This window comes from Ruminococcus sp. RTP21198st1_G1_RTP21198_201120, assembly GCF_040924265.1.
GTDB classification, from domain to species: Bacteria; Bacillota; Clostridia; order Oscillospirales; family Ruminococcaceae; genus Hominimerdicola; species Hominimerdicola aceti.
Genome location: NZ_JBCOMH010000006.1, coordinates 1 through 115343, shown reverse-complemented (window position 1 = coordinate 115343; position 115343 = coordinate 1). Strand labels below are relative to the sequence as shown.

The following is a 115343-nucleotide window of genomic DNA, read 5'->3' as shown; positions in this document are numbered from 1 at the left end:
AAGAGTGAATGGAGATAACGGAATACCAACAGATTGCAAACTTATAAAAACTGTTTCTCTGGAAAAGTCTAAGAATTGGACGGTAGCTCTTGACGGTCTTGACAAGGACAAGTATTACTATGTTCTTGAAAAGAATATACCTGACGGCTTTGGCGTTACGTATACTTATTCAAATAACGGCAGTGCCACGGGCTTTGATACGATCGTCAATACCAAGAACCCGCAGAAGGTAGAAAATATGGATGTTCGCCTGCAAAAGGCATGGTCTGACGGCGATAGCAATACCCATACCAATGATAAGGTAACGTTCAATATCTATAGGTCAACAAATAAGGCTGATGTGCCTGAAAAATATAACAAGTTTACAGGCACAATGGATAAGGGACAGAATGTTAAATTCAAGATCCTTACAAGCAATGGTGCAGAAATGGCTCAGAACGGAAGCTTTGCCTCTGAGTATACCATGTATGGCTCAGCTAAGTTCAGCTTCACCCTTAATAACGCATGGCTCGAAAGGGGCGATATGAAATATTCCGGAGTAAGGCTTATCAATTCGTCTGGCGATGTTCTTGCTGAGTTCTACAGAGATAAGGATGTTTGGGACGGTGACAAAAATCAGAGTGTTGCGTCATGGAGCGCTTCAAGTAAGTATATAAGTGTGTCTGTTGCTGATCTTTATAATTCCAGCAAGTTCACAGTTGACCTCAGCGGTATTACTTCCGATGTTACAGTTGAGCTTACAGCAAAGGTCAATGATGATAGCAGTTGCTCTTATGAGGTAACAGCTAATGATCTTGGCACACCTGAGAAGACGAACGTTACACCTGTTCCTAATAAAGATGCGATACCTAGTGGTGAAGTATTCTTGTGGAAGCAGATAACGCTCACGGCTGATAACAACTGGTCAAATGCCGTTTCTCTTGAAGAAAATGACATCAAGGGCAATAAGTATTACTATTGGTTTGAGGAGATAGACGTGAACGGTCAGCCGATAAGCACATCGTCATACAAAGCTTACTTCAGATACAATGGCTCAGAAAATGAGAATTGCATTGATATGACAAAGAACGGTGATCAGTATGTTCAGGTCTATAACAACTCTGAGGAAACCTTGGGAGAGCTGCCTGAAACAGGCGGCATGGGTGTTATCCCATTCGTGGCAGCAGGCGGAACAGTCACTGTTGTTGCAACAATACTTTTAGTTACAAAGCGTCGCAAAAAAACGCTATAAATAATCAAATATGAAAGGATAATTTATTATGAAGATGAAGAAATTCGCAGCTCTTGCCGCTGCAACAGTTATGTCAGTTTCAGCTATTGCTGCAACATCAGCATTCGGAGTATTTGCTACTACTGATGCTGGCGTTAATAACATTGTTATCAAGGATTCTGATACAAACAGAGTATATAAGGCTTATCAGATCTTTGACCAGGCATCTGCAACAAATACTATCAAGTGGGGCAAAGGCATTAATGGCGATGCTCTGCTTACCAGCCTGAAAACTTCTGGTCTTAGCACTTATATGTCTCAGTTCGACAGTGCTGAAAGTGCGGTAGACGTTGCAAAGATAATCTCAGACGCAGATCATTGGACAAAGGAAGATACTGCCAAGTTTGCAAAAGCCGCTTCTGCCTGCATCATCGACAATAAGTCTGTAACCGCCTATGAAGATAACGGTGAGTACACTATTCCACTTCCAAATGCTGGCTATTATCTCGTTGTCGATGCAACAGAAAATAATGGTGTTGATAAGGCTAACTCAGCTCTTATCCTTAACGTTTCAGGCACAACAAACGTTACTCCAAAGAAGACGAAGCCAACACTTACAAAGCAGATCAAGCACAATGAGAGTGACTCATGGGGCGATGTTGGTGACAACGCAATCGGTGACGATGTAGAATTCAAGATCACAACAACTATACCAAGCGATGTATCAGCTTATGACAAGTATACATACACAGTTCGTGACCAGCTCAGCGAGGGCTTTACATTCAATGATAACCTTACATACAAGTACTATGACGCTGACGGTCAGGAGATCACTTCTGTTACAGTAGGTCCTAACACAACAGTTGGCGACGACAGCAGTACAACCGATTATAAGGAATCTTTCTATGTTACTTTCGATATCAAGGAACTTGTAAAGAACTATCCTACAGTTGCTAAGATCGAAACTTATTATTCTGCTAAGCTCAATGAAAAAGCTAAGGTAGCAGTTACTGCTCCTGACAGCGTGAACAATAACCCTAACACAGCTTATCTGACATATTCAAACAATCCTCAGGACACAACAGGTAAGGAGAAAGGTGAAACACCTAAGGTTACAGTTTATGACTGGACATTCTCACTTGTTGGTAACAAGGTAAACGAAAATGGCGAGCCTCTTGCAGGTGCTGCATTCCAGCTTAGGGATAAACACGGCGATGCTATTAGACTTGTCAAGATAGAAGACAATGTTTACAGACTTGAGATTGGCGATGAGGCAGGCTCTGTAGATACTATCTGGACAGACGCAACAGGTAAGTTCACTATCAAGGGCATTGATGATCAGACAACTTACAAGCTTGTTGAGACAGAAGCTCCTGCTCAGTATAACAGAGCTGATCCATATGAGTTCAAGTTTGACACAACATATGATCCTGCTAATACGCTTCAGTCCATTCGTATGCTCGACGGCACTGATTCAGGCACAAGCGGTTCAACAGTTAAGATCATAAACCAGAAGGGCGGCTCACTTCCAACAACTGGCGGTATCGGTACTCAGATCTTCTACGGTGTAGGCGGAGCTATCGTACTGGGCGCAGGTGTGCTTCTCATTGCTAAGAAGAGAGCTAAGAACGACTAATTTTTGAATTTATTTTTACCTTTGTCCTGCCGATCTCGGTCGGCAGGCATCAGGGAGGACTCCATGAGGAAGAAAAGCGGTAAATCAACTACAATTTTATTGGTCTTGTTATTGCTTGTGGGGCTCTCCGTGATGTTATATCCAACAATAAGCGATTGGTGGAACTCCAAAACGCAAAGCCGTGCGGTGGCGACTTATCAGAAAGCGGCAAATGACCTTTCTGACAAGGAGAATGAAGAGATACTCAGCCGTGCCAGAAAATATAATGAAGAGATAGCAAAGCTTGCCCGACCTTTTGTGGATTATGATCAGGTCAAGGGCTATGAGGATATCCTAGATATAACGGGGACGGGTGTTATGGGCTATATTTCCATTCCGACTATAAGGGTGGAGTTGCCTATTTATCATGGCACAAGTGACGGCGTGTTAAATGTCGCTGTGGGACATCTGCAGGGTTCGAGCCTGCCTGTTGGCGGAGCGGACACTCATTCGGTCATTTCAGCACATAGAGGTCTGCCGTCGGCAAAGCTTTTCAGCGACCTTGATAAGCTTGCAGAGGGCGATGAGTTCACTATAACAGTGTTGAAAGAGGTCTATACATATGAGGTCGAGGCTGTTTATATAGTTCTGCCTAATGAAATGGATAAGCTGAACATTATTCCAGGTGAGGATCATGTTACGTTGACTACCTGTACACCATACGGAGTCAATTCTCACAGGCTTCTTGTTCGTGCAAAGAGAGTTGAAACTGCGGACGATACAAAGAGTGTCTCAAAAATAACGGCAGACGCTGTTCAGCTCGATTCTCTTGTGGTCGTGCCTTTTGTAGCAATACCATTGTTTGTGGTACTGCTGGTGTGGTGGTTTGTGGATTCAAAACGCAAAAAAATCTCTCATGATGAGCTTGTGGCAATGCTGGATAAGCCAGAGAGTGACGATAATGTTGAAAATCTACCTGATAAGGAGAGTAGCAAAGATGAAACTTAAATTTTCTCAGCTTGCAAAGGCTGTTTTGTGTACGGCGGCAATGGCTGTTTCAGCCTTGGGAAGCATGACGATCTCAGCTTCTGCAGCGGATAATATCAATGTGAATATAGTGTGCAAAAATGATACAACGACTGTTAGTAATGCCGAGTGGAGTATATATAAGGTCGGTGAGCGTAAAGAAGCTGACTTTGTCCTTACCGGAGAGTTCAGCGATTATCCTATAGATATGTCTGATTTTACTGACGCTTCAAAAATGCAGGCTGTCGCTGATACGCTCGACAACTACGTAAAAACCGATGGCATAACACCAGTTTCAACAGGCAAGACGGACGCAAACGGTGAAGTAAAGCTTTCTGCTGATTCTGTGGGTCTGTATCTTGTTTCAGGCAAGAGTTTTGAAAACACAACAGCTAAGTTTACACCTTCTCCGTCACTTATCGAGATAGATAAGGATATCGTGGCTGAGGGTCAGATAACAGTTTACACCAAGTTCACATACGAAGAGATCCCAGCAGGGGACAGTGATTATGGTGTAAGAAAGTCGTGGATAGTTCCTGATGGTCAGGAAAAGCTCATACCTGATAGTATCAAGGTGGAGATATATCGTGATGGCAAGCTTTTCGATACTGTTACTCTTGACGCTGACAACAATTGGGAGTATTTCTGGAAAGACAATTCTGCGGCTGAGTGGACAGTTAAGGAGATAGATATTCCTGCCAACTACACAGTTGTTACCAAAAACAATGACAAGCTGTTTCTTATAGAGAACACATATAAGTCAGACAGTTCGAGTAATACAGATAGTAGTTCAAGCACACCTGACAGCAGCTCGTCAGGCTCTGATTCATTAAGCTCAACGCCTGACAATATACCACAGACTGGTTCGCTCAACTGGCCGGTGCCTGTACTTATAGGCGGTGGAGTTATCCTTATCGTGGCAGGTTGGAGAGTAAGCAGAAAAGAGAAATAAAGGCGAAACCACATAGGCTTGCCTTTACAACAGGAGAAAAATAGTGACTAAAAAAAAGCTAGGACTTTTGTTGATAATAATGGGGATAATGCTGATAGCGGCGGCATTATCCCTTAATTATTACAACTATTTTCATGAAAAGCAAAGTAATAAAAGGATGGAGGCTGTGCTGAGTGATCTGAAAACGCAGATCTCAGACAGTTCAGAGGACAGCGACAGCAGTTCACCCTTTGACATTTTTGACGATAGTCGATCCACGGACAGCGAGATAGATGACCCGGATAAGGATATCGTGCTTGACGGCAACTCATATATAGGCTTGATTTCATTCCCGACACTGGGGCAGGAGTTTCCTGTGACTCGTGGCTGGAGCTATGCTGCAATGAATACTGCAGCTTGTCAGTACAGCGGCAGACGTGTAGACAATGATCTTATAATCTGCGCTCACAATTACACAGGCTTTTTTGATAAGCTGGATAAGCTCAGCTCAGGTGACCAGGTCATTTTCACCGATGTTTACGGCAGAGAATTTAACTATACTGTCACAAACAGCGAACTGCTGAGCGGCTGGGATTCTCCATCGCTCATAAAAGGTGGTGGCAGCGACTGGGATCTGACCTTGTTCACCTGCACATGGAGTGGTTACAGCAGAGTGACTGTAAGACTTGTTTATTCATAAATACATCAAAAACGCACAGAGTTCTACACCCTGTGCGTTTTATATTCCTGCGGCATGTCTTATTTTTTTTATATCAAAAGTTTTTAGTTTGTCATCGTATATGCAGTGTCGTCTTGACTTTCTTGGGCGGCGACGTGTATAGTCAATGGCTTCTTCAAGGTCATTTGTTTGAAAAACTGGACGTTTCATTGCTTTGTTGTATACTGTGTATCTCATAAAAATACCTCCCAAATAATTCTTATAATTAATTATAACATTAATTGGTACGTTGGTCAATAGCAATATTGTACAAATTTAACCTATTAATTAGATATACATAAATTAAAACAGAAATCGACTTGTTTAAGAACACTTCACGACATAAGACGACATAATTCTACTTATAAAAATTATAGTGATAGTGGGATATTGTGCAAAAATGAGAATGGTTGGTCAATTTGACGAACGATAAAGTTATAAATTTGTTTTGACAGCGAAAGTTGTAACACAGTTTTCATTGATTGATAATTAATTGAACATTCAAATATGGTATAATACCCTAAAGAATCGGAGAGGAGCGAGGAGTTATGGATAGCTTTGTGCGAAAATATGGAAGATATGTACCCTTTGCTTTAACTATTATCATAATATTTTGCTGTGCTCTTTTTCTGAAAGACCATGAGTTTTCTGAGATACTCAGTTATTGCCCGGACAATTTGTGGCTTGCCGCATTTGTTATTCTGGGGTTTTATGGATTGAAGTCTTTGTCGGTGGTATTCCCACTTGCGGCTATTTTTGTGTGCGTGGGTGCAATATATCCGTTCTGGGTGGGCATTTTGTTGAATGTAATAGGACTATCGGTGTGTTTTACTGTTCCTTATCTTGTGGGAAGAATATCTGGTGGCGATATCATGCGTGTTATTGAGATGAAATATCCTAAGGCACGAAAGCTTGTAAATTATGGGCATGACAATAATCTGTTCGCCTCCTACATTTCAAGGGCAGTGGTGGTTGTGCCGGGCGACCTTGTTTCAATGATACACGGCGCACTGCGAATGCCTTACAGACCATATCTTCTAGGCTCGATAATGGGAGTGATGCCTGAAATGCTTGTGCAGACATATATTGGAACACAGTTGAAGCATTTGACAATAAAATCAGTGCTTGTGATGATAGCACTCATAGCCGCAACGCTGGCTTTTTCGCTGATACTTAATAAAAAGGTCAGCAGGAGCGGCAAGCAGATGGACAAGGAAGATTTTTGATATATGTACAAAAAAGCGGACTGATAACAACAGCCCGCTTTTTTTATTATTTGTCAAAGCTAGGATTGAAAGCGTAGAAATTTTTGCTGTCAAGCATATCCTGAATAAGTCTTAGTCCTTCGCCGAAGCGCTGATAGTGGACTATCTCACGTTCACGAAGAAACTTGATAGGGTCACGGACATCAGGATCGTCAGCAAGCCTGAGAATGTTGTCGTAGGTCAGGCGGGCTTTTTGCTCAGCAGCAAGGTCTTCGTGTATATCAGCAATAGCGTCACCGGTACTTTGGAAGATTTCCGCAGAAAATGGTACACCAGAGGCGGCTATAGGGTAAACGCCTGTAGTGTGGTCAACAAAATAGGTGTCAAAGCCACTGTCTTTTATTTCCTTGAGGGAGAGGTCACGGGTCAGCTGATAGATAATAGTGCCGATCATTTCGATGTGGGCAAGTTCTTCCGTGCCGATATCGTTGAGTATTGCCTGCACCTCACGACAGGGGGCTGAGTAACGCTGATTGAGATAGCGAAGCGCTGCACCAAGTTCGCCGTCCGCACCACCAGACTTCAAAAAGTTATACCCACTCTAAAACCGCCTAAATACGCCGTTTCAACACAGATAATACATTTCAATACTTGACGTTTTGCGGTCAAAGATAACTTTGTCAACAATACTCCGCAGGGCGTTGTTCTTTTCCATAGGTGTGGCATTAGGCGAGGTTATAACCTTGAGGACTTCCTGCGCTCTGACTTTCAGATCAGGCAGGCGGTCGGCTGTGTGCTGTGGCTTTGGCGGCTGTGCTTGGCGGAGCTTGCTTTCCAGCTCTGCAATGCTGGCGAGGACTTCCGACTTGTTGCGTTTGTATTCCTCCAGCGTGTCAATGCCGTCTGCATATGCCGCCTTAACTCGTTCGAGTTTCATTCGCTCTCGTTCAAGCTGTGTCTCAAACTTGGACGTGTCTTTCTTCGGCTTGGCAGGGGATTGGTCAACAAGCTTGTAATCGGTCGCTGTGCCGTCCACAAGCCCCTGTATGTCCTCTATGACCGCCTTGTCTATCTTACCGATAGTAATAGCATGGGACTCCTTACACCGCCCGTGAGCGTACTGATAGCATTGCAGAGTGCCGCTCTTGACCGACGCCATTGTAAGGTTTGAGCCACAAGAACTACATTTCAGCAGACCCCTGAGCATATACTCGTGCTTGGTGGATCCACTGCGTTCGTATGGTCTGCGAGTCTTTGCAGCTTTCTGCTGAGCCTTTTCAAAAATCTCCTTGTCGATAATTGCAGGGTGGTGAGCTTGAGTAATAACAACTTTATCGGCTACGGCAGAGCGGTAGTGACCCTTTGAGCCACCTCCGCCAGGCGTCCAACGCTGCATACCGATATAGACGGGATTTCTGATGATGTAAGCGATAGTGCGGGTCTCAAAATCATTGCCATGCAGGGTGCGTATGCCCTCAGCGTTCAGCTCACGGGCGATATTGAGGTAGCCCATATCTTGGTTGACGTACATATCGAAAATGCGGCGAACTATCTCAGCCCCCTGCTCATTGACCACAAACTCACCGTTCTTCATATCATAGCCCAGCGGAGGACCTGAAACTTTCAGACCACGCCCGAACTTTTCCGTCATACCACGCTTGACTTCTTCGGCAAGGTTAATGCTGTAATACTCGTCCATTGCCTCTATCATAGCCTCGATAAGCACGGACATTTTGTCGTCACCGACATTCTCGGAGATAGAAATGACGTCGATACCAAGCTTTCGGAGCATTGATTTATAGACGATACTGTCTTCACGATTGCGGGCGAAACGGCTGAATTTCCACAGCAGGATTGCGTCAAAGGGTTTTGGTTTGATCTTAGCTGTGCCTATCATCTGATTAAAGCCCTGCCGCTTGGCGGTGGAACGTCCCGAAATGCCGTCATCGTGAAAGATAAATTCTTTCGGCACGATAAAGCCGTTTTTCTTGGCGTATTCACGAATGAGCTTGACCTGGCTGTCAGGGGACAGCTCTGTTTGCTCTTCGGTGGAAACACGAACGTAAGCCGCTGCGATCTTCATTGATTTTTTCCTCCTATTTTCTTGACATATTTAATAATATGCAGTATAATAAAAGGGCAGAATAAGCCCTTTTGTGGTGATTGGGTTTTGTTCGTTTTGAGCTGATATTGGTAGTATCCGCTCTGCTCGCCTCTGAGTGTTGGTAGCACTTGGGGGCGAGATTTTTTTCTTCCATGTCAGTATTTACAATACTAGCAGGGAATTTTATTTTAACACTCTGCCCTGAGCGTCAGTGAAGTTTCCCTGAAACAAATTTATCATATCAACTATTGCTCCAATAAAGAAACCTCCGAAAGTAAAGAAGTACAGCAAACCTGTGCCAGCTTTGCCTACATAAAATCTGTTCAAACCGCCCAAGCCTAAAAAGGTCAGCAGGCAAAGTATTTCAGCTGTGCTTTTGCTCTTAGGGCTTATCTGCTCAACAGGAGCTTGCGGTGCGACCTGCTGGACGTTTGTAACGTATGTGATGTGCTGAACGATATTGCTGTTATGCTCAACGTGGTTATCAATTTTCTGTGGCTGCGGAAGTTCGTGACCACAATATTCACATACTGCTACGCCTGGTGCGTTTTCGCCTTTACAATTTGGACAAGTCATATTTTTTCCTCCCTATAAATCGACATTTGTAAACAATTTATGAAATCATTTACATTGTCTTAAATTGGTGATATAATGTATTTGTAATCATGCGGGAGAAAATTCTGTGTGCTATCCCTGTCAGTATTTGCGGTGCTGGCGGGGATTTTTTTATTATAAGGATTTTATAACTGTTTTTACAATGCCGAGTATTCTTATGCGGTCTCTTTCTGCACCGACAAACTCTCTCGGCTGATATTCGGGATTGAATGATACAAGGGTTATCTTGTCATCAGAATACTTGATTTTCTTCACAACGCCGTTTTCGCCGTCGATAAGGGCAACAACTACCTGTCCGTCCTCAGCCCAATCCTGCCTTAATACTTGTATCTTGTCGCCGTTCTCTATCTTCGGATACATACTGTCCCCCGAAACGACAATGCACATTGTATTCTTAGCTTCTTCCTCGTTGACGATATAAAGCGGCATATAGCCCACAATATAATCGTCAGCATAAGCACCAAACCCAGCTGACACGCTCTCATATATAGGTATTATATGTACGTTGTCTTGCGGGAGTATGGTTGCGTTGGAGTCTATAATATGAGAAGAATGTTTAGGGCTAGGATCATCAGTTTTTAATGCAAGATATTCAGGATTAACATTCAACTCAATAGCGATTGATTCAAGAACAGGTAATTTTATTCTGAGAATTTTTCCTGCCTCATATCTTTGGATAGTTGATTTATTCAATCCAAGACGGATACCAAGTTCTTCTTGTGTAAGTCCTTTTTCTTCTCTTGCAGCTTTTATTCTATTTCCAATTTCTACGGTATTCAAATCTTGCTCACCTGCTTTCGTTATAATGATTATATCACATTAAATTGCATAATGCAATAGCTTTTTTGAAAAAAATAAAAAAATGTTGCAAAATGCTATTGACAAGTGAAAAGTTATGTGCTATTATGATAATGCAGTAAGTTGCATAATGCAACAAGAAAGGAGGCTGGCATATGGTAAACACGAACAAGATCAAGGGTAGAATGAAGGAGCTTGAACTGACCCAAGCTGACGTTGCACATTGTTTAAACATAGCTCAACCTACAGCTAATCAGAAAATAAACAATGTTCGTCCGTTTGACTTGGACGAGGCTGAGAAACTGTCACACTTGCTCCACATTGATGCTGGAGAGTTCGGCAAATATTTTTTTACTCAGTGAGTTGCATAATGCAACAAGTGATTAAAGAGGGGGTGAGAGGAACGTGGAAAAGAAAATTACTGCTATTCCAAGAGGATGTGACAGTGCCAGGATTGAGCAGGTGATCGTAACAAGAGCCTTGAAAGGCGCAGGAACAGAAAATGACCCCTGTAGAGAGGTCATTCAATATTGGACTCTTGACGGAAAATTGCTCTGCGAAAAGGGTTAATCAGATTTTCTTACAAGTTGTTCAGCTTTTTTTAGTTCAAGCTCTGAGTTTATGTATGAAACAATGGCATTGATAAAAGCTTTTAAATGCTCTATATTGTAATCTTCGTGTTGGCGGCAATAATGGGTTTCGTCATTACCGATCCAAGCAGAAGCTTTTGAAAGGGTTTTTATCTTTGGACTGTCTATGAAGTTTTCGATACATTGAGCTAACGTTTGCTTTTTGATTTTTTCTACTTCTTTTGGGTGAAGATTAATCGCAAAATCTTTTACTAGGAATTCTAACGCTTTTCGATAACCCATTCCACATATTTTATCGAAACCAAGTTGCTCCGCCTTATGCGACTGTGTGTATATTTTAACAAAATCCTCAGAAACTTTTTCAATCTCGGCGTCAAATGTTGGAGATGAGCAGAACTTAGGATCAGTTTGAATAAGTGTAGCTTCATCACATTCAGTGCGATATTGAGGACCAATGTATTCATATTCTGAGCAAAATGCTTTTGCACAACTTGGGCAAAGCCAATGGACATATATTTTATAATGGTGGTCATCCAAGTCTGCCATTTCAACAAAATGGCTTGATAGAGCTTTAGGCTCTAAAACAACACCACAATGAGGACAATTTCTTGGCATATCAACTTTAAAATTTAAGTTGACACTAGGATATTCGATTTGCTTGCTTCGAATGACTTTTATCATTTATGGTCAGCTCCTTTTATTTTCTACATTATACCACAAGAAGTTAGATTTTTCAAGGAGGTACAAAAATGAAACACTACAAAATCAAGCTGACGGACAAGTTCAGCGGCGCAAGGCTGGTAACAGTCACGGCAAAGACGGCAGGCGAGGCTATGGACCTTGTTGACCGCTCAGAGGGCGAGGATATCGCCGTTATCGAGGAACTTTCCTAGCATAGTACAACCTTGATAACAAATAGAATTGAGTAGGAGGTGATAAAAATGCCGAAATATCCGCCTTTAAAGGTCATAAGGCACGTTTCGTTCGACGGTGGCAAAAGCTACAAGCTTTGGGACGATTGCACGGAGCAGGAGCGGCAGGCAGCTGCGGACAGTATCGGTCGCAAGCTTGCCGGAGCATTGCAGGATATGGTCGGGCGTGACCCATCGCTCTGGGATAAGCTTTGTGAAACGGCGAGGACTGAGCACCCTGAGTGGATAGCTTAAAACACAGGACGTTTAAATGAAAGGACGTGAGAAAATGATAGCCGTGTTAGAGATAATCAGATGTGCCGCAGCGGTAGCACTCTTGGTGGTGCTTGCAATGTATGTAGCGTACAGGTGGTATGTAAGCGTAAAAGAAACTGCCTACGAGGAAGCAGAGGAGAGCATTAAGCGTGCGGTGAGAGAAGCAGGCAGACCAATTGTCAAGGTCGAAGTTGAAATGAAAGGAAAGTGGTAAAATGGCGTTGATACTGCTGATAACAATAGCTGTGCTTGCAGGCATAGATGTAGTAATGTATCTTGCGCTGAGTGTGGCGGATAGGCACTGGGAGAAACGTTTTGAGAAAGAGGAGGACGAAGATGATAACGAAAGAGGAATTTGAAAAGGCAGTAAACCACTGTACAGAATTTACTGTTAATTGCAAAGGTTGTCCGCTTGCTGAAAAAAACTTGATGTGCGGTGCATATTTTGCAGAGTACCTAAAAGAAAGCGAGCCTGCACTGTCTGCCAACAGCACAAGCTCAGAGATATTGAAAAATATCAATTCAACACACCTTGATGATAGCACAAAAGAGCAGATTTGTCAAGCATACGAAACCGCTGATGAAGCTTGCTCAAATATACTTGCTGTCTATGAGGGAATGTCAGAATGTGAGCAGAGAGCCTTTGATATCGGAGAGGCATACGGAAAAATATTCAGTACAAGGTGTAAACTTGAAGAGCTGAGAGGCGGTGACGGCAATGAACATTAACGCAAAGAAAGCTCAGGACAAGCTGTCACAAGAGTTGTCCGTTGCTAAGCTTGGCAAGCGTGCGCAGGTGGTCGCAAAGCCTACTCTTGAGGCTCTCAAAACTTTCTGTGAGCAGAACGAGGAGTTCGCTCAGGCGGTCCTGCAGACGGACAGGACTTTCGCTGAGTGTGCGGAAAACGCTGTTAAGGGTGTAAGGGAAAGTATTTCGGATATCGAGGTCTACCGCAGAGCTGTAAGCTTTTACTTCAAGGGTGCGGACGTTCATTTCAATATGACTATCGACCTGGGCGACGGCTCGGACAGCGAAGAAACAGCAAAACCGCCTGTCAGCCTATCCCTTGACGGCTTGCTTGACTTCTGAGGTAGCAGTATGAAAAAGACAAGAAAAGAGGCTCTTATCTACTGCTTTCCTGCGGTGGATAATGAGCTTATGGATAAGATGAAAGGCAAGGGTGCAAAGAATTATGCGGTGTTCCTCACAAGGGGTGCTGAGCTTTTCGCACGCTGCTTTCACCGATACTCAAATGGGGAGCTTGTGGAACGTCAGCGGTATGTTTTCGCCCGTGACGGCTCTGTGAGATACGGCAGTGACAACGGCATTAACTGGTCGGTGCGTAATGACTTCCGTGAGCCTGTCTTTTGCAAGTGCTGTATGGGATATAACTATGATAATTCCTATTCGGTGCTGAATTGGGAAGCTATAGATAAGTCGGATATGAGGTACAGTCAGTATCAGCGTTATTACGGCAATATGCTGATGAGCTATCTTCACGCTTACTGCAAGCACCCAAATCTCGAGTATCTTATGAAGCAGGGATATGACGTGACAAGCGTTGGCTATACAGGTTTTTGGGGATATCAGGAAAAGTTCCTGCTCTCTCAGCGTGTGAACTGGAAAAGTAATGACCTGCTGAAAATGCTCGGACTAAACAAGACGGAGTTCAAGACACTCAAAGGCAGCGAACAGCTGTGGGAGCAGTATCTTGACTATCGTGAGGAATATCCAAAACTAAGACCAGAAGATTTACTGAATATAGCAAAGGTCTTTAAGAACGAACACGGCACTCTTGAACGTTTTGTGAGGATAACAGGTCTTACACCGCAAAGGGTGGCACGATACATAAACGAGCAGGAAATGACACCTCTTGATTACAGCGACTATCTGGAGCAGTGCGAAACGCTGGAGTATAACATTCACGATACAATGATAGCATTGCCACACGATTTCTGGACAATGCACAACAGGCTCACTAAGATCATCAACTATGAGCATGACGAGCTTGTTTTGCAGAACTTCACGAAAAGACTTGCAGAGCGTGTCTGCCTTGAATTTTCGGCAGACGGCTTACTTGTCAGACAGCCACACAGTTTGAAAGAGATAGAGGACGAGGGCAGGATACTTTCCCATTGTGTGGGCGGATATGCAGAACGCCATGCTATGGGGAAACTCAGCATAATGTTCCTGCGGAAAGCCTCTGAACCTAACAAGCCTTACTATACTGTGGAAGTTAGCCAATACGGCGGTATCGTGCAGTGCAGAGGGTATAGGAACAACGTGGTACAAAACGGCGGCGAGGACAAACCGCAGGAGATAAAGGACTTTGAACAGAAATATCAGCGGTATCTTGACAGGGTATTCGCTGAGAAACGAAAGGAGCGTAAAACAGCATGAACGAACTATCGGCAGAATATATCAAGGCGGCTGAGCTTGACCGCAGGATAAAGACCTCAGCTCAGCTTGCACAGCAGAGCCTTTACGATATGTGTATGGGCTTTAAGGAAATGAGGGACAGCAGGCTTTACAAGGAGCTTGGGTATTCGGAATTTAATGATTACTGTAAATCTGAAACAGGCTTTTCGGACAGACAAGTATATAACTACATTTCGATTGTCGAGAAGTTGCCGAAAGAATTAGTGAACTCGAGTTCACTAATCGGAGTAAAGAAACTAACACTTCTCACCAAGCTTTCTGAGGACGAACGTTCTGAACTTACCGAGAACACCGACCTTGAAAATACATCAGTAAGAGAGCTTGAAGAAAAGGTCAAACAGCTTAAGATCAAGGCTGACAAGGCAGATATGCTCAGTGGCAGGCTTGAGGATATGAACAACATCTGCGATACGATCTCGAAACAGAGAGATAAGGCAGACAGGCGAATACGTCAGCTTGAAGCCGAGATAAAGGAGCTTGAGAACCGTCCTATAGAGGTGGCTGTGGAAACGGACAGCAAAGAGGTGGCAAACCTTAAAGACGCTATGCGGCGTGTTGACCTTGACTGGTCGGAAAAATATTCAAAGCTTGAAGAAGACAGCCTTAAAGACCGCAGAGAGCTTTTGCAGAAAGCTGAGCAGGCTGAAAAGGATAAGCAGGACAAGCTTTCACAGCTTCGTGAAGAGCTTGACAGAACTAAGGCGGAGTATGAGAAAAAGCTTGCGGAGAAGGCTGATGTCACGTCAACGCAGGACGATAAAGCCATATTCAAGGCCTATCTTTCAACCGCTGTTGACAGCGTAACAAGGCTCGTGGACTTTGTGAACGAGCATAGTGACAGCGACAATTACGGACTTTTCACACAGAAAGTAAGACAGCTTGCGGATATAATCAATACAACACTGGAGGTATAAAAATGAAACTTTATGAGCTTACAAACGATTTTCAGAGGCTTTTTGACAGCCTTGAGGATATGACGGAAAATGCCGAGCTTACGGCAGAGGAAAAGGCTGAGGCTGAAAAAGTGTGGTTTGATACCCTTGAATGCGTCGAGGCTGAATTTACAGATAAGGCGGAGAACATTGCGGCTTATGTCAAGGTGCTGAACAGCGAGGCGAAAATGCTTGAAGCAGAGGAGAAAGCCCTCAAAGCAAGACGTGAGCAGAAGGTCAAGCAGGCAGAGAGCCTTAAAGCTTATCTTATGAACAGTATGCAGAGGGTCAACCTTAACAAAATAGAGGGCGTTATGGCTAAGATAAGCATTACAAAGGGCAGGGAAAGCACCGAGATAACAGACCCGAAAGCCTTTGTGGAGTGGGCAAAGGTCAATGATGACAGCCTGCTGAAATACAAGGATCCTGACATAAGCAAGACGGCTGTCAAGGCGGCTATCGAAGCAGGCAGAGAGATCCCCTATGCGGCAGTTGTCCGCAGACCGGGACTGACCATAAGATAAGGAGGAAAAGAGAATGGGACTTGCGATACTTGTATTAGGCTTTTCGGGAAGCGGCAAATCTGCTTCCCTGAGAAATTTCAAAGAGGACGAGCTTGCACTTGTGAACGTGAATGGAAAACAGCTTCCGTTCCGCACGCAGTTTAAGTCAATGATACATACCGACAATTACGGTGAGATAGAACGCTTTATGAAAGCTCAGACGGCAAAGTCCATAGCCGTTGACGATAGTCAGTATCTTATGGTGAACGAGTTTATGCGCCGTGCAAAGGAAACGGGCTATCAGAAGTTCACTGACATTGCAAAGAATTTTTGGGAGCTTGTGAGAAGCGTTGAAATGCTTCCCGAAGATGTTATCGTGTATTTTCTCAATCACCTTGATACAGGCGAGGACGGCAGGCAGAAAGCTAAAACTATCGGCAAGCTGCTTGACGAAAAGATAACTGTCGAGGGTATGTTCACAACTGTGCTTAAAACTGTTGTGGTTGACGGCAAGTATCTTTTCGCCACTCAGACGGACGGCACTGACACCTGCAAAAGTCCTATCGGGCTGTTTGACAGTATGTACATAAGCAACGATCTGAAACTTGTTGATGAAGCGCTGAGAACATACTATCACCTTGCAGACGAACATATCTGCTCAGAGTGCGGAAAGACGATAATGTCAGACGGCAAGCGTACAGTTCAGCAGATAATAGACGGCTCGATGAAGAATTACGGCAAACAGCTTTGCATGAAATGCGTTCTGAAAAGGGTAAAGGCGGCGAAGTCCAATGAAGCTGAGAGCGTATCAGAATGAGCTGGTGGAGCAGGTAAGGCAGGCTTGGCGTGCAGGGTATAAAGCACCCTGCATAGTCCTGCCCTGCGGCGGAGGAAAGTCCTGCATTGTGGCTGAAATGGCAAGGCGAACGACATTTAACGGCAAGAGAGTGCTTTTTCTCGTCCACAGACGTGAGCTTGTGGAGCAGATAAAAAAGACGTTTATTCGCTGGGGCGTTGATATGAAACTCTGCGAGGTTGGTATGGTGCAGACTGTCACACGCCGTCTTAAAAAGCTTGCCATACCTGCACTTATCATAACTGACGAAAATCATCACAGCCTTGCTCAGTCCTACAAACGCATATACGAATACTTTTCAGACGTGCCGAGAGTGGGCGTTACAGCGACTCCTGTTCGCCTTAATGGTGACGGGCTTGGTGACGTGAACGACAAGCTTATCATTGGCGTATCCGCAAAGTGGCTTATTGATAACAACTGTCTTGCACCTTATGATTACTATGCTCCTGACGTTGCCGACCTTACAGGACTTCACGTTTCTCACGGAGAATATATGGCGGCGGAGATAGAGAAAGCTATGGTGAAAAACACTGTTTTCGGCGACGTCATAAAGTATTACAAACAGCTTGCTTTGGGCAAAAAAGCGGTCTGCTACTGTGCTTCCGTCAGACATTCTCAGCGAACGGCAGAGGTGTTTAATGAAAACGGCATAAAGGCGGCACACATCGACGGCTCGACCCCAAAGGCAGAGCGTGACAGCATTATCTCAGCTTTCCGCAGGGGAGATATAACTGTGCTGTGCAACGTTGACCTTATCTCCGAGGGCTTTGACGTTCCTGACTGCGAGTGTGCAGTACTCCTGCGACCCACCAAGAGCCTTACTCTTTACATTCAGCAGGCTATGAGATGTATGCGGTATCGCCCAAATAAAAGAGCCGTCATAATCGACCACGTTGGCAACTATGCAAGGTTTGGTATGCCTGACGACGACAGGCAGTGGAGCTTGGAGAAAAAGCCGAAAGCTCAGCATAAAAAGCAGGAGCAGAGCGACAAGGTGAAACAATGCCCCGAATGTTTCTATACTTTCTCCGCTCCTCCTGCGGGGGTGAAAGTATGCTGTCCTCATTGCGGATATGAGTTTCCCTCAGCCGAGAGAAAGCTTGAAACAGACAGCAGCGTGGGGCTTGTAAAGGTGGAGGGATTCAAGCTTGACTTTTCAAGTCCTGCCGATTGTCATACCTATCCCGAACTTTTGCAGTATGCGAAAAGTCACGGTTACAAATCAGGCTGGGCATATTATCAGGCAAGGCAAAGGGGGCTTATGGGTTGACAGAGGAACACAGGATACAAAACGAGATACGCTGTGCGGTATCGCCCTACTGTACTGTCTTTCGTGTGAACGTGGGCGAGGGGAAAACTGTTGACGGCAGATATTTCACCACAGGTGTGCCGAAAGGTTTTTCAGACCTGTTCGGCGTAAGGCATAAGGACGGCAGAGCTGTCTTTATCGAAGTCAAAACAAAGTCGGGACGAGTTCGTCCTGAGCAGAAGAAGTTCATAACAAAAATGCGTGAGTGCGGAGCATTGGCAGGCATATGCCGATCAGCAGAGGACGCAGTAAATTTACTAACGGAGGAATAAAAAATGGGATTTAAGTCAAATCAATCAGAGGCATTTCAGAACGGATTAAAGCCTGAGGGCGATTACGAGTGCATCATAACCGCTATCGAGGAACGCACAACAAAGAAAGGCTCGGTGGGTCTTAACTTCACGCTGGTCATCAGAAATGACGTGCAGGGGCAGAAATACGGCAACTCCTGCCTGTTCCACACCATATGGAAAAAGCATGAACCTAACGAGAACGATATGCAGGTGGAGGGCTACAATTTTGCTCAGCTTATGGCAATGGGCAAGGCGGCTCAGCTCCCTGACGGCAAGGAGTATGACAGCCTTAAAGCATACTGCACCGACCTGCTGAACAAGTGCATAAGGGTCAACCTCAAGCACGAATCAAACCCTAATTACAAAAACGGAGAGCCGCAGGAACGCATTAATTTTGTCAGCCCTACAAAGTATCCTGAATGCAAGCATAAGTTCAAATCCTCTGCACCGAAGGCGGACAGCTTTGCGGCTAAGCAGACGGGCTTTGCAACGCCTAAGACAAATACGCAGGCTGACAGCGCCATAGGCTCCCTTGAAGATTTTGAGGACGTGCTTACAGATGACGGCGTGCCGTTCTGATTTCTGAGAAAAGCGAAAAGTCATAGTGCTTTTGCATAAAAACGCAGATGATATTTTGTGCAAACAAATGATTTATATTTTAATTTGGCAACATTTCTGCAATTGTTGCATTTTTAATGCAACTTTTGGGACGTTTTTCGGGGATAAGTGAAAGGCTTTGACTTTTCAAAATTTATGTTAGGAGTTGGATATATGTACGAACAAATACCGCAGGAGATTAAAGCCCTGCCAAACTGGATATGCTGGGACGCTGTGCCAGATGAAAAGAGAGGGAAGATAAAGAAAGTGCCGATAAACGCACTTACAGGCGGAGGGGCTATGTCAAATAACCCCTCTACTTGGTGCGATTTCGATACGGCTGTGAGAGCCTCGGAAAAACATTCGGGCATAGGATTTATGTTCGGCGGCTGTCCATACTTTGGCGTTGACATTGACGGCAAAGAGGAAGAGCTTGAAGCGTACCAAAGGGGAGAGAACGGCAACATCATATCTGAATTTATCTCCACCCTGCAAAGCTATACTGAGATATCTCAATCGGGCAAGGGCATACATATCATATGCAGAGGAACACTCCCGAAGCGTGGCAGACGTAAAGGCTCAGTTGAGATGTATGAGGACGGCAGATTTTTCGTTATGACAGGCAACTCCTGCTCAGAATATGAGGGCATCGCAGAGTGTTCCGACAGCATAAAGCCATTGCACGAAAAGTACATAGGAGGCGGTCACGAGCCTGTGGCAAAGGCTGTTCCTGCTGTCAGACTTGACACCGCAGACCAGATAATCAAAGCGGCGGCAGGTGCAAAGAACGGAGGAAAGTTCGTTTCCCTCTACAGTGGAAGAACCGCAGGATATGCTTCGCAGAGTGAAGCTGATATGGCGTTTTGTTCGATGCTTGCCTTCTGGACAGGCTGTGATGCAGAGAAAATGGATATGATATTCCGTTCCTCAGGTCTTATGCGTGAAAAGTGGGACAGGGCGCAAAGCGGTTCGACCTACGGCGCACTTACGATCCAGAAAGCCATTGCAGATTGCGACAAGACCTATTCGCCAAAGTTCGCAGGGGGATTTTCTCTTAACTTCAAGTCGCCCTCTGAGCCGATTTCTGTGGGCACTGTGGAGCAGGAAGAAGCCAAGCCAAGACTTTATTCATTTGACGATACAGGCAACGCAGAACGCTTTGTTGACCTTTTTGGCGAGCAGGTGAGATACTGCTATACAGACAAACGCTGGCTTTGGTATGACGGCAGAAAGTGGTGTACCGATATGACAGGCACAGTTAAACGTCTTGCTGATAAGGCTGTGGCTTGCATGGCGGCAGAGGCAAAAGTGTACGCTCAGCTTGACGCAGATGAGGGAACGGATATGGCGAAAGCCTTTGAAAAGCATATGAAGTCCTGCCGTTCTAACAAATCAAAGAACGCAATGCTAAGCGAGGTCATGCACCACGTTCCTGTTCTGCCGGCTCAGATGGACAGTTTTAAAACTGTTCTCAATACCCCGGGTGGAGTTATCGACCTGCGAAGCGGCGGCATATCTCCTCACGACCCTATGACATATCTGACGAAAATGACAGCCGTTGAGTATTCAGAGAACGCCGATTGTCCTCGCTGGCTTGCATTTCTTGACGACATTTTCAGAGGGGATAAAGACCTTATCAGATACGTTCAGAAGGCTGTGGGATATTCCCTGACAGGCTCGACCACCGAGCAATGTGCGTTCTTTCTATACGGAACAGGACGAAACGGCAAGTCAACTTTCATTGATATCATAAGGGATATTTTCGGGGACTATGCGGCAAATATCCAGCCTGAAACTATTATGGTGCGCAGTAATCAGAGCACCGCCATAAACAGCGATATCGCAAGGCTCAAAGGTGCAAGGCTCGTGACAAGCGTTGAGCCTAACGAGGGCGTTCGTATCAACGAGGGTCTGCTCAAACAGCTTACAGGCGACGATACTGTTACGGCAAGAAAACTTTACGGCGACGAGTTCGAGTTCAAGCCTGAGTTCAAACTTTGGATGGCGACAAACCATAAGCCTGTCATCAGAGGAACAGATACGGGCATATGGCGAAGGATACATATGATACCCTTCACTGTGCAGATACCCGAAGAAAAGATAGACCGCAGGCTGAAATACAAGCTGTCGGCGGAGCTTACGGGCATATTCCGCTGGGCAGTTGAGGGCTGTCTGCTGTGGCAGAAAGAGGGGCTTAAAATGCCTCGTGCCGTCCTTGAAGAAGTGAGGGAGTACCGCCGTGAAATGGACGTTATCTCTGCATTTGTTGAGGATAAGTGTACTGTGGGCAAGGGTCTGAGCGTTAAGTCAAGTCAGCTTTTTGCGGCGTATCTTAACTGGGCTGAGCAGAACAATGAATATCGTATGAGTTCAACAAAGTTCGGTATGGAGCTTGCAAAACGCTTTGAGAAAGTAAGAACAAGGGGCGGTATATACTTCAATGGACTGTCACTTGATAATGTGTAAGTAATTGTAAGTGTGTAGGGTTGTGTAGGGTTGAAGGGTTTTTCTAACCTTTCGCATAAGAAAATAAAAAAGAATATATATAAAGAAAGAGTTCTTTAAAAAGGGTGCAAACCCTTCACAACCCTTCACAGAGGGGGGATAATCATTAAAACAGATTTCAAAAGAATGTCACAAAAAGAGTTCGCACGGTATGAAGATATGGCAATAGACGGCAGGCTCATCTATGACGAGTATCCTGCTGAGGAATATAAGTATTTCTCGCAGTTATCAAGACTTGGCTACAAGAACAGGCACGAGGGGTGGTCAAAAGAGATATGCGAGGACAAGCAGGCGGAATACAAGCGGGAATATCTTCACAGTAAAGAGCGAAACGGCAGGTTTTTCAGGCAAGCCTGCATAATGCAGGAGAATATCCGCAGAGGGCAGACAACGGTCTGGAAGATAAACAAAACGCAGGACAGGGAAGAAAAGCTCGTATACGCATTGCAGGCGTTGGAGCTGATACTCTGCGACGAAGGGCTTGCGAAACATAACGGAGTAAACATACCCGAATATGCAGGCTGTGAATACTGCAATGGAGTGACAGAGTGGAGCGAAAAGCTTGGTGCAGACGGCAAGGAAGTCCGCTTTGAGTTCTGTCCTGTTTGCGGAAGAATGATCGAGGAGGGATAAAGGTTGACAGCAGAAGAATATTTGAACAAGCTGGTGGATATAGACAAGCGTATATCGGCGATAAGGCGTGCCATAGAAAAATGCTATGCAAGGGCTGAGAGTACATCGCCGCAAAACTCCGATATACCGCCCAGCTTTACAGGCGGCACGTCAAGAAAGATAGAAGACAGTGTTGTGATGATAGCGGACTATAAGACGGAGCTTGAAACGCTTTGCAAAAGTTACGAACAGATGTCATACAATGTATTGTGTATCACGGACAGTATGCCTGACAGCAGACTTGCGGCGTTGATAATCAACAAATACATAAACGGAATGTCATGGGAACGAACAGCTGAGGCTCTTGACCGTGAGGCAAATTATACTCGCAAGGTGCTTGGTCCAAATGCGATAAAAATGTTCAAGAAATTTTATCAGACGCCCGAAAAAGCCCTTGTATCACCCCTGTCAAGAGAGTATAATGATAATATGCCATAACGGCAAAAAATTCTTTGCGGACCTCCATAAAAAAGTCCGACGGGGCGAAAGCTCCGTATGCAGGTTGAGAGCGAGCCACCGCTCAGATCTGCTCCAACATTTACTTAACTCCTTATAATATATTTGCGAGAGGCACTCCTATGGGGGTGTCTTTTGCGTTGCCTAAAAAGTGCAAGTACAATATTTTTATAGTTTGTAGGCAGTTTATCGTTATTATTTTGTTAAAATTATACACAAACATTTTTTGTAAAGAAATTAAAAGTTTAGTCAGTTAACCAATTGAAAAAATGTTATAAATCGTGTATAATAACAACTAAAGAGGTGATGCCTATGTAATTATACAAAATATTCATTGTTAATAAACAGAAAGGGGGTTATTTAATGGATTCGTTAGCAAGATATAGCTATCCAGTTATCAATTGGGATGATGTGCGTGACTGCCCATTTGCTAAGGAAGAGTGGGTTACTCCATATGACGTTGATAATTCACTTTGCGATTTTAGGAAAGGAAGCTTTCCTCGTGCATATTGCGAGAATGTTTTGGCGTGGTGTTCTGCTAAGGGCGGTACTGATAACTGTGATATCCTTAATCGTTATTTGGAGGCTTAATATCATTTTTTGAACTGCTACAACAATGTGGCAGTTCTTTTTATATCCCAAAACAACAAAAAAACGAGGTGAGGTGAATGCCGAATGAACAGAATTTAATAGTTCCAAGCTCGAGTGAAGCTCGAAAAAATGGTGCAAAAGGCGGTAAAAAATCAGGCGAAGTCCGCAGGCGTAAAAAGACTATGAAGCAGGTAATGGACTTCCTGCTTGAACAGCCTGCCAATACCAGGGCGGACTATGAGTTTCTCGTGGAGCAGGGCATTGACCTTAACAGCCTTGACCCCGACTTCATAAATAATATGCTGCTTGTGAATGCGGCTCTTATGGCAAGGGCTAAGCAAGGGGACGTTGCGGCGGTGAAAGAGCTGCGTGACATTATCCGTGATGACGATATGCTCAAGCATAAGATAAAATACGATAACGCAAGGCTCAGGCTTGAAAAACAAAAGCTTGAGCCTGTTTCTATGCCTGATAAGGCGTACAGCGGTATCCCTGCGAGCCTTGTCGCTCCTACGTTCTCGCCTGTCCTGTTCGATATTGCAGAGCAGGAACATTCCGAGTATGTTTTCCCTGGCGGACGTGGTTCGACTAAATCCTCATTCTGCGGTCTGAACGTTATCGACCTGCTGATGAAGAACGAGAATATGCACGCCTGCGTCCTGCGTGCTGTGGCGAATACTCTTAAAGACAGCGTTTATTCTCAGATACTCTGGGCAATATCTGCACTTGGTCTTGATGATGAGTTTGCCTGCACAAAGTCGCCCCTTGAGATCACACGCATTTCAACAGGACAGAAAATATACTTTCGTGGTGCTGATGACCCGTACAAGATGAAGTCTATCAAGCCGCCTTTTGGCTATATCGGCATCGTGTGGTTTGAGGAGCTTGACCAGTTCGGCGGTGAAGAAGCTGTGCGAACGATAGAACAGTCTGTTATAAGAGGCGGCGAGAAAGCATATAAGTTCAAGTCTTTCAACCCTCCGAAGTCGGCTCAGAACTGGGCGAATAAGTACATCAAAGTGCCGAGAACGGACAGACTCGTTACCGAAAGCACTTATCTAACTGTGCCGAAAAAGTGGCTTGGCAAGCCTTTCCTTGATGACGCTGAATTTCTCAAAGAAACCAATCCCACTGCCTATGAGAACGAGTATATGGGCGTTGCAAACGGCACGGGCGGAAATGTTTTCGATAACGTCCTCATAAGAGAGATTACCGACGGCGAGATAGCACAGTTCGATAACATCTATAACGGCGTTGACTGGGGCTGGTATCCCGACCTTTACGCTTTTGTCAGAGTGCATTATGCCCCTGCTCAGCACACGCTGTTCATATGGCAGGAGTACACCTGCAACAAGACAAAGAACATTGATACCGCAAAGCATTTGCTGGAGCTTGGTATCACGGCAAACGATCTTATCACCTGCGACAGCGCAGAGAATAAGTCTGTTGAGGATTACAGAGCATATGGCTTGCTTGCAAGAGGTGCAGAGAAAGGTCCTAACAGCAGGGAGTATTCATATAAGTGGCTGCAATCTCTGCGAAGTATCGTTATAGATAACAAGCGTTGTCCTGTGGCTTGCGAGGAGTTCATCAACTGCGAGTATGACAGGGATAAAGAGGGCAACGTTATAAGCGGCTATCCCGACGGCAATGACCACGTTATCGACGCCGTTCGGTATGCAATGGAAAGAGTATGGAAAAGGCGGGGTCAGTAAGCTATGGGCATTATTTCAAAAATAAGGGAGTGGATAAGCAGAATGCTTTCAAAGTCAGATATAAAGGGCGTTTACGGCATTGATATCGCCGTGACGGACAGTATGATAAGAGCTATTGACAAGTGGGATAGAATGTATGCAGGTAATGCAGCACCCAAGGGAGTTCACTCTCTGCGGCTTGAACACGCTGTTGTGAGGGAGTTTGCAAACACGGCTATCAATGAAATGACCCTGAAAGTTTCCAACGATAAGCTTGATGCCATAATGAAAAACGCCCTTGAAAACCTCAACAAAAATCTGCAAAGAGGTCTTGCAACAGGAGCAATGATAATAAAACCGCTGGGTGCTGATAAGGTGCAGTATGTTCCACAGTCGCAATTTATTCCTGTGGAGTATGACGTGAACGGCAGGCTTATAAAGGTCATTTTCCCTGAAATAAAACGCATGGGCGATAATGATTACCGCATAAGGCTTGAATATCACGCTCTGGACTATGAAAAAGGGCTGACTATCACAAACAGAGCTTTCCGTTCCAATGACGGCGTGTCCCTCGGCGCTGAGATACCTCTCACGGCTGTTGCAGAGTGGGCGGAGCTTATCCCTAAGATAGCCTATCCCCTTATGCTGCGACCCTCTTTCGGCTATTATGTCAACCCTATCGACAATACAGTTGACGGTTCACATTCAGGAGTATCGGTGTTCGCAGGGGCGGAAGAAGTCATAAGAAAAGCTGATATCCAATTCGGCAGGCTCGATTGGGAGTTTGAATCTGGGGAGCGTGCAATAGACGTTGACGAGGCTGTGCTAAGACCTGTGAAAGACCCGTTCACAGGTAAGAAGTGTGCAGAAATGCCTAAGCTCAATGAACGGCTTTTCAGAGGGGTAAACGTGTCGGCTGGCACGAGCGGTGACTTTTATCACGAGTTCTCACCGCAGTTAAGACAGGCGGATTTTATCGCAGGACTTGAAGAATACAAGCGTGAGATAAAGAAAGCCATTGCCGATAACCTTGACCTCTCCAAAGCTGAGATAAAAGAGCTGTACAATGATATCCTGCAAAAAGGCTATGAATGGGACGATAGCATATACAAGACCAAAGGCAAGGCACGGATACCCCTTGAAGAAAATGAGGGCCTGCAAAGGCTGCTGTCGGCTGTATCGGAGCAGACTTCGGGGGAGCTTAAAAACATATCTCAGTCACTCGGATTTGCAGTAAAACAGCCTGACGGCAAACTTAAATTCACGCAGGCGGCAGACTTCTATCAGCAGAGTCTTGACAACGCCATAATGGGCATAGCAAGCGGAGCGTTCGACTATAACACGATCATAAAGAAAGTCATTTCGGATATGACGAACTCAGGTCTTCGCACTGTGGACTATGCCACAGGCTGGAGCAACAGAGCAGACGTAGCCGCAAGGCGTTCGGTGATGACAGGGCTTTCACAGCTAACCGCAAAAATGAATGAGGACAACGCCAAAGAGCTTGGCACGGACTATTTTGAAGTCACTTGGCACAGCGGAGCAAGACCCTCTCATCAAGAATGGCAGGGCAAGGTCTACAGCAAAAAAGAACTTGAAACTATCTGCGGTCTTGGTACTGTGACAGGTCTGTGCGGAGCGAATTGCTATCACGATTATTACCCCTTTATCCCCGGCATATCTGAGCGTTCCTATACAGATGAGGAGCTTGCACAGATGAATGCAGAGGAGAACAAGCCTGTTAAGTACGGTGATAAAGAGTACACAAAGTATGAAGCTTTACAGCGACAAAGAAAGCTTGAAACTGCAATGAGAGCCCAGCGACAGAAGATACATCTTCTTGAAGAGGCAGGTGCTGATGAGGAAGATATCATCAACGCACGCTGCCGATATCGTGGCACTTCCCAAGAGTATACAAGGTTTTCAAAAGCAATGGGTCTGCCTCAGCAAAGAGAGCGTGTGAATGCCGACGGACTGGGGAATATCGGGGTGGGAAAAACCAAGATAGACTTGACGCAAAAAGATTACAGTGATATAATTGATATGAAAGGTAAGATGTCTGATATAGACGTGCGAAAGTGGTACAGACACCATAACAAAAATATCCCTCAGCTTATCGACAAAAGCAAGTCTATTGAAGAACAGGCAAGACAAGCTTGTGAACTGCGTAATAAGTATCGCTTTCAGGCAAGAGAGTTAATGGAAGATCAAAAAGCTCGTAAAGCCCTTGACCAGACAGACCCTATCATTTCTTTTGAAGACTTGGTGTCAGATAAAATGGCACGAAAAAACATGAGCAGAGAAGATGCTGTAGCAGACACTTTGAAGACCGCTGTAAAAACACGAAGATCAGTAGATAAAAGGTATGGATTGGAGGATCGCAATGAAGAAATATGAATACAATATTTGCACGGCTGCGGACAAAGAAATTTTTGATAAGCAATGTGCGGCATTGGAAAAGCATATTCCAGGCATTGAACGGTCCGATATGCTGACAGATGTTGACGGCTCGCAAACGCAGATATATGAATTAAACGGAAAGAAGATAATCGTACACAACAGTTATTATATTGACGCTGTGTACATTGATTCAGAAGTTGAACTTACAGAGTATTTCAAATGATAATTTTACCGCTTGACTAAGGTCGGGCGGTATTTTTATACCCAAATATCGGAACTAAGCACCTTAACGGGTGCTTTTTTCATACCATTTCGTCCTTGATATGACGTTAAACTGTCAGACTTTCACACCGCAGACAGGGCGGTATATAAGCTATGTAGAAAGGACAAACATATGAAAAACATTTTTGAGATCCTTGCCGCTCTGGGTATCGTTATCCCTGAGGACAAGAAACAGGACATCACAAAACAGGTGGCAGAGAATTATAAGACTGTGGCTGAGTTTGAAAAGGCGAAAAGCCGCCTTGAGGTGGAGCGTGATAACTATAAGGACAGCCTTGATACCGCACAGAACTCTCTCAAAGAATTTGAGGGCGTGGACGTCAAGGAGCTTAACGGCAAAGTCGCACAGCTCACCGCTGACCTTGCTAAGAAAGATACCGAGTATCAGGCGAAGATATCTGATATGGAGTTTGACGCTACCCTTGATAACGCTATCTCGGCAAGCAAGGCAAGAAACGTCAAGGCTCTTAAAGCTTTGCTTGATGTGGAAACTCTCAAAGCTTCCAAAAATCAGGCTGAGGATATCAAGACGGCTATCGAGAACGTGAAGAAAGATAACGATTATCTTTTTGAAAGCTCCGAGCCTATCAAGAACCCGGTTGCTCCCACAGGGACGCCCGCCGCAGGTGAAGTGAGCAAGGAAACCTTTGCAAAAATGGGGTATATGCAGAGGTTGGAACTTAAACGAACAGACCCCGAAAAATACGAACAGTTGAAAGGATAGGATATTATGAAAATGACAAATGGCATTAGAATTTCTATGCAGTATTTCGCAGAGCAGACAAAGATCACCGACCTTATCGACCCTGAGGTAATGAGTGATATGATCGACGCAAAGATAGAGTCTAAGATAACTGTATCTCCCTTTGCGAAGATAGACAGAACACTCGTTGGCGTGCCTGGCGACACTATCACAGTGCCGCAGTATAAGTATATCGGCGACGCAGTTGATGTTGCAGAGGGCGTTGAAGCCGAAACTGTCAAGCTTGAAACAGACTCCACTCAGGCTAAGGTAAAGAAAGCCATGAAAGCGGTGGAGATAACCGACGAGGCTCTTCTCAGCGGCTATGGCAATCCTGCGGGTCAGGCGACTTCACAGCTTGCAATGTCTATCGCTTCTAAGGTGGACGCAGACAGCATGGACGCACTTATGAAAGCCCAGCTCATCTATGACGGCTCGGCTTCTGCTATCTCTTACAGCGGCATTGTTGACGCTGTTGACAAGTTCAATGAGGAACTGAACACCGAAAAGGCTATGTTTATTAATCCTCATCAGAACTCACAGCTTAGAAAGGACCCGAACTTCATTTCTGCCGATAAGTATGACGGCAATGTGGTCATGACAGGCGAGATAGGCAAAATAGCGAACTGCCGTATCGTTCCGTCAAAGAAAGTTTCACTTAACGAGGCTATCCCAGAACAGTATGTGAGAGTTGACAGCGATGCAGAGGGTGCAAAGGAAGTTGTTGCGGACAGCACATCTTCACCAACTGCTTCTCAGATAAAGCTCGGCTCAGTAACGCCTTGTGCAGATGGCTACGCTCCAAAGGTGGGTGACTATGTTGTAAAGAACGCCGCTGTCAAAGCTGGCACTTTCTACATATGCCCTATCATCAAGCTCAACGCTGATACTGAAACAGAGGACGAAACATCAGCTCTGACTATCTACCTCAAGCGTGACACCAACGTTGAAACAGAGAGAAGAAGCACAAAGCGCTGCACAGATATATCTGCTGACAAGCATTACACTGTGGCTATCTCAGACCAGTCAAAGGTAGTGCTTGCAAGATTCAAGAAGTAAAGAGGTGCGGCAGTATGAAAGCATATGCAAGCGAGAGCTATTATATAGGCGTTTATCTTTGCGGCAGAGAGCCTGACATATCTGCCGCTTTTGACTTCTATGCAATGCAAGCCACAAGCCTTATGAAGCAATATACCTTTGACAACGTTGACGAGAACGATATCCCCGAAGAAGTGAAAATGTGCTGCTGCGAGCTTGCGGAGAATATCTTCAAGGCAGAGCAGGAGGGCGGCACTCAGGGGGTATCTTCCGAAAGCGTTGGGGGTTGGTCAAAGTCATATGAAAGCTCAGATATCCGCAGGCAGAACGCTGACAGAGCCGTTCACGATATCGTGTACAAATGGCTCAGCGGAACAGGGCTGCTTTACAGGGGGGTGAGGTAAATGCTTGCAAACAGCGATTGCACGGTGTATCTTTTCGACAAGCAGACAGAGGGATTTGTGCGGAAGTATGCAGAGAAAGTTTACTGGTGTGAGAATAAATCGGGAAGTATCGTGAAAAGCGGTATGCAGACCTCAGACAGCACAAGGGTGTATTTCTATGACGATAATGCACCGAAAACCCCTGCAAAGGATATGCTTGTGAGAGGAAAATGCGAGTTTGAGTTCGATAATCAAACGCCGCAGAGCATATCTGAGAGCATGAAAATGTTCCGTGCGGAGTATGACTTTGTTACGGTAATGAGCATTGATGATTATATGTTCGGCGGTCTGCCACATATGGAGGTGAGCGTGAAATGAAGATAGGTCAGCCTATGGACAGCAGGGCTATCACTTGGGATAAGTCCTTTGCAGGCAAGTATTCAGATCGCTTTGATAAGGCTCAAAAGTTCATTGACGCCGAGTGCATAAGGCATATGGTGAAGTATACACCTACCCTCAGCACTAATCTGAGAAAGTCTGCCACGAGAGGCACAAAAATAGGCAGCGGCAAGATACAGTATCTTGCACCTTACGCACGCTATCAGTATTACGGCAAGCTTATGGTATCATCTGTTACAGGCTCGGCATACGCCCGACAGGGTGAAAAGAAAGTGCTGACGGACAAAGACCTTGTTTACAGCACTTTTAAAGAGCCACTTGCCGGTAAGCTTTGGTTTGAGCGAATGAAAGCCGACAAGAAACAGCAAATACTCAGAGGAGCGACGGCGATAATTGGAGGCAAAGCGAAATGAACATAATCGAGCTTGTGAAAGATATCTTGCAGCAGTTTCCGAAAATATCGGAGGTTTGCAACGATATCCATATCGACTTTACCGACGATACGCCAACAAATTACGGCTTGTCCTCAACAGGCGACAGCCTTATAAGCTCTGATATTCTGGGCGGTCAGACAAGACAGCATAACTTCATTCTCTATGCTGTGTATCAGTCTATGAACGACTTTGACAGAATGTCAAACAGCGGTGTGCTGCTTGAATTGCAGATGTGGCTTGAAAGCTATGCAGACAAGCACCGAGATACCACGTTCACTACCATAACAGAGGGCGAGGAAAGGACAGGCGTTCTTGAAAAGCTCACCTGTGCAAACGGAATGATATACGCAATACCAAATGAAAATACGAACGATACTGTGCAGTATCAATTGCAGATAGCGGCACAGTATCAGATATAAAAGGAGGAAAACATATGCCTGATTATTCATACAAGAGTGGAAAGCTCAACAGAAGTCATCTTCTGCATTATCTTGACACTACATTCGCAGCGGTCGCTTCATCACCAAGCTGGTATCTTCTCGGCAAGGACGTTGAGGACGCAAGTGTGGAGCTCAATCCTGACACTTCCACAAAGAAGAATATTCTTGATGAAACCACAGTTGAGGACAATGGCTATGAGCCTGAGTTCGACCTTGACACATTCTATGCAAAGCCCGGTGACGCACTTTACGAAAAGCTCAAGGATATCATGATGAATCGTCTTACCGGTGATGCCTGCAAGACAAGCGTACTTGAAGTCATCGTTGACAAGACCACAGGTGCGTATGACGCATGGACGGAAGATGTCATAGTCAAGCCGCAGTCTTATGGCGGACCACAGGGGGGCGTAAATATCCCGTTCAACTGCACCTTTGCAGGAAACAGAGTGAAAGGCTCTGTCACTTTTGCGGCAGGCGTGCCAACGTTTGCAAAGGCTACGGAAGAATAAACTATATGACAAACATATGAAAGCACTTCGTTCAGAGCGGAGTGCTTTTTGTTTGCCATAATACAGAAAGGACGATAGAAATGTCAATGCAGTCAATAGATTTTAACAGCGGCAATTACAAAGAGTACGCTATAAACGGCGACGAGAACAGAGTTATAAGGATAAACGTGTCAGACGTTGGTATCATCACAAGGATACAGGACGCTATGAGCAAGGCTGACAATATCGCAGAAGAAGTGTCAGAACGTGAGAAGAACGAGGACAGAACTCAGCTTCTCAAAGAGTATGACCAGCGTGCAAGAGAAATGGTCAATGACATATTTGGAACCGATGTGTGTACGGCGGCGCTCGGAAGCGTGAACGTGTTCTCTGTGGCTTCAAACGGCAAGCCTGTGCTTGTGAACTTCCTTGAAGCGCTTCTTGTTGTGGTGGTGCAGGAGATAAAGTCAGCACAGACGGCGGCTCAGATAAAGCTCGAAGAAAAGGCGGAGAAGTACACCGCACCTGTTATCGCTCATCAACATATTGCTCAGCCTGTGGTCAACGTGGCGGAGCTTTCTGACGAGGACAAAAAGGCTCTGCTTAGGGAGCTGCTGAAATGATAGGCAACTTGCCAACAGCCCTTGAAATAGACGGCAGAGAGTATGCCATACGCTCAGATTTTCGGGCCATACTGCGGATCTATTCAGCCTTTGCAGACCCTGAACTTGACGAGCGTGAAAAGTGCTATGTGTGTCTTAAATGCCTTTACGCTGAGGATATCCCACGAGAGCATTTGCAGGAGGCTGTCAACAAGGCTTATTGGTTTGTGGGTGGTGGAGATGTTCCGCAGGAGAGCGTTCAGCCTGCAAAGACTATTGATTGGGAGCAGGACGAGAGTATTATTTTTCCTGCGGTGAACAAGGCGGCAGGCTTTGAAACGAGGACGGTAAAATATCTTCATTGGTGGACTTTTCTTGGCTATTTCAATGAGATAGGCGAGGGGCTTTTTTCGTCTGTTATAGGCATACGGCAAAAGCTTAACAAGGGCAAAAAGCTTGAAAAATACGAGCAGGAGTTTTACAGAAACCACCGCAATATGATAGACCTTAAACGAAAGCTCTCAGCAGAAGAGCAGAGGGCTGAAAACGAGGACAAAGAGTTTCTGAAACAACTGACGGGAGGTGAATGACAATGGCTGACGGGTGCTTGAATTTTGACACCAACATAAACAAAGAGGGCTTTGAAAAGGGCTTGAAAAGTCTTTCCGATATGGTGGGGGATATCAAGCCAAAGCTTAAAAGCCTTGCAATGGCTCTGACAGCTGCATTCTCCGTCAAGAAGCTTGTGGACTTCGGCAGGCAATCCATAGAAACAGCCTCAGACCTTGCGGAAGTTCAGAACGTTGTTGATACGGCTTTCGGAGAGTCCAAGCAGAAAATGGAGGACTTCGCTGACACGGCTGTTAAGACCTACGGCATTTCAAAGCTCACCGCAAAGCAGACAGGCTCAAACTTCATGGCAATGGCGGCAGGAATGGGTCTTGCCAATGACAGTGCAAGCGATATGGCTATGGCTCTTACGGGGCTGTCTGCGGATATGGCTTCGTTTTATAATGTCGGTCAGGACGTGGCAAGCACAGCGCTGAAATCAATTTTTACAGGCGAAACTGAGACCCTCAAACAGTTCGGTATCGTTATGACGGACGCCAATTTGCAGGCTTATGCACTTTCAAAGGGTATCACGAAATCAACTGCCGATATGTCGCAGGCTGAAAAAGTCCAGCTGAGATACAATTACGTTATGTCGCAAACGGCTCTTGCACAGGGCGACTTTGCAAAGACGTCTGACAGCTGGGCAAACCAGACAAGAATACTTTCTGAACAATGGAAAGAGTTCGGAGCGACTATCGGCACTGTGCTGATGAACGTTCTTCTGCCTGCTGTCAAGGCGATAAACAGTCTGCTTTCACAGCTTATATCTTTGGCACAGGGGGCAGCGAGGTCACTTTCAGAGGCGTTCGGCTTTGAACTAAGCAACAGTGCAGACGAGGCTCAAAGCATAGTGAAAAGCACCTCTCAGGCGGCGGATAATTACAGCGATATAGCCGACAATGCACAACAGACTCAGGAGGCACAGGAAGGATCTCTTGCAAGCTTTGACCAGATGAACAAGCTGAATGATGAGAGCAAGTCAGATAGCACTGGGGTCAGCGGAGCTGGGGAGATAATGCAGCCTTCCGGGACTAGCGTTGAGGTGGATGCGGGAAAGGCAAATAAAAAGCTGTCTGACTTTTTCAAATCAGCAAGAACTCAGTTTGAAAAGCTTGCAGACTATCTTGATAAGAATTTTAAGCCTATTTTCGCTGATATATGGAGCGGACTTGAAAGAGAGAGCATTGAACTTGCTCAGATACTCGGCGGCGTTTTCAGCGATATAAAGTCGCTTTCCGAACCGCTCAAAGCTTATTTTATAAACGATTTTACACCGCTTATGCAGACCGCTTTCAGCACGCTTGGCAAGATAGGCATAGGACTTTTTGACAGCTTCAACAAGGTGTTTTCTGATATCTGGAATGTGGCAGTGTTCCCTATACTGCAAAACTTTCTCACTGTAGGATTACCCCTAATGGCGGATTTTGGCACGCAGGTATGGAACACTCTCGGCGTACTGTTTGATAACATAAAAGAGATCTTCGATACCTTGTGGAACGGCGTTGCACAGCCTGTGTTGAACGCCTTGAAAACACTGTGGTGCGATACTTGGCAGAGCATTTCAGACTTTTGGAACGAGTGGGGACAGCCTATATTTGACGGCATAAACGAGGGTATAACCACCACAAAGAACGTATTCCTCAACCTGTGGGAAACAGTCTTGAAACCTGTGTTTGACAAGCTCATGGACGTGGCTGACAGCGTTTGGACGGAGCACTTGAAACCTCTGCTTGATGAGTTTCTCGACTTTGTTGGAACACTTATCACAAGCGTTCTGAGCATTTACAACAAAGCCATAGCACCCGTTGTGAACTGGCTTGTGAGCATACTCGGACCGATAGTCAGCAGTGTGCTTGGTAAGATAATAAAGACAGTGGGCAATGTCATAAGCAATATAATTGACGCCGTGAAGAACATCATTTCAGCACTTAAAGGCGTTGTGTTGTTCATAGCGGGAGTGTTCACCGGTGATTGGAAAAAAGCTTGGCAGGGTGTAAAGAAGATCTTCAAAGGCGTATGGGACGCACTTGTTGACATAGCAAAAACACCTATTAATTTGATAATCGGGCTTATAAATGGTCTGACAGGTGCAGTTGAGGACGCTTTGAATTGGATAATCGACGGCATAAACGAGCTGAGCTTCACGACGCCTGATTGGCTTCCCGGTGATCTTGGCGGTCAGACATTTGGCTTTGATCTAAGCCAAATTGATATCCCCGAAATACCCAAACTTGCCCAAGGTGCAGTGATACCGCCGAACTCTGAGTTTCTTGCAGTTCTGGGCGATCAGAAGCGTGGCACGAATATCGAGGCACCGCTGGATACTATCACACAGGCTGTTTTGCAGGCTCTTGTGTCATACGGCGGAGCGGGGGGCAACCAGAAGATAAGTGTTACCATACCGCTGACTCTCAACGGCAGGACTATCACACAGATAGTTATTGATGATATCAACGACTATATCAAGCGCAACGGCAGGTCGCCCATAAGGGCATAGGAGGTGCAGAAAATGAAAAGCAGAGGACTTATATTCGGCAGCGAAAGGGTCGCCACACCTGCGGAAGTGAGCTTTACAAACAACAAGATATGGTCGAACAATGCAGGGCGGACGGCTAACTGCAAAATGGTGGGCGATATAAGAGCCATAAAGAAAACTGTCACGCTGAAATGGTATCATCTCACAGGCGAGGAGACGGCAAAGCTCAATGAGTATATCTCCAACGTTGACAGTCCGTTTTTCAGTATCACGCTCCTTGATGAGACATTTCAGGAAAGCACCTTTGACGTTTACGCAGGCGACCCAACTTATGAGGTTTTTGGCTGGGACGAGAATAAACAGTTCTGCAAAGGCGTTGCGGTGGACTTGATAATGCAGTAAGGGGGCGTTTGAATGTACAAAACAGGGGAGCTTGTGGCACAGCGTATTGAGAGCTATTGCCGTACTTGGCGACTGTGGATAGAGAATGCAGAGGGCGTTATATCAGGTGACAGCATTATGTCAGCTGATAGCTCCATGCAGGCAACAAGCCTTTCCGACGACATCGAGCTGGGTGCCGTGTGTTCGCAATCGTGGAACATGACCATAAGTGCCACTGAAACAGCGTTTCTCGGCAAAGAGTATGACACATATCTATATCTCGTAGACTACGAAACTAGCGGCATACTTTCAGACGAAAAGATACCAATGGGACGTTTCACCTGCGTAAAATCAAAGAAATCGGGCGGCAGTGTCCAGCTGACAATGGCGGACAGGCTGTACTTTTCGGATAAGTCATATGTACCTCACATACCTATGCCAAACTGGAATAAAGCAGTCGAGGACGACATTTGCAGACAATTAGGATTGCAGAACGGCAATGACTACACAGAGGTGCGACTACTGCGTGACAAGAACGGCAGAAGGCTGATAGATAAGAACGGCAAGGTGCTGTACTCAAAGTATTTCTATTTCAAGGTCAGCTCAGTGCCAAAGGACGTGACCATGCGCCAAATGTTGTCTTATCTTTCCTCTGCACAAGGTCAGTTTGGTTATGTTGACAGGTACGGAAAGTACGTCCGAAAGTGGTATGGCAAGTCTGTGAAAACATTGGATAACAACACAATAGACCTGCCAACACTGTCTGAAAGGCAGAACGCTATCGTGGGCATTATCTGCAAAGTGAGTGATGATGTAACGCTGTCGCTTGGTGTGACAGATACAACACGAGGGCGTGTGCTGGAATTTGAAAATCCATACATGACCGAATCACTTTTGCAATCTCTGTGGCGCAGGATAGGAGGTTTTTCGTGGTACACCACTGAGCTATACCACAGACTTGGTGACCCACGTTTCGACATAGGTGACGTGGTGACCTACACCAACGGCGCAGACAGCTATGACATACCAATAACGAATTTAGGATTTACCTTTGACGGCGGACTTTCAGCAGACATTTCTGCGGTAGGTCTGAGCGTTGAAGAACAGCTTTAAGGGGGCGAGATAATGGCTGATGAAAATTTGACATTGACACAAGACATCACAGAAAATGACTATCCTATGCAACACGCAGGTGAGGAAATCGATGAAATACTGAGCCGAGCCGGCAAGATACACTATGGCACTGTGGAATACAAGATGACGAAAGCGAATCCATTGATGCAGATACCGCTTGGACTGACCTTTGCACCTAAACAGGTAATAGCAACGCTACGGCAGACAGACACACCAACACCATATCAGAACTACTGCACCCACGTTTATGGGTCAGGAACGTCATACTATATGAGTGTCTGCATGGGAGCTAATAACGGGCCAACATTGGAAACCGTTCCAACAGGAACATACTATGTTGACTACATTGCAATAGAGTAAAGAGGGGTGATTAAATGACGATAACATTAAATGCAGATTATGACGTAACACTGAACACTGCATTGCTGGGCTATGTCGGTGAAACTAATGCCCGTCCTGTGTCGGTCGAAGGGCTGACAGTAGACGGCGCAGACCGCTATGTGTTAACGATAGACTACGGCGACGGCACTGCCTATGAGGTCGATATCACAGACGGCACATGGACGCCTACTGCTGATATCTTGCGGTCGGCGCAGACAGTCAGCTGTCAGATATGTGCAAAAAAACTGTCAGGCGATGAGTATATTTTAGTTAAAAAATCACGCATTTTCCGTCTGAGAATAGGTGCGGCTATCGGTGATAATGCCGTGCCGTCACCTGATGTGGCGATGGACGCACTAGACCGCATAGACGCCATAGGTAAACAGGCGCACGCAGATATGCAGACAGCCGTCACCGCCGCAGAAACAGCGACAACGTCTGCTGAGGACGCAAAGAAATCTGCCACAGCCGCAGGAGTATCAGCCGATACGGCAACGCAGGCGGCAAGCCGTGCTGAGACCGCAAAGGCGGCGGCTGAAACGTCCGCAACACAGGCAGACACCGCCATGCAGGGTGCAGAAATCGCACGTCAGCAGGCGGTCACTGCACAGAACGCCGCAAAGATATCCGCAGCCCAAGCATCAACGGCGGCACAGCAAACCACAGCTGATAAGAATATAACAGCAGGCTACGCTAAAACTGCTAAGACCAATGCTGACAGCACTGCGGCAGACAGACAGGCGGTGCAGGAAATGGCGGAACAGGTCACGGTTGACAAGGCGACAGTGGCAGAAAATGCCGCTAAGGTCGCAGAAGACAGAACAGCCGCTGAAACCGCTGCGCAGACAGCACAGGCGGTGGCTGACAGTTTGCCTGATGATTATGTGACGGCTGTCGGGAAGATAGCCGAGAATACAGCTGAAATAGCTAACGTAAAGCTGACGGATAAAGAGTTGCAAAGGCGTGTGGACGCACTGTATTCCATCGGTCAGGGTGTGACCCATAAATTTGAAACGGACAGCGAAACGGCGTATCAGAAAGCAGTGCCTACAGGTGGTAAGCTGATGAGCGTGAAGTCAATAGGCGGTCATTCTGAGGTCATTGACGGGGAAATTGTTAGTGCTGGGGTGACAGAGGTTGTGGAGCAGGGACGAAATTTGTTTGATGTTGAAAAATGTGCAGCATTAGGTCTGTATTACGGTTTTGAAATTGACACAAATAAAACACTACAAATAGCCCTGAAAGACGAAAAAACGTGTCCGACAAATGTGTCGTTTGGAATTGTGTATGTTCATGGCAACACAATGGCAAACTGGCTGATTACATCGAATGGTGTCAGAGAAACTATAACAAATTCTAGGGATATGACCGATTCAACACAAATTATGGTGGCATGTTATCCAGGTAACAAAGAAACCATGCAATCAATAGCTGACGCATTTGATATAATGCTTGTGGATGGTATATACAAATCAGATACCATGCCAGCCTACGCCCCCTACCACAGCAACGTTTACCCAATCCCAGAAACCATTAGGGCACTGCCTGGCTACGGTTGGAGTGCAGGAACGGCACGAAACTACGTTGATTATGAGAATAAACGATACGTTCAGTGCGTGAGCAGCGTTGATTTGGGGACGCTGGCATGGTCATATCGACCCGAACAGCAACGATTCTATGCGATTGCTGATAGTATAACAGGAAAATTTTCTGAATCGTTCGGAATCGTTCCAAATATAGTTGTCGCAAAATATGACATAGTTTGTTTCAATGATATAACGACTAAAACCGATAACATGAAGGCTTCTGCGGTAAAAACAGCAAATGATTATATAACTATACGGAACACCGCCTACACCGACGCTACCGCATTCAAACAGGCAATGCAGGGCGTAATGCTATATTACGAATTGGAAACCCCTATCGTCACCGACATTTCAGACCTGATACCTGATGATTTTCTACGAAACGTTGAGGTCGAAGCAGGCGGTTCAATCACGTTCAGAAGCAGCAACGACAGCTATCGCATACCTGTTCCGAACGAAGAAGAGTATATCGTGAAACTATCAGAAGTGGGAGATACAACATGACGGAGCTACAGAAGAAAATGATGAAAGCCGCAGGGCTGACGGAAGATAATTTCAGCAAACCAAAGGTCACCGAGATAGACAGGATAAAGGCAAACGTCGATTTTCTGGCTATGCTGAACGGTGTAGAATTGGAGGTGAGCGGTGATGAGTAAGAACTACGTCAAGGTCAAGAGGTACTATGACAGCCGTTTGTGGTCGGTTGCTATGGTAAACGCCGCCGTCGGCAAGTGGATCACGGCTGAGGAGTATACAACAATCACGGGACAAACATACGAAAGCGAGGAACAGTAATGAAAGAAAACACAGCAAAAATCATCATATCAGCAATAGCCGCAGGGCTGTCAGCGTATTTCCGTGTCATGGCGATACCTATAGTCATTCTGGTTCTTGTGATGATCATTGACTACATTACAGGAATGTGGAAAGCATGGAACAGGGGCGAACTTTCAAGCCGTGTCGGTCTTAAAGGGCTTTTCAAAAAGGTCGGCTACATATTTGTGGTGGCGGTGTCAGGCGTACTTGATTGGCTCTTTATCTCAGGACTTTCGCAGATAGGCATTGAGGTAAACGTCAGCTTTTACTTTGGCCTTATCGTGACGATATGGTTTATCATCAACGAGTGTATTTCTATCTTGGAAAATCTTGCGGTGATAGGTATACCACTGCCGTCATTCTTGGTGAAAATCGTACACAAACTGAAAATCACAGTGGAAAACAAAGTGGATACAAACGAAGATACAAACGAAAGTGAGGAATAGAAAATGACATATGATGAGTTTATCAAGAAGCACAATGGTGTAGCTGTTAACTATGACGGCGCAGCAGGCAAACAGTGTGTAGACCTTGCAACGGCATATTTCAACGAGGTCTTCGGCTCAGGTATCAAGAATTTCTGGTATGACGCACATCACTTTTGGGATTTGTTTGACAAAAATACTTGGCTGAAAGCGAATTTCACAAAGGTAAAGAACACGCCAAGTTTCGTGCCGAAAAAGGGCGATGTAGCGATATGGTCAGGCACGTTGAATGGTGGCTGGGGTCACATAGCAATCTGCACCGGTGAGGGCAACACGAGTTATTTTTATTCGTATGACCAGAACTGGAGCGGAAAAGCCTGCACTAAGGTCAAGCATACTTATGACCACATTGCAGGCTTCCTGAGACCAAAGAAGCAGAGCAAGATAAGTGCGAAAGTGCTTGACAAGACAGGTTACAAGCAGGGCAACAAAACAAACGGTGTGCTTGCGCTCAAGGAGCTGCTGCTTATTGCAAAGGCGGTCAAGCTTCACAACGTAGGTATGGACAAGAACGGTACATATGGAAAAGGTACTGCAAAGGCAGTTAATACCCTGCTGAAAAAGTGGGGGTACAGCGAGAACGGCATTGCAGGCGTGAACTTCATCAAGAAGCTCAGCGACGAGATTACAAAGAAGATTAAGTAGGTAGAATTTCAGCCGTCTCGGACTTTTATGGGTCTGAGGCGGCTGATTTTTTTGTTATAAGCCAATATTTTGTTTGATCATTCTGCAACCAATATCCAAATTTTCAGGGAACAATGTAGATTCGTCTATACCAAGAGATTCGAGATGACTTAAAATATCAAGTTTATCTTCCTTTGGAATTCTTATCAGCTTTTTGATTAATGTGTCTTTCTTAGATAAGCTTTTGATGTTATTAATAAAACAAAAATCTTCATTCACTACTGCAAAGGATTCTACATAATTGGAATAGACAATTTCATTAGGAAAAATCAAATAGCTTCCACTTTGAGCTTTTTGTCGAGTAGTGTACTCCGGTAATTGTGCCCATATTGGTTTATAGTGTGAATTGCAATATTCGTCAACTCCAGATGAATGCATATTTGGAGTTACCCTATAATCTAATCCATTAATTTTCATAAATTTTTCTACCGAGATTTTATAGTCAAATTTATAAAAGCTTGACAAAGCAATGGTATCTTGATCATCACCATATGACAAATTATCGTAAGAAAAAACTATAACCTCACCGTCATCTATTGAATTTCCATTATCTTTGCAGGCAAAGTAAAGCGCAACCAGCGGATTAGATGTAACGTCCAACAATCTCGTAGGAATGCCATAATGTTGAAGCCTTGAAAGTAGTTCCAAATCATTCTTTGCGGTCCCAAATATTTCGGGGTATTTGTTTTTGGCTTGTCTTATTAACTTAGATTCAAATTCTAAATACGTCTGTTTGCTATTCGGAAGATTATGACATATTGACGGAATTATGCTATATTTATAATTGTTTTGCCCTCTGTATAAAAGTGTATTTTGACCTTTTACCTTATTTAATTTATGGATTATGTCTATGTACTCAGAAATGTTATTAACTATAATACGTTTTTTACTCATTTTATCATTCCTCTATGATGTTTTCAACAATTATAATTTTTAAATAATTAATATAACTAAGAGCTTAGTGATATCACTTTAACTAATATTCAGCTAATAAATGTTATCAAAGTATCCTTTCTCTTTGAGTAAATTTAGCAAATAAGTATATTTTATGCGATATAAATTGTTATCTCCAGATATGTGATTACTTATTATTTCTATAAGTTTTTCTGGATTTACATAATATCTCAAAAGGAGTACACACCTCCACATCTCTTCATCTGATCCATATGAATGGTTTGATCCTTTTATTATATCTTCAATCAATGAAATTGCTTGCTGTTCATCAATTTTAATTCCCGCTTCCAAGAGGCTAAATATTTTTTCACAGCTATCAGAATCAGATATATGATATGACTTTGCTTTTTTATCGGCATTGTATGTGTTTACTAAATCCATGAAATTTGAAATAATTTTTTGGTATCTTTGAGGTGAATTACCAACTCTCTTGAATTCAGAAGGCGAGTAAGTCTCGTTTTTTGTAGAGCCATAGAGATCTTTTGCCATATTTAACATCTGATCTGTTAGATTATTGTCGATATAACCACTCGTGGTTATGGCTACAAACAAGTCGATAACATTTCTTTGTTGTCTGAAATATGTTTTATCGCTATTGCCTAAATGGTCTTTTATTTCGTTTATTCTATATTCTATTTCTTGTTCAGATAGTTTAAATAATTCAGAACAGTCTCTTATATCCCTCATTATTCGCCATCCTGAATCATCTATGTTTATCATCGGTTGCTGCTTTACAAATTTTATCTTTGGTTTTGCCTGATGAACCCATTCATTAAGCTTATCGGGTCCAATTAAGTGAACTAAGTTGCATATTTGTTCGCTGTACTGATTGCTGTTATTATAGTAGATTGTAATGATTGTTTTTTCATTTTCTATAAAGTCTAATAAAACATCACGATCAGTACTTGCTAAAGAATGACCAAAGATATAAATGTTATGTTTTATAATGTAATTAGTGTGATTTATCTCATCTATCCACTTTTTATAGTCACAATTTGTCCCTTTTATAAGTCGCTGATAATATTTTTTAAATTCAATAAAATTTGTGTTGGTGAATTTTTCATCTTCATTGAGATAATCATCTATGCCCAATACCATATTGTTAGTTACCATTGTATTATTAATATCAGCTTTGCCATGTATGTAATCACACTCGACATCATCATTATATAGTTTAAGGTAGGTGTTAGTATAATTGAAAGTTAGAACTTTATCAACTTTAAGATTATATATGTCCAATGACAATAACCGTTTGTCTATATTTTTTACAAAATCTTCTAAGTAAATTTCAAAGCATCTAATAAGTTTATTAAGATCTAGAAGTAATCTTTCTTTTAAATACTTCATAGTTGCATCTTGGCTTTTGTGTTCGGTATAGTATTTTTTTATAAAAAATGTAAAAACTTTAGCTTGTATACCAATTAAGTTAAATACGCCAGAACTTTCAGATAAAATAGGGGATAACTGCTCAATACTTTGTATTACTCCAGATATTTCAGTTTCAAAGTCAACCCAATATTCCCCAAGTATTTCATTGTCTGCTCTTCTTTGATAAAGCCAATTTATCCAAATGTTGTCTTTTAATAATTGGTATATTTCGTCTATATATACTGAGCGCTTTGAGTTGATATTAAAATTATTCTCATCAGTAAATAGATATTGTTTCATATCTTTATCTATTTTGCGAATGAGTCTTTTTCTTTCTTCTGGATGAATTTCTTTCAGAACACGTACATTTCCTAAGAAATCCAAAAAATCAGTATATTTTGTCGGCAATTTGTGAGCAAGATCAAATCCGTTTCCAATTATAAGAATATTCATTTTATGTCAACTCCTTTGCTATTTGTATTAATTATAGCATAATAAATTATCCTTACTCAACAAAAACATTTATAAAATTTGGAATTTCAGCATTTTGTATCTTTTTAGCAAGAAATAATTGTTAATATTGCATAATTACTTAATGTGATTATTGTATTTCGATGTGAAAAGGCTAGATTTTTTTTATATAACTTTTTAAAGTCCGCACCACCAAGCTGCGAGATAATGACCTTAGCCAAAGCAGGATTAGGGTTAGCGATCTTAACGGGGTATTGCAGCTTTTTTTCATATTGCCACATTAGTCAACACTCCTTTCCCACGGAAAAGGTGATGTTACCCATTCCCATTTCTTGGACGAATTGTTCTGCGTGATCGTCAATGGTCCGTATTTCTCATTGTATTGCGCAATAAGCTTCTCTTTTTCTGCCTTGTGGCGAGCAAAATATGCCAGACCATCTCTGCAGGCAGGGTGGCTGTCGAGGTAAAGATTAGCCTCTACAAGGGCAAAGCTGCACGCCTGTATCTTTCTAAGAAGCCTCTCCTTTTCACTTAGTATGGGCATTCTTTACAGCCTCCTCTCCTATAAAAGGTTTGTCTATGGACGGGAAGATAGTTCCTCTTGAAAGTCCTACATCTGCTTCATAAGGCTTCTCCCACATCTGAAAAGGCACATATGCCATCGCCAGCGGCGTATCCTCAGGAAATCTTCCTTTCGGAAAAGGGCAGGCAGGTGTGTTATCCTCTGTGTCGTCAGCAAGTATCCTGCCTAACGACAGATTGTCAAACATATCCAAATAAGTTCACTCCTTATGTTGTCTGAATCTCATATACCACAGGTTTCGTGTGGCTGTTTTATCATATGCAGCTTATAAGTTAGTGGTGTATGTATGCAGGATATTATCAAAAAACTTGCAAATCGTTCATTGAAAATACACAAAATTAATTTTCTGTGAACGCGCATATTGTTTGTAACAATAAACATAGTTTAAATAACGTTAAATTTGTAAGATTTAATATTGACAAATCGGGCTTCTGCGTGTTATATTAATACTATTGAAAAAAAGCATATGCAGTGACATATGTGAACGAAGGAGAGATTATTATGAAAAATGTCAAGAGAATTCTTGCATTAACAGTTTCGGCTGCCCTTGCAGTTTCTTGCTTTGCAGGTTGCGGAAACGGTGCAAAAAAGAACAGCGATACTATCGTTATCGGCTGCAGCGGTCCGCTCACAGGTGACGCTGCACAGTACGGCGTTGCTGTTAAGAATGCTATCGAGCTTGCTGTCAAGGACGTAAATGACGCAGGCGGAATAAACGGAACAAAGCTCTCATACGTTTTCGAGGACGATGAGGCTGACTCAGGCGATAAGGCTGTAAATGCTTATAATGCACTGAAAGACAATGGTATGCAGGTAATGGTCGGAACAGTAACAACAGGTTCTTGCCTCGCAGTTATTGAAAAGACAAAGCAGGATAACATCTTCCAGCTTACACCTTCTGCATCTGCTCAGGACGTTATCAAGAACGATAACTGTTTCCAGGTATGCTTCACAGACCCTAACCAAGGTAAAGGTTCTGCCGACTATATCGCAGAAAACAAGCTTGCTACAAAGATAGCTGTAATTTACGACAGCTCTGACGCTTATTCATCAGGTATCTTCAACACATTCAAATCCGAGGCTGAGGCTAAGGGTCTTGATATCGTTGCAGAGCAGTCATTCACAAAGGACAGCAAGACTGACTTCTCAGCTCAGATAAGCGCAGCTAAGAATGCAGGTGCAGACCTCGTGTTCCTGCCTATCTACTATCAGCAGGCTTCACTTATCCTTACACAGTGCAAGTCAGCTAACTACAACCCAACATTCTTCGGTTGCGACGGTCTTGACGGACTTCTTTCTATCAAGAACTTTGATACTTCACTTTGCGAGGGCGTAATGCTCCTTACACCATTTGCTGCCGACGCTCAGGATCAGGCAACTCAGGACTTCGTTAAGAAGTATAAGGACGCTTACAACGGCGAAACACCTAACCAGTTCGCTGCAGACGCTTATGACGGCGTAATGGTACTTGCAGAACTCATGAAGAAGGAAGGCATCACAGCTGATATGTCTGCTTCTGATATCTGCGATAAGCTCAAAAAAGCTATCTCTGATAAGGACTTCTCATATGACGGACTTACAGGTACAGGCATGAAGTGGGGCGAAGACGGTGCCGTATCTAAGGACCCTAAGGCTGTTATCATCAAGAATGGTGCTTATTCAGCACTGACAGCTGATGACATTGCCGCTTCTACTGCTCAGTAATAGCTGAAATGAAGTGCGTACAAAAAGTACGCTTAATATGAAAAAACCGGCAATTGCGAAAAATTGTCGGTTTTTTTGATTTATTTCATTAAAATGTGTTGCAAAAACTACGGGGTTATGTTATAATTTATTGTATATTGTGTTTATGACAAGGACAGATGTAATATATGTGATTACATCTTGTGTTTTGTCTATTCCAAAAGGAAGGAATGTTTGTATATGGGTTTTCTTAATAACCTCATCAACGGAATAAGCCTCGGCAGTATATACGCAGTTATAGCTTTGGGCTATACGCTTGTATATGGTATTGCCAAAATGCTTAACTTCGCACACGGCGATGTTATTATGGTGGGCGGATATGTTATATTCACCTGCATGACCACATGGGGACTAAACTCTTGGCTTTCCATAGTTCTTGCAGTTATTGCCTGCACACTTCTCGGTATAGTCATCGAAAAGGTGGCGTATAAGCCGCTCAGACAAGCTACTTCGCTTGCGGTGCTTATCACTGCCATAGGCGTCAGCTACTTTTTGCAGAACATCGCACTGCTTATATTCGGTGAAAAGCCTGTAAACTTTACATCAGTTGTAAACGTGCCGAGCATCAAGCTTTTTGACGGACAGATAGTTATTTCCGGAGAAACATCAGTTGCAATAATCGTATCTATACTCATTGTAGTTGGTCTTTCATTGTTCATCAACAAAACCAAGAGCGGACGTGCAATGCTTGCAGTATCTGAGGACAGAGGTGCAGCTCAGCTCATGGGCGTAAACATCAACCGCACTATCTCTCTTACATTCGCTATCGGCTCAGGTCTTGCTGCAATTGCAGGCGCACTGCTTTGCTCAGCTTATCCTACGCTTCAGAACACCACAGGCGCAATGCCTGGTATCAAAGCGTTCGTTGCGGCGGTATTTGGCGGTATCGGCTCAATACCGGGCGCTATGATCGGCGGTATCCTTATCGGTGTTATCGAGATACTTGGACGTGCCTATATCTCACCACAGCTTGCCGACGCTATCGTTTTTGCTGTTCTTATACTTGTGCTTATCATTAAGCCTACAGGTATCCTCGGCAAGAAGATAAGCGAAAAGGTATAAAAGTCAACTTAAAATTTTCGAGCAGACTTGCTTTGCAGTTCTGTTTTATCTGAAAGGATTGGTTTTTTGTGAAAAAAGAAGGGGCTAGCGCAAAAACAAAGTTTTTTAAGCCGCAGACCAGAAAAAGCTTTATCACATACGCAATGGTAATAGTTGCCTTTGTGGTAATGCAGATACTCAGCAGCGGCGGATATATCTCAAGTATGCTCACAGGACTTCTTGTTCCTCTGTGTGTATACTCTATACTTGCAGTATCCCTTAACCTGACAGTTGGTATACTTGGCGAGCTTAGCTTGGGTCAGGCAGGCTTTATGTGCGTTGGCGCATATACAAGTGCGATATTTTCTATCGTTACTTCTGAAACTATTGAAAATGTGTGGATCAGATTTCCTTTGGCTATCCTTATAGGCGGAATAATTGCCGCAGTGTTCGGCATACTTATAGGAATACCTGTTCTCAGACTTAAAGGTGACTATCTCGCTATCGTTACACTTGCGTTCGGTGAGATCATAAAGAACGTTTTCGCAGCACTTTACCTTGGTTATGATTCTAAGGGCGTTCACGTTTCTCTCAAAAGTCTGTCAAACCTTAACCTTGAGCCTGACGGAAAGCTTATACTGAACGGCCCTCAGGGTATCAGCGGCACACCTAACGATTCTACATTCATTATCGGCGCTGTTATGTTGCTTATCACTCTTATCATTGCCTATAACTTTGTATATTCAAGAACGGGCAGAGCAGTAATGGCTATCAGAGATAATGTTATCGCAGCCGAGTCTGTAGGTCTTAACATCACAAAATATAAGCTTGTTACTTTTGCGTTGACTGCATTCCTGGCAGGCTGTGCAGGTGCGCTTTATTCTCATAACTTCTATACGCTCCAGGCTTCTAAGTTCGACTATAACCTGTCTATCCTTATCTTGGTATTCGTTGTTCTGGGCGGTATAGGCAGTATCAGAGGAAGTGTTATCGCAGCTATCGTGCTTGTTCTGCTTCCAGAAATGCTAAGAAGCATAAACAGCTACAGAATGCTTATCTATTCTATCGTCCTTATCGTAATGATGATAATAACTTCAAATGAAAAAACAAAGACTTTTATCAGTGCAAATACTGCTAAGTTCAAGGCTTTGTTCAAGCGTGAAAAAGTAAAGGAGGCTGAGTGATATGGCACTTCTTGAAGTAAAAAATCTCGGCATTTCATTCGGCGGACTCCGTGCAGTTGACGAGTTCAGCATAACAATAGAAAAAGGTCAGCTCTATGGTCTTATTGGGCCGAACGGAGCAGGAAAGACCACTATCTTCAATATGCTCACAGGCGTTTATAAGCCAACAGACGGCACAATCGTTCTTGACGGAAAGAACATTACCGGCAAAAACACTATCGAAATAAACCGTGCAGGCATTGCCCGTACATTCCAGAACATCAGACTTTTTAAGGATATGACGGTGCTTGACAACGTAAAGGTCGCACTTCACAATCATTATAAATACAGCACCTTTACAGGCGTTTTCAGACTTCCAAGATATTTCAAGCTTGAAAAGGCAATGGACGCAAAGGCGCTGGAGCTTCTGAAGGTTTTCGAGCTTGACGATAAGGAGAGTTTGCTTGCTTCTGGACTTCCGTATGGCGATCAGAGAAAGCTTGAGATCGCAAGAGCCCTTGCAACACAGCCGAAGTTGCTGCTTCTTGACGAGCCTGCTGCCGGCATGAATCCAAACGAAACAGCGGAGCTTATGGATACTATCCGCTTTGTAAGAGATAATTTTGATATGACGGTGCTGCTTATCGAGCATGATATGAGCCTTGTTTCAGGTATCTGCGAAAAGCTGTCAGTGCTGAACTTTGGTCAGCTCCTCTGCGAGGGTAAGACAGCGGAAGTGCTTAAAAATCCTGAAGTTATCACCGCATATCTGGGCGAATAAGGGGGTAAGTAAAATGGCAATGTTGGAAATCAATGATCTGCACGTCAATTATGGCATGATAGCCGCTTTGAAAGGTATCTCCTTTGAGGTAAACGAGGGCGAGGTCATTTCCCTTATCGGCGCAAACGGAGCAGGAAAGACCACCACTCTGCACACCCTTACAGGTCTTATCTCTGCAAAATCGGGTTCTATCAAATTCAACGGCGTGGAGCTTACAAAAACTCCTGCACACAAGATCGTGGAAATGGGTATAGCACACGTTCCTGAGGGAAGAAGAATATTCCAAAACCTCACAGTGCTTGATAACCTTAAGCTTGGAGCATTTACAAGAAAAGACAAGGAGAATATACCGAAGGATATTCAGGATATATACGAGCGTTTCCCTAGACTTGCAGAAAGAAAAAATCAGATAGCAGGTACTCTTTCAGGCGGTGAGCAGCAGATGCTGGCAATGGGCAGGGCGCTCATGTCAAGACCTAAGATAGTTGTAATGGACGAGCCGTCAATGGGTCTGTCACCGATCCTTGTGTCAACCATATTTAAGATAATCGAGGATATCAGAAAGAGCGGCACAACTGTACTGCTTGTTGAGCAGAACGCAAAGAAAGCCCTTGCTATCTCAGACAGAGCTTATGTTCTTGAAACGGGCAAGATAGTTCTGTCAGGCAAGGCGTCTGATCTTATCAATGATGAGTCGGTCAAGAAAGCATATTTAGGTGAATAGGAGTTGAGCTTTATGGCAAGGATCATAACCATTGCAAGGGGCATCGGCAGCGGCGGAAGAACTGTAGGAAAAATGCTGTCAGAGGATATGGGTATAAAATATTATGATAAGGAGCTTATAAAGCTTGCAAGCGACGAAAGCGGCATAAATGAACGCTTTTTCGGGCTTGTTGATGAAAAACTGAAAGGTTCTTTTCTGAGAAAGGGCGGAGTTTACAAGGGTGAGCTTCTTGACCCTGATGATCACGACTTTACTTCTGACAGAAATCTTTTCAATTATCAGGCGAAGATAATAAAGCAGCTTGCAGACAGAGAGCCTGCGGTAATAGTTGGCAGATGTGCTGACTATATCCTCCGTGACAGAAAAGACGTGCTTAAGGTTTTCATATATTCTGATATGGAAACTGCGGTCAAGAATATCGTCGATCTGTATGGTGTTTCTGTAAAAGAGGCTGTCAAGATAATCGAAAAGACAGACAAGGAGAGAAGCGATTATTATCGTCACTACACAGGCAGGGATTGGACAAATGCGAAAAACTACAATCTGTGTCTTGATACCAGCGACATGAGCTATGACAAGTGCGTTGATATCATTGAGGGATATATAAAGCTTCTTGAAGAGTAAGGCATAAAAATAAAGCCGCATTGCTTTTTTTGCAGTGCGGCTTTTGTGATATATGAAATCAGTTAAATTTTTCTGAAATAGTCCTTGCGGCAAATACTCCTGATGCAGAAGCCTGCGACAGAGAGTGCGTAACGCCTGAGCCGTCGCCAAGGACGTAAAGACCTTTGACAGCAGTTTCAAGGTTCTCGTCAACGTCAACTCTTGAATTGTAGAACTTGACCTCAACGCCGTAAAGAAGCGTGTCGATATTCGCCATACCGGGAGCTATCTTATCCAGAGCGTATATCATTTCGATAATATCGTCAAGCTGTCGCTTTGGGATAACAAGGCTCAGGTCGCCCGGAGTAGCTTTGAGAGTAGGGTTAAGGAACGTCTGACCAAAGCGGTGTTCATTTGTACGTCTGCCTGCAACAAGGTCACCGAAACGCTGAACAAGCACTCCACCGCCAAGCATATTAGACAGCCTTGCGATAGACTCACCGTATGCGTTTGAGTCCTTGAAAGGCTCAGAGAATGTGTTGGATACCAGCAGAGCGAAGTTTGTGTTCTCAGTTCTCAGTGCAGGGTTAGCATAGCTGTGTCCGTTTACTGTGATGATGCCGTTTGTATTCTCGGTAACCACCTCACCGTATGGGTTCATGCAGAATGTTCTTACAAGGTCGCCGTATTTCTTTGTGCGGTAAACTATCTTGCTTTCGTATACCTTGCTTGTGATATGCTCAAAAACAGCCGCAGGTATCTCAACACGAACGCCGATATCAACTCTGTTTGAACGCCTTTTGATACCAAAGTTGTCGCATATCTCAGATATCCATTTTGAACCGCTTCTGCCTGCCGCAACAACAGCGTTTGAGCAGTGATACTCGTCCTTGTCTGTGATAACAGTGAAGTCATTCTCCTTGCCTGTTATACCCTGAACACTTTCATAAAATTTTATGTCTATCTTGTCCTTGACAAAGTCATAGATGTTCTGGAGTATCTGCATATTTCTGTCAGTGCCAAGGTGTCTTACCTGAGCGTCAAGGAGGTGGAGGTCATATTTCAGAGCCATTGCCTTGATGTCGGAAGAAGTTGTGGAGTAAAGCTTAGCGTCCTGACCGCCCATTTCAAGGTTTATCTTGTCAACATACTGCATAAGCTCGATAGCCTTTTCCTTGCCGGTAAATGTGTAAAGGTCACCGCCGAAATTGTTTGTGATGTTATATTTGCCGTCCGACATTCCGCCTGCACCGCCGAAGCCGTGCATAATGGAGCATACCTTGCAGTGAATGCAGGACTTAATTTTTTTGCCATCTATAGGACACTTACGCTTGCTGACAGGTCCGCCCTGATCAATAATGCAAACTTTTATGTTTTTGTCAAGCTTGACAAATTCGTATGCCATGAATACGCCGGCTGCACCTGCACCGACAACAACTACGTCATAATTCTGAGCCATAACTATTTCCTTTCAAATCAAAATCCAATTTATTTTTATCCATAAAACGGGCGGCCGCACCTTTGCAGAAGATAGCCTGAAAGGAGATAACCGCCATATTTTTTCTATTTTATATCAAATACGATAGTAGCCAATGTGAAGAATATCAGTGTTGAGCAAGTGTCAACGATAGTGGTGATAAGCGGGGCAGCCATGATAGCAGGGTCAAGATGAAGCTTCTTGGCAGCCATTGGGAGCATACAGGCGATGAGCTTTGAAAGCACAACAGTTGCCATGATAGCCATACTTACCGTGAACGCAAGCTTGTAGCAATCCACAGATGTGTCACCGTGATACACCAGAACTATTCTTATAGCATTGACTATAGCAAGGATAACGCTGCAAAGAAGCGCGACTCTGAACTCTTTCCACATGACCTTGAAAAAGTCTTTCATTCTTATCTCTCCAAGCGCCATGCCTCTTATAACCAGGGTCGAGGTCTGAGAGCCACAGTTTCCGCCTGTGCCACTAAGCATTGACAGGAAAGATACCAAAACAGGGACAGCCGCAAAAGCAGACTGATATTTGTTTACGATAGCACCCGTAAGGGTAGCCGACAGCATAAGTATCAAAAGCCATGCTATTCTGTTTTTCGCATGAGTGAAAACAGAGGTCTTGAAATATGAATCGTCACTTGGCGCAACGGCAGCCATTTTCGAGAAGTCCTCAGTGGTCTCCTCCTCAATAACGTCCATAGCGTCGTCAAATGTAACGATACCAACCATGCGGTTTTCTCTGTCAACAACAGGCAGAGAAAGAAAGTCATATTTTGAGAACATGGAAGCAACATACTCTTTATCCTCAAGGGTATCAACGGAAATAACGTTGTCCTCCATTATGTCCTCTATTTTATCGTTATCATCAGCAGTTACGATATCAAGCAGTGAAAGCACGCCCACGAGCTTTCTGTTCTCAGTGACATAAAGTGTATTTACAGTTTCCTTGACCATACCAACGTGTCTTATCCAATCCAGTGCTTCCTTGGCGGTGTAGCTTCTGTGAAGATAAACGTACTCGGTGGTCATAATAGAGCCTGCACTGTCTTTAGGATATTTGAGTATCTGATTTATCTGCTTTCTCGTTTCAGCGTCAGCAGACTTGATTATCCTTGCAACAACATTTGCAGGCATTTCCTCGATAATATCTACCGTATCATCAAGATAAAGGTCGTCAACGATCTCCTGAAGCTCTTTATCCGTAAAGGCATTGATAAGCATCATTTGTGTATCGCTGTCCATATAAGCGAAAACGTCAGCCGCAACGTCCTTGTTCAAAAGACGGAACAGCAACGGAAGCTCGTATTTCTCGACCTCGTGATCGTCATAAAACTGCTGCAAAAGAGCAGCCACGTCGGCTTCGTTCATATCCATAAATATCTCACGGATAGCCTTGTAGTTTCTGCTTTTGAGCAGCTCCAATACTGTGTTAAACATTATATTCCCCCTAACAGCAGCGGTAATAAGCACAACAGTACAAATAATTGTACTTATACCAACTCTGTACAAATATAAGGATCTACCAAAACACAGATCGTCCTATTCAATTAAAATTGATATTTAGATCACAAAAAGGCTGCCACAAACGGGCGAGCCGCTCTGCAATCGAGGGGCGATCGTATTCTGACTGGCGTCGTCCATTTGTACACACTCCTTAAAAATCATGATTTATGCACGTTTTTACTATTCGCACACATAATATTATTATACGCTTACCTTGTTTTTTTGTCAAGAAATTGTTTAATTTAATTTTATGAACGTGCTGTAAATTTGCGAAGTATAATGAATTGCTTTTGACCTCTTGCCAAATGGGGAGAAATAGGGTATAATTATTATATGGATCGAATAATAAACCGAAAGGAATTGATAAAATGAGCGAAATAAGAGATGAAAGCTTGTGGGAAAGCGGTAAAAGAAAGATAGAATGGGTAAGACAGAATATGTCATTGCTCAGAAGCGTTGAGGAAGATTTCAAGAGAGATCAGCCTTTTAAGGGGCTGAAAGTTGCACTTTCTATTCACCTTGAAGCTAAGACCGCTTATCTTTGCAAAGTCCTTGCAGCAGGCGGTGCTGAAATGTACATCACAGGAAGCAATCCGCTGTCTACTCAGGACGATGTTGCGGCAGGTCTTGTGCATGACGGTCTGAATGTTTTTGCATGGCATGGTGCAACTGACGAGGAGTATCACAGACATATATCCGAGGTAGTTAAGGTAGGTCCAAACATCATTATCGACGACGGCGGCGACCTTGTAAACCTTATCCACAATGAATACCCTGAGCTGATACCGAACGTTATCGGTGGTTGTGAGGAAACTACTACGGGCATTATCCGTCTTATTGCAATGAACAAGGACGGTCAGCTCAAATTCCCTATGATGCTTGTAAACAATGCAAAGTGCAAGTATCTTTTTGATAACAGATACGGCACAGGTCAGTCTGTATGGGACGGAATAAACAGAACAACTAACCTTATCGTTGCAGGCAAGAACGTTGTTGTTGCAGGCTACGGCTGGTGTGGCAAGGGCGTTGCAATGAGAGCAAAGGGTCTTGGTGCAAGCGTTATCGTCTGCGAAGTTGACCCAATAAAGGCTATGGAGGCTGTTATGGACGGCTTCAAGGTAATGAAAATGGTTGACGCCGCTAAGGTGGGCGACTTCTTTGTTACTGTAACAGGCTGTAAGGACGTTATTACTGAGAAAGCTTTCATGAACATGAAAGATGGTGCTATACTCTGTAACGCAGGTCACTTTGATTGCGAGGTAGACGTGGCTGGACTTAAAAAGCTGTCTGTTGAAAGCAAGCTTGCAAGAAACAATATTGACGGTTATAAGCTTCCGAACGGTAATTGGCTGTATGTTATCGGCGAGGGCAGACTTGTAAATCTTGCCGCAGGCGACGGTCACCCTGCCGAGATAATGGATATGTCCTTTGCTATCCAAGCCCTTTCTGCGGCTTATCTTGTTAAAAACAAAGACAAGCTTACAGACAAGATAGTTTATGTTCCTGATGAGATAGATAAGGAAGTCGCAAACAGAAAGCTTAAATTCTGGGAGCTTGAGATAGATAAGCTTACACCTGAGCAGGAGAAATATCTTAACAGCTGGCAGGTATAAAATATCATATTAGTACAATAAAACGGACAGCTTGGGTTGTCCGTTTTTTTGTATCTTGAAATTGCCATAAATTTATTTTGTCTTCAAGGTTTTAAATCACTGATTTCTGTACATTTTAATATTAGGGCGATAAAAAAACAGGGCGGTGAGAATGTGGCGGCAAAGATGTATAAGATACTTACGCTTTTTTCAGTTGGTGCAATATGCTATGGCTTCATGGAAATACTTAACAGGGGTTATTCTCATATCACAATGGGGGTGCTTGGGGGAACTTCAATGCTGGTTATCCATATCATGAATGGCGAGCGCAGGCGAGGAGTGAGCCTGCTGTCTGTGCTTGCAGTGTCGGCAGCATTTATCACTGCCATAGAATTTCTTGCAGGGGAGTATCTCAACCGCTATCTCGGAATGGGCATATGGAGCTATGAGGAAGTGCCGCTGAATTTTGACGGACAGATATGCCTGCCATTTGCTTTTCTGTGGTTTGGGTTATCCTATATTGGTGTGCTTGCGGATAATTTTATACGCAGACATATTTTCAAGGAATACCCTGTCATTGTTAAACGAGGAAAAGAAAAAATACCTGCGGCGGTTGGATAAGAGTACGATTATTTGTACTGCTCAGTATGTAAAAATATAATTAACTGGAGACCTCAGGTCGCCCCTACGCAAAAATTGTAAATATAGTGGACGGCGACACGCTTACATTCGCCCGTCATTCACCAACGCATATAAAACAAATGGACTGTCTATCCAATGATAAACAGTCCGTATTTTTTACATATCAATCTTTTGTGTACCACTTTTTCAGCACTTCTTCGCCAAGCTTGCCGTAAACTGTGAAGTCACGGTTTTTCTTGGCTTCCTCTATTGGCGGCAGGATAGCTTTCCAATCCCACCAGAAATAGCCGCAGAACCAATCCAGATCCCATGTAGCCTCCATGGCTGTGTCGTAGAAATCTGCCTGCTCCTGCTCGTCAAGTGGTTTGTCGAGCCTGTCATGGAAATCCCAAGGGTACTGCGTGCAGCCCTCTTCGTTTCGCACGCCTATCTCGGCGAACATTATAGGCTTGTTGAAATGCTTGTGAGCCTTTTCAAGTGAGCCGACAACTTCGTTCCAGCGACTGAGCATATGTTCTTTGTCCCTGTTCACGCCATCTGTAACAGGGTAGTAGCCTGAGATGCCAATGATATCCACGTCGCTGAGCCAATCGAAACGCTGTTCATCGCCGTGATTGATGTTGTGCATAACGATACCGCTGTAGACCTCTCTCACCTGTGCGATAAGCTTTCTGCATCTGTCTGACTGCTTGTCCATTCCTGCCATTTCACAGCCTGTGCAGAGCATTTCACAGCCGAGCTTTTCTGCAAGCTTTGCATAGTGGAGCATGAAAGCTGTGTATGATCTGAACCACTTGTCCCAGTATTCAGGGTTCTCAGGCGGAAAGTCTATCCTTGCACGCCATGAATGGTCAAGGCAATCCACCATAGGCTTAAGGCATACTTTAAGTCCCAGTGACTTTGCTTTTTTTATAGCGAAGGCAATGTCCTCGTCAGATTGTGTTCTCTCATAATCACTGAAAACTCTTGTGCTTGCAAAGCTCTCCTGCAATGCGTTTACAGGGATACATATCCAGTTCAAGCCGTTTGAAGCAAGCCTTTCCATTGACTTTTCTGCCGCTTCCGTCTGAAAATCACCTCTCCTGGAGAAAAATCCCCAAGTATATCCTTTGCAGAAAATATCTTTATTCATATATCAAAAACCTCTCTTTTTTGTAAATGTCCTGATAGAAAAGCCACAGGTAAGTTCAAGCCTGTTCACCTTTTTAAGCTTCTCCACCGCCTCGGCAGATGTTTTGTAGTAATACGGAGTCATTGTAAAAAGATTGAAAATATCCTCCTGACTTTCAAGCACCACAGGAAATTCAAAAATCATCTCCTCTGACTCGTCAAATTTATTAAGTCCGTATACATTGGGCTTGTTTTCGTAAGGCTTCTCATAAAGCACTTCTTTAAGCTCAAACAGATGTCTTGGGGATGGAGAAACTACCACAAGCTTTCCGCCGTCTTTCAGCACCCTTGCGTATTCGTCATTTGAAACAGGTGCAAATGTGCATACGATAAGGTCTGCAAATTTGTCTATAAACGGAAGCTGAAATGACGATGCCACTGCAAATTCGCAATTTGTGATATTTTCGCAATGTATCCTCGTCATGCAGTGGGCAACTGCCGCCTTTGATATGTCAATGCCGTAAAACTTCGCCTTTGGCAGTGCCTTGGCATAGTTCACAGTGTAAAAGCCCTCACCGCAGCCACTGTCGATAATATAAGGCTGTTTCACATTTTCAAGCAGACCGCCCATTACCTCAGCTGTTTTCTTCGCAAGCGGCAGATAATAGTTACGGTCGAGGAAATCCGTTCTCGCCTTTACCATTTCCGCATTGTCGCCTGCATTTTTAGGATTTCTGCCCTTTGTGGTAAGCAGATTTACATATCCTTTTCTCGCAATATCAAAGCTGTGACCGTTCTGACAGTGCCATACGTTGTCAAGCTTTCTGAGCCGTTTTTTGCATATCGGACAAACATACATATAAATCACCCTGAACATTATAGCATTTCCCTCTGCTTTTAGCAATGGATATTTTATTAATAAAAAAGTGCTTGACAATCGTCGGGTTATGCTTTATAATATCAATATATGCAAAATGCGGTGACGGAATTATCCGAAACAGTGTCGGTAAAGAGAAAAGGCGGTGGGTGAAAGCCTTTGCGGCAAGTTCGGTGGCTAACCTGAGCGGTGCTGAAAACAGCAACGTATGCTCTGCGTTAAAGGGCTTCGAGTGGTCGGGCGATGAGTTCGGCAATTTGGGTGGTAACACGGAACTGTCGGTTTCGTCCCATGTTTAGGGACGAGCCGTTTTTTATTTTGCGAATAATTTCATTTGGAAGGATCTGAATTTATGGAATGGACAGGACTTAACGAACTGCGTGAATCTTATCTGAAATTTTTTGAGAGCAAGGGTTGCTTAAGACACAAGAGCTACCCTCTCGTACCTCAGAACGATAACAGCCTGCTGCTTATCGTTGCAGGTATGGCACCTCTGAAGCCTTACTTCACAGGTCAGGAAACACCTCCGAGAACAAGAATGACAACTTGTCAGAAGTGTATCAGAACCGGCGATATCGAAAACGTTGGTAAGACGGCAAGACATGGCACATATTTTGAAATGCTTGGTAACTTCTCATTCGGCGATTACTTCAAGAAGGAAGCCATTGCATGGGCTTGGGAGTATGTTACACAGGTACTCAAACTGCCAAAGGATAGACTTTATATCTCTGTTTACGAGGATGATGACGAGGCTGAGAAGATATGGCATGAGGACGCTGGCGTTCCAATGGATCATATCGTAAGAATGGGCAAGGAAGACAACTTCTGGGAGGCTGGAACAGACGGCCCTTGCGGTCCATGCTCTGAGATATATTTCGACAGAGGCGAAAAATATGGCTGTGGCAAGCCTGATTGTAAGGTCGGCTGCGACTGCGACAGATATATGGAGTTCTGGAACCTTGTGTTCACACAGTTTGAAAGACATGAGGACGGCACTTATACTCCACTTAAGCAGAAAAATATCGACACAGGTATGGGTCTTGAAAGGCTTGCTTCTATCATGCAGGACGTTGACTCTATCTTTGACGTTGATACAGTAAAGGCTATCAGAGATCATGTTTGTAAGATAGCAGGCTGTGAGTACGGCAAGGAGTACAAAAAGGACGTTTCTATCAGAGTTATCACAGACCATATCCGTTCTGTAACATTCATGGCGTCTGACGGAATCCTGCCGTCAAATGAGGGCAGAGGATACGTTATGAGACGTTTGCTCAGAAGAGCCGTTCGTCACGGAAAGCTTCTCGGCGTAAACGGACTTTTCCTCAAAGACCTTGTAAAAACTGTTGTTGACTGCAACAAGTGTGAGTATAACGAGCTTGAAGAAAAGTATGACTATATTGTAAAGGTGCTCACAACTGAGGAGCAGAACTTTAATGCCACTATCGACAGAGGTATGAAGATACTTGACGATCTTATCGCACAGATGCAGAAAGACGGCAAGACGGAGCTTGACGGCGAGAGCTGCTTTAAGCTTTCCGACACATACGGTTTCCCTATCGACCTTACAAGAGAGATCCTTGAAGAAAAGGGCATGACCTGTGACGAAGAGGGCTTTGCTGAGTGCTATGCAAAGCAGAGAGAAACAGCCAAGAACGCTCATGCTGCAACAAAGTATATGGGTGCAGACGAAACTGTTTTCCATAAGATAGATAAGAATTTCCATACTGAGTTTATCGGCTACGACAAGCTCGAGGGCGACAGCGAGATATCATTCATCACAACTGATGATGAGCTTATCGAAAACGCAAAGGCTGGCGATGAAGTATATATCGTATCTTCACAGACGCCATTCTATGCAGAGAGCGGCGGACAGGTGGGCGATATCGGTACTATCGTTACAGAAAGCGGTAAGTGCAGAGTCGTTGACACACAGAAGGTCGTTGCAGGCAAGTTCGCTCATAAGGCAGTTGTTGAAGAGGGCGAGATAGCTGTAGGTCAGAAGGCTCACTTCACTGTTGACAGAAAGACACGTTATGCTGTTATGAGAAACCATAGCTGCGCACATCTGCTTCAGGCTGCACTGAGAAAAGTTCTCGGTGAACACGTTCATCAGGCAGGTCAGCTCGTTGACGCTCACAGACTTAGATTTGACTTCTCACACTTCAATGCAATGACAGCAGAGGAGAAGCTCAAGGTCGAAGCACTTGTAAACAAGTATATCCTTGAAGCTCTTGATATAAAAATGGAAGAAATGCCTATCGCAGAAGCTCAGAAGCTTGGCGCTATGGCTCTGTTCGGTGAGAAATACGGCGAAACTGTAAGGGTTGTAACAATGGGTGACGGTGACGAAACAGCTTCTATCGAGTTCTGTGGCGGTACACATCTTGACAATACTTCAAGAATAGGTCTGTTCAAGATAATCTCCGAAAGCTCTGTAGCTTCAGGCGTAAGACGTATCGAAGCCGTAACAGGCAGAGGCGTTCTGGAGCTTGTTGAGGAAAGAGCCGCAACTATCCAGCAGGCGGCTGAAAGCCTTAAGCTTGCAAATCCACTGGACATCGTAAAGAGATGCCACACTATCATGCAGGAAGTCAAGGATCTTGAAAAGGAAAGAGACGCTTTGCAGGCTGAGATAACAAATCTCAAAACAAAGTCACTGTTCGATAATCCGTATGAGGTCAACGGCGTTAAGGTAGTTACTGCAATGCTCACAAATACAAGACCTGATATGCTCAGAAAAATGGGCGACGAGCTTAAAGCAAGAGAAGCTGACGCAGTTGCAGTTGTTGCAGGCGTTGACGGTGAAAAGGCAAACCTTGTTGTAGTTTGCGGTAAGAATGCTGTTGCAAAGGGTGCACACGCAGGCAAGATAGCCGGCAAGGTAGCAGCACTCACAGGCGGCAAGGGCGGCGGACGTCCTGACTCTGCTATGGCTGGTATCGGCGATAGATTTAAGATCGACGAGGCACTTGACAAGGTAAACGAAATAGTTGGCGAATTTGTAAAATAATATGGGCAAAGGCTGTGCAAAATGCTGTGCAGCCTACCCCTTTTTGAAAGGCGGAGAGATAAATGGAAGATTGTCTTTTTTGTAAAATTATTTCCGGGGAAATACCTTCAAAGAAAATATACGAGGACGAGCTGACATACGTTTTTGAGGACATTGCTCCTACAGCTCCGATTCATTATCTTGTTATCCCTAAGCAGCATATTTCAAAGCTTGACGAGATAACCCCTGAGAACAGTGCAGTTATTGCACATATCTATGAAGTTATCGCAAAGCTTGCCAAAGACCTCGACCTTAAGGACGGTTTCAGAGTTGTTTCCAACTGCGGCGAGCAGGCAGGACAGAGTGTTTTCCACATTCATTTTCATCTTCTTGCAGGCAGACCACTTGCTTGGCCAGCCGGTTAAAGAAATCAAACGGGCGGGTAAATTTCTTATCCGCCCTTAGTTTTAAGGGGGACGGCGGCAGTGGTGAGAAAAAGCTGTTATATCGGCTTTTCATATTTTGCAGGACTTTTTCTCTGTACCATTGGCTGGGGCAGGAACAACGCAGTTTTCGCACTTGCGTCAGCGTGTGTAGCTATTACAGCCTTTGCGCTTTTTAAGAGATACCGAAAGCATATAGCACTCTGCTTTGTTTCGTTCCTGATAGCGGTGGGAGTCAATACCGCTTATACTCACATTTTCTATGATAAACTGACAGCTTTAGACGGAAAGACCGTCACAGTTAGAGGCGAGATAACCGACATAAGCTATATAGGCTCTGACACTTGTCGACTAAGTGTCAATGGTACCGTTGGGGGAGTAAAAGGCAGGCTGACCTTTCATGCAGATGACATTGAATATGATTACTACGACAATATCGTGGCGACAGTAAAGGTCAGCAGGATAAAAGACAGCATCAATTTCAAATCAGAACAGTATGACCGGCCTAAAGGCGTTTTTCTCCAAGGCTCGACCGCTGAAAACATAGAAGTCACAGGCGGCGGAAACACCATTTTACGCAGTATAATGCACTATCGTGACAAGATGTTCATGTTGATAAACGATATCATAGGCGGAGATGAGGGCGGTTTTGCCGCTGCAATGCTCTGCGGAGATAAAACTGAGCTTTCAAAACAAACGAAGCTCACGGTCTATCGTAGTGGCATAGGTCATATATTTTCCGTGTCGGGAACTCATGTGGTCATTATAAGTGCCATGATAGGCTGGCTCATGCAGAAACTAAGCAAGGATAAGCGTGTGATATTTGCCGTCCAAACTGTGGCAATGTGGGCGTTTGCGGTCTTTGCAGGATTTTCAGTATCCGTTGTGAGGGCGGCTGTTATGCTGACCTTGGTCACTGCCGCACCGCTCCTTTACCGCAGACCAGACCCAGCAAATACTCTCTGCCTTTGCGCTGTTGTAATACTCACTCTTTCACCCTATGCGGCGGCAGACAGTTCGTTTTTGCTGTCATTCACAGCTGCGTTTGTTATAAGCGTTGTATGCCCGAAAGCGGTGACGATGGTAAAGCGCAGGGATATTCTTGGCAACATTGAGCGTGAAATAGTCACAGCGGTGACGATACTTCTTTGCACAATGCCTGTTCAGCTAATGTTTTTCAGCGAAATATCTCTTGTTGCACCACTATCAAATATCCTGCTGGTGCCTGTCTGTACCCTTGCTCTGGGTCTGACGGTAATAACTGCGGTAACAGGCGGTGCGGCAATAATAGCCTATCCTGTGCTGACGGTGGTAAAGTATCTTCTGAAAGTTGTTCTGTTTCTTGCTGAGCTGTTTTCAAAATTCAGCTTTGCCTATCTTCCTCGTGGAGTAAGACCACTTGGTATTGTAATGCTCGTTACCTGCCTTGTACCTGTGGCGGTCATGTTTCTGAGAAAGTCAGTAAAGCTTGGGGCTTTTTGCACTGCTTTAATGCTTGTATGTTGGACAGCGGTGTATAATTTTTCTCTTGCTTTTGGAGGCTCGGTAAAGATAGTTGTAATGCCAAAAGGAAATGCAGTGCAGGCTGTGCTGTATGATAAAACAAAAGGTATGGTTTTCGATATGGGCAGTAAGGGCAAGCTCAACAGCGGTATGGAAAGCTTTTTGGAGCTTTACGGCATAAAAGAGCTAAAAGGCGCATTTATAGAAAGCGAACAGTATTACACTATAACGAAATATAACGAGCAGATGACTATACAACCTGACAGATTTTATATAAATGGCGAGCCTGATAATGACAGCGAACTGCCGTTCATGACAGGCGCACAGCTTGATTGGAACGGTGTTAAGATAGAAGCACTGGAGGACGGCTATAAAATTACCACCGAGGGCTGTGTGGTCACTATAGAAAAAGGTTCTGTCACCATAAACGGCAGAAACCTTGACACAACAGATGAAGAATACCCATTGATGATAAATATGAAAAATTCGCAGATAAGGAGGACGGACTATGGCTTTGCTTACGGCTTCGGCTCTTGGTAAAACGATAAGAGAGAATGATATCGACAGCCTTTATTATTTTTACGGACATGATACAGCGGCACTTGAAAGCTTTACAAAAAGGCTTGTGAACAAGCTTTGCCCTGCTGACGCTCAGGTCATGAACTTTCATAAGCTTGACGGCAAAAATCTTGATTTTCCAATGCTTACAGACGCTTGCGAAGCTCTGCCTTTTATGGCTGAACGTGTGGTGGTGACTATAAACGACCTTAATATAGACGCAGTGACTAAGGACGATCTGGACGACCTGAAAAAGATCCTAGGCTCTCTTGGCGAAACCACCACAGTGATAATCTATGCCACAGGAGTTGACCTTTTCAAGAACAAAAAGTATCTTACAGACAAAAACAAGCGCTTTGCAGATTTCTGCGAAAAGCACGGCACTGTCTGCAACTTTGAATACAAAAGGGCTTCCGACCTTGGAAAGTCTATATCCACCTATCTTGCAAAAAGCGGCTGTACCATAACAAAAAGCAACTCAGAGTATCTTGCAAACCTCTGTTTGTGCGACACTGCATTTATCAGCAAGGAGCTTGAAAAGCTTTCGGCTTATGCAGAGGGCAGGGAGGTAACAAGAGAAGATATCGACTTGCTTTGTATCAGGCGTATCGAGTCGGACGGATATTCTCTTGCAATAAATATCCTCAGAGGCAATGCGGCAATGGTCTTCACACGTTTGCGTGAACTCGATGTGCAGAATTATGAACCATATGCTATAATAGGAATAATCGGCTTTTCCCTTGCGGATATCTATAGGGCGAAGCTTGCACGTTCCTCTGGCAGGAGCGTTGCAGACGTGGCTAAAGATTTTTCCTATGCGAAAAACAGAGAGTTTGCAGTAAAAAACGCCTATTCCGAGTGCGGAAATATCTCGGCGGAGCGTATAAGAAAAACGCTTGAGATACTTTCTGAAACCGACCTTATGCTCAAAACAAGGTCACGGGGAAAAGACGGAGATATGCTCACCCTCGAGCAGGGGCTTGCAAGGTCAATGGCGTTAAGGTGTTAGTAAATGGAAAAACTTAAAATATCAAGGGCAATAATCGTTGAGGGAAAATATGATAAGATAAAGCTTTCGTCCATAGTTGACGGCGTTATAATTGTCACTAACGGCTTTCGTATCTATAAAGACCCTGACAAGGCAGCGCTTATAAGATACTATGCTCAGCATGGCGGAATAGCAATTCTTACTGACTCTGACACAGCAGGCTTTTGCATAAGAGGGCATATAAAGGGTATCGTCCCCAAAGGCGATATCGTGAACGTGTATGTTCCTGAGATATTCGGCAAAGAAAAGCGCAAGACAGAGCCGTCAAAAGAGGGCTTGTTGGGGGTCGAGGGCGTTCCTGCGGATATTATCAGGGAAGCCTTTGAAAAAGCAGGCATTATAGGCGAAAAGGTCGCAGACAGAGAACTCATGACCAAGCTTGACTTTTATGAGCTGGGTCTAAGCGGCAGACCTGACAGCAGCAGGCTCAGACATCTTGTGTGCGAAAAACTGTCGCTGCCCCAAAAGCTCACTGCAAACGCACTGCTTGAAGTGTTGAACACAATGCTCGATAAAGACAGCTTGCAAGCACTCATAGAGGAATTGACCTCAGAAAACAATAAAGACAAGGAGAATAGCATTGGTTAGTCTTGAATTTTTATATTTCTTTCTTCCTGTTTTTATGGGAGTATACGCTTTGTCAGGGGTGCGTTTCAGAAAAGCCGTGTTCCTGCTTGGAACAGTTGTGCTGTGTCTGTGGGTGTCCACATGGGGGATAATACCAATGGCGGTGTGTGCTGTTGTATCATACTTTTGCGGCAGGCTTATCCACCGCTTTGCAGACAAAAAAGGACTTAAAAGGCTATGGCTCATATTATCGGTGGTAGCAAATATGGCAGTGCTTCTTGTATTCATAAGAAGCGGTCACAGCAGCTATGACGTGACGTCTATATTCACAGGCAAAGGCGCAATGCTAAAGCTTTTCCCAGTGTGGGGAGCGGGCGTTTTCACTCTCCATGGCATTTCCTACTGCATGGATATCTATAGGAAAGAAATAGAGCCTGAGAAGAATTTTCTTTTGGTATCTCAATATATATGCTTTTTCCCATGCTTTAGCTGTGGACCGATACTTAGATTTTCGGATATGAGCGAACAGCTTAGAAAACCTGTCATAACCTCTGGAAAGCTTGCAGAGGGCATAAAGCTTATGCTTATAGGCTTTGCGGAGAAGCTTTTTCTGTCGGATCCTATGTACGAGATGTGGCAGCACATAAGGGGAGTAAGTACAGATTCGCTCTCCGCCGCTTGTGCATGGCTTGGGATAATAGCTTTCTCCTTTGCGTTCTACTATGAGCTTAGAGCTTATTCGCATATTGCACAGGGTATTGGTTCAATGCTCGGCTTTGAACTTCCTGATAACTTTGATCTGCCGTTTATGTCAGCAGGCTTCAATGAGCTTATAAAACGATTTGCCTGCACCTTTTATAGTTGGGTGAGAGATTATTTCTACAGACCTATATGTAGAAATAAAGACAGCGTTTGCCTTTGGGCATTGATACTGTCTGTGCTTGCAGGCTCGGTTTGGTATGGCTACGGCAGACACATAATGCTGTGGGCAGCGTTTATTTGTGTTATGCTTGGCATAGAATATCTCTTGAAAAATATTCTTGCGGCTGTGCCGACAGGGGTAAGATGTGCGGTGATGAATGTTCTGTTTCTTATGGGTCTGCCGTTTCTTGCGATAGACAGCCTGCCTTCAGCCTGCGGATATGTTGCCGCAATGCTCGGCGGCGGAAGCTTTGCAGGAGATGTTCTAGCATCGTATGTGATAAAAACAGGAGTTGTGATGTATCTTATCTGCGGCTTTTTTGCAACAGGTATCGGCAGATATCTCAAACGCAGGATAATGCAGCTCAATACTAATATAGTTTACATAATCGAGCCAATGCTCACTATAGGATTTCTGCTTATCAGTACAGCGTTTCTTGTGGGCGGAGGTAATTCGTCTATGAATTTGTTTGTGAGATAAAATGGGAGGAGTGAACATTAATGAAAAAAGCTGCTGATTATATCGCAGTAAGCGCATTTTTTGTAATAGTCATAATGTTTGCGGCATATACTCTCGTGATGGGCAGACATGGATCTGAAAGTGATAAGGCAGACAGTTCAGATATAAGACATAACGTTCAGACCTATGTTAGCAGTAATTTTCCTCTAAGCTCAAATTGGAAGTCGCTCAGAACGACCATGTTTGTGATGACTGGTAAGAAAAATTTTGATAATATCTATATCCTTAAAAATCGTCTTGTAGAGATCACAGATTTTGATAAGGACAGGCTTGATAAAAATATCTCGCAGATAAATGATTTTTCAGAAAACACAGATACACCTGTATATGTTATGTTAGCTCCGACTGCCGCAGGTATCTATTCTGCTAAGCTGCCTGCTTATACTTCAAACACAGACCAGCGTGAAATGATAGATAATATCTATTATGACCTGGACAGCAGGATAGACACCATAGATACGTTTTTTCCTATGTATTCTGCAAGAAATAATTACGTTTACTATCGTACAGATAGAAAGTGGACTTCCTTCGGGGCATATTTTGCCTATGCGGACGGCATAAAAGAGCTGGGTTTTGAGCCGGTCGTTCTGTCCAATTACGATCAAGAATATACCTCAAATTCTTATTATGGGGGACTTTACAGTGAACTTTGCTATAACAGCATAGGCGCAGACAGAGTGAACATCTTCCGTTCAAAGTATAAGACTACTGTGGATTCTGTGGAGCTTTACAGAGAAGATCAGGTGCTTACCTCAAAATCTGTTTATTTTAGATCTGCACTGAAAACAGCAGATAAAACGGCTATCTTCCTGCAAGGTGACAACTTTACTAAGGCAACGGTCAAGACAACTGCAGAGGACGCACCAAAGCTTCTTATCATCAAAGGAAGCTATGCCAATACCCTTGTGCCGTTTCTTACCCCACACTACAGCGAGATAACCTTGGTAGACCCTGACAAACTCAAAGAGGAGGGCAAGACCCTTTCTGACGTGGCAGATACGAGTGCATATGACCAGATATTATTTATGTATGACTGCGACCAGTTTGCAGATGAAACAAATTTTGACCTGCTCAAATAATATGGGCTATGTACTTGAAAAAATGGAACAGATGTGATATAATAAAGAAAATGCCGTACAAGGAATGTGCGGCATAATGTATGTCTGAATATTTGAGAGGGTGTTTGATGTGAGTGAGCAAAAAAACAGACTTGATCTTATTGATCTTAATGACTATCCAGTATCTTGGTGGCTGAAACTTCTTGACCTCGGTCATAAGATAGTTCAAAATCCTGCCGCCTACAGCGAGGCTTGCAAGGGCAAGATAATGGGTACTCTTTTCTATGAGCCGTCAACAAGAACGCAGATGTCTTTCCAGACCGCTATGCTACGTCTTGGTGGAACGATAATAGGCTTTGACAATCCTGCCACTTCTTCCGTTGCAAAGGGAGAGAATATCAAGGATACCACAAAGATAGTTTCCGGCTATGCCGATATCATGGTAATGCGTCACCCTACCGCTGGCTCGGTAAAGGCTGCGGCACTCACTGCTGATTGCCCTGTTATCAACGCAGGCGACGGTGGACACCTCCACCCAACACAGACACTTACAGACCTGCTTACACTTAGAGAAGAAAAGGGCAGACTTGATAACCTGACCATAGGCTTTTGCGGTGACCTTAAAAACGGCAGAACAGTCCATTCCCTTATTAAAGCAATGGTATGTTTTCCAAACAATAAGTTCATATTAGTTTCAACTTCTGAGCTTGCTTTGCCTGTGTATGTAAAAGATATCCTTGAAGCGGCAGGCATGGAGTACAAAGAAGTTACCGACCTTGAAGAGGTTATCGGTGAGCTTGACGTGCTGTATATGACAAGAATACAAAAAGAGCGTTTTGCTTCTGAGGAGGAGTATCAGACTCAGAGCGGAAATTACATACTCGATACAAGAAAGCTTTCAATGGGAAAGCCTGACCTTATAGTGCTTCACCCTCTGCCAAGAGTCAATGAGATAGCTATCGAGGTGGACGACGACCCGAGAGCAATGTATTTCAAGCAGGCAAAATACGGTATGTATATCAGAATGGCACTTATACTTACAGTTATAAACGGCGATGGTGCTTCGCAGCCGCTTATGAAGGGCAGAGTGCATAAGCACATTGATTGTTCAAATCCTAACTGTATCACTCACCACGAAAAGTATCTGCCACATTGGTTCAAAGGCGACGGCACAACGCTTGTTTGCGAATATTGTGACGAGAGAACATTGGTGGAATAAAATAAGAGCTTAATGGGGTAAACAAAGGCTGTGTGTCAGTCTTTGTTTACCCTTTTTTATTGTGCAGATAGCGTATATTAATAGCCTTGTGATATGCAAAATCGTTAAAAGTAACGAAATTCTTACAACATGGTAACAAATAATCTTGAAATAACGTTGAGCGTGTGGTATAATTAAAATGGATAAATTTTTTACAGGAGCTTTGATCTAATGAATACACTTTCAGATGAGGAGTTTGAACAGATCTACGGACGAAAGCCTGTCAGAAGGGTGAAAAAGAAAAAAATATACTGGAACAGAATTATTATTGCATTGATAATACTTATCGGCATTGTGACTGGTCTGGTAAAGCTGACAGCCTTGGTAGTATCAAAGATCAAAGGAGACGATACGCAAAAAACAAACAAGGTATTGAATAATACATCTTCTGTCGCTGTGAAGGAGGACGCTTCTTCTGCTGAGGATAAAAAAGACGAGCCTGCGAAGTATTCTAATATGGACTTTACAGTGTGTGTTGACGCAGGCCACGGTGATTATGACGGCGGCACAACTGATGCCTCAGGAAAAAGATATGAAAAAGACGATAACTTAAAGGTCGCACTTGAGGTGCAGAAATATCTTGAAAAATACGGCGTCAATGTGGTGATGATAAGAGATGATGACTCTTTCCTTGAGCTTGACGAAAGATGTGCAAAGGCAAATAACGCCAAGGCTGATATGTATGTTTCACTTCACCGAAACAGCTATGACGGTGATATTTCGGGCGTTGAGGTTTGGGTGAACAATTCTGAGCCTGAATATGACACAAAGCTTGCACAGAATATACTTGATGGTCTTGAAAAGGTAGGTATATCTGATAATAGAGGAGTACAGTATGGCTACGTTGGCAATTCCGGTGTAAACTACTACATAAATGCTGACACTGTTATGCCAAGCTGTCTTGTGGAGCTTGGATTTATAACCGAGGATATCGACAATAAGCTTTTTGACGAACACCTTACAGAGTATGGACAAGCTATTGCTGATGGTATAGTTCAGACAGCTGTTGATGTTGGTCTTGTTGATGAAAGTGGCAAAAGACTTATGTCTGAGCAGCTTATCTCACCTGAGAAGCCTGTGAACAATAAGGATTCTTCATCTGCGGCTGACGCTATGACAACGCCGATGGAGACGGATTCTTCTGCTGACGTTTATAATACTCAGGAAAACGAGTGGTATTGATAACAAAAAAATAAAAGCGAACACAGTTCGTTTCTGCTAATGCAGAGAAACCGTGTTCGCCTTTTTGTTGCTAAAGCTCTTTTCTGATGAGTTTGAATTTCTCAAATTCTTTCGTCAGGTCTGCCAGAACGTTTTCAAGACCCTTTTCAGAGTATTCTTCGTGATATTCTGCCACAAAGTCTGTTACCTCCGTGACGCACTTTGTGCCGTACCATACTCTGACATAAAGCTCTTTTTCATCGCCGAGAATAGGGTCTATGCGGTAGCTGAAATTGGTGTAATTGCTGCCGGACCAGGTGTTTTTTTCTTCAAAATAGTGAAATGTGGGTATATCAAAATAACCATGGAGCATTGCGTATTTTCCTTTCAAAAATCATTCGTTTATGATATTATAGCATATCACTGTTCCTTTTTCAAGCATTTAGTCTGCTTCTTAATTAAATTAGCCTAAAAAACGTTTACAATTTTGTTAGGAATGTATATTGGAGAATTGTTCAAAATATGTTATAATTGATGATGGTATGACTATTTCAGCGGTATGCTGTCGCAGAAAGGATAAGATCTATGAGCATTACAATAAAAGATGTTGCCAAGGAAGCCGGTGTTTCAGTGGCGACAGTGTCAAGGGTTCTCAACGGAAGCTGTAACGTATCAGATGAGTCAACAAAAAAAGTCAATGAAACTATTGCAAGGCTCAACTATTCTCCGAATTTTCTGGGAAGAAATCTTAGAAAGTGCGAAACGAATGTTATTCTTGTAATTATGCCGACCTCTGAACATTCTCTTTATTCAAAGATAGTCATGGGTATGCAGGATTATGCAGGACAAGTTGGTTACGATATCATAACTGCAGTTTCCTATTCAACCTCGACCGCTGAAACAAGGCAGATGAATATGCTTTTTAACAGAACTGTTGACGGTGTTATCCTTCTTGGCACTCAGTATGACGCAGCTTCGCTTAATAAGCTCGCAGAGAATTATAACGTTGCTCTGTGCTGTGAGGGCGTGGAGGGCGCAAATGTGCTTACTGTCGCTGTTGACGATGAACAGGCTGCGTTTGACGCTGTCGCTGCTCTTATCAAAAAGGGTCATAAAAGGATAGGCTTTATCGGAACGAACTCTTCGGCTATCTCCTCCACTGCAAGAGAGAACGGCTATATAAGAGCATTAAAAGAATATGGCATAGAGATAAAGAATGAATATATCTATAAAGAGTCCTATGACTATGACTGCGGAGGCAGAGCGTTTGAATATTTCAATGCACTTGCTGAGAAGCCTACGGCGATTTTCGCTGTGTCAGACTTGCTTGCTATCTCTGCAATGCACAAGGCAATAGATATGGGCATTGATGTGGGCAAAGATGTCGCCATAATGGGATTTGACAATATATCCATGTGTGAGTGGATAATCCCTACACTTTCAACGGTTGAACAGCCTTGCTCAAAAATGGGCGAGCTTGTTGTGGCAAAGCTTATTGAGAACATGAATAAGACTACTAAGGATAATCATTATTATACTGTTGACCACAGGATAATTCTAAGAGAGTCCACAGGCGACTAATTACTTTCGTAAAAATAGATAGGGGAGAAATAAGGCAGTTTTTCCGTAAAAACTGCCTATTTTCTGTAAGAAAGGATTTTTTAGGGCATGGAGAAATTTACAAAAATACTTGAAACGATAGATGGCTATGTCTGGGGCATACCGCTTATCGTACTCATTATGGCTGTGGGAATATTCCTCACCTTTAGGCTAAGGCTTCTTCAGATATTCCACCTGCCAAAGGCTTTGAAATTTATGTTTCAGAACGAAAATGGTGGCAAAGGCGAGATATCGAGCTTTGCAGCACTATGCACCGCACTTTCCGCAACAATAGGTACGGGAAATATCGTCGGTGTAGCAACAGCCATTGGTGTGCTTTCAGGCGGACCTGGAGCGCTCCTCTGGATGTGGATAGCTGCTCTCCTTGGTATGGCAACAAAATTTTCCGAGGGCTTTCTTGCTATCAAATACCGACGTATGGACGCTGACGGACACGTTTGCGGCGGACCATTCTATTACATAGAATATGGCATGGGTAAGAAGTGGAAGTGGCTTGCAAAGGTATTTGCGTTCTTTGGCGCTTGCGTTGGTCTTTTTGGTATCGGTACTTTCTCTCAGGTGAATGGCATCTCATCGGCAGTTCAGGCTTTCTTTGATCCTAAAAAGGAACATACAGTGAATATTTTTGGCGCTGACTATACATGGGCTGTTATAATCTCTGGACTTTTGATAACTATTTTTGCCGCACTTGTTATTATCGGAGGCATAAAGAGGATCTCAAGTGTTTCTCAGGTAGTTGTGCCTTTTATGGCAGTCGTTTATATAGTCGCTTGTCTTTCACTTATTGTTATAAACATTCAGAGGCTCCCTCACGCTGTTGCCCTTATTTTTGAACAGGCATTCAGTTTCAAGGCTGTCGCAGGCGGATCTCTTCCTACAATGTTCATTGCTATACAAAAGGGTGTTGCCAGAGGAATTTTCTCAAATGAGTCAGGTCTTGGTTCGGCACCTATCGCAGCCGCAGCCGCTCAGACAAAAGAGCCGGTAAGACAAGGTCTTGTTTCTATGTGTGGCACATTTATCGACACTATCATTGTATGTACTATGACAGGTCTTGCTATCGTAATGATGGGAAGCTACGAGGCTATCAACCCAGTAACAGGCAAGCCTTTTGAGGGCGTTGAGGTCACAAATCACGCTTTCCAGAACGGCTTCTCGTTCCTGCCGTCAATGATACCTGCATTTATTCTTATGGTCTGTCTTGTGTTCTTTGCTTTCACAACTATCCTTGGCTGGAACTATTACGGTGAAAGGTGTATGGAATATCTTTTTAACAGCAACATGAAGGTGGTCATGGTCTACAGATATCTCTATATCCTCGCTGTATTTATCGGACCATATATGACGGTTTCTGCCGTTTGGACGATCGCTGATATCTTCAATGGACTTATGGCACTGCCAAACCTTATAGCGTTGCTTGCTCTCAGTGGTGTTATCAGTAAGGATACAAGGCGTTATGTGGCGAAGTATTCCAGAGCAAAACGAATCAATAAGCTGGTAAGAGCGTAGATATCGTATTTTATATGAAGCGGAAACGGCTGAATGTTGTTTCCGTTTTTTTATGCTGTAGGCTTAATCACCAAAAAAATGAATGATTATTTGTTGAAATCACCAAAAGTATTTAAAAGAATGTAACAGTGATTGTAACTTTGTTGACAACGATTACATTCGGTGATATAATAGCTATGTAAGAATCAAGGAAACGTTTTCTAATGAAAACGATCCGTTACGGAGGTTATATATAATGAAAAATTCTAAGCGTGTTATTGCCGGTGCAATGGCTCTCTTGTCAGCAGTGAGCGTAGCTTCATGCGGTAGCTCATCAGGCGGCGATTCAAGCAGCTCTTATGTTGATAAGGTAAAGGTAGCAAGCACCGACGATATTGCTACTATCCCTGATGGTTCGGAAAAGGAGTTGGAGTGGCTTTCTTATTTTGACATAAACCCAACTAAGAAAGAGCCGGAAAAGAGAACTGACCTTACTCTTTTTGAGGAAAAGGGCGGTAAGATCAAGTATTCTCAGACTTCATCAATGAACAAGTATGATAAGCTCGCAGCAAGACTTATGTCTAACAATCCACCGGATATGTTCTGGTATGAGCAGTCTATGACATTCCCTGCAAACTGTATCAAGGAAATGTTCCAGCCTGTTGATGATATCGTTGATTTCGATAGTGCTATGTGGAGCGATGTCAAGGACGTTGCAGAGCAGTTCACTCTCAACGGCAAGCACTTTGTTGCACCTATCAACTTCCTGCCAGGTTCTGTTATCACATATGATAAGTCTATGATAGACGCTGCTGGTCTTGATGATCCATATGAGCTTTATCAGAACGGCGAGTGGGATTGGAACGCATGGTATGACATGATGTCAGAATATGTTGAGGGCGCTGCTGCTGACGAGGAGAGATACGGCATAAACGGTTGGTTTGCACCATTTATCTTCCAGTCAACAGGTAAGACTCTTATCACATATGACGCTGATAAGGACGAGTATGTTTCAAATCTCAACGACGCTGACTTTGTAAGAGCATCTGATATGCTTTATGATATCGCAAAGAATGGTATGTACTATCCTGATTGGGTAGGACAGGCAGGCGACGCATTCAAGAAGAATATCCTCTTCTATGCAATGGGTCCATGGGCTTCTACCGGTACACATTCACCAAAGGACGGCGACAATTGGGGCGTAGTTCCAATGCCAAAGGATCCTAACTCTGATACGCTTTATACAACTATCGACATGAATGCGTATATGTGGGTAAAGGGTTCGACAAAGAATGACGCTATGAAGTGCTGGCTCGAGTGTGCAAAGATAGTTTATACTCAGGATACATATAAGGATATCGAGAAGGAGAAGTTCTTTGTAAACAATCCTAACTGGACAGAAGATATGTATAACGTAGCTTACGTTGACCTTGTTACAGACAAGTTCACTAAGATATTTGACCCTGGTTATGGTATCTCCACAACTCTGTCAGATAATGACGCTGCAACAAATGATACTAAGGAAGCTGTTATTCCTTATCTGTATACTTCAGTTATGAAGACAGATGAGAATGGCTCACAGTATACGTGGACACAGCTCAAAGAGCAGTATAAGGGTACTGTTGATTCAGAACTTAAAACTCTCAACGATCAGTATCACGCATATTTGGAAAAGAATAAGTAATACAACTTGCCATATAAAGACGGACGGAATTTATTTCGCCCGTCTTTTTTTGTTGTAATGTTAGAAAAAATGTGATATAATCATAGAGTGCATTAAGATTTAATTAAGAATTATGTTGAGCTGTTTTTAAAGAATGTGGCTTATAATAATAAACGTAAAAGAAAGGGTCGTGCCGATATGGAGATAAAGGAGCCTGTAATCCTTGTTGTAGATGATGATAAAGATATAGTGGGAGCTATCGCAAAGCTGCTTGAAATGGAGGGCTATAAGGTAATAAAAGCCTATGACGGTCTTGAGGCTTTGGAAAAGCTCACTGAGAACAGCATACAGCTTATACTCATTGACGTCATGATGCCTAAGCTGGACGGACTTTCTACAATGATGAAAATAAGGGCAACAGAGAATATCCCTATACTTGTGCTTTCCGCTAAATCTGAGGATACAGATAAGGTGCTTGGGCTTTCAATGGGCGCTGACGATTACATAACAAAGCCTTATAACCCTATGGAGCTTGTGGCAAGGGTAAGAAGCAACCTGAGAAGATATATGCAGCTTGGCGCTATCGACACGGCAAACAAAACGGATATTATAGAAATAGGCGGTCTGGAGCTTGACACTCAGGCAAAAAGCTTAAAGGTTGACGGAGAACCTGTCAAGCTCACCGCCACGGAGCTTAAAATTCTTGAGCTTCTTATGAAAAACGCAGGCAGGATATTTTCTGCCGAGGAGATCTATTCAAAAGTGTGGAACGAGGACGCATATGCCGTTGAAAACACGGTAATGGTACATATTCGTCACATCAGAGAGAAAATAGAAATAAACCCTAGAGAGCCGAAATACTTGAAGGTGGTGTGGGGAATTGGCTACAAAATCGAGAAAATTTGAGCAGGCAGAATGGTTTAAGATATTCTCAGCTAAAAAGATGAGAATTATAGCATTTGTGCTTGCCTGCGTTATTGCAGGCGGTTTTTGCTTGTCTTTGGTGCTTTATGCTAACAGCCATGCTGACAGCAGCAGTAAATCTTATCTTAAATCAGAAAGCTATAAGCTGGCTTCCAATGAAATGTATGAGGAACTGTGCGTTACAGCTTCGGCTTATCTCAGATATGTTGATGAGGATTGGAACTACACTCAGCCTAGACACCTGTTCAATGACTATCTTAACTATCTTGACTATAACCGCTATAAATACAAAAAGACAGAAGACGGTATACGGCTTATAGACAGTCGATTTGATTACTATGTGGGAATTACTCAAAATGGTAAAACAAGATATCTGTCAAATATAAAAGATATAGAAAACTATGACAGCGAAACGGATAAGATAGAAGCTTTTAAATCGTCGCACAAAAACTATATACTCCGCCGTGATAACGAGGTAATGAGCGACAGAACTTCATCAGGGCAGATAGTTGACTACTATTACAATACAGCGGAGTATCAGGATAACGTGACAGAAGAGTTTTATGCCGACAATCTTGTGCCCGTAGGAGGAAGTTATTATGATAACTACGGCAGATATTTTTACAATTACGGCAATTATGATCCAATAGCTTTCTATAATGTAGACTCAAGATATAATGTTATTAAAGGTCTTGATTTGAAAAACGGTCTGAAATATTCCGACAGGCTTGAAGATGAAGAAATTGGTGACGATTATGACACTGATGACGGCAATGAATACTATGACTATGACAACAGCATATATTATTATGAGGACGATTACGGAAACACATGGGCAAAATGTGAAAACCTCTATGACCTGCCTGATTACAAAGCGACAGACAATGACGATTCAGGTATAACGGTATTCTTTGCACCGAAAGCTGAAAAGCTTACGGCAATGGAAAAGGAATACACCGAGGCTTTGAATGATATGTATCGTGCAAAGCTTTTTGTGATCGTTTTTGGCGTTATTGAATTTATGCTTGTGTGCTATCTACTCCTGATCTGTGCATATAATGCAGAGCCTGAGAGCGTTGAACGCTGGAAGCAAGGCAATTTTCTAAAAAAAGTGCCTACGGAAGTTTACCTTATCCTAATGGTACTGGCTATTACATTTGCTTTTGTATTTGGCGCCTGCTGGAATTATTATGTGAGCATCACAAAAAATATTTTTGACAATGCTTTGGCTAATTCCGTTTTCAGAAATATACTTGCTGTAGCATTGTTTGCATTGGCATATTTTGCAGGCTTCGGCTCGCTTATGGAGTTTGTTGGCAAGATAAAGACAAGAAGCATATTCAAAGAAAGCCTTATTTGCAGATCATGTAAGTTCCTATGGCGCAAGTACAAGGAAACATCACTGTATCACTATTTTCATGGACTTCCGCTTGGAGTGAAACTATCCATAAGAACGATAGCCATAGGCGTTATACTGTTTTTGGAATCCGCTTATTATTCCAGTGCAGATGTTGAGCCGTTCTTGCTTGTTGTGGCTTTGATACTGATGGTGTTAGATATTCGTGACTTCTCACAGCTTTCAAAGCTCAGCAAACAGATAGACAGCCTTGGAGAAGAAAAGCCTTATGAGGGCAAGATAAGAAAAACTTCGCCGGTGTATGCTGAATCTGAAAAACTCAACTCAGTTCAGGATAAGGTGAGAGAGTCGGTGGAGCAGCAGATACAGTCTGAGCGTTTGAAAATAGAGCTTGTGACAAACGTTTCACACGACCTGAAAACACCGCTGACTTCCATTATCAGCTATATCGACCTGCTTAAGAAAATGGATCTTGACGATGAAGCTTCGAGCTATGTGAAGATACTTGATAAAAAGGCGCAGAAGCTCAAAGGCATTGTGTCTGACGTTTTCAGCATAGCAAAAGCCACAAGCGGCGTTGATGTAAACCTAACAAAGCTTGATTTTGTGATGCTGTTAAATCAGTGCATCGCAGACGCAGAGGACAAGATAGCTGACAGTGGCAAGATAGTAAAGATAAACATAAATGCCGACAGCGCAATGGTAATGGGCGACGGCGACAAGCTTTACAGAGTGTTCCAAAACATTGTTGACAACGCTCTGAATTACTCTATGGACGGCACAAGGATATTCCTTGATGTGTACAAAAAAGCGGACAGAATAGTATTTGCCGAGAAGAACATTTCGGCAACGCCGATAAACTTCACGGAAGAAGAGATACTTGAAAGATTTGTGCGAGGGGATAAGTCACGAACAGACGGTGGAAGCGGTTTGGGATTATCCATATCAAAGAGCTTCACGGAAGCCTGCGGTGGTATCTTCAATATCGAAATAGACGGAGATATGTTCAAGGCGATAGTCGAAATGCCGATAATTCAGGAGGATACGGTAGAAAAAACCGATGACAAAACGGAATAGCGTAAATAATAAAACGGTGGAGAATGACAAACACTCTCCACCGTTTTTACATATACGCAATTACTATGCGTGAGATAAAATATCTGCGTTATTTTATCCCCTTTACCTTATACCCAGCGTCCGTCACCGCCTTAGAAAGCACCTCGTCAGCCACGTCCTTGTCAAGTGTGATGTAAGCGCACTTGTCCTCAAGGGAAACATCTGCTGTAACGCCGTCTATCGCATTAAGCACCTTCGTTACTGTGCCTGTGCAGTGTGAACACATCATGCCGTCGATCTTCATTACCTTTTTCATTTTTCCGTCCTCCGTTTTAGTATTTATTTCAGCCTTTGCGGCTTTGTTTTCTCTGACACTTTTAAAAAGATTGAGCCTTAACGCATTGGTCACAACGCAAACTGAGCTTAAACTCATTGCCGCTGCACCGAACATAGGATTGAGCTTCCAGCCAAGCAAGCCGTAGAATACTCCTGCCGCCAGCGGAATACCAAGCGAGTTGTAAATAAGCGCCCAGAAAAGGTTTTCCTTGATGTTCTTCATAACGCTCCTACTGAGCTTGACAGCCGTAACAGCATCATTCAGATCGCTTTTCATTAGCACGATATCAGCCGACTCGATAGCAATATCCTGTCCTGCACCGATAGCTATTCCAACATCTGCCGTTGTAAGGGCAGGTGCGTCATTTATTCCGTCGCCTATCATGGCTACCTTTTTGCCCTGCTCCTGCAATTCTTTGATTATTGTAGCCTTGTCCTCAGGCATAAGCTGTGATCTTACCTGTGAAATGCCAAGCTTTTTCTGTATTGCTCTAGCTGTTTTCTCGTTGTCCCCTGTGAGCATTACAGTTTCAATGCCTGCCTTTTTGAAGCCCTCTATAGCCTCTGCACTTGTCTCTTTTATCTTGTCTGCAATGAACAGAATGCCTGCAAGCTTGTTGTCGATCGCTACATAAAGTGGTATCTCACCATTGTCAGCGTGAGCATGAGCCGTCTCCTCAACCATCGATATGTCAACTCCACTGTTATCCATAAGCCGCTTGTTACCGATAAGAACGTTTCTGCCCTCAACAACAGCCGATATACCACCGCCTGCTGTTTCTGTGTAGCTTTCAGCAGGGGAGAGTTCAATGCCATTTGTCTTGCAGTGGCCTGTAACAGCCTTTGCAAGCGGGTGTGATGAACCGCTTTCTGCCGAGCCACAAAGCTTTTTAAGCTCTGAAACATCAAAATCACCAAACGCTTGCGCTGAAATAAGATCAGGCTTGCCTTCTGTGCAAGTTCCTGTTTTGTCAAGAACAACAGTGTCAATGCTGTGAGCAGTTTCAAGGCTTTCAGCGGATTTTATTAGGATACCGAACTGTGCCGCTTTACCCGTTCCTACCATTATTGCAGTGGGCGTTGCAAGTCCCAATGAGCATGGGCAAGATATAACAAGCACTGATATTGCCATGTTAAGAGCAAATGCGAAGCTATAGCCAAGTAGCGGCCATACTACCAGTGAAATAAGAGCTATCGTTATAACTATAGGCACGAACACAGCGCTTATCTTGTCTGCAAGCCTTGCTACAGGCGCTTTTGAAGCGGAAGCGTCCTCAACCAGTGCGATTATCTGTGAAAGTGTTGAGTCTTTAGCTTGCTTTTCACACCTTACCTTAGCAAAACCGCCAGCCGATACGCTTGCACTCATAACTCTGTCACCCACTGCCTTGTCTACAGGTATGCTCTCGCCTGTGAGTGCAGATTGGTCAACCGCGCAGTTTCCATCAATAAGAACTCCGTCACATGGCACAGACCAGCCAGCTTTGAGCAGGAATACATCTCCCACCATTACGTTTTCCGCAGGAACTTCCACCTCCTCGCTGTCACGGATAACAACTGCCGTCTTAGGCGCAAGGCTCACAAGCTTGTTTACAGCATTAGCCGTCTTGTCTTTTGAGCGAGCCTCAAGATATTTTCCCACAGTGATGAGAGTGAGTATCATGCCGCATGACTCGTAATATAGATTCATCATATACTCATGTGCCGAGCCAAGGTCGCCCCTGCCCATAAAGTAAGCCATTCTGTAAGTGCCGTAAACACTGTATATGAATGAAGCCGCCGCACCAAGAGCTATAAGGCTGTCCATGTTAGGAGAGCGGTGGATAAGATTTTTGAAGCCGTTTGAAAAATAGTGAAAGTTTATTGCAATGATAGGCACTGTGAGCAAAAGCTGAGTGAGTGCATATATCATCATGTTTTTGTGCCCTACAAAAATAGGGGGGACAGGTATGTTCGCCATGTGTCCCATGCAAATATAGAACAGCGGTATCAAAAATCCCACAGACCACCATAGGCGTTTCTTCATCTTTTTACTTTCGTCCTGAGCCGCCGCAACAGGTGATGCAGTTTTGTTTTCTTTGTCGCCTATCTCGCTTGCTCCATATCCTGCACTTTCAACAGCATTTATGACCGCCTGAGCGTTAGTTACGCCCTCGTCAAGATCCACCGTCATTTTGTTTGCAAGCAAGTTCACGTTTACGTCCATTACGCCATTAACCTTACTCACAGCCTTTTCCACATGAGCCTGACACGCCGCACAACTCATGCCAGTTACATTGAATTTCAACTTTTTCATAGATATTTGCCTTTCTATTTAAGCTTTTTCATAAGCTCTAATACTTCATCGACAACTTCAGTGTTGCCACTTTGTATCTCCTCTGTCATACAGGTCTTCATATGTTCCTGCAAAATAAGATAGCCGAAGCTTTGCATTGCACTTTCAACCGCTGCAACCTGAATGAGTATATCTCCGCAGTAGCGGTTATCGTCAAGCATTTTGATAATGCCGTTTATTTGTCCCGAAACTCTGCTTAGCCTATTCTTTAGCTGTTTTATTTCCTTATCATCACGGGGAGTGTGCTTGTGCCTACAAGTATCACAGCAGCCGCATGACAGTTCTTTATCATTTCTGTTGTCCATGTTTTTTTGCCTCCTTACTATATCAAATACCCTTATGGGGTATCTTTTGCAACATATATATTATATACCCCTTATGGGTATTTGTCAACTATTTTTTTTATATTTTTTGCACGAAGCAAAAAAATATCCGCCCTCCCAAAAGGAAAGCGGATATCAATTATTCAGTTAGTAGCCGTAATACCCAGTATCATAGCTGTAGTTGTAAGCATTTTCTTCCTGATACTGCTTGATAGCTTCGTCAATGTTTTTACAACTGCCGTAAACTATATATTGAATGAACGCAGAGTTTGCGGCAAAGTCCGGATTAAGCACGTCCATGCTATAGATGACTTCGTTTGTGAAATAGCCGTCAGCAGGTATTCTAAGCTGCTGGATATCATATTTCATATAGTCAAAAGCATTGAGGAGCAGATTTGCGATCTCACCATCAGTAAGGTCTGTGTTTATCTCAGGAAGGACTTTGTTCAGAAGCTTGTCAAGCTGAACAAGATTGAGCTTCTTGGATTCGGTTATTATCTCTGAGATAACACGTCTTTGACGTTCGGTACGCTCATAGTCGGAATTCCCTACATATCTAAGCCTTGCAAACGCAAGTGCCTGATTTCCGTTAAGATGAAGCTTTACCTTATCCTCATCACTCTTGCCCGCAAATATGTCGTCGCTTATATAGTCGGTGCCTTTTTTATTTTTAAGGTATTTGTTCTGTTCAGCCATCGGCTTCTTCATGCCCTCGGCTTCAGCCTTTGACACTTCCATGTCGATACCACCTACAGTCTCAACTATATCTATAAACGAGTAGAAATTCACTCTTGCGTATCTATCTATCTGGATACCGAAATAATCCTCAATACACTGTTCAAGATACTCACAGCCACCGTGCCAGTAAGCGCTGTTGAGCCTGTTGCCCTCGTCAAACTGTGCCATGTAAATGTACATATCACGCATAAGGGAGGTCATTGTAATAGTTTTGTTCTTGGTGTTTATGGAAATTATCATCATAACATCAGTATTTCCACGGCTCTCCTCTTCTGTATCACGGATATCCTCGCCAATGAGCAGAATGTTCGTTACGTCCTCGCTGGATATCTTGGAGGACTGCTTTTGTAGCTGAGCCTTAAGCTCGTCCTCTTTTTCCTTTGCGTCAAATGTATCCGCCTCACTTGTAAGCTCGCTGGAATTTATAGGCGCTCTGCCTGAATTTATCTTAGTATCTTTAGTTCTGTCAAGCATTCCTGTGTAGTGGAAAAACAAACCTACGATAATGGCAATTATAATAATGAATACTACAAATATTATTCCAAGAGCAATACCCGTCTTTTTCTTCTTGCTCCAGCCTCTTTTCTTTTTTGGCGTCTTATCCTGCTTTGAATCAGACTCATGTGTCGGATCAGCTTTCTGCTGTTCCTTTGAGGGGATAGGTATGACCCCCGTAGGTCCGTTTGAGTTTGAAGCATCAAGTATCTTTCTATTTTCTATTGCATTGGATATTAGCGACTGTAAATCCTTATCTCCCTGAGTGTTGGAGGTGTTCTTGTTGTCGTTGTCCATAAAATAAACCTCGTTTCCGATTAAAGTCAGCAAGCCGGAAGTCTATAGCTCGTTTAAGCATAATACAATAATAGTATATACTATTTTACCTCAAATTACAACATAAATTTCGTACGAATTTGACTTTAAAATTACATCAATTTTTATAAAATCAAATAAAACCGCTTTAATTTATAACAATTTTACAAGAGATTATTGCAGCTATTTGATAATTTATAAAAAATTCAGAGAAAAATAGAAAAAACACTTGCCTTTTGTATAAAAATTTGTTATGATATTAGTAAGAGCGAAAAGGTGAGTTGTGTCCACATGATCTCACCTGATTTTTTTGTGTTTTATTTTTGATATATGGAGGAGAAATGATATGCCTACAAAATATGTCTTTGTAACAGGCGGTGTAGTATCAGGTCTTGGAAAGGGCATAACCGCTGCGTCACTGGGAAGATTGTTAAAAGCAAGGGGCTACAGCGTTACCATTCAGAAATTTGACCCGTATATAAATGTCGATCCAGGCACAATGTCACCTTATCAGCATGGTGAAGTTTTCGTAACTGACGATGGTGCGGAAACTGACCTTGATCTTGGTCACTATGAGAGATTTATCGACGAAAATCTTTCTATCAATTCAAATGTTACCACAGGTAAGATATACTGGACAGTTCTTAATAAGGAGAGAAGAGGAGATTATCTTGGTGGCACAGTTCAGGTCGTTCCTCATATCACCAACGAGATAAAGGATCGTCTTTACAGAGTAGGCAAATCAACTGACACAGATATAGTTATCACAGAGATCGGCGGAACAGTTGGCGATATCGAGTCCACACCATTCCTCGAGGCTATCAGACAGGCTTCTATCGAGCTTGGAAGAGAAAATTCCGTATTTATACATGTGTGCCTGCTGCCTTATATCTCAGGCTCAAAGGAGCTTAAATCAAAGCCTACACAGCATTCCGTAAAGGAACTGCTTTCTATCGGTATCCAGCCTAATATCCTTGTTCTTCGTTCTGAAATGGAGATACCAGAGGATATGAAGCAGAAGATAGGTCTTTTCTGCAACGTAAGAGCAGAGGACGTTATACAGAATCTTACAGCACCATCACTTTATGAAGTGCCTCTCTGGCTTGAAAAAGAGGGCCTTGCAGATGTTGTTTGTCATCATCTTAAGCTTGAGTGCAGACAGCCAGACCTTAAAGAGTGGCAGGAAATGATAGGCAGAGTTCATAGCTGTAACAAGAAAGTAACTATCGGTCTTGTTGGCAAGTATGTTGAGCTTGAGGACGCTTATCTTTCCGTAGCAGAAGCTCTCCGTCACGGCGGTTTTGAGAACAGTGCAGAAGTTGATATCAAGTGGATACAGTCTGAAAATCTCAATGAGAACACTGTAGCTGAAATGCTCCACGGCTGCGACGGCATAATCGTACCGGGCGGCTTTGGTGACAGAGGAATCGAGGGCATGATCGAAGCTATCAAATATGCAAGAGAACATAAGATACCAATGTTCGGTATCTGCCTCGGTATGCAGATGTCTGTTGTTGAGTTCGCAAGACACGTTGCAGGACTGGAAGGGGCAAATTCTTCCGAGTTTGGTGACACTCCATATCCTGTTATAGACATCATGGACTCACAGAAAGATATCACAGAAAAGGGCGGCACGATGCGACTTGGCCTTTATCCATGCAAGCTTGCAGACAATTCAAGATGTGCTGAGATTTATTCAGCACCACAGAATCTTATCCGTGAGCGTCATCGTCACCGTTGGGAGTTCAATAATGAATACAGAAAGCTTCTTGAAGATAAGGGTCTTATGCTTGCAGGTCTTTCACCTGACGAAAAGCTTGTTGAGATAGTAGAGCTTCCAAAGAATGTACACCCATGGTTCGTTGGTGTTCAGTTCCACCCAGAGTTCAAGTCAAGACCAAACAGAGCGCACCCTCTGTTCAGAGATTTCATCAGAGCTTCTATTGAGTATTCTGAGTTTGGCGAGAAAATATAATAACATATAGTTTTTATCAAGGACAGATGATTTTTTCATCTGTTCTTTTTTTGTGCAAAAATGCAAAACGTGCAGGAAAAATGGCGTAAATATGTATGATTTGAATAAAAGTCATTGACCTTTTATGTGATGTATGATATAATCGTATTAAGTGAAGTAAAAGCTGACAGGTGGTGAGGATTTGTTAAAAGATCTTGAGAAACCAATAGAATATTTAAAAGGCGTCGGCGAAAAGCGTGCCGAATGCTATGAGAAATTAGGCGTAAAGACAGTATATGACTTGCTTTGTCATTATCCAAGAAGTTATATCGACTATACCTCCCCAGTGCCCATAGCCGACGCACCAACTAACGAGCCTTGCATAGTAAAGGGCAGGGTAGTTAAAAAGCTCCCTGAAGCCCATATCAGAAAAGGTCTGTCAGTGTACAAAGTCATTTTTACCGATGACGTCACCGACCTTGTAATAGTTATCTATAACAGCGAGTATATGTATAAACAGCTTGAAGTGGATAAAGAGTATTACCTCTGCGGCAGGATAACAGGAAACCTTGTGCGAAAAGAGATAAATTCTCCTGTGATACTTTCTGCCGATACGGAAGATAAAGTCCAGCCTGTCTATCACCTTACAGAGGGTCTTAGTCAGCAAATGCTCAGAAAAACAGTAAGGCTCGCACTGAATGTTTTTAATAAGAATATCTATGAGCCGCTGCCAAAAAGCATAATGCAAAGGTATAATTTCTGTTCTCTTGAATATGCTTTGGAGAATATACATTTTCCAAAAGATATGCACATCTGCGAGCTTGCGAAAAATCGCCTTGTCTTTGACGAGCTTCTTGTTTTGCAGCTTGGTATGCAGCTTATGAAATGCCGAAGCCGTGAAAAAAGCGGCTTTGTGCTGAAAACGCAGGATATGGACAGCTTTTATAACGCTCTGCCTTTTATCCTTACAAACAGCCAGCAAACCGCCATAGAGGATTGTATCAGAGATATGCAGAAAGAACAGCCTATGAACAGACTCGTTCAGGGCGACGTTGGCTCGGGTAAGACCGCAGTTGCGGCAGGAGCGGCATATTTTGTGTATAAAAATGGCTGTCAGAGCGCACTAATGGCGCCTACTGAGATACTTGCAGAACAGCATTATGAAACTTTGAAAGGCTTTCTTGAACCGCTTGGCGTAAAGGTGGCACTGCTCACAGGCTCTATGACCGCAAAACAGAAAAAGCTTGTGAAAGAGGGGCTTGAAAACGGTGAATACGCCGTTGCAGTGGGAACACACGCTCTTGTTCAGCAGACAACGAAGTTCAAAAAGCTTGCCCTTGTCATAACCGACGAACAGCACCGCTTTGGCGTTGAACAGCGTGCGGCACTTGCTTCAAAGGGTGAAAATCCCCATAAGCTTGTTATGTCAGCCACGCCTATCCCTAGAACTCTTGCCCTTATGATATACGGCGACCTTGATATTTCTGTACTGAAAGAGCTTCCTAAGGGCAGACAGCCCGTTGAAACATATGCCGTTACAGGAAAGCTTCGCGAGCGTGCTTTTAACTATGTGAAAAAATATCTTGACGAGGGCAGACAGGGTTATATAGTCTGTCCAATGATAGATGAAAGTGATATGGACTTGCAGGACGTTAAGACCTATGCTAAAAAGCTTTCTCAGGGCACGTTTAAAGATTACACTGTGGGACTTCTTCACGGCAGAATGAGCGGTGCTCAGAAAGAACAGGTCATGAACGACTTCAAGGAGCATAAAATAGACCTGCTCGTTTCCACAACAGTTGTGGAGGTAGGAGTTGACGTGCCTAATGCGGCAATAATGGTAATAGAAAATGCTGACAGATTTGGTCTTTCCCAGCTTCACCAGCTTCGTGGTCGTGTGGGAAGAGGTAAATATAAATCAAGTTGTATCCTCATTACAGACAACGTGAATGAGGAAAGCGTGAAAAGGCTTAAAATTTTGGGCAAGACTAACGACGGCTTTAAGATATCAGAGGAAGATCTTAAACTCAGAGGTCCAGGTGACTTTTTCGGAAGCAGACAGCATGGCCTTCCTGCATTGAAGATAGCGGATATGTCACAGGATATGGATATACTAAGAAAAGCGCAGGAAGCCGCACAGCTTATCAGAAACGCAGACCCTAAACTTGAGCGTACAGAAAATATATATCTAAGAGAGCTTGTGGATAAACTCTTTGATAAAACTATGTCAGATAATTGAAAGATGTAAAGTTTGAAAACTTTATCGTGTAATATGAGATGTAAAGCATAAAGGCTTTATAAAGTAAAAGAATAAAACGGAGGTAGTTATGGAGGCAATAAAATTTTTAAAGTACATTCTGTCGAGAATTGGGATAATGATCGTTCTTACGCTGTTTTCAGCCTTTGCAGGCATTGTGCTGATACCGGCTCTGGTTACGGTATTTCCGTCAAGCACATCTGCTTTCAAAAGCTTTATGACAAATAGTAATGTAGACTCATTTATAGGCTTTGCGGTCATGCTTATATTTTTCTTAAGACTTTTTTATGACGACGGAAAACGCCATGCCGCATATGAAAATTGGAGCTGGGTCAATATTACAATAGTGTATCTTCTTATGCTTCTAGTGTATTTTATTCCTGCAATATTCAGGGATTCATTCAGTCAGGAGGGCAAGGGAGATATCTTCTATAAGGTGCTTTATTATCCGTGTATATGGCTGAATGAAGGCGTGGGCATGAACTACCTTGTAAGCGTGATCCTCGGCATAGGACTTCTTCTTGCAGCGGCCTATTGTTTCTATCTGATAGCCTATAAAGTGTATGTTCATAAGCATCCTGTCATTCTCAAAAGTATGAAATCTTTTAGTGCGGGCAAGACAGATAATAAAGTATAAATTGTATTATTTGAACATAAATAAGAGTATTTACTATCAGAAATCTGTATGAACTCGCTTTAAATGTTAAATACTATTTAAAATGTTAGTTTAATTATTCTATTTGTACAAATTCGATAAATTTGTGAAGATTATTTTGTAAATAAATTAACGCTTAAAAAGCACTCAATCACTTGCGAAAAGATGAAAATAATGTTATAATTATAAAAATGCGTTTTGTGTATTTTTAAAGTTTTTTGTTATGAATGCACAAAATGTATAAATAAGTGGAGGTGTATCTACATATTATGAAGAAATTTTCCTATGTTGCTAAGGATACCTCGGGAAAAACCATAAAGGGTATCTATGAGGCTGAGGATGCACAGGAAGTACTGGACAAGATCCACGAACAAGGTCTTTTCTGTATAAGTTATACAGAAGCATTGGGCGGTGCAGGCAAACAATCTGTGCACAAGTTCAATACTAAGGAACTTGCTTTCTGCTGCCGTCAGCTTGCGGCAATGATGACATCGGGTCTTACCATTGTTAAAGCGCTCGACATTCTCTATAAGGAAGAGGAGAATAAGGGTGCAAAGGATGTTTGGAGAAGCGTTTATGACGATGTTCAGAAAGGTCAGAGCTTTACCGAGGCCCTCGATACAAGAAGAGGAAGCTTTCCGGACTTTTTCATCTCAATGGTAGACGCAGGTGAGACCTCAGGTACGCTCGATATGACAATGCAGCGTCTGAGCGATTACTATGCAAACTCAAACAAGTTGAACAATAAGGTAAAGAGTGCGATGACTTATCCTATCATACTTGGCGTTCTTTGTATCGTCATGGTAATCGGTATGTTTACGTTCATCATGCCTATATTTGCAGGTCTTATGCCAGAGGATCAGATGCCTGCACTTTCTAAGGCTCTCTTCTCATTCAGTGACTTTTTCAAGGCAAAATGGTATATCATTCTTATCGTGGTCGTTGTTTTGATATTCGGTTGGATATACGCCTTGAAAGTACCGTCAGTCAGACTTAAATTTGACTACATAAAGATAAAGATGCCTGCCGCCGGAAAGCTTATGGTAAAGATCTACGAGGGTCGTTTCGCAAGAACTCTTTCATCACTTTATTCAAGCGGTATCCCAATGGTAGAGTGTCTTGAACGTTCGTCAAGAATACTTGGAAATGCTTATGTTGATAAGATGTTCATTCAGGTAGTTGATGAAGTTAAGCAGGGCGCACCGCTTTCAGCGTCACTTGCAAAAACAGAGATATTTGAAGGAATGTTTACTTCCATCATCTATGTCGGTGAGGAATCAGGTGCTCTCGATGAGATCCTTGAGAAAACTGCTGACTACTATGAGGAAGAAGCAGACGCAGCCGTTACAAGACTTGTAGGACTTATGGAACCATTGCTCATCGTATTCATGGGTGTTGCGATCGGTCTTTGCCTTGCGGGTATCTTCCCACTGCTCTACGGTTCATTGTCAGGTCTGGAAAACTAAGGGTCTGCATTTTATGTTCGTTAATTTTAAATATCTCCTCTCCTTTAAAATGGAGAGGGAAGATATTTGTTTTGAAAAATAATTTAAGAGGTGAAGGAATAAATGCTATCATTTGATATTTCTGATAGACAAATCAACATTGTTAAAGGTGATAACTCCTCTAACAAGATAAGGATCGAAAGATCTTTGCAGGTAGACGTTCCTGAGGATATGATCCTTAATGGTGAGGTCATCAACCTTTCAGGTCTGTCTGAGTTACTGCTCACTCAGATCAAGGCTGAGGATATGATGGATAAGGACGCTATCGTTACTTTTTCATCGAGCAACATCGTATTCAAGGAGCTTGTAGTTCCAAAGGCAAAGGGTAATGAGTTCCTGCTTATGGTACAGAACCATATGAGCCAGGAAATGGGTATCACAGATGAGTATTCTATCTCATATACAGTAGTAGGTGAAGCAGGCGAGGATAATCCTGGTGCAGTGAAGGTACTTGCAACAGCTTGCCCTAGTACGATAGTTGAAAGCTACAGAAAGCTTTATAACATTATGGGCATGAACCTCAGATCTGTTAACATCGGATGTAACTCTATCGCAAGAATCGTTCTTGCTGACAAGTCCAACATGGAGAAAATGCCACTGTTGGTTTGCCAGATCGATAAGAATTTCCTTGGTCTTACACTTTTTGAGAATGGACAGATGGCATTCGCCAGATACGTTCCTATCTCAGAAGAAGATTATGATTCTGACGATTATATCACTGAAGCTCTTAACGAGAACATCTTCAGAATGGAGCAGTTCAATAAGGCAAGAGGCGGTTCAGGACTTGAAAATGTTATTCTCTATGGCTTTATCGAGGACTACATCAAACTCGTTGACGCTCTTGACGGTCTTGATATAAAGGCTTCCGTTCTCGGTGTGCCTGCTCAGATCACAGGTTTCGAGAACTTCGAGTTTACAGTATTTGCTAATGCTATCGGTGCTCTCTATAAGAGAAACAAGGCAACAGAGAAGATCAACCTCCTCGAAGTCGATCAGTCCACAGGTAAGGGCGGCAACAGCGGAATGGGTTCGCTGCTCATGACAGGCGGTATCTTCGCTGCGGCAGCCGCAGTGCTTATCGCAGGTGCAACACTTGTTATTAATCTCAGGAAGAGTTCTATCGAGAAAGATATAGACAAGACTAATGATAAGATAGCTGTTTGCAATGAGAAGATCGCCCAGAACCAGATACTTCACAATAAGATGAAGATCATGCAGGATTATTCAAACTATGTTACATCAGCAAATGCAGCTCTTGAAACACTTCCGGTCGTGTCAAGTGAGATGTTTGACGATATCAAGGAAGCTCTTGGTTCTTTCAAGTATGAAGGCTTTACATATAACCTTGAAGCTGGTACAGTAACACTTACTAAGGTTGAGCTTGATGATCAGTCAGATGTAAAAACAGCAATCGATGCCCTTGTAGGTACAGGACTCTTCCAGGAAGATGTAGGATACAACGGATATTCGATCGGTGAAGACGGCAGCTCAGGCGTAACGCTTGATTCGCTGACACTTTATCTTAAAGAAGAGGGCGAGGGTGAATAATTATGAAGTTGAATTATCGTGATAAAATGATTTTGATAGTAGTATTCGTACTGCTTATAATTGTTGCAGGTTTTATGCTTTTTATTAAGCCTGCCATTGATGAGTGTAGTCAGGCAAGCAGTGATCTGGAATCAGCAAAGGTACAGCTCAGCGAGCTTGAAGACCAGGTAGACAAGGATAAGAACCTTGCCGCTGAGATTCAGACACTTTATACAAGCACCTCACAGGTCGCAGCTAACTTCTATGATTATCAGGTAGCATACAAGGCTACTGATAAGGTTCGTGAGCTTTTTAATGTTGATGATGTAAAGATCAAAAACTCCAATATGACTATTTCATCATACGGCAGCACAGTTCTTTCGCCTTTTACTTATGAGTCAACAGCAACAGCTACTGATTTTGACACTAAGGTAGATGAATACAATAATGCAAGCACAACTGATTCATCAGCTGCAGACGCAAACACAGATGAAAATGCAGCTGATACCAATGAAACAGCTGCACAGACAATAGGTTACTATAGCCTTGACATTCAGTTCAAAAGCTCGCTTTCAGGTTTCAAGAATTTTGCTGACAACCTGACGACAAACAACGAAAAGAGCATGGTGATCGAGAATGTTAACATTGAAAATGTCAATGAGAGCGAGATCTCAGGCTCTATGACACTGAATATGTACGTTCTGAAGAAGCTTGCTGATCCTTCTGCCAGCTAAGAGAAAACTATTTGGTAGGATAAGGAATATTTCTTATCCTGCCAATTAGTGCTATATAATGATTAAAAATTTTATATAAGTAATCAACCTGTGTAAAATGAAAAAAGTATAGCATAAGTGATAATAAAACTAAGAAAGGTGGTTAATATGAAGAATACTCCGAAGAGGAAACAAAGAAACAAACCCGGAGTCGTGCTTTTCACAGCGGTTGCTGTCATGCTCATGCTGTCAATACTTTTGACTGCAACTGTTTCTTTTGTTTCGGTAAATAGGACAAAAACAAATGATAACTATAAGAGCAAACAGGCTTATCTGACAGCTTCATCTACTCTTGAAAGCTTTATTAATCAGATACAGACTGATACTGCTCCAACCAATGACCCTACTGCAAAGGCTCAGCAGAAAAAGGCCATAGATAACCTTAAAAAGCTAGCAAGTGCTAATAGCGGAAAGGGTACAACTACTAATGTCAGCTATAATGGATCAAATGGTAAAAGCGATAATATCGGTACCACAAAGATAACTGTAGCACAGGAGGGTACAAGTGTTGCAAATATCGTTGTTACCTGTGAAACTACTTACCTTGGAAAGACAGAACAGGTAGCAGCACATATCTCTATTCGCTCAGATCCAAAGCCTGCCGACTATACAAATACTATCGAGCTTGTTGGTAACGGCGGCGCAGGTTATGATAACCTTAACGTTATCGGTGACATGGCTGGTATCAATAATACCACTGGTAAGGTCTATAGATTTACAAACAATACGAGTATCTATGGTTCTTATCTTATGTATGGTTCTTTGGAGGTTTCAACACAGCCTCTTATCATGCTCAAGCCTAGTCTTGTAGACGAAAAGCAGGGTTCAACTGTTACAATTTCTGAAAACCTTGATGTTTCAAATGAATTCCACATCAACTCCACAATGGCAAGAGCAGACGGATATAACTATGTTAATATCGGTCAGAAGCTCTCCACTTCAAACCATATGGACGTTGGTTCTTCAGGTTTTGATGTCGATTTGTTCTGTTGTGAAGCTAACATTGGCGGAAATGACTATACACAGTATGGTAACTTCTACGTTTATAAGGGCGCAGGTGCTTATAATGGCGATGCAACATTTGGTGCAGCTGGTCAGACGATCAATGGCTCTCTCTATGTCGAGGGTGATCTTAATGTCACAAAGTCACTTAAGGTAACAGGCTCTGTATATGTTACCGGCACTATCACAGGTAAAGATAAGATCGTCTGCCAGGCTTCAAATATTCATGAAGGAGCTGTTCTTAGCAAAGCAGGTCGTGACGCAAAGCCACAGATACCTGTATCTGCTGATGCCTATGTATATTATCCGGAAGATTTCTTCATGAGCAGTGATACTAATGTGACAACGATCTCTGATCAATATCAGGCTTTCTATAATGGCTCAAACACCAAAACTTTCAATACCTTTGCAAGCGATCCAAGCTATTGGAATAATGTTGACTACACGCTTACTGAGCTAATAGACCTTACAGGAACAGGAGCTAAGACTCCAGTTACAAGCCGCTACAAATTGAGAATAACATCAAGCTGTACATGGGCATCTGATCTTTCGTTCAATGATTATGGCAATGGTTCAAGGATCCTCGTTGATGTTTCTGATTCTTCGGGTGATATCGTTATAAGACTTCAGAATGGTCTTAATCTTGGAGCAGAATGGTCACCTGTAATAGTTGTTAGAAATCGTTCAACTATAATTGATACGACTACAGGTGACAGAAAATACAACTGCTATTTTGTTTCAGACTCAGGCAGTGCTATTACACTTAATGGTATCGACTCAGTAACAGGCAAGTCACAGCATTCAGGCTCTAGTGCTTGTAACTATAGCTTTAAGGGACTTAAGGTATTTGATTATGATACTTACGTTCGTATGTTTGATTCTTCTGTTCTCAATAATACAAAGGGTAACCCTGGCTTACCACAGAGCGGCTTTGTTCTCAACCCTACATCTGTAGATGTTGCAGGCTCTTACAGACCGAAAAACAGCAGCATCATCTTCCTGTTTGGTGAGAACACAACACTTAACGCTACAGATCAAAGCTTCTTCCAGGGCTCATTCTATTCACCACAGGCTATCGTTAATATCGCAACAAGCGGTCTTGGCGGACTTGTGGTAACAGACTCAGCAGGCGGAAAAATGACCGTTCAGTGCTGTGCAGTCGGTGTAGTTATCGCAAACAGCTTTGGTAACGCCAATACAGCGTTCTATGTATACACCAAGCCTTCAACTACTTCTGTAATGCAGAATGCGAAGGGCGACAAGGATGATTATGCTTACGGATACGAACTTGACAGATATGATCACTATTAATTGAAAGGAGTATACTCATGAAAAAGAACAGCAAAAATAAAAAGGGTATGACTCTTGTAGAGGTCATCATAGCAATGGCACTTTTGTCAGGTATGTCAGCTATGCTTGTTACAGTTGCTGTAGCGGCAAAAAAACAGAATCTTGAAAACTACTACCGCAACAATGAAATGTATACTCAGGCAGTAAATGCCGAGCAGTATAATGATAACAAGACCGTCAATATGAACGAGTTGAAGGTAAACAAGTTCTCTTCAAGTGGCAAAACTACAAATGAGTTTGCCCTTGAGGCAGACTTTGGAAGCGGTATAAAGTTCAATACTACAGCCTATGGCTTTAAAGCAAAGCTTAATAATATTGATGAAGACGCAGGCTATCAGCTCAAATTTCTTCAGGGTAAGGACATAAACATTACGCCTAATCCTGAAAAGAGCGTTTACTGGGTAAAGTTTTATAACAATTCAGGGGCAGATATGAATTTCTATGCTCTTACGCCTGAGCTTACAGGCGGAAAGTTCTTTGATGTAAATAATAACTCATCAGGAAATTCACTTCTTATCCCTATCGGTGACGGTGGAAATCAGCAGTTTGGCGTTGTGCTTTCAGGCGTAACAGGAAGCGATTATTTCGGCTTCTCACAGTCATCTGATCTTTACAGCAGCACTCCAACAGCCGATGCAGCTGCATTTAAGATCACAGATGCGACCTTTGACCATTATCTTGAAAAAGATGCGTCAGGTAAAGCTACAGGTTATGTAGTTATCCATTATATGGGTGGCTCTGATTACAAAAACCAGGCTGAATATGACGATGCACAATCAACACCATAAGGAGGGAGGATCTTGAAAATGAATAAAAACCGCAAGGGTTTTACCCTTGTTGAGCTTATCGTTGTGGTAACGATTTTCGGCGTGATCCTCGGAGCTATCCTTAATATGATCAAACCTGCAAATAATGTTTATCATGACGCTGATGCAACAATGGAAAGCAATGTCATAGGTTCAGGTCTTATAGACTATCTTGATGATGAGCTTAGATATTCGACCAATGTTCTTGTGCTTAAAGATTATATTGGTGTGCCTGATGTTTCAACCTCTGGTACTATCGGTGCAAGCGGTGTGACCTATTCAAACTGTATCGTTATTGACAATAATAATCTTCGTGGCTATAGTCTGAAAAACTATTCAGGCAGCGACACGGATACAGCCGCAAAGAGAATGGGTGCAAAAGGCTGTATCATCAATGTAGGTAATGTAAATACAGAGGGCTTAAACTTTAATAATTCTGCTGTTGCAAGAGGCGTTGATTTTTACGACAATTATAAGTTTGATATCGGTGCAAGTATCAGCAATATTGAGGAAATGCGTACTCTCGACGTTTCTCTTACAGCCTATCAGCCAACATATGAGAACGGAAGCTATACTTTTACGAAAACAAAGTATAAAAAGGACGCAGCAGTAAATCTTACAAATATTAACATAAATGAAGGCGATTCAGATTCATACAAAGTTCGTGACTATAAAGATTTCTCTGTAGCTCCTGATTATGTCACATATCCTCAGGCAACTACTGCTCCTGCAGGTTGCACAGCTCAGCAGGGAAAGTATTACAGCCTTGACGCTTCAAACACATATACTTATATTTTCTATGATAAGACAACAGTTTCAAGTTCAAAAACATACAGTGTAAAGTTTATCTACTCTGCAAGCGACCCTGATTCAACGCTTCGTGGTAAACAGATAGATACTAAGTCTGTCAAGGCGGGTACAGTTTATAAAACTCCACCTTCTATGCCATCAAGAACAGGTTATGGCACGCCTTATTGGGTAGACAGCAAGAATAACGTTGCTGATTTTACAACAGGCGTAACAATAAATAAGGATATGGTATTCTCCTGTGTTTATCCGCCTGTTGCACCGAAAGCCCAATTTAATGTAACGTTTGAGAATATCAACGGTTCTACATTTACAACAACAAAAGTCTATGATGGCGACTTTGCAAATGACCCGGGAATTCCAACTGACATGGATACTATAAAACAGGATTTTGTTAAGTGGGTATACAAATCAGATAACTCAAAGGGTCTTACTGATGTTTCTATTACAGATAGCTCAGTTGTTTTCGTTCCAGTTGTACAGAACAAGCATAAGGTTGAGTTTAAATTAAATGGTTCTTTAATAAATGCCTCAACTATTTATGTTTCTGATGGACAGTATGCAAATTATCCAGGAGCTACCCCTGTTTCGTCAGACGCTGATAAGATATTTGGCGGTTGGGTCGTAGAAGGAACAAGCGATGATATATCTACTAAGGTTATAACATCAGATACTGTTTTTGAGGCAACCTTCATTTCAAAACCGACAAATGATTTGTACGTTATCAGCAGTATCGCAAGAAAAATCAATGATGGTGAGATAGACTATGATATAACAATACAGAATAATGGTTCTGATGTTGTAAAGATCTGGTCTTTAAGTGCTAATGTTGGTTTTGCATTTGATCAGATGCAGGCGGATTGGAGATTGAAAATTCCAAATGATAAGGTTTGTGGATTTACAACGAACAACGATTTGAATAACCCATCAAACTGTGTATTTATTCCAGCGGGTGGAACCGTCACAGTTACGTTGTATTTTAAGAAGTACAACGATCCAAAGTATACTGAGGATCTTTCAAAGTATTCACTTAACCCATCTGATATTACAGTATCTAAGGTACAGTAATTTCTTTTCTCAATCAGACCCCTCCACGGGTCTGATTGCTGAAAAAATCCCCTTAACAGAAAACTTCTATTAAGAGGATTTTTTGAGCAAAAAAATTCCGCAGTATCAAACTGCGGAATTTGTGCAATTATCTTATTATCAGCATTGCTTCGTTCATCATCTCGTTAAGACCAGTAAAGTCCATGTACCATGAACCGATCTGCTCTGAGTACAAAGCTGCAACAGCAATTCCTATGGAGAGATATGGACCAAATGCAAATACTGAATCACCGCTGCGGTGCTTCTGGATAAGTCCACCGATCGAGCCTGTTATCAGTCCGATAAGAAGCGCTACCAAAGCACCCTGCATTCCGAGAAACAACCCTGCTGCTGCCATGAGATATACATCTCCCATGCCCATTGCTTTCTCATGTGTGATAAGACAAATAATAAGCAAAGGCACGCTCACAATGAAAAATCCGATCAAGTGTGACTTAAGCGTAAGTCCCGTCTGATCTTTGCAGAAGATGTATTCCGCAACACCAAGCAAACCTATGAATATCACAACATATGTGTTGATAAGCTGAGTGTCCCAGTCCATGAAGAATACAACGATAAGAGCAGAGAATAACAGACAGACAAGTGCTGCACGAAGCGGATTGAAAATTCCATTAAAATGGTAGAATACCCATAAGTAGAGCAGTGCGTTCAGCGTTTCAACTATAGTGTATCTTGCCGATATCTTTGCACCGCAGCTTCGACACTTTCCACGAAGTATGCACCAGCTTACTATCGGTATCAGGTCACGCCGTTTGATTGGCTCACCGCAGGTCATACAGTGAGAATTTCGCTTGATAAGACTTTCATTTTTCGGCAATCGGTATATGCAGACATTAAGAAAACTGCCTATGCACGCTCCGAAGATGAACACAAATACATAAATGATTATGTATGATAAGGTTAAATTATCCACAGTGATCCTCCTTTGGATTCATTAGTTAATATATTAATTTTATCATACTTTCATGAAGATTACAATAGATAATATGATTTTTTTGCGGTTTTTGCACCGCAGCAGACGTTTCCGCAGCGTCGGATCCCTAAATCAATGCGGAGGATTGGAGTAATATATATGAGAAACGGCCCTATCGGTCAGTATCTGGTACAGAAAGGTCTTATAACTGAAGAACAGCTTCAGGAAGTTCTTGCCAAACAGAAGGAGCAAAAGGGAAGACTTTTTGGTGATGTCATTATTGACATGAAGCTCGTTACCGATGTTCAGTTCTGTCAGGTCCTTGCCGAGCGACTTAATGTGTCTTATATCGACCTTGATAATACTGAGCTTATGCCTGATATCGTCAAGAAGATACCGGAGGCAACTGCAAGAAAGTATAACGTCATCGCAGTTAGCAAAATAGGCAAGCGTATGACCGTTGCAACTAATGACCCTATCAACTTCTATATCTTTGAGGATCTTCGTGTTATCACAGGCTGCAGCATAACACCTGTCCTTGCCACAAAGTCATCTATCAACCGTGCAATCGGTAAGATGTACTCAGAAGGTCAGGTTAACTCCGTTGTTGACGAAGCTACAAAGCAAAAAGAGGAAGAGCTTAACCTTGAAGAACTCAAGGATATCTCCGAGGAGAGAATCGAGAACGCTCCTATTGTTAAACTTGCTACCGCTATCGTCGAGAACGCCCAGCGTCAGGACGCAACGGATATACATATCGAGCCATTCAAGGATAAAACCGTTATCCGTATCCGTGTAAACGGCGACCTTATTGAGCTTATGACCCTTTCCGCCGCACTTCATACTTCGCTTGTTACCCGTTTCAAGATCTTGAGCGGCATGAATATCGCCGAAAAGCGTATCCCACAGGACGGTCGTATGTCACAGGTCGTTGACGGCACAACTCTTGACCTCCGTGTATCTAACCTTCCAATGGTGTACGGTGAGAAAGTCGTTCTCCGTATCCTCGCAACAGGCGATATGTCCCTTAGAAAAATAACCGACCTGGGTATGACAGATTATAACTATAAGAGATTTGAGGCGTGCCTGAAAGTGCCGCAGGGAGTTGTCCTTGTAACAGGCCCTACAGGTTCAGGTAAATCTACCACACTTTATGCCGCGCTTGGTGAGATCTCAAAGCCTAATAACAATGTTATTACCGTCGAAGACCCAGTCGAGAAAAAGATTGATGGCGTAAACCAGTGCCAGATAAACGAAAAGGCAGGCATGACATTCGGTGCAGCCCTTCGTTCTATCCTCCGTCAGGACCCAGACATCATAATGGTCGGAGAAATGCGTGATACCGAAACTGCTGAGATCGCTATCCGTGCCGCTATTACAGGACACCTTGTTTTGTCAACACTTCATACCAATGACGCCGCTTCTACTGTAACAAGACTTGTGGATATGGGCGTTGAGGCATACATGGTCGCAACCTCACTTATCGGTATCGTTGCTCAGCGTCTTACAAAGGTGCTTTGCCCTGAGTGCAAAAAGCCTAGAATGTCAACTGAGGAAGAAAACGAGCTTATGGGTCTTGACCATTCAGTACAGGTGTACGACCCATGTGGCTGTCCAAAGTGCAATAACACAGGATATAAGGGAAGAACCGCTATCCATGAGATCCTTCTCGCAACACCGTCTATGCAGGCTCTTATCACAAGGGGAGCAAAAGCTGACGAAATTCAGGAGCTTGCAAAGAAAGAGGGCTGTCACCTGCTTCGTGACAACGTTTCAGAGCTTGTTCAGCAAGGCAAGACCTCAATGGACGAACTTATCCGTGTAACATATGCTGTATAAAAAAGAAATATATGGAGGTAAATTCTAATGGCAATCGACATTAACAAAATTCTTGATGAAGCAAGAGCCCTTGGCTGTTCCGACCTGCACTTCACCGTAGGTATTCCGCCGATAGTTAGACAGGGCGGTAACCTGAGAAAGCTTTCCTCATATCCTGATATGACCGAGATCGAAATTCTCAAAATATGCGAGGATATGTGTACAGATAAGCAGCGTCAGTCTATCAAAGACCATATTGATACCGACTTTACATATGTATCTTCAAGAGGTTTCCGTCACCGTGTAAACGTGTATCGTCAGAGAGGAAACACGGCCATCGCTCTCCGTCTTTTGAGAAACGATATCCCGACCCTTACCGACCTTGACCTGCCACCTATCCTTGCAGAGTTCTCAATGAGACCTCGTGGACTTGTGCTTGTAACAGGCCCTACAGGTTCCGGTAAGTCAACAACTCTTGCCGCAATGATCGACCATGTAAATATCCATAAATCAGCTCATATCATCACTATCGAAGACCCTATCGAGTATATGCACGCTCATAAGAGATGTATGGTAAACCAGAGAGAGATCGGACCTGATGTACCGAGCTTCTCACTTGCTCTGCGTGCTGCTCTCCGTGAGGACCCGGACATTATCCTCGTAGGAGAAATGCGTGACTTCGAGACTATCGAAGCTGCTGTTACCGCCGCTGAAACAGGACATCTTGTTATGAGTACACTTCATACAACGTCCGCACCGTCAACTATCGACCGTATCATCGACGTTTTCCCTGCTCACCAGCAGCATCAGATCAGAACTCAGCTTGCTTCCGTTCTCGTTGGTATCTGTACTCAGACACTTTGCCGTACATTCGACGGCACAAGCCGTGTAGCTTGCTGTGAGATTCTTAATGCAACAGACTCTATCAAAGCTATGATCCGTGACGATAAGGTGCATCTTATCGGTTCAGCTATGCAGACAGGTAAAGCAACAGGAATGCAGACCATGGATCAGGAGCTTGCAAAGCTCGTTCGTTCGAGAACGATCTCCATGGACGTTGCGCTTGAAAAGTGCGTAAACCCACAGGATCTCAAGAGATTTATCGCAGGCGGAGCTTAAACTACAATATTAATAATAAAGAGCGTTTTTACTTTCTCGGTAAAAACGCTCTTTTTGTATGTTTTTTCAGCCCTTGACCTCACTGTCCTTGTGCCATACGTTGTTGTAAAGAAAAACAAGCACAGCCATTGCAATGATAATGAAATATCCAAGAAAGCTCCAGCCATCAGGAATATCTCCAAAAAGGAAATATCCCAAAATTGTGGTAAAAATCAACTGCGAGTAATCATAAACCGATATCTCCCTTGCAGGAGCGTGAGTGTAAGCCGCAGTTATAGCGAACTGTCCGCCTGCCGCACCTGCGCCAGCTCCCAATAAACAAAGTATTTGGAAAATCGTCATAGGGTGGAAATCTAATATTAGAAATGGCAGGGTGAACAAGCAGGAAAATCCCGAGAAGTATGCAACTATCACCGCACCATTTACTCCATGCTGTCCTAAGTATCTTACGCAAGCGTAAGCAAGTCCCGCTCCCATTCCTCCTAGAAAACCAATAAGGGCAGGGAAGAAGTCCACATTCTGAAAACTCGGCTTGATGATAAACAAGCTTCCTATAAATGCACAAATTACAGTGAAGCCCTGAAAGAAAGTCAGCCGCTCTTTAAGGAAAATAAAAGAGAAAATGATAACGAAAAACGGTGACATTTTGTTTAGCATGGAAGCGTCAGACAGCACAAGATGATCTATGGCATAAAAGTTTCCAAGCATTCCTAGCGTGCCAGCAAGCGCCCTCACAAAAATGACCGCATTGTTCTTTTTGCCCTCAATGTGAAAGCGTATGTGATTTTTCTTTAGCACTCCGATAGCGAAAAACAACGCCACAAAATTTCTGAAAAAGGTCTTTTGCACCGTCGGTAAGTCTCCCGAAAGCCGCACAAATGCGAACATGAATGCAAACGAAAAAGCCGACAGAATAATGTAAATAATAGCCTTGTATTTACTTTTCACCGCTGTCGCCCCCATTCATGTGAAGGTGTTCACGCCTCAGCTCTTTTATAAGCTCGCCAACGTTCCAGCTTTGATTGTGTGCCGTGACAATGGCTTTTAACTTCACCGTAGCTTCTTTTTCCCTAAGCATTTTCAGTATAGGGTCAAGGCTCCTGCCGTCAATGCCCGAAAAAATAAGGCACTCGTCCGTGATGTCCTCGCCCTCTTTTTCAGACCTGACAAAGCCCTTGAAACCGCAAAGATATCCCACCTGCTGTCCCATTATCTCATTGTCAAAGAAAACAGCCTCCGCATTTTCGCTTTTAGCAATATCTTCAATGATATCACGCTTTTGCGAACTGATATTTATGCCGATTATCTTTTTCGGTATAGCACTTCGTATTCTTGATTTCATAAAATTACTCCTCAAATCGTACTATCTATATTATACCCCGATCTCATATTTTCTTCAAGAGCAAATATACAGAATTTTTACCCTCATTTGCCCCGATTTTATGTGCGAACGCAAAAAAATCGCCCCGATCTCTCGGAGCGATGATTTTATTTAGTCATTAGAGTTCAATGATTACCTTGCCGCTGAAGTTAGGAGCAATTTCAACAGTCTTGTCTGTGTTAGCCACAGCGATCTTGAAGCTTGCCTTTGTGTCAGTGTATTCGCACTCGATCTTGTTGCCGTGTCTTGTAGCTGTCAGCTCGAATACCTTGTTTGCTTCAGTGTCATAAATAGGGCAAACTGCACTCTTGCCGTCTTCAAGCTCGTAGATAGTGAATGTTGTGCCCTCAAGATAATCATACTCTATCTGTCTTTCAAAGTTGCCGTATGCAATAATGCTGTTTGGCTTAGCAAGAGCAGGGATCTCAAAGTATGAGCATTTGTGCTTGTACCACTTGCCGCCCTCAAGAACCTTGCCAGTGATAATATCTGTCCACTTGCCCTCAGGAACATAGTATTCAGCGATACCCTCGTCATTAAGGATAGGAGCAACAAGAATGTTGTCGCCGAACATATACTGTCTGTCAAGCGTCAGGCAAGTTGGGTCGTCAGCAAAGTCGATGACCATTGCTCTCATTACAGGTACGCCGACCTCGTGTGTCTTGATAGCCTGAGCCCACAGATAAGGCATGAGCTTGCCCTTGAGCTTTGTGAAGAAGCGCAGAACGTCGCAGGATTCCTCATCGAAGAGCCATGGCACTCTGTATGACTGGTTACCATGTAGTCTTGAATGTGATGAGAACATACCGAACGCAGCCCATCTCTTGTAAATGTCAGGTGTAGCAGTAGCTTCAAAGCCTGCCATGTCATGTGAAGTGTAGCCGAAGCCTGAGATACAAAGTGACAGACAGCCTCTTACAACCTCAGCCATTGAGTTGTAGTTGCCTGAGCAATCTCCGCCCCAGTGAACAGGGAACTTCTGACCGCCTGCTGTAGCAGAACGTGCGAACAGACAAGCCTTGTTCTCTCCAAAATATTCTTTCAGTACATTGAATACGCACTCATTATAAAGATATGTGTAGAAGTTGTGCATCTTGATAGGGTCAGAGCCGTCATAGTAAACAACATCTCTTGTAGGTATTCTCTCACCAAAGTCTGTCTTGAATGTGTCAACACCCATTTCGCAGAGCTTTCTCAGATATCCTGCATACCACTTGCAAGCCTCAGGATTAGTGAAGTCAACAATAGCCATACCAGGCTGCCACTCATCGCACTGGAATACAGAACCGTCAGTTTTCTTGATGAAGTAGCCGTTCTTCATACCCTCGTCAAAGAGCTTTGAACGCTGACCAACATATGGGTTGATCCATACGCAAGTTTTCAGACCCTTGTTTTCGTGCAATCTCTTGAGCATTGCAGGTGGGTCAGGGAACTGTGACTTGTCCCACTCAAAGTTACACCACTCAAAGCCCTTCATCCAGAAGCAGTCAAAGTGGAATACCTGAAGAGGAATATCTCTCTCAGCCATGCCATCAATAAATGATGTGATAGTTTCCTCATCATATGTTGTTGTAAATGAAGTTGTGAGCCACAGACCAAATGAGAATGCAGGCGGCAGTGAAGGCTTGCCTGTAAGGTCAGTGTAGCCCTTGAGTACGTCAGTGAGGTTAGCACCGCCGAATACATAGTATTCAAGGCTCTCGCCTGGAACTGTCATTGATACCTTGGAAACAGTATCAGAGCAAACCTCATATGAAACCTTGTCAGTGCTGTTTACAAATACGCCGTAGCCCTTTGAAGAAAGATAGAATGGGATAGACTTGTAAGACTGATCTGAGCAAGTACCTCCGTCAGCGTTCCATATCTCAACGTTCTGACCGTTCTTAGTGAATGTTGTGAATTTCTCGCCGAAGCCGTAGAAATATTCGCCAACAGAAGTGTCAAACTGCTCTCTGATGTATGTTCTTGTAGGATCGGCAGGGTAGCTCCAGAATGTGTCGTCGAGCTGTGTCTGAAGTCTTGCCTGCTGCTTGTAAGCACTCTCGAAAATAACGCCTGTCGATCTCCAGCCACCGCTTGTGAGTTTCTTATCCCTATAATAGTATGTGAAGCTCCAGTTTTCCTTAGAAACAACGAGCTTTGTGTCGCCTGTAACAAGTACGGCTTCCTTGTCTGTAACAGTTACCTGTGGCTTGAAGCCCTTGTCCTCGAGAACAAAGTGCGGACCATTGTCAACATGACCCTTGTGGTGTGTGATGCTTACCTTTACGCAGTTCTCCTGAGTTGAAGTGTAAGCGATCTCAAGGTTTGCACTTCCGAGCATCATAGCTCTGTTGTATACAACGAAAGGTGTTGCCACAACGAGGAATCCGTTTTCGACCTCTTCGATCTCGAAAGCCTGATTTGCATAGTTTACTTCGTAGCCTCTCTGGTTGAGCCAGAAACCGTCAGCAAATTTCATGTAATAAACCCTCCTGTAAATTTAAAATAGTTTTCAGAATATAAAAAAATGAAAATTTTATCGGGAAGTCCGTTCCTCCCCCTTTATGTATATTTTATAGCATATTTGCCTAAATTGCAATAGTAAAAAAGTGATATGTGCAAGTATTTTAATGGATTGAGCATATTTTAGTGTAAACATTTCATGAATTGATATTTACATTATATAAATTTATTAAGATATATGTAAACCTTTACACAATACCAAAAAAAGCGGACGGCATAAAAGTCGTCCGCAGAAATATCATATTCTTTATCAACTTTGCAAACGGGACGTCGAGGGCGCCGTCCCCTACATATTGCCCCGACTACTCAATACTAAGAAACTCATCAGGTATGTAAGACAAGCATTGCTTCACGCTTTCACGAGTGAAGCCCTCAACATAATTCTTGGCAAACAGCTCGTCAGTGTATTCCGCATAAGGATAAACAGTGCAGTTGTACCAATCGCCATAATATGAATCACCCTCAAAGTGCGATATTATCGGTATCGCCTTAACGTTCTCGAATGTCACCTCATTGGTGTCAGGGTCCTTCACAACATTGAGTTTGCCAATAAGTCCCACAAGCGACTTTGTGTCATACATAGTCGAAATAAAGTTGCCCAAACCGTAGTAAACGAAAGCCTGTCCGCCCTCAGGCTTGTCAAGATATCCGCAAGTGCTGATAGTGTGCGCCTGCGTGCCTATTATCAGGTCAGCACCCCACTCCACAAGCTTAGGCGTTATCTCCGTCTGCTGTTTGTTAAGCTCGTTCTGTATCTCTGTGCCATAATGACATGAAACCACAACAACGTCCGCCATTTTGTCAGCCTCTTCTATCTGAGCCTTTATCTTGTCCTCTTCATCAAGATATATCACCTGAGCGCCGTCACCGCTGAGATAATTACCATTTGTGTGCTCCATGTATCCCAGAAAAGCAAATTTTATGCCGTTGACTTCCATGGTCTTGATAGTGTCAGCGTCCTCCTGCGAACGATAAGCACCGTAATGCACAATGCCCTTTGTGTCCCAGTAATCAAGAGAGCTTATAAGCCCCTCTTCACCCTGGTCGAGAACATGATTGTTTGACATAGAAACCACATTGAAGCCCATGTCAACTATTTTGTCGCCCACAGCAGTTGGCGATGCGAACATAGGATAGCTTTGTGGTTCAACGCTGTCTGTAACAAGCGTTTCCTGATTGATTATAGCCACATCAGTGCCTTCTATGTACTTTGTAACGTGTTCATAAGCCTGCGTGAAATCATATTTTTCACCACCGCCAAGCTTTAGCGCCTCATTATAAATGTTGTCGTGTATAAGGTTGTCGCCCACGCAAACCAGCGAGCAGGTGTAGCTTGGCTGTTCCTTTTCTTCTTCATTCACCTCGACCTCTTTTTTGCTGGAGCTGTCCTCAGTTTTTTTGACTTCCGCTTTGCTCTCGGTTTCGATCACTGTCAAAGCGTTTCCGTCAAGCTTGCTCGTGTCAAGCTTACCGCATGATACAGCACTCAGCGACAACATCGCCGAAAGAGCCACTACTGTGATCTTATTGTATAAAAGTCTGTACTTCATATAAATTCCTCTCATAACATTTTAAAAAAATACAAATTTACTTATAGTTTAATTTTAACACATTTTTAAATAATAATCAAGTCGAATTTTCAAAATGTCGAATGCTTTATGTTGACCTATATATTATAATGTATTATAATAAAAATATAACAATTTGTACAAATATTTGTTTATGTGTACAAAAATTTTCCCCACAAGTATTAAATTGTATGCTATAATAAAAATATAGATAGATTTGTCTATCCAAAAAAGGAGAAATGACCATGAAATATTACGCACACACCCGTGAGGACGGTGAAAGGCAAACTGTAAAAGCCCACCTTATAGGCGTAAGCAAATTGGCGGAGGACTTTTCAGTAGATCTTTTGAAACCCCTTGCGAAAAAAGCGAGCCTGTATCACGATATAGGTAAGTATGCTCTTAACTTTCAGAAACGGCTTGATGATGACAAAGTAAAATTCAGCCACGCTTCCTGCGGAGCGATAGAGTATAAAACACTTGCAGATAAAAACGATTGTTTCGCACCCCTTATGGAGTATTGCATCGCAGGACACCACACAGGACTTATGGACGGCGGCACAGTCGCAGACAACTCTGACAGCCCGACCCTAAACGGTACACTAAAAAGAGCAGACGAATATACGGGCGAAAGCGACTACAGTGCATACGCCACTGAAATAGAATTTGCCTCTTTAACACTGGAAGAAATAACACCGCCATTAAATGAACTGCGTTCTGCAAAAGACCCCACCGAGCTTATCGAGCGTTACGCCTTTTTCACCAAGTACGTGTTCTCTTGCCTGACAGACGCAGATTTTCTCGATACCGAAATATTTTGCAATAAAAATGTTGAACGTGGCATGAGCGGTGATTTTGAAAAGGCACTTGATAAACTGAACAGAGAATTAAGTGATATGCCGTCAGATAACCCGTTAAGGCAAGCAAGAAGCCGTATCCAGCAACAAGCTTTTGATAATTCGGTCAATAAAAGTCATATTTCAATTCTTGATATGCCAACAGGTAGCGGAAAAACCTTATGTAGTTTGAAACTAGCCTTAGAGAGCGGAAAGAAGAGAATCATATACGTCATACCTTACACAAGTATAATAGAACAGACCGCTAATAAGTTTGAAAAAATGTTCGGCGACGTTCTCCCTGTCCTACAGCATCATTCAAACTATTCCTATGACGGCAACACAGAGGAAGAAAAGAAAACCGTAGAGAAGCTCAAAAGGACCTGCGAAAATTGGGACGCACCACTTATAATCACCACAAGCGTGCAATTTTTTCAATCCATATACCATTATAAAGGCTCAGCACTGCGAAAGCTCCACAATCTCCGTGACAGCGTGATAGTTTTTGATGAAATACACCTTATTCCAACGGAACTTCTTCGTCCCTGCCTTAAAGCTGTGGGCTATATAACAAAGTATCTTAACAGCGAAGCCCTTTTTCTCTCCGCCACAATGCCCGATTATTCTAAGCTTTTTGATAAGTTCCTGCCTGATGTGAACTATAATAAGCTTGTTACCGACCGAACCAATTTTAAGTATTTCAAGAAATGCGAATATAAAGACATGGGCAAAACCACTCTTGAAACCATTGCAGAAAATGCCTCTCGGTGTAAAAATGCTCTGATCGTTGTGAATACCAAGAAAACAGCGGCAGAGCTTTACAATCTTGTTCAAGGTGAAAAATATCACCTTTCCGCCAATATGACCCCAGCCCACAGAAGCCGTGTCATAGAAGTAGTAAGAAAGAAGCTTAAAAAGGGCGAGTATATCACAGTAGTTTCAACTTCACTTGTAGAAGCAGGCGTTGACCTTGACTTTAACACAGTTTTCCGCCAGCTTTCAGGATTAGACAGTATTTTGCAGGCAGGGGGCAGATGTAATCGTGAGGGTAAAGATGCCAAGGGCTATGTGTACGTTTTTGACATTGACGAAACATACCGCAAGGGAAGCGACCTTGCCATGAGAATTAACAAGACTAAAGGTTTGCTGGAAAAGTACCAAGATATAACTTCCTATGATTGTATTAAAGAATACTACGACGGAATTTTCGACTTCAACCAAAGTCGTATAGCTGAAAACTCTATTGCGAAATATAACGAACAAAGCAACTCATTCGACCGCCAAGGCTTAATGTCACCATACAGCATACCATTCCGAAGCTACGCAATGCAGTTTGAATATATCTCCGCCGACACTATCTCTCTCGTTATCGACGATCCTAACGACCAGACTTGCCATAAACTTGTTGAAACCTTGCGTAATGGTGATATGTCAGTAAGAAGAGCATTGCAGAAATATTCAGTGTCTGTCTATATGAACGTTTTCAAGGATCTTTATTCTCAGGGTGTTCTCAAAGATCACGGCACAGGCATATTCATTCTTGAAAATCAAAGTTATTATAATAATGAAACAGGTTTGGACACCCAAGCCGCAATGCAGGATTATTTCATCTAAAACAAATGGCAGGCTGCCACCAAGACAGTCTGCCACTTGCTGCATTCCATATCGTACCGAATACGAATATTTTTCAACTCACATATGCGTAAAGCATAGACAAGTATATTATACAAACATTATTTTAAAAAGTCAACTTTTTTATACCACAAACCATTGAACGTAGAATTGTGAAATATGCCTAAAATCCGACACTTTTTTTATACATGAAAACTATTGACATTTTATTCATAATGGAGTATCATATATGTAGAGCGAAAGTGATGTACCAAATACTAATATAAGCTTAAAAGGAGTGATGCTAAAATGAGCTATGGTTTTAAGACCATCGTGACAGGTGACTACGCTTGCTTCTCAAGACCTGAAATGAAAGTTGAGAGGGTGAGTTACGACGTACCCACACCAAGCGCACTGGAGGGACTTATCAAATCAGTATATTGGAAGCCTGCCGTGCGCTATCAGATAAACAAAATAGTGGTGTTCAACCCTATCGAGTTTACCAATATCCGACGAAACGAGGTCAAAGATAAGCTGTTGTTATCATCAGTGAAACAGCAAATGAAAGGCGGAGGCTCAGCGGAGATGTACACCTCGGAGATACGAAGTCAGCGTGCGGCAATGGTGTTGAAAAATGTGAAATACGGTATCGATTTCACGTTTGAGCGCACCTATCTTAAATCAGACCACCCCGACGAATCTGATGAGAAGCATTATAATATAATGCTCAGACGTCTCAGAAACGGCCAGCATTTCAGACAGCCATGCCTTGGCTGCCGTGAATTTGCAATAAAGAGTATTGAACTTGTTGACGACTTTGACCTTACACAGATAGCACCGCAAAATATGGGTGATAAAGACCTTGGCTTTATGCTTTACGGCATGAAGTTTGAGGACGGAGGCAAGCCTGTCAATAATGATTGGAACGACCCTAAGTTTTCTGACAAGGCAGACGCAGTTTTCTACCGTCCGCATATGATAGACGGTGTTATCGACGTTGCAAAATACAGGGAGGAGATTAAATGCTGATAAAAGCCTTGTGCGATTACAGTGCTTTGCAGGAGAATAAAACTCCTGCAGGCTATTGTAAGCAAGCCATACACTTTGAAATTCTTCTTACCCCCGAGGGCAAGATAGCCGCAATAAACGATTTGAGAGTACCCCGAATTATCCCTCTGAAAAATAAAAAGACAAAAACAGTCTATGATCCAGTAATGGAACAGCTTCCCGTAAGAACGCAGAAACCGGGCATAGACAAAAATACGATCGAACACAGACCACTCTACATATTCGGTCTGAACTATGATAAAGGAACTTTGACCCCTACAGACGCTACCAACAAAGCGGCAAAATCACACAAATGCTTTTGCGAATGGAATGAGAAGTTCTTTGAGAATATCGACTCACCTATCTGCAAAGCCTATCTTAATTTTATCCGTACATGGGAACCTGAGCAGGAAACCCAAAACCCACACCTTCTTGCCCTAGGCAAGGAGTATTCAAGCTCCTACTATGAGTTTGGACTTGACGGCTCTCCTGAAACTAAGCTTCACAATGACAGTAAATTCAAAGCCGCCTATGAGGATTATCTCGCCCAGCTTAACGCCGACAGCGACAGTGACGATACCGAACTATCCACCTGTTCCATTCTTGGTGAGAAGCTCCCGCAAGCCCGTATCCATGATAAAATAAAGGGTATCAAAGGTGGAATGTCCTCAGGCTGTGTCCTCGTTGGCATGAAAGAATCTGCCTTTGAATCTTATGGCAAGAAGCAGTCATACAACAGCAATGTTTCTGAGAAAGCCATGAAAATGTATACCTCTGCGTTTAATTCTCTGCTTGCTGACAGGAGCCATTATAAGACTTTTGACGATATGACAATAGTCTATTTCGCAATGAAGAAGAACGATGTAGAAGAATGCAATATGTTTGCCGGTATGTTCAGCGGATTTGAGGACGAATTAAATAAAACCGTTGTGAACGAAGCCGACCGAAACTTAAACACTGTCATGACCCAGCTTAAACAGGGCAGGACAGCCGATATGCCTTATGACCCTAACGTAGAATTTTACGTTGCAGGCTTCACACCCAACAGCTCCAGAATATCCCAGAAGTTCATCTTCCACGATAAGTTCGGCAGGATATTTGACAATGTACTCAAACATCAGCAGGATATCACGTTTACTGAGGGTCAGCATCAAGTAAGCATTGAACGAATCAAGCGTGAGCCTATCTCACCAAAATCGTCCAAAGAAAAAGTTCCGTCACCTCTCACCGCCGCACTTTTTGAAGCAATACTCAAAGGCACAAGATACCCTGACGAACTGCTTTCCACAGTAATAACAAGGGTCAAGACCGACAGCGACGAGGAGAACAACCATTTTATAAAACTCAATGATACAAGGGCAGGCTTGATAAAAGGCTGCATAAACCGTAAGCAAAATAAGGAGGAGATCAAAATGTCATTAGACCTTGAAAACAAAAATCAGGCTTATCTCTGCGGAAGACTTTTCGCAGTGCTTGAAAAGATCCAGCAGGACGCTTCAGGCGGAGGACTTAACAGAACAATTAAGGACTCATACTTTGCTTCTGCGTGCTCAAAGCCGTCAACAGTTTTTCCAAAGCTGTATAAGCTTTCACAAAACCATATCAAGAAGCTTTCAAGCCCAATATTCTATAACAAACTCTGCGGAGAGATACTTGACGGACTTGACGGCAAATTCCCGTCTACACTCTCCCTAGACGATCAGGGCAGATTTATTGTAGGCTATGCACAGCAGTACAGAGATCTTTATACAAAAAAGTCAAAAGATAAGCCGGAAGAAAATTCTGAAGTTAAATCAGAAGAATAAAGAAAGGACGAAATATTATGGAAAACGCAATCAAGAACAGATATGAATTTGTAATGCTTTTTGACGTTGAGAACGGCAACCCAAACGGCGACCCTGACGCAGGCAATATGCCTAGAACAGACCCAGAAACAAGCCTCGGTATCGTTACAGACGTGTGCCTTAAAAGAAAGATAAGAAACTTTGTGGAGCTTACCAAAGAGGGCGAAGCAGGCTACAATATCCTTATCAAGGCAGACAAAGCCCTCAATACAAAGTTCACCGAAGCTTATAATACCCTTGGTCTTGCCACAAAGCAGAAAGGCAAGAATCCTGATGACGTTAAGCAGGTTCGTGACTATATCTGTCAGAACTACTTTGACGTAAGAACTTTCGGTGCAGTAATGAGTACAGGCGATGACCCGTGCGGCATTGTAAGAGGTCCTGTACAGCTCAACTTTGCAAGAAGTATCGACCCTGTTTTTGCTCAGGATATCACAATCACAAGACAGGCAAGAACAACAGAAGACAGACAGCAGAGCGGTGAGACCGAAATGGGCAAAAAGAGCATAATCCCATATGCTCTCTATCGTGGCGAGGGCTATGTTTCCGCAATGCTCGCTCAGAAGATAACAGGCTTTAGCGAGGACGACCTTGAGCTTCTTTGGACATCTATCATCAATATGTTCGAGCATGACAGAAGCGCCGCAAGAGGAAAGCTTTGTATGCGTAAGCTTATCGTGTTCAAGCATGACTCCGCCCTGGGCAATGCCCCTGCACATATCCTCTTTGACAAGGTGTCAGTTAAGCTCAAAGACGGCGTGACAACTCCAAGACATTACTCAGACTATGATATCTCCATAGATAAGGATATGCCTGAGGGCGTTACCCTTATTGAAAAGCTCTGATGAGCGAAGATGTAACTATCAATATCCGTGACATACAGCATTATATGTATTGTCCACGCAGGTTTGCTCTTTTAGAAGTTAATGACGACTGGGCTGAAAACGCCTTTGTCGTCAAAGCAAACCTCCTCCATGAGAACGTCCACAGCGGCGAGCGCAACTTTGAAAATAAGCGTAAGATCGTCCGAAGTGACGTGTCAGTGTATAACGATGACCCTAAGTACAATATTTTCGGAGTTGTAGATTGTATCGAGTTCGTCCGTGACAAAAGCGGTGACTATATAGATACTCTGGACGGCACATTCCGTGTGGAAATTGTGGAGTATAAACCCACCAGGCCCAAAGCAGGGGAGTTCAATCAGACCGACGCTATACAAGTCTATGCGCAGAAGCTTTGCGTGGATAACGTATTTCATTGCAATAGTCGATGTTTTCTGTACTATGCAGATGTGCGCAGACGATCAGAATTGCCCTTTGATACTCAGGGCGCAGAGTATGATAAAATGCTTTGCGACTATCTTGGAAAAATGCGTGAGATACTTGCAGCGGATATTATTCCAAAGCGTGTAAAAGGTCAGAAATGTTCAGGCTGTTCACTGTCGGATATGTGCTTTCCAAAAGTGAAGAAATATAGCGTGAAAAATACGATTTTCTCCATGAACGGAGGTGAAAACAATGCGTAAACTGCTCAATTCACTTTATATTCTCGAAGAAACTGCCTACCTCACACTTGACGGCGAAAACATAGTGTGCAGGGCAGAGGACAGCGAGAAGTTCCGTGTGCCTTTTACTAATATCGAGGATATCTATATTTTCAGCTATTCGGGCTGTTCACCTGCGCTTATGGGCAAGTGTGCAGAATATGGTATAGCCGTTAATTTTATTTCTCCTCAAGGTAAATTTCTCGCAAGAGTTCAGGGCAAAACAAAGGGCAACGTCTATCTGCGAAAAGAGCAGTTTGAGCTTTTTTCTATTCCTCAGCTTGACCTTATCAGGAATACTGTCGCCGCAAAGCTTTCAAATACACGTTATCTTATCAGACGTTCGCTCCACGATAACCCAGATATAAACAGTGACGGAGAGCTTACAGATTGTATAAAATATCTTGAAAACGGCATAAAGACCGTCTATGAAACTGCCGATAAAGATATCATCATGGGTATAGAGGGAAGCTGTGCAAAGGCATATTTTGATATATTTGACCGACTGATACTCCACCAAAAAGAAGATTTTTACCTTGCCAACCGCACCAAACGCCCACCCCTCGACAGAGTAAACGCCATGCTCTCGTTTCTGTATACTATCGCAATTTCATCATATACATCAGCCCTTGAAAGCGTAGGACTTGATAGCTGCCTCGGCTTTTACCACGCCCTGCGTTCAGGCAGAAGCAGCCTGTCCTGCGACCTTGTAGAGGAATTTCGTTGCGTGGTGGAGCGACTTGTGCTTACCATGATAAACTTGAAAATGATAAAGCCCGAGGACTTTGAAACTCAGGTCAGCGGCGCAGTATACCTCTCCAAAGAGGGCAAGAAAAAAGTCCTCACCGCATGGCAGGAGCGTAAGCGCATAAGCATAGTCCACCCATATCTGGGCGAAAAGATACAGCAAGGGCTACTCCCATATGTGCAAAGCTCGCTTCTCGCAAAATATATCCGTGGCGAGCTAGATGAGTACCCGAACTATTTGCTGAAATAGAGGTGATATAAATGATGACCTTAGTAAGCTATGATGTATCAACAACAGATAATAAGGGTAAAACAAGGCTGAGAAAAGTGTCGAAAGAGTGTCAAAATTATGGACAGCGAGTGCAGAACAGCGTGTTTGAAATAGACGTAGACTATGGCACTTTTCTGAAAGTGAAAGATAAACTTCTGAAAATAATAGACCCAAAGCATGATAGTCTGCGGATATATTACTTAGGCAACAATTGGAAGCATAGAGTAGAACACTACGGCACCAAAGAGACCTATGACCCTGAAGGCGTCCTAATATTTTGACCAGCGTACCCCAAGTGATCCACAAATCCCTAGTAAGTTCGCATGAAAATGCCATGCTATTTGTGAACGCACAGTGAACAAAATCAAACCGATACCCATTAAATAAAAAAATAAGTCCGCATCACGTTGAGCAAGCACCAGATATACACAACATCAAGTGTCACGCTCCACGTGAGCGTGTGAGTTGAAATTGCCGTTTTTCAATGCACTGGATATTGTTACCAGTCACGCTCCACGTGAGCGTGTGAGTTGAAATACCAGACACCATTGATGAACAAGTAATGAACTTTGTCACGCTCCACGTGAGCGTGTGAGTTGAAATACAAAATGATGTTAAAATTGGCGAAGACTTGTAAAAGTCACGCTCCACGTGAGCGTGTGAGTTGAAATGGATTACTGCATGGGCTAGGCACGAACTTTTTAGTCACGCTCCACGTGAGCGTGTGAGTTGAAATTTTTGCACCGCTACCGAAATTTGTACCACACATGTCACGCTCCACGTGAGCGTGTGAGTTGAAATGAATAAACCCCCTCAAAATCCCAAACACCTAAAGGTCACGCTCCACGTGAGCGTGTGAGTTGAAATTTTCTGTCATGGAATAGTTTTCAATGGGATTATAGTCACGCTCCACGTGAGCGTGTGAGTTGAAATTGCCGTCAAAAACAATATCGTCATTTACTGGATTGTCACGCTCCACGTGAGCGTGTGAGTTGAAATGACAATGAAGTTATTGAGAACTCGACTGTAAATCGTCACGCTCCACGTGAGCGTGTGAGTTGAAATTTTCACCTGCAATTCTTATCGTATCATCTTTGCGTCACGCTCCACGTGAGCGTGTGAGTTGAAATTCAAATTCTTCATCGGGTCAGACAACGTGATAACGCGTCACGCTCCACGTGAGCGTGTGAGTTGAAATGTCTTTGGGTTGAAATACGCCGTACTTGGTTTCCAGGTCACGCTCCACGTGAGCGTGTGAGTTGAAATCCTTTTCAAACGTGTCAACATAGCGTGGAATGTGTCACGCTCCACGTGAGCGTGTGAGTTGAAATGCACAAGAAAAAAAGGCTGGCAAACCAGGAATAAGTCACGCTCCATGTGAGCGTGTGAGTTGAAATAAAATGCTTGAATACATAGACCCTGCAAGCTGTGTCACGCTCCACGTGAGCGTGTGAGTTGAAATACGATAATGTAAAAAAGAGAGAGGTATCATGCAATGATTAAATTATTTTTGAAAGAATACTTAGATGAAATGTCAACTGTATGTAGGGATAATCAGAATAATGTAAGTATCGCTGTAAATCCCGATTCTGAAAGGCAGGGACATCCTTATTTCAAATTTTATAATAACGTTTATTATGGAGATGCTGCTAAGGTGGTTAGAATTTTATTTAATTCAGCAGATTATGTTGAAAATAAAAATGCAGAAGACCAAAAGCTTTGGAAACTTTCGCATAAAGAAAAAAAGTTGCTTAAAGAACTTTTGAGTAGTCCTTCTGCAGAATATTCAGATATGACTATTTGGGAAGCTTGTAAATTTGAGTGGAACTTTGAATATTTAGAGCAATCTATTAACTTAGATAAATATGTAAATGGTGAATATGATAAGGATAAAACATTCACAGAAAATCCTGGCTATGTACACTACAGTTTGGAAATGCCTGATTATTTAGAATTAAACTTTTGCTAAATATGTAACTTTAACGTACGCTCCACGTGAGCGTGTGAGTCAATTTTCGTTTCATCGCAGGACTTAGGGTGTACGTTATCCGCTCAGACCACAGCAAGTGTTGTGCGTGGTGTTCAAAGCTTGCAGTAAAAGACGTTTATCCTGAATTTAACTGGAGAAAAGGGGGCTATGTTCATGGCAGAAGAAAATGATATTCTCACAAAGTTAAAAAAAGGCGAAAAAGTTGAGTGTCCTGTTTGCCATAACGGCTACTATGTTCCTGTGAATACAACAGCAGATAAGGCACATTACTTTGTCTGCACTAATAAAGAGTGTAACGGACATTATCGGTGGGAGCCGATAATCGATATTGAATAATACAAATAACCGCTTGACTAAAAGCGGGTACTCATAAAGAAGTTTTAATGATTTGAATGAAAGGGGCTGTAAAAAAACGCGCAATAAAAAAAGACTGCAACCACCCTTAAAAGGGTAGGAAAGCAGTCTTTTTTGT

General features: G+C 43.2%; 113 protein-coding genes, 1 pseudogene and 1 CRISPR repeat array (1 of these 115 running past the window's edge). Of the genes and pseudogenes, 90 read left to right on the top strand and 24 right to left on the bottom strand.

Going from position 1 to position 115343, the window contains the following annotated elements:
* The 5 genes from AB5627_RS05535 to AB5627_RS05515 all read left to right on the top strand — a co-directional run.
* Positions 1 to 1231: the 3' portion of a Cna B-type domain-containing protein gene (locus AB5627_RS05535; RefSeq protein WP_368369725.1), read on the top strand. It extends 4382 nt beyond the left edge of the window; 1231 of the gene's 5613 nt are visible here — the last part of the coding sequence; its start codon lies off the left edge, out of view; it ends in the stop codon at positions 1229 to 1231.
* Between the two features lie 28 nt (positions 1232 to 1259).
* Positions 1260 to 2846 carry an isopeptide-forming domain-containing fimbrial protein gene (locus AB5627_RS05530; protein ID WP_368369724.1) on the top strand — a complete coding sequence of 529 codons (1587 nt, stop codon included), beginning with the start codon at positions 1260 to 1262 and terminating at the stop codon, positions 2844 to 2846.
* Between the two features lie 63 nt (positions 2847 to 2909).
* Positions 2910 to 3833: a class C sortase gene (locus AB5627_RS05525; protein ID WP_046440730.1), complete on the top strand. Its 924-nt coding sequence runs from the start codon at positions 2910 to 2912 to the stop codon at positions 3831 to 3833.
* The gene (locus AB5627_RS05520; RefSeq protein WP_368369723.1) at positions 3823 to 4803 is read left to right on the top strand and encodes a Cna B-type domain-containing protein; all 981 of its coding nucleotides are present in this window, start codon (positions 3823 to 3825) and stop codon (positions 4801 to 4803) included. Before AB5627_RS05525 ends, AB5627_RS05520 begins: the two co-directional genes overlap by 11 nt.
* Positions 4804 to 4846: 43 nt before the next feature.
* Positions 4847 to 5482 carry a sortase gene (locus AB5627_RS05515; protein WP_022288305.1) on the top strand — a complete coding sequence of 212 codons (636 nt, stop codon included), beginning with the start codon at positions 4847 to 4849 and terminating at the stop codon, positions 5480 to 5482.
* A 39-nt stretch (positions 5483 to 5521) separates the two neighbouring features.
* On the opposite strand, the gene AB5627_RS05510 is transcribed toward AB5627_RS05515, so the two are convergent.
* Positions 5522 to 5698, bottom strand: a complete 177-nt coding sequence (locus AB5627_RS05510) for a hypothetical protein (RefSeq protein ID WP_022288306.1) — start codon at positions 5696 to 5698, stop codon at positions 5522 to 5524.
* 350 nt (positions 5699 to 6048) lie between these two features.
* Here AB5627_RS05510 and AB5627_RS05505 point away from each other — a divergent pair, with 350 nt between their 5' ends.
* Positions 6049 to 6726 (top strand): TVP38/TMEM64 family protein, encoded by a 678-nt coding sequence (locus AB5627_RS05505; RefSeq protein ID WP_022288307.1) that lies wholly within the window; start codon positions 6049 to 6051, stop codon positions 6724 to 6726.
* Between the two features lie 46 nt (positions 6727 to 6772).
* Here AB5627_RS05505 and AB5627_RS05500 read toward each other — a convergent pair whose 3' ends face one another.
* The 4 genes from AB5627_RS05500 to AB5627_RS05485 form a co-directional block, all read right to left on the bottom strand.
* Positions 6773 to 7291 carry a manganese catalase family protein gene (locus tag AB5627_RS05500; protein ID WP_303159874.1) on the bottom strand — a complete coding sequence of 173 codons (519 nt, stop codon included), beginning with the start codon at positions 7289 to 7291 and terminating at the stop codon, positions 6773 to 6775.
* A 39-nt stretch (positions 7292 to 7330) separates the two neighbouring features.
* Positions 7331 to 8788: a recombinase family protein gene (locus AB5627_RS05495; protein WP_022288309.1), complete on the bottom strand. Its 1458-nt coding sequence runs from the start codon at positions 8786 to 8788 to the stop codon at positions 7331 to 7333.
* Between the two features lie 204 nt (positions 8789 to 8992).
* The gene (locus tag AB5627_RS05490; RefSeq protein WP_022288310.1) at positions 8993 to 9385 is read right to left on the bottom strand and encodes an NINE protein; all 393 of its coding nucleotides are present in this window, start codon (positions 9383 to 9385) and stop codon (positions 8993 to 8995) included.
* A gap of 153 nt (positions 9386 to 9538) precedes the next feature.
* Positions 9539 to 10204: a LexA family transcriptional regulator gene (locus tag AB5627_RS05485; protein WP_022288311.1), complete on the bottom strand. Its 666-nt coding sequence runs from the start codon at positions 10202 to 10204 to the stop codon at positions 9539 to 9541.
* Between the two features lie 173 nt (positions 10205 to 10377).
* Here AB5627_RS05485 and AB5627_RS05480 point away from each other — a divergent pair, with 173 nt between their 5' ends.
* Both AB5627_RS05480 and AB5627_RS05475 read left to right on the top strand, forming a co-directional pair.
* Positions 10378 to 10584 carry a helix-turn-helix transcriptional regulator gene (locus AB5627_RS05480; protein WP_022288312.1) on the top strand — a complete coding sequence of 69 codons (207 nt, stop codon included), beginning with the start codon at positions 10378 to 10380 and terminating at the stop codon, positions 10582 to 10584.
* A 43-nt stretch (positions 10585 to 10627) separates the two neighbouring features.
* On the top strand, positions 10628 to 10792 hold the full coding sequence (locus AB5627_RS05475) for a hypothetical protein (protein ID WP_022288313.1): 165 nt from the start codon (positions 10628 to 10630) through the stop codon (positions 10790 to 10792).
* Here the strand turns inward: AB5627_RS05475 and AB5627_RS05470 are convergent.
* Positions 10789 to 11493: a DUF4145 domain-containing protein gene (locus tag AB5627_RS05470; protein WP_022288314.1), complete on the bottom strand. Its 705-nt coding sequence runs from the start codon at positions 11491 to 11493 to the stop codon at positions 10789 to 10791. The genes AB5627_RS05475 and AB5627_RS05470 overlap by 4 nt on opposite strands.
* A 68-nt stretch (positions 11494 to 11561) precedes the next feature.
* On the opposite strand from AB5627_RS05470, the gene AB5627_RS05465 reads away from it, so the two are divergent.
* From AB5627_RS05465 to AB5627_RS05280, 38 genes are all read left to right on the top strand, one after another.
* The gene (locus tag AB5627_RS05465; protein ID WP_022288315.1) at positions 11562 to 11705 is read left to right on the top strand and encodes a hypothetical protein; all 144 of its coding nucleotides are present in this window, start codon (positions 11562 to 11564) and stop codon (positions 11703 to 11705) included.
* A 48-nt stretch (positions 11706 to 11753) separates the two neighbouring features.
* Entirely contained in the window at positions 11754 to 11978 is a 225-nt protein-coding gene (locus AB5627_RS05460) for a hypothetical protein (protein ID WP_022288316.1), read from the top strand.
* A gap of 16 nt (positions 11979 to 11994) precedes the next feature.
* Complete coding sequence (locus AB5627_RS05455; protein WP_022288317.1) at positions 11995 to 12213, top strand: hypothetical protein; 219 nt, start codon at positions 11995 to 11997, stop codon at positions 12211 to 12213.
* Position 12214: 1 nt separating this feature from the next.
* The gene (locus AB5627_RS05450) at positions 12215 to 12358 is read left to right on the top strand and encodes a hypothetical protein (protein ID WP_368369722.1); all 144 of its coding nucleotides are present in this window, start codon (positions 12215 to 12217) and stop codon (positions 12356 to 12358) included.
* Entirely contained in the window at positions 12336 to 12728 is a 393-nt protein-coding gene (locus tag AB5627_RS05445) for a hypothetical protein (RefSeq protein ID WP_289149088.1), read from the top strand. Before AB5627_RS05450 ends, AB5627_RS05445 begins: the two co-directional genes overlap by 23 nt.
* The gene (locus AB5627_RS05440) at positions 12718 to 13089 is read left to right on the top strand and encodes a Cas9 inhibitor AcrIIA9 family protein (protein WP_289149086.1); all 372 of its coding nucleotides are present in this window, start codon (positions 12718 to 12720) and stop codon (positions 13087 to 13089) included. Before AB5627_RS05445 ends, AB5627_RS05440 begins: the two co-directional genes overlap by 11 nt.
* Before the next feature lie 9 nt (positions 13090 to 13098).
* Positions 13099 to 14400: a PcfJ domain-containing protein gene (locus AB5627_RS05435; protein ID WP_289149085.1), complete on the top strand. Its 1302-nt coding sequence runs from the start codon at positions 13099 to 13101 to the stop codon at positions 14398 to 14400.
* On the top strand, positions 14397 to 15353 hold the full coding sequence (locus AB5627_RS05430) for a hypothetical protein (protein ID WP_289149084.1): 957 nt from the start codon (positions 14397 to 14399) through the stop codon (positions 15351 to 15353). Before AB5627_RS05435 ends, AB5627_RS05430 begins: the two co-directional genes overlap by 4 nt.
* A gap of 2 nt (positions 15354 to 15355) precedes the next feature.
* The gene (locus AB5627_RS05425) at positions 15356 to 15895 is read left to right on the top strand and encodes a siphovirus Gp157 family protein (protein ID WP_368369721.1); all 540 of its coding nucleotides are present in this window, start codon (positions 15356 to 15358) and stop codon (positions 15893 to 15895) included.
* Positions 15896 to 15908: 13 nt separating this feature from the next.
* Positions 15909 to 16691: an AAA family ATPase gene (locus tag AB5627_RS05420; RefSeq protein ID WP_256322111.1), complete on the top strand. Its 783-nt coding sequence runs from the start codon at positions 15909 to 15911 to the stop codon at positions 16689 to 16691.
* Positions 16666 to 18000 (top strand): DEAD/DEAH box helicase, encoded by a 1335-nt coding sequence (locus AB5627_RS05415; protein ID WP_368369719.1) that lies wholly within the window; start codon positions 16666 to 16668, stop codon positions 17998 to 18000. The genes AB5627_RS05420 and AB5627_RS05415 overlap by 26 nt, the downstream gene beginning before the upstream one ends.
* Positions 17997 to 18311: a VRR-NUC domain-containing protein gene (locus tag AB5627_RS05410; RefSeq protein WP_256322109.1), complete on the top strand. Its 315-nt coding sequence runs from the start codon at positions 17997 to 17999 to the stop codon at positions 18309 to 18311. The genes AB5627_RS05415 and AB5627_RS05410 overlap by 4 nt, the downstream gene beginning before the upstream one ends.
* Positions 18312 to 18314: 3 nt before the next feature.
* Positions 18315 to 18911, top strand: a complete 597-nt coding sequence (locus AB5627_RS05405) for a DUF669 domain-containing protein (protein WP_368369718.1) — start codon at positions 18315 to 18317, stop codon at positions 18909 to 18911.
* Between the two features lie 192 nt (positions 18912 to 19103).
* Complete coding sequence (locus AB5627_RS05400) at positions 19104 to 21395, top strand: phage/plasmid primase, P4 family (protein WP_368369717.1); 2292 nt, start codon at positions 19104 to 19106, stop codon at positions 21393 to 21395.
* 165 nt (positions 21396 to 21560) lie between these two features.
* Positions 21561 to 22067: a hypothetical protein gene (locus AB5627_RS05395; RefSeq protein ID WP_368369716.1), complete on the top strand. Its 507-nt coding sequence runs from the start codon at positions 21561 to 21563 to the stop codon at positions 22065 to 22067.
* 3 nt (positions 22068 to 22070) lie between these two features.
* A complete protein-coding gene (locus tag AB5627_RS05390) occupies positions 22071 to 22544 on the top strand; it encodes a hypothetical protein (protein ID WP_302838242.1) in 474 nt (157 codons plus the stop codon).
* Between the two features lie 381 nt (positions 22545 to 22925).
* Positions 22926 to 23153, top strand: coding sequence for a hypothetical protein (locus AB5627_RS05385; RefSeq protein WP_287215639.1), 228 nt, complete (start codon positions 22926 to 22928; stop codon positions 23151 to 23153).
* Positions 23154 to 23230: 77 nt separating this feature from the next.
* Positions 23231 to 24868, top strand: a complete 1638-nt coding sequence (locus AB5627_RS05380) for a PBSX family phage terminase large subunit (protein ID WP_287215637.1) — start codon at positions 23231 to 23233, stop codon at positions 24866 to 24868.
* Between the two features lie 3 nt (positions 24869 to 24871).
* Positions 24872 to 27244: a phage minor capsid protein gene (locus tag AB5627_RS05375; protein ID WP_368369714.1), complete on the top strand. Its 2373-nt coding sequence runs from the start codon at positions 24872 to 24874 to the stop codon at positions 27242 to 27244.
* Entirely contained in the window at positions 27231 to 27470 is a 240-nt protein-coding gene (locus AB5627_RS05370) for a hypothetical protein (RefSeq protein ID WP_022288093.1), read from the top strand. Before AB5627_RS05375 ends, AB5627_RS05370 begins: the two co-directional genes overlap by 14 nt.
* 171 nt (positions 27471 to 27641) lie before the next feature.
* On the top strand, positions 27642 to 28253 hold the full coding sequence (locus AB5627_RS05365; RefSeq protein ID WP_368369713.1) for a phage scaffolding protein: 612 nt from the start codon (positions 27642 to 27644) through the stop codon (positions 28251 to 28253).
* A 6-nt stretch (positions 28254 to 28259) separates the two neighbouring features.
* The gene (locus AB5627_RS05360; RefSeq protein ID WP_022288095.1) at positions 28260 to 29330 is read left to right on the top strand and encodes a N4-gp56 family major capsid protein; all 1071 of its coding nucleotides are present in this window, start codon (positions 28260 to 28262) and stop codon (positions 29328 to 29330) included.
* A gap of 14 nt (positions 29331 to 29344) precedes the next feature.
* Complete coding sequence (locus tag AB5627_RS05355) at positions 29345 to 29713, top strand: hypothetical protein (protein ID WP_022288096.1); 369 nt, start codon at positions 29345 to 29347, stop codon at positions 29711 to 29713.
* Complete coding sequence (locus AB5627_RS05350) at positions 29714 to 30070, top strand: DUF6751 family protein (protein WP_022288097.1); 357 nt, start codon at positions 29714 to 29716, stop codon at positions 30068 to 30070.
* On the top strand, positions 30067 to 30504 hold the full coding sequence (locus AB5627_RS05345) for a minor capsid protein (protein ID WP_022288098.1): 438 nt from the start codon (positions 30067 to 30069) through the stop codon (positions 30502 to 30504). Before AB5627_RS05350 ends, AB5627_RS05345 begins: the two co-directional genes overlap by 4 nt.
* Entirely contained in the window at positions 30501 to 30944 is a 444-nt protein-coding gene (locus tag AB5627_RS05340; RefSeq protein ID WP_022288099.1) for a hypothetical protein, read from the top strand. The genes AB5627_RS05345 and AB5627_RS05340 overlap by 4 nt, the downstream gene beginning before the upstream one ends.
* Positions 30945 to 30958: 14 nt before the next feature.
* A complete protein-coding gene (locus AB5627_RS05335; protein ID WP_022288100.1) occupies positions 30959 to 31474 on the top strand; it encodes a hypothetical protein in 516 nt (171 codons plus the stop codon).
* An 80-nt stretch (positions 31475 to 31554) separates the two neighbouring features.
* Entirely contained in the window at positions 31555 to 32076 is a 522-nt protein-coding gene (locus tag AB5627_RS05330; protein ID WP_022288101.1) for a hypothetical protein, read from the top strand.
* Entirely contained in the window at positions 32073 to 32645 is a 573-nt protein-coding gene (locus AB5627_RS05325) for a Gp15 family bacteriophage protein (protein ID WP_022288102.1), read from the top strand. Before AB5627_RS05330 ends, AB5627_RS05325 begins: the two co-directional genes overlap by 4 nt.
* Before the next feature lie 2 nt (positions 32646 to 32647).
* A complete protein-coding gene (locus AB5627_RS05320) occupies positions 32648 to 35164 on the top strand; it encodes a phage protein (protein ID WP_022288103.1) in 2517 nt (838 codons plus the stop codon).
* A 12-nt stretch (positions 35165 to 35176) separates the two neighbouring features.
* Complete coding sequence (locus AB5627_RS05315; protein ID WP_022288104.1) at positions 35177 to 35545, top strand: hypothetical protein; 369 nt, start codon at positions 35177 to 35179, stop codon at positions 35543 to 35545.
* Positions 35546 to 35557: 12 nt separating this feature from the next.
* Positions 35558 to 36637 (top strand): hypothetical protein, encoded by a 1080-nt coding sequence (locus AB5627_RS05310; RefSeq protein WP_265290750.1) that lies wholly within the window; start codon positions 35558 to 35560, stop codon positions 36635 to 36637.
* A 27-nt stretch (positions 36638 to 36664) separates the two neighbouring features.
* A complete protein-coding gene (locus AB5627_RS05305; protein ID WP_278650055.1) occupies positions 36665 to 37018 on the top strand; it encodes a hypothetical protein in 354 nt (117 codons plus the stop codon).
* A 14-nt stretch (positions 37019 to 37032) separates the two neighbouring features.
* Positions 37033 to 39129 carry a hypothetical protein gene (locus AB5627_RS05300; protein WP_368369712.1) on the top strand — a complete coding sequence of 699 codons (2097 nt, stop codon included), beginning with the start codon at positions 37033 to 37035 and terminating at the stop codon, positions 39127 to 39129.
* Positions 39126 to 39281 (top strand): hypothetical protein, encoded by a 156-nt coding sequence (locus tag AB5627_RS05295; protein WP_368369711.1) that lies wholly within the window; start codon positions 39126 to 39128, stop codon positions 39279 to 39281. Before AB5627_RS05300 ends, AB5627_RS05295 begins: the two co-directional genes overlap by 4 nt.
* Positions 39274 to 39420: an XkdX family protein gene (locus tag AB5627_RS05290; RefSeq protein ID WP_368369710.1), complete on the top strand. Its 147-nt coding sequence runs from the start codon at positions 39274 to 39276 to the stop codon at positions 39418 to 39420. The genes AB5627_RS05295 and AB5627_RS05290 overlap by 8 nt, the downstream gene beginning before the upstream one ends.
* Complete coding sequence (locus AB5627_RS05285) at positions 39420 to 39887, top strand: phage holin family protein (RefSeq protein ID WP_265290770.1); 468 nt, start codon at positions 39420 to 39422, stop codon at positions 39885 to 39887. The genes AB5627_RS05290 and AB5627_RS05285 overlap by 1 nt, the downstream gene beginning before the upstream one ends.
* Before the next feature lie 3 nt (positions 39888 to 39890).
* Complete coding sequence (locus tag AB5627_RS05280; RefSeq protein WP_215650328.1) at positions 39891 to 40571, top strand: CHAP domain-containing protein; 681 nt, start codon at positions 39891 to 39893, stop codon at positions 40569 to 40571.
* A 54-nt stretch (positions 40572 to 40625) separates the two neighbouring features.
* Here the strand turns inward: AB5627_RS05280 and AB5627_RS05275 are convergent, their stop codons facing one another.
* The 5 genes and pseudogenes from AB5627_RS05275 to AB5627_RS05255 form a co-directional block, all read right to left on the bottom strand.
* Positions 40626 to 41504 (bottom strand): FRG domain-containing protein, encoded by an 879-nt coding sequence (locus AB5627_RS05275; protein WP_022287982.1) that lies wholly within the window; start codon positions 41502 to 41504, stop codon positions 40626 to 40628.
* 93 nt (positions 41505 to 41597) lie between these two features.
* Positions 41598 to 43385 (bottom strand): AbiH family protein, encoded by a 1788-nt coding sequence (locus AB5627_RS05270; protein ID WP_333635087.1) that lies wholly within the window; start codon positions 43383 to 43385, stop codon positions 41598 to 41600.
* Positions 43386 to 43585: 200 nt separating this feature from the next.
* Positions 43586 to 43684 (bottom strand): annotated as a pseudogene (locus AB5627_RS05265) (manganese catalase family protein); the annotation flags it as partial.
* Positions 43684 to 43947 (bottom strand): spore coat protein CotJB, encoded by a 264-nt coding sequence (locus AB5627_RS05260; protein ID WP_117939057.1) that lies wholly within the window; start codon positions 43945 to 43947, stop codon positions 43684 to 43686. The gene AB5627_RS05260 and the pseudogene AB5627_RS05265, both read right to left, overlap by 1 nt.
* Positions 43931 to 44179, bottom strand: coding sequence for a spore coat associated protein CotJA (locus AB5627_RS05255; RefSeq protein ID WP_046440720.1), 249 nt, complete (start codon positions 44177 to 44179; stop codon positions 43931 to 43933). The genes AB5627_RS05260 and AB5627_RS05255 overlap by 17 nt, the downstream gene beginning before the upstream one ends.
* 308 nt (positions 44180 to 44487) lie before the next feature.
* Here AB5627_RS05255 and AB5627_RS05250 point away from each other — a divergent pair, with 308 nt between their 5' ends.
* From AB5627_RS05250 to AB5627_RS05225, 6 genes are all read left to right on the top strand, one after another.
* Complete coding sequence (locus AB5627_RS05250; RefSeq protein WP_022286763.1) at positions 44488 to 45690, top strand: ABC transporter substrate-binding protein; 1203 nt, start codon at positions 44488 to 44490, stop codon at positions 45688 to 45690.
* Between the two features lie 219 nt (positions 45691 to 45909).
* Complete coding sequence (locus AB5627_RS05245) at positions 45910 to 46791, top strand: branched-chain amino acid ABC transporter permease (protein ID WP_041337265.1); 882 nt, start codon at positions 45910 to 45912, stop codon at positions 46789 to 46791.
* Between the two features lie 143 nt (positions 46792 to 46934).
* The gene (locus AB5627_RS05240; RefSeq protein WP_081856082.1) at positions 46935 to 47954 is read left to right on the top strand and encodes a branched-chain amino acid ABC transporter permease; all 1020 of its coding nucleotides are present in this window, start codon (positions 46935 to 46937) and stop codon (positions 47952 to 47954) included.
* A gap of 1 nt (position 47955) precedes the next feature.
* Positions 47956 to 48714, top strand: coding sequence for an ABC transporter ATP-binding protein (locus tag AB5627_RS05235; RefSeq protein ID WP_022286766.1), 759 nt, complete (start codon positions 47956 to 47958; stop codon positions 48712 to 48714).
* Between the two features lie 13 nt (positions 48715 to 48727).
* Entirely contained in the window at positions 48728 to 49438 is a 711-nt protein-coding gene (locus AB5627_RS05230) for an ABC transporter ATP-binding protein (protein WP_022286767.1), read from the top strand.
* Between the two features lie 12 nt (positions 49439 to 49450).
* On the top strand, positions 49451 to 50062 hold the full coding sequence (locus AB5627_RS05225) for an AAA family ATPase (protein ID WP_138338869.1): 612 nt from the start codon (positions 49451 to 49453) through the stop codon (positions 50060 to 50062).
* A 58-nt stretch (positions 50063 to 50120) separates the two neighbouring features.
* Here AB5627_RS05225 and AB5627_RS05220 read toward each other — a convergent pair whose 3' ends face one another.
* Both AB5627_RS05220 and mgtE read right to left on the bottom strand, forming a co-directional pair.
* Positions 50121 to 51500 (bottom strand): NAD(P)/FAD-dependent oxidoreductase, encoded by a 1380-nt coding sequence (locus AB5627_RS05220; protein ID WP_265290767.1) that lies wholly within the window; start codon positions 51498 to 51500, stop codon positions 50121 to 50123.
* A gap of 104 nt (positions 51501 to 51604) precedes the next feature.
* Positions 51605 to 52972, bottom strand: coding sequence for a magnesium transporter (gene mgtE / locus AB5627_RS05215; RefSeq protein WP_117958104.1), 1368 nt, complete (start codon positions 52970 to 52972; stop codon positions 51605 to 51607).
* 434 nt (positions 52973 to 53406) lie between these two features.
* Between mgtE and AB5627_RS05210 the strand changes: the two genes are divergently transcribed.
* Both AB5627_RS05210 and AB5627_RS05205 read left to right on the top strand, forming a co-directional pair.
* Positions 53407 to 54651, top strand: coding sequence for an adenosylhomocysteinase (locus AB5627_RS05210; protein ID WP_022286771.1), 1245 nt, complete (start codon positions 53407 to 53409; stop codon positions 54649 to 54651).
* 153 nt (positions 54652 to 54804) lie between these two features.
* Positions 54805 to 55251 (top strand): putative ABC transporter permease, encoded by a 447-nt coding sequence (locus AB5627_RS05205; protein ID WP_242988920.1) that lies wholly within the window; start codon positions 54805 to 54807, stop codon positions 55249 to 55251.
* Between the two features lie 184 nt (positions 55252 to 55435).
* Here AB5627_RS05205 and AB5627_RS05200 read toward each other — a convergent pair whose 3' ends face one another.
* Positions 55436 to 56404 carry a hypothetical protein gene (locus AB5627_RS05200; protein ID WP_289148869.1) on the bottom strand — a complete coding sequence of 323 codons (969 nt, stop codon included), beginning with the start codon at positions 56402 to 56404 and terminating at the stop codon, positions 55436 to 55438.
* Between the two features lie 3 nt (positions 56405 to 56407).
* Positions 56408 to 57259, bottom strand: a complete 852-nt coding sequence (locus AB5627_RS05195; protein ID WP_333635086.1) for a putative RNA methyltransferase — start codon at positions 57257 to 57259, stop codon at positions 56408 to 56410.
* A gap of 149 nt (positions 57260 to 57408) precedes the next feature.
* Between AB5627_RS05195 and AB5627_RS05190 the strand changes: the two genes are divergently transcribed.
* The 10 genes from AB5627_RS05190 (at position 57409) to AB5627_RS05145 (ending at position 69306) form a co-directional block, all read left to right on the top strand.
* Positions 57409 to 57558 carry a hypothetical protein gene (locus tag AB5627_RS05190; protein WP_181979654.1) on the top strand — a complete coding sequence of 50 codons (150 nt, stop codon included), beginning with the start codon at positions 57409 to 57411 and terminating at the stop codon, positions 57556 to 57558.
* Positions 57559 to 57611: 53 nt separating this feature from the next.
* Positions 57612 to 60269 carry an alanine--tRNA ligase gene (alaS, locus tag AB5627_RS05185; RefSeq protein WP_022286775.1) on the top strand — a complete coding sequence of 886 codons (2658 nt, stop codon included), beginning with the start codon at positions 57612 to 57614 and terminating at the stop codon, positions 60267 to 60269.
* Positions 60270 to 60331: 62 nt separating this feature from the next.
* Positions 60332 to 60673: a histidine triad nucleotide-binding protein gene (locus tag AB5627_RS05180; RefSeq protein ID WP_022286776.1), complete on the top strand. Its 342-nt coding sequence runs from the start codon at positions 60332 to 60334 to the stop codon at positions 60671 to 60673.
* A 60-nt stretch (positions 60674 to 60733) separates the two neighbouring features.
* Positions 60734 to 62734, top strand: a complete 2001-nt coding sequence (locus AB5627_RS05175) for a ComEC/Rec2 family competence protein (protein ID WP_265290763.1) — start codon at positions 60734 to 60736, stop codon at positions 62732 to 62734.
* Positions 62703 to 63761: a DNA polymerase III subunit delta gene (gene holA / locus AB5627_RS05170; protein WP_022286778.1), complete on the top strand. Its 1059-nt coding sequence runs from the start codon at positions 62703 to 62705 to the stop codon at positions 63759 to 63761. Before AB5627_RS05175 ends, holA begins: the two co-directional genes overlap by 32 nt.
* A 3-nt stretch (positions 63762 to 63764) precedes the next feature.
* Positions 63765 to 64388 carry a toprim domain-containing protein gene (locus AB5627_RS05165; RefSeq protein WP_022286779.1) on the top strand — a complete coding sequence of 208 codons (624 nt, stop codon included), beginning with the start codon at positions 63765 to 63767 and terminating at the stop codon, positions 64386 to 64388.
* The gene (locus AB5627_RS05160) at positions 64381 to 65769 is read left to right on the top strand and encodes an MBOAT family O-acyltransferase (RefSeq protein ID WP_022286780.1); all 1389 of its coding nucleotides are present in this window, start codon (positions 64381 to 64383) and stop codon (positions 65767 to 65769) included. Before AB5627_RS05165 ends, AB5627_RS05160 begins: the two co-directional genes overlap by 8 nt.
* 20 nt (positions 65770 to 65789) lie before the next feature.
* A complete protein-coding gene (locus AB5627_RS05155; protein WP_022286781.1) occupies positions 65790 to 66887 on the top strand; it encodes a DHHW family protein in 1098 nt (365 codons plus the stop codon).
* A gap of 109 nt (positions 66888 to 66996) precedes the next feature.
* Complete coding sequence (gene pyrB, locus AB5627_RS05150) at positions 66997 to 68085, top strand: aspartate carbamoyltransferase (RefSeq protein WP_022286782.1); 1089 nt, start codon at positions 66997 to 66999, stop codon at positions 68083 to 68085.
* A 210-nt stretch (positions 68086 to 68295) separates the two neighbouring features.
* A complete protein-coding gene (locus tag AB5627_RS05145; RefSeq protein WP_368369709.1) occupies positions 68296 to 69306 on the top strand; it encodes an N-acetylmuramoyl-L-alanine amidase in 1011 nt (336 codons plus the stop codon).
* Positions 69307 to 69376: 70 nt separating this feature from the next.
* Here the strand turns inward: AB5627_RS05145 and AB5627_RS05140 are convergent, their stop codons facing one another.
* A complete protein-coding gene (locus AB5627_RS05140) occupies positions 69377 to 69658 on the bottom strand; it encodes a hypothetical protein (RefSeq protein ID WP_022286784.1) in 282 nt (93 codons plus the stop codon).
* Between the two features lie 212 nt (positions 69659 to 69870).
* Between AB5627_RS05140 and AB5627_RS05135 the strand changes: the two genes are divergently transcribed.
* The 5 genes from AB5627_RS05135 to AB5627_RS05115 all read left to right on the top strand — a co-directional run bounded on the left by AB5627_RS05135 (position 69871) and on the right by AB5627_RS05115 (position 77414).
* On the top strand, positions 69871 to 70866 hold the full coding sequence (locus AB5627_RS05135) for a LacI family DNA-binding transcriptional regulator (protein WP_022286785.1): 996 nt from the start codon (positions 69871 to 69873) through the stop codon (positions 70864 to 70866).
* Positions 70867 to 70953: 87 nt separating this feature from the next.
* A complete protein-coding gene (locus AB5627_RS05130; RefSeq protein ID WP_022286786.1) occupies positions 70954 to 72414 on the top strand; it encodes a sodium:alanine symporter family protein in 1461 nt (486 codons plus the stop codon).
* A gap of 235 nt (positions 72415 to 72649) precedes the next feature.
* Positions 72650 to 74077, top strand: a complete 1428-nt coding sequence (locus tag AB5627_RS05125; RefSeq protein WP_022286787.1) for an ABC transporter substrate-binding protein — start codon at positions 72650 to 72652, stop codon at positions 74075 to 74077.
* A gap of 177 nt (positions 74078 to 74254) precedes the next feature.
* Positions 74255 to 74962: a response regulator transcription factor gene (locus tag AB5627_RS05120; RefSeq protein ID WP_081856051.1), complete on the top strand. Its 708-nt coding sequence runs from the start codon at positions 74255 to 74257 to the stop codon at positions 74960 to 74962.
* The gene (locus AB5627_RS05115; protein ID WP_368369708.1) at positions 74937 to 77414 is read left to right on the top strand and encodes a sensor histidine kinase; all 2478 of its coding nucleotides are present in this window, start codon (positions 74937 to 74939) and stop codon (positions 77412 to 77414) included. Before AB5627_RS05120 ends, AB5627_RS05115 begins: the two co-directional genes overlap by 26 nt.
* A gap of 88 nt (positions 77415 to 77502) precedes the next feature.
* On the opposite strand, the gene AB5627_RS05110 is transcribed toward AB5627_RS05115, so the two are convergent.
* From AB5627_RS05110 to AB5627_RS05100, 3 genes are all read right to left on the bottom strand, one after another.
* Positions 77503 to 80025 carry a heavy metal translocating P-type ATPase gene (locus AB5627_RS05110; protein ID WP_333635083.1) on the bottom strand — a complete coding sequence of 841 codons (2523 nt, stop codon included), beginning with the start codon at positions 80023 to 80025 and terminating at the stop codon, positions 77503 to 77505.
* 14 nt (positions 80026 to 80039) lie between these two features.
* A complete protein-coding gene (locus AB5627_RS05105; RefSeq protein WP_022286791.1) occupies positions 80040 to 80369 on the bottom strand; it encodes a metal-sensing transcriptional repressor in 330 nt (109 codons plus the stop codon).
* Between the two features lie 165 nt (positions 80370 to 80534).
* Positions 80535 to 81917 (bottom strand): LCP family protein, encoded by a 1383-nt coding sequence (locus tag AB5627_RS05100; protein WP_022286792.1) that lies wholly within the window; start codon positions 81915 to 81917, stop codon positions 80535 to 80537.
* A 364-nt stretch (positions 81918 to 82281) separates the two neighbouring features.
* Between AB5627_RS05100 and AB5627_RS05095 the strand changes: the two genes are divergently transcribed.
* The 9 genes from AB5627_RS05095 to AB5627_RS05055 all read left to right on the top strand — a co-directional run bounded on the left by AB5627_RS05095 (position 82282) and on the right by AB5627_RS05055 (position 95639).
* Positions 82282 to 83910: a CTP synthase gene (locus tag AB5627_RS05095; RefSeq protein ID WP_022286793.1), complete on the top strand. Its 1629-nt coding sequence runs from the start codon at positions 82282 to 82284 to the stop codon at positions 83908 to 83910.
* Between the two features lie 181 nt (positions 83911 to 84091).
* Positions 84092 to 86128, top strand: a complete 2037-nt coding sequence (gene recG / locus AB5627_RS05090; RefSeq protein WP_265290759.1) for an ATP-dependent DNA helicase RecG — start codon at positions 84092 to 84094, stop codon at positions 86126 to 86128.
* Between the two features lie 88 nt (positions 86129 to 86216).
* A complete protein-coding gene (locus AB5627_RS05085; protein WP_022286795.1) occupies positions 86217 to 86783 on the top strand; it encodes a hypothetical protein in 567 nt (188 codons plus the stop codon).
* Positions 86784 to 87070: 287 nt separating this feature from the next.
* Positions 87071 to 88267, top strand: coding sequence for a type II secretion system F family protein (locus AB5627_RS05080; protein WP_046441446.1), 1197 nt, complete (start codon positions 87071 to 87073; stop codon positions 88265 to 88267).
* Between the two features lie 102 nt (positions 88268 to 88369).
* Positions 88370 to 89854 (top strand): pilus assembly protein PilM, encoded by a 1485-nt coding sequence (pilM, locus tag AB5627_RS05075; RefSeq protein WP_041337281.1) that lies wholly within the window; start codon positions 88370 to 88372, stop codon positions 89852 to 89854.
* A gap of 2 nt (positions 89855 to 89856) precedes the next feature.
* Positions 89857 to 90567 carry a type II secretion system protein GspM gene (gene gspM, locus AB5627_RS05070; RefSeq protein WP_368369706.1) on the top strand — a complete coding sequence of 237 codons (711 nt, stop codon included), beginning with the start codon at positions 89857 to 89859 and terminating at the stop codon, positions 90565 to 90567.
* A 147-nt stretch (positions 90568 to 90714) separates the two neighbouring features.
* Positions 90715 to 92919: a hypothetical protein gene (locus AB5627_RS05065; protein WP_368369704.1), complete on the top strand. Its 2205-nt coding sequence runs from the start codon at positions 90715 to 90717 to the stop codon at positions 92917 to 92919.
* 17 nt (positions 92920 to 92936) lie between these two features.
* Positions 92937 to 93746, top strand: coding sequence for a type II secretion system protein (locus AB5627_RS05060; RefSeq protein ID WP_022286800.1), 810 nt, complete (start codon positions 92937 to 92939; stop codon positions 93744 to 93746).
* 18 nt (positions 93747 to 93764) lie between these two features.
* Positions 93765 to 95639, top strand: coding sequence for a type II secretion system protein (locus AB5627_RS05055; RefSeq protein ID WP_022286801.1), 1875 nt, complete (start codon positions 93765 to 93767; stop codon positions 95637 to 95639).
* Positions 95640 to 95766: 127 nt separating this feature from the next.
* Here the strand turns inward: AB5627_RS05055 and AB5627_RS05050 are convergent, their stop codons facing one another.
* The gene (locus AB5627_RS05050; protein ID WP_022286802.1) at positions 95767 to 96591 is read right to left on the bottom strand and encodes an A24 family peptidase; all 825 of its coding nucleotides are present in this window, start codon (positions 96589 to 96591) and stop codon (positions 95767 to 95769) included.
* A 159-nt stretch (positions 96592 to 96750) separates the two neighbouring features.
* On the opposite strand from AB5627_RS05050, the gene AB5627_RS05045 reads away from it, so the two are divergent.
* Positions 96751 to 98430, top strand: coding sequence for a GspE/PulE family protein (locus AB5627_RS05045; RefSeq protein WP_022286803.1), 1680 nt, complete (start codon positions 96751 to 96753; stop codon positions 98428 to 98430).
* Between the two features lie 27 nt (positions 98431 to 98457).
* Positions 98458 to 99528 (top strand): type IV pilus twitching motility protein PilT, encoded by a 1071-nt coding sequence (locus AB5627_RS05040; protein WP_022286804.1) that lies wholly within the window; start codon positions 98458 to 98460, stop codon positions 99526 to 99528.
* Between the two features lie 66 nt (positions 99529 to 99594).
* Here the strand turns inward: AB5627_RS05040 and AB5627_RS05035 are convergent, their stop codons facing one another.
* The 4 genes from AB5627_RS05035 to AB5627_RS05020 all read right to left on the bottom strand — a co-directional run bounded on the left by AB5627_RS05035 (position 99595) and on the right by AB5627_RS05020 (position 104964).
* Positions 99595 to 100491 carry a DMT family transporter gene (locus AB5627_RS05035; RefSeq protein ID WP_368369703.1) on the bottom strand — a complete coding sequence of 299 codons (897 nt, stop codon included), beginning with the start codon at positions 100489 to 100491 and terminating at the stop codon, positions 99595 to 99597.
* Positions 100466 to 100870, bottom strand: coding sequence for a DUF3783 domain-containing protein (locus AB5627_RS05030; protein WP_022286806.1), 405 nt, complete (start codon positions 100868 to 100870; stop codon positions 100466 to 100468). The genes AB5627_RS05035 and AB5627_RS05030 overlap by 26 nt, the downstream gene beginning before the upstream one ends.
* 157 nt (positions 100871 to 101027) lie before the next feature.
* Positions 101028 to 103370 (bottom strand): alpha-xylosidase, encoded by a 2343-nt coding sequence (yicI, locus tag AB5627_RS05025; protein WP_022286807.1) that lies wholly within the window; start codon positions 103368 to 103370, stop codon positions 101028 to 101030.
* A gap of 346 nt (positions 103371 to 103716) precedes the next feature.
* The gene (locus tag AB5627_RS05020) at positions 103717 to 104964 is read right to left on the bottom strand and encodes a CapA family protein (protein ID WP_022286808.1); all 1248 of its coding nucleotides are present in this window, start codon (positions 104962 to 104964) and stop codon (positions 103717 to 103719) included.
* Between the two features lie 263 nt (positions 104965 to 105227).
* Here AB5627_RS05020 and cas3 point away from each other — a divergent pair, with 263 nt between their 5' ends.
* The 10 genes from cas3 to AB5627_RS04970 all read left to right on the top strand — a co-directional run bounded on the left by cas3 (position 105228) and on the right by AB5627_RS04970 (position 115207).
* Positions 105228 to 107432, top strand: a complete 2205-nt coding sequence (gene cas3, locus AB5627_RS05015; RefSeq protein WP_265290755.1) for a CRISPR-associated helicase Cas3' — start codon at positions 105228 to 105230, stop codon at positions 107430 to 107432.
* A gap of 306 nt (positions 107433 to 107738) precedes the next feature.
* Positions 107739 to 108458, top strand: a complete 720-nt coding sequence (cas5c, locus tag AB5627_RS05010; RefSeq protein ID WP_368369702.1) for a type I-C CRISPR-associated protein Cas5c — start codon at positions 107739 to 107741, stop codon at positions 108456 to 108458.
* On the top strand, positions 108452 to 110281 hold the full coding sequence (cas8c, locus tag AB5627_RS05005; protein WP_368369701.1) for a type I-C CRISPR-associated protein Cas8c/Csd1: 1830 nt from the start codon (positions 108452 to 108454) through the stop codon (positions 110279 to 110281). Before cas5c ends, cas8c begins: the two co-directional genes overlap by 7 nt.
* A gap of 17 nt (positions 110282 to 110298) precedes the next feature.
* On the top strand, positions 110299 to 111165 hold the full coding sequence (gene cas7c / locus AB5627_RS05000; RefSeq protein ID WP_265290753.1) for a type I-C CRISPR-associated protein Cas7/Csd2: 867 nt from the start codon (positions 110299 to 110301) through the stop codon (positions 111163 to 111165).
* Positions 111165 to 111845: a CRISPR-associated protein Cas4 gene (cas4, locus tag AB5627_RS04995; RefSeq protein ID WP_022287596.1), complete on the top strand. Its 681-nt coding sequence runs from the start codon at positions 111165 to 111167 to the stop codon at positions 111843 to 111845. The genes cas7c and cas4 overlap by 1 nt, the downstream gene beginning before the upstream one ends.
* Positions 111838 to 112860 (top strand): type I-C CRISPR-associated endonuclease Cas1c, encoded by a 1023-nt coding sequence (gene cas1c, locus AB5627_RS04990; RefSeq protein ID WP_022287595.1) that lies wholly within the window; start codon positions 111838 to 111840, stop codon positions 112858 to 112860. The genes cas4 and cas1c overlap by 8 nt, the downstream gene beginning before the upstream one ends.
* 11 nt (positions 112861 to 112871) lie before the next feature.
* Complete coding sequence (gene cas2, locus AB5627_RS04985; protein WP_041337298.1) at positions 112872 to 113162, top strand: CRISPR-associated endonuclease Cas2; 291 nt, start codon at positions 112872 to 112874, stop codon at positions 113160 to 113162.
* A 159-nt stretch (positions 113163 to 113321) separates the two neighbouring features.
* Positions 113322 to 114343: a CRISPR direct-repeat array (repeat unit 32 nt; unit sequence GTCACGCTCCACGTGAGCGTGTGAGTTGAAAT).
* A gap of 33 nt (positions 114344 to 114376) precedes the next feature.
* Positions 114377 to 114850: a hypothetical protein gene (locus AB5627_RS04980; RefSeq protein ID WP_022286933.1), complete on the top strand. Its 474-nt coding sequence runs from the start codon at positions 114377 to 114379 to the stop codon at positions 114848 to 114850.
* 68 nt (positions 114851 to 114918) lie between these two features.
* A complete protein-coding gene (locus tag AB5627_RS04975; RefSeq protein WP_265290752.1) occupies positions 114919 to 115041 on the top strand; it encodes a hypothetical protein in 123 nt (40 codons plus the stop codon).
* On the top strand, positions 115025 to 115207 hold the full coding sequence (locus AB5627_RS04970) for a hypothetical protein (protein WP_022286932.1): 183 nt from the start codon (positions 115025 to 115027) through the stop codon (positions 115205 to 115207). The genes AB5627_RS04975 and AB5627_RS04970 overlap by 17 nt, the downstream gene beginning before the upstream one ends.
* The last annotated feature ends 136 nt before the right edge of the window (positions 115208 to 115343 follow it).

Excerpts from the sequence above, each read along its gene's own strand:
- AB5627_RS05530 (WP_368369724.1), top strand. The coding sequence starts at position 1,260 with ATGAAGATGAAGAAATTCGCAGCTCTTGCCGCTGCAACAGTTATGTCA.
- AB5627_RS05525 (WP_046440730.1), top strand. The coding sequence starts at position 2,910 with ATGAGGAAGAAAAGCGGTAAATCAACTACAATTTTATTGGTCTTGTTA.
- AB5627_RS05520 (WP_368369723.1), top strand. The coding sequence starts at position 3,823 with ATGAAACTTAAATTTTCTCAGCTTGCAAAGGCTGTTTTGTGTACGGCG.
- AB5627_RS05510 (WP_022288306.1), bottom strand. The coding sequence starts at position 5,698 with ATGAGATACACAGTATACAACAAAGCAATGAAACGTCCAGTTTTTCAA.
- AB5627_RS05505 (WP_022288307.1), top strand. The coding sequence starts at position 6,049 with ATGGATAGCTTTGTGCGAAAATATGGAAGATATGTACCCTTTGCTTTA.
- AB5627_RS05495 (WP_022288309.1), bottom strand. The coding sequence starts at position 8,788 with ATGAAGATCGCAGCGGCTTACGTTCGTGTTTCCACCGAAGAGCAAACA.
- AB5627_RS05490 (WP_022288310.1), bottom strand. The coding sequence starts at position 9,385 with ATGACTTGTCCAAATTGTAAAGGCGAAAACGCACCAGGCGTAGCAGTA.
- AB5627_RS05480 (WP_022288312.1), top strand. The coding sequence starts at position 10,378 with ATGGTAAACACGAACAAGATCAAGGGTAGAATGAAGGAGCTTGAACTG.
- AB5627_RS05470 (WP_022288314.1), bottom strand. The coding sequence starts at position 11,493 with ATGATAAAAGTCATTCGAAGCAAGCAAATCGAATATCCTAGTGTCAAC.
- AB5627_RS05465 (WP_022288315.1), top strand. The coding sequence starts at position 11,562 with ATGAAACACTACAAAATCAAGCTGACGGACAAGTTCAGCGGCGCAAGG.
- AB5627_RS05460 (WP_022288316.1), top strand. The coding sequence starts at position 11,754 with ATGCCGAAATATCCGCCTTTAAAGGTCATAAGGCACGTTTCGTTCGAC.
- AB5627_RS05455 (WP_022288317.1), top strand. The coding sequence starts at position 11,995 with ATGAAAGGACGTGAGAAAATGATAGCCGTGTTAGAGATAATCAGATGT.
- AB5627_RS05450 (WP_368369722.1), top strand. The coding sequence starts at position 12,215 with ATGGCGTTGATACTGCTGATAACAATAGCTGTGCTTGCAGGCATAGAT.
- AB5627_RS05445 (WP_289149088.1), top strand. The coding sequence starts at position 12,336 with ATGATAACGAAAGAGGAATTTGAAAAGGCAGTAAACCACTGTACAGAA.
- AB5627_RS05440 (WP_289149086.1), top strand. The coding sequence starts at position 12,718 with ATGAACATTAACGCAAAGAAAGCTCAGGACAAGCTGTCACAAGAGTTG.
- AB5627_RS05435 (WP_289149085.1), top strand. The coding sequence starts at position 13,099 with ATGAAAAAGACAAGAAAAGAGGCTCTTATCTACTGCTTTCCTGCGGTG.
- AB5627_RS05430 (WP_289149084.1), top strand. The coding sequence starts at position 14,397 with ATGAACGAACTATCGGCAGAATATATCAAGGCGGCTGAGCTTGACCGC.
- AB5627_RS05425 (WP_368369721.1), top strand. The coding sequence starts at position 15,356 with ATGAAACTTTATGAGCTTACAAACGATTTTCAGAGGCTTTTTGACAGC.
- AB5627_RS05420 (WP_256322111.1), top strand. The coding sequence starts at position 15,909 with ATGGGACTTGCGATACTTGTATTAGGCTTTTCGGGAAGCGGCAAATCT.
- AB5627_RS05415 (WP_368369719.1), top strand. The coding sequence starts at position 16,666 with ATGAAGCTGAGAGCGTATCAGAATGAGCTGGTGGAGCAGGTAAGGCAG.
- AB5627_RS05405 (WP_368369718.1), top strand. The coding sequence starts at position 18,315 with ATGGGATTTAAGTCAAATCAATCAGAGGCATTTCAGAACGGATTAAAG.
- AB5627_RS05400 (WP_368369717.1), top strand. The coding sequence starts at position 19,104 with ATGTACGAACAAATACCGCAGGAGATTAAAGCCCTGCCAAACTGGATA.
- AB5627_RS05395 (WP_368369716.1), top strand. The coding sequence starts at position 21,561 with ATGTCACAAAAAGAGTTCGCACGGTATGAAGATATGGCAATAGACGGC.
- AB5627_RS05385 (WP_287215639.1), top strand. The coding sequence starts at position 22,926 with ATGGATTCGTTAGCAAGATATAGCTATCCAGTTATCAATTGGGATGAT.
- AB5627_RS05380 (WP_287215637.1), top strand. The coding sequence starts at position 23,231 with ATGCCGAATGAACAGAATTTAATAGTTCCAAGCTCGAGTGAAGCTCGA.
- AB5627_RS05375 (WP_368369714.1), top strand. The coding sequence starts at position 24,872 with ATGGGCATTATTTCAAAAATAAGGGAGTGGATAAGCAGAATGCTTTCA.
- AB5627_RS05370 (WP_022288093.1), top strand. The coding sequence starts at position 27,231 with ATGAAGAAATATGAATACAATATTTGCACGGCTGCGGACAAAGAAATT.
- AB5627_RS05365 (WP_368369713.1), top strand. The coding sequence starts at position 27,642 with ATGAAAAACATTTTTGAGATCCTTGCCGCTCTGGGTATCGTTATCCCT.
- AB5627_RS05360 (WP_022288095.1), top strand. The coding sequence starts at position 28,260 with ATGAAAATGACAAATGGCATTAGAATTTCTATGCAGTATTTCGCAGAG.
- AB5627_RS05355 (WP_022288096.1), top strand. The coding sequence starts at position 29,345 with ATGAAAGCATATGCAAGCGAGAGCTATTATATAGGCGTTTATCTTTGC.
- AB5627_RS05350 (WP_022288097.1), top strand. The coding sequence starts at position 29,714 with ATGCTTGCAAACAGCGATTGCACGGTGTATCTTTTCGACAAGCAGACA.
- AB5627_RS05345 (WP_022288098.1), top strand. The coding sequence starts at position 30,067 with ATGAAGATAGGTCAGCCTATGGACAGCAGGGCTATCACTTGGGATAAG.
- AB5627_RS05340 (WP_022288099.1), top strand. The coding sequence starts at position 30,501 with ATGAACATAATCGAGCTTGTGAAAGATATCTTGCAGCAGTTTCCGAAA.
- AB5627_RS05335 (WP_022288100.1), top strand. The coding sequence starts at position 30,959 with ATGCCTGATTATTCATACAAGAGTGGAAAGCTCAACAGAAGTCATCTT.
- AB5627_RS05330 (WP_022288101.1), top strand. The coding sequence starts at position 31,555 with ATGTCAATGCAGTCAATAGATTTTAACAGCGGCAATTACAAAGAGTAC.
- AB5627_RS05325 (WP_022288102.1), top strand. The coding sequence starts at position 32,073 with ATGATAGGCAACTTGCCAACAGCCCTTGAAATAGACGGCAGAGAGTAT.
- AB5627_RS05320 (WP_022288103.1), top strand. The coding sequence starts at position 32,648 with ATGGCTGACGGGTGCTTGAATTTTGACACCAACATAAACAAAGAGGGC.
- AB5627_RS05315 (WP_022288104.1), top strand. The coding sequence starts at position 35,177 with ATGAAAAGCAGAGGACTTATATTCGGCAGCGAAAGGGTCGCCACACCT.
- AB5627_RS05310 (WP_265290750.1), top strand. The coding sequence starts at position 35,558 with ATGTACAAAACAGGGGAGCTTGTGGCACAGCGTATTGAGAGCTATTGC.
- AB5627_RS05300 (WP_368369712.1), top strand. The coding sequence starts at position 37,033 with ATGACGATAACATTAAATGCAGATTATGACGTAACACTGAACACTGCA.
- AB5627_RS05295 (WP_368369711.1), top strand. The coding sequence starts at position 39,126 with ATGACGGAGCTACAGAAGAAAATGATGAAAGCCGCAGGGCTGACGGAA.
- AB5627_RS05290 (WP_368369710.1), top strand. The coding sequence starts at position 39,274 with ATGAGTAAGAACTACGTCAAGGTCAAGAGGTACTATGACAGCCGTTTG.
- AB5627_RS05285 (WP_265290770.1), top strand. The coding sequence starts at position 39,420 with ATGAAAGAAAACACAGCAAAAATCATCATATCAGCAATAGCCGCAGGG.
- AB5627_RS05280 (WP_215650328.1), top strand. The coding sequence starts at position 39,891 with ATGACATATGATGAGTTTATCAAGAAGCACAATGGTGTAGCTGTTAAC.
- AB5627_RS05275 (WP_022287982.1), bottom strand. The coding sequence starts at position 41,504 with ATGAGTAAAAAACGTATTATAGTTAATAACATTTCTGAGTACATAGAC.
- AB5627_RS05270 (WP_333635087.1), bottom strand. The coding sequence starts at position 43,385 with ATGAATATTCTTATAATTGGAAACGGATTTGATCTTGCTCACAAATTG.
- AB5627_RS05260 (WP_117939057.1), bottom strand. The coding sequence starts at position 43,947 with ATGCCCATACTAAGTGAAAAGGAGAGGCTTCTTAGAAAGATACAGGCG.
- AB5627_RS05250 (WP_022286763.1), top strand. The coding sequence starts at position 44,488 with ATGAAAAATGTCAAGAGAATTCTTGCATTAACAGTTTCGGCTGCCCTT.
- AB5627_RS05245 (WP_041337265.1), top strand. The coding sequence starts at position 45,910 with ATGGGTTTTCTTAATAACCTCATCAACGGAATAAGCCTCGGCAGTATA.
- AB5627_RS05240 (WP_081856082.1), top strand. The coding sequence starts at position 46,935 with ATGGTAATAGTTGCCTTTGTGGTAATGCAGATACTCAGCAGCGGCGGA.
- AB5627_RS05235 (WP_022286766.1), top strand. The coding sequence starts at position 47,956 with ATGGCACTTCTTGAAGTAAAAAATCTCGGCATTTCATTCGGCGGACTC.
- AB5627_RS05230 (WP_022286767.1), top strand. The coding sequence starts at position 48,728 with ATGGCAATGTTGGAAATCAATGATCTGCACGTCAATTATGGCATGATA.
- AB5627_RS05225 (WP_138338869.1), top strand. The coding sequence starts at position 49,451 with ATGGCAAGGATCATAACCATTGCAAGGGGCATCGGCAGCGGCGGAAGA.
- AB5627_RS05220 (WP_265290767.1), bottom strand. The coding sequence starts at position 51,500 with ATGGCTCAGAATTATGACGTAGTTGTTGTCGGTGCAGGTGCAGCCGGC.
- mgtE (WP_117958104.1), bottom strand. The coding sequence starts at position 52,972 with ATGTTTAACACAGTATTGGAGCTGCTCAAAAGCAGAAACTACAAGGCT.
- AB5627_RS05210 (WP_022286771.1), top strand. The coding sequence starts at position 53,407 with ATGAGCGAAATAAGAGATGAAAGCTTGTGGGAAAGCGGTAAAAGAAAG.
- AB5627_RS05200 (WP_289148869.1), bottom strand. The coding sequence starts at position 56,404 with ATGAATAAAGATATTTTCTGCAAAGGATATACTTGGGGATTTTTCTCC.
- AB5627_RS05195 (WP_333635086.1), bottom strand. The coding sequence starts at position 57,259 with ATGTTCAGGGTGATTTATATGTATGTTTGTCCGATATGCAAAAAACGG.
- alaS (WP_022286775.1), top strand. The coding sequence starts at position 57,612 with ATGGAATGGACAGGACTTAACGAACTGCGTGAATCTTATCTGAAATTT.
- AB5627_RS05180 (WP_022286776.1), top strand. The coding sequence starts at position 60,332 with ATGGAAGATTGTCTTTTTTGTAAAATTATTTCCGGGGAAATACCTTCA.
- holA (WP_022286778.1), top strand. The coding sequence starts at position 62,703 with ATGGCTTTGCTTACGGCTTCGGCTCTTGGTAAAACGATAAGAGAGAAT.
- AB5627_RS05165 (WP_022286779.1), top strand. The coding sequence starts at position 63,765 with ATGGAAAAACTTAAAATATCAAGGGCAATAATCGTTGAGGGAAAATAT.
- AB5627_RS05155 (WP_022286781.1), top strand. The coding sequence starts at position 65,790 with ATGAAAAAAGCTGCTGATTATATCGCAGTAAGCGCATTTTTTGTAATA.
- AB5627_RS05145 (WP_368369709.1), top strand. The coding sequence starts at position 68,296 with ATGAATACACTTTCAGATGAGGAGTTTGAACAGATCTACGGACGAAAG.
- AB5627_RS05140 (WP_022286784.1), bottom strand. The coding sequence starts at position 69,658 with ATGCTCCATGGTTATTTTGATATACCCACATTTCACTATTTTGAAGAA.
- AB5627_RS05135 (WP_022286785.1), top strand. The coding sequence starts at position 69,871 with ATGAGCATTACAATAAAAGATGTTGCCAAGGAAGCCGGTGTTTCAGTG.
- AB5627_RS05130 (WP_022286786.1), top strand. The coding sequence starts at position 70,954 with ATGGAGAAATTTACAAAAATACTTGAAACGATAGATGGCTATGTCTGG.
- AB5627_RS05125 (WP_022286787.1), top strand. The coding sequence starts at position 72,650 with ATGAAAAATTCTAAGCGTGTTATTGCCGGTGCAATGGCTCTCTTGTCA.
- AB5627_RS05120 (WP_081856051.1), top strand. The coding sequence starts at position 74,255 with ATGGAGATAAAGGAGCCTGTAATCCTTGTTGTAGATGATGATAAAGAT.
- AB5627_RS05110 (WP_333635083.1), bottom strand. The coding sequence starts at position 80,025 with ATGAAAAAGTTGAAATTCAATGTAACTGGCATGAGTTGTGCGGCGTGT.
- AB5627_RS05105 (WP_022286791.1), bottom strand. The coding sequence starts at position 80,369 with ATGGACAACAGAAATGATAAAGAACTGTCATGCGGCTGCTGTGATACT.
- AB5627_RS05100 (WP_022286792.1), bottom strand. The coding sequence starts at position 81,917 with ATGGACAACGACAACAAGAACACCTCCAACACTCAGGGAGATAAGGAT.
- AB5627_RS05095 (WP_022286793.1), top strand. The coding sequence starts at position 82,282 with ATGCCTACAAAATATGTCTTTGTAACAGGCGGTGTAGTATCAGGTCTT.
- AB5627_RS05085 (WP_022286795.1), top strand. The coding sequence starts at position 86,217 with ATGGAGGCAATAAAATTTTTAAAGTACATTCTGTCGAGAATTGGGATA.
- AB5627_RS05080 (WP_046441446.1), top strand. The coding sequence starts at position 87,071 with ATGAAGAAATTTTCCTATGTTGCTAAGGATACCTCGGGAAAAACCATA.
- pilM (WP_041337281.1), top strand. The coding sequence starts at position 88,370 with ATGCTATCATTTGATATTTCTGATAGACAAATCAACATTGTTAAAGGT.
- gspM (WP_368369706.1), top strand. The coding sequence starts at position 89,857 with ATGAAGTTGAATTATCGTGATAAAATGATTTTGATAGTAGTATTCGTA.
- AB5627_RS05065 (WP_368369704.1), top strand. The coding sequence starts at position 90,715 with ATGAAGAATACTCCGAAGAGGAAACAAAGAAACAAACCCGGAGTCGTG.
- AB5627_RS05060 (WP_022286800.1), top strand. The coding sequence starts at position 92,937 with ATGAAAAAGAACAGCAAAAATAAAAAGGGTATGACTCTTGTAGAGGTC.
- AB5627_RS05055 (WP_022286801.1), top strand. The coding sequence starts at position 93,765 with ATGAATAAAAACCGCAAGGGTTTTACCCTTGTTGAGCTTATCGTTGTG.
- AB5627_RS05045 (WP_022286803.1), top strand. The coding sequence starts at position 96,751 with ATGAGAAACGGCCCTATCGGTCAGTATCTGGTACAGAAAGGTCTTATA.
- AB5627_RS05040 (WP_022286804.1), top strand. The coding sequence starts at position 98,458 with ATGGCAATCGACATTAACAAAATTCTTGATGAAGCAAGAGCCCTTGGC.
- AB5627_RS05035 (WP_368369703.1), bottom strand. The coding sequence starts at position 100,491 with ATGGGGGCGACAGCGGTGAAAAGTAAATACAAGGCTATTATTTACATT.
- AB5627_RS05030 (WP_022286806.1), bottom strand. The coding sequence starts at position 100,870 with ATGAAATCAAGAATACGAAGTGCTATACCGAAAAAGATAATCGGCATA.
- yicI (WP_022286807.1), bottom strand. The coding sequence starts at position 103,370 with ATGAAATTTGCTGACGGTTTCTGGCTCAACCAGAGAGGCTACGAAGTA.
- AB5627_RS05020 (WP_022286808.1), bottom strand. The coding sequence starts at position 104,964 with ATGAAGTACAGACTTTTATACAATAAGATCACAGTAGTGGCTCTTTCG.
- cas3 (WP_265290755.1), top strand. The coding sequence starts at position 105,228 with ATGAAATATTACGCACACACCCGTGAGGACGGTGAAAGGCAAACTGTA.
- cas5c (WP_368369702.1), top strand. The coding sequence starts at position 107,739 with ATGAGCTATGGTTTTAAGACCATCGTGACAGGTGACTACGCTTGCTTC.
- cas8c (WP_368369701.1), top strand. The coding sequence starts at position 108,452 with ATGCTGATAAAAGCCTTGTGCGATTACAGTGCTTTGCAGGAGAATAAA.
- cas7c (WP_265290753.1), top strand. The coding sequence starts at position 110,299 with ATGGAAAACGCAATCAAGAACAGATATGAATTTGTAATGCTTTTTGAC.
- cas4 (WP_022287596.1), top strand. The coding sequence starts at position 111,165 with ATGAGCGAAGATGTAACTATCAATATCCGTGACATACAGCATTATATG.
- cas1c (WP_022287595.1), top strand. The coding sequence starts at position 111,838 with ATGCGTAAACTGCTCAATTCACTTTATATTCTCGAAGAAACTGCCTAC.
- cas2 (WP_041337298.1), top strand. The coding sequence starts at position 112,872 with ATGATGACCTTAGTAAGCTATGATGTATCAACAACAGATAATAAGGGT.
- AB5627_RS04980 (WP_022286933.1), top strand. The coding sequence starts at position 114,377 with ATGATTAAATTATTTTTGAAAGAATACTTAGATGAAATGTCAACTGTA.
- AB5627_RS04970 (WP_022286932.1), top strand. The coding sequence starts at position 115,025 with ATGGCAGAAGAAAATGATATTCTCACAAAGTTAAAAAAAGGCGAAAAA.